Annotated in this window: 119 protein-coding genes, 1 other RNA gene and 1 pseudogene (2 of these 121 running past the window's edge); 49 read left to right on the top strand and 72 right to left on the bottom strand. The window is 34.8% G+C overall.

Features of this window, described 5'->3' with window-relative positions; translation table 11 throughout:
- Both ACFSTA_RS13325 and ACFSTA_RS13330 read left to right on the top strand, forming a co-directional pair.
- Positions 1-158 carry the 3' portion of a sporulation protein YpjB gene (locus tag ACFSTA_RS13325; RefSeq protein WP_377557222.1) on the top strand. The gene continues 94 nt to the left of window position 1, outside the view, so the window shows 158 of its 252 coding nt (coding positions 95-252); the start codon falls outside the window, past its left edge; the stop codon is at positions 156-158.
- A 63-nt stretch (positions 159-221) separates the two neighbouring features.
- Positions 222-911, top strand: coding sequence for a zinc metallopeptidase (locus ACFSTA_RS13330; protein WP_377557223.1), 690 nt, complete (start codon positions 222-224; stop codon positions 909-911).
- Between the two features lie 133 nt (positions 912-1044).
- Here the strand turns inward: ACFSTA_RS13330 and ACFSTA_RS13335 are convergent, their stop codons facing one another.
- Entirely contained in the window at positions 1045-1917 is an 873-nt protein-coding gene (locus ACFSTA_RS13335) for a YitT family protein (RefSeq protein ID WP_377557224.1), read from the bottom strand.
- Between the two features lie 192 nt (positions 1918-2109).
- Between ACFSTA_RS13335 and ACFSTA_RS13340 the strand changes: the two genes are divergently transcribed.
- The 12 genes from ACFSTA_RS13340 (at position 2110) to nth (ending at position 14684) form a co-directional block, all read left to right on the top strand.
- Positions 2110-2466 (top strand): nucleotide pyrophosphohydrolase, encoded by a 357-nt coding sequence (locus tag ACFSTA_RS13340; protein ID WP_377557225.1) that lies wholly within the window; start codon positions 2110-2112, stop codon positions 2464-2466.
- On the top strand, positions 2456-3256 hold the full coding sequence (gene dapB, locus ACFSTA_RS13345) for a 4-hydroxy-tetrahydrodipicolinate reductase (protein WP_377557226.1): 801 nt from the start codon (positions 2456-2458) through the stop codon (positions 3254-3256). Before ACFSTA_RS13340 ends, dapB begins: the two co-directional genes overlap by 11 nt.
- A gap of 43 nt (positions 3257-3299) precedes the next feature.
- A complete protein-coding gene (mgsA, locus tag ACFSTA_RS13350) occupies positions 3300-3695 on the top strand; it encodes a methylglyoxal synthase (protein ID WP_377557227.1) in 396 nt (131 codons plus the stop codon).
- Positions 3696-3713: 18 nt separating this feature from the next.
- Positions 3714-4847 (top strand): N-acetyl-alpha-D-glucosaminyl L-malate synthase BshA, encoded by a 1134-nt coding sequence (bshA, locus tag ACFSTA_RS13355; protein WP_377557228.1) that lies wholly within the window; start codon positions 3714-3716, stop codon positions 4845-4847.
- Positions 4813-6054: a CCA tRNA nucleotidyltransferase gene (locus tag ACFSTA_RS13360; RefSeq protein ID WP_377557229.1), complete on the top strand. Its 1242-nt coding sequence runs from the start codon at positions 4813-4815 to the stop codon at positions 6052-6054. Before bshA ends, ACFSTA_RS13360 begins: the two co-directional genes overlap by 35 nt.
- Complete coding sequence (locus ACFSTA_RS13365) at positions 6030-7013, top strand: biotin--[acetyl-CoA-carboxylase] ligase (RefSeq protein ID WP_377557230.1); 984 nt, start codon at positions 6030-6032, stop codon at positions 7011-7013. Before ACFSTA_RS13360 ends, ACFSTA_RS13365 begins: the two co-directional genes overlap by 25 nt.
- Before the next feature lie 108 nt (positions 7014-7121).
- Complete coding sequence (gene dinG, locus ACFSTA_RS13370; RefSeq protein WP_377557231.1) at positions 7122-9866, top strand: ATP-dependent DNA helicase DinG; 2745 nt, start codon at positions 7122-7124, stop codon at positions 9864-9866.
- Between the two features lie 311 nt (positions 9867-10177).
- A complete protein-coding gene (locus ACFSTA_RS13375; protein ID WP_377557232.1) occupies positions 10178-10723 on the top strand; it encodes a cell wall elongation regulator TseB-like domain-containing protein in 546 nt (181 codons plus the stop codon).
- Between the two features lie 15 nt (positions 10724-10738).
- Positions 10739-11923, top strand: coding sequence for a pyridoxal phosphate-dependent aminotransferase (locus ACFSTA_RS13380; RefSeq protein WP_377557233.1), 1185 nt, complete (start codon positions 10739-10741; stop codon positions 11921-11923).
- Positions 11924-11958: 35 nt separating this feature from the next.
- A complete protein-coding gene (gene asnS, locus ACFSTA_RS13385) occupies positions 11959-13251 on the top strand; it encodes an asparagine--tRNA ligase (protein ID WP_377557234.1) in 1293 nt (430 codons plus the stop codon).
- A 99-nt stretch (positions 13252-13350) separates the two neighbouring features.
- The gene (locus ACFSTA_RS13390; RefSeq protein ID WP_377557235.1) at positions 13351-14034 is read left to right on the top strand and encodes a DnaD domain-containing protein; all 684 of its coding nucleotides are present in this window, start codon (positions 13351-13353) and stop codon (positions 14032-14034) included.
- 2 nt (positions 14035-14036) lie between these two features.
- Positions 14037-14684: an endonuclease III gene (nth, locus tag ACFSTA_RS13395; protein WP_377557236.1), complete on the top strand. Its 648-nt coding sequence runs from the start codon at positions 14037-14039 to the stop codon at positions 14682-14684.
- 46 nt (positions 14685-14730) lie between these two features.
- Here the strand turns inward: nth and ACFSTA_RS13400 are convergent, their stop codons facing one another.
- Positions 14731-17388: a PBP1A family penicillin-binding protein gene (locus ACFSTA_RS13400; protein WP_377557237.1), complete on the bottom strand. Its 2658-nt coding sequence runs from the start codon at positions 17386-17388 to the stop codon at positions 14731-14733.
- A gap of 17 nt (positions 17389-17405) precedes the next feature.
- Entirely contained in the window at positions 17406-17993 is a 588-nt protein-coding gene (gene recU / locus ACFSTA_RS13405; protein WP_377557239.1) for a Holliday junction resolvase RecU, read from the bottom strand.
- A gap of 116 nt (positions 17994-18109) precedes the next feature.
- Between recU and ACFSTA_RS13410 the strand changes: the two genes are divergently transcribed.
- Positions 18110-19066, top strand: a complete 957-nt coding sequence (locus tag ACFSTA_RS13410) for a DUF2515 family protein (RefSeq protein ID WP_377557240.1) — start codon at positions 18110-18112, stop codon at positions 19064-19066.
- A 663-nt stretch (positions 19067-19729) separates the two neighbouring features.
- Here the strand turns inward: ACFSTA_RS13410 and ACFSTA_RS13415 are convergent.
- Positions 19730-19831, bottom strand: a complete 102-nt coding sequence (locus ACFSTA_RS13415; RefSeq protein ID WP_377557242.1) for a spore protein — start codon at positions 19829-19831, stop codon at positions 19730-19732.
- Between the two features lie 160 nt (positions 19832-19991).
- On the opposite strand from ACFSTA_RS13415, the gene ACFSTA_RS13420 reads away from it, so the two are divergent.
- The 7 genes from ACFSTA_RS13420 to ACFSTA_RS13450 all read left to right on the top strand — a co-directional run bounded on the left by ACFSTA_RS13420 (position 19992) and on the right by ACFSTA_RS13450 (position 24887).
- Positions 19992-20249 (top strand): hypothetical protein, encoded by a 258-nt coding sequence (locus ACFSTA_RS13420; protein ID WP_377557243.1) that lies wholly within the window; start codon positions 19992-19994, stop codon positions 20247-20249.
- 76 nt (positions 20250-20325) lie between these two features.
- Positions 20326-20676, top strand: coding sequence for a DUF1798 family protein (locus ACFSTA_RS13425; RefSeq protein ID WP_377557244.1), 351 nt, complete (start codon positions 20326-20328; stop codon positions 20674-20676).
- 90 nt (positions 20677-20766) lie between these two features.
- Positions 20767-21162 (top strand): cytidine deaminase, encoded by a 396-nt coding sequence (locus tag ACFSTA_RS13430; protein ID WP_377557245.1) that lies wholly within the window; start codon positions 20767-20769, stop codon positions 21160-21162.
- Between the two features lie 206 nt (positions 21163-21368).
- On the top strand, positions 21369-21677 hold the full coding sequence (gene gpsB, locus ACFSTA_RS13435) for a cell division regulator GpsB (RefSeq protein ID WP_377557246.1): 309 nt from the start codon (positions 21369-21371) through the stop codon (positions 21675-21677).
- 66 nt (positions 21678-21743) lie between these two features.
- An RNA gene (rnpB, locus tag ACFSTA_RS13440) (RNase P RNA component class B) lies at positions 21744-22124 on the top strand.
- Between the two features lie 121 nt (positions 22125-22245).
- The gene (locus ACFSTA_RS13445) at positions 22246-23385 is read left to right on the top strand and encodes a THUMP domain-containing class I SAM-dependent RNA methyltransferase (RefSeq protein WP_377557247.1); all 1140 of its coding nucleotides are present in this window, start codon (positions 22246-22248) and stop codon (positions 23383-23385) included.
- A 2-nt stretch (positions 23386-23387) separates the two neighbouring features.
- Positions 23388-24887, top strand: a complete 1500-nt coding sequence (locus ACFSTA_RS13450; protein WP_377557248.1) for a carboxypeptidase M32 — start codon at positions 23388-23390, stop codon at positions 24885-24887.
- A gap of 705 nt (positions 24888-25592) precedes the next feature.
- Here ACFSTA_RS13450 and ACFSTA_RS13455 read toward each other — a convergent pair.
- Genes ACFSTA_RS13455 through ACFSTA_RS13465 form a run of 3 tightly spaced genes read right to left on the bottom strand, consistent with a single transcriptional unit; the run spans position 25593 to position 27963 of the window.
- Entirely contained in the window at positions 25593-27281 is a 1689-nt protein-coding gene (locus ACFSTA_RS13455; protein WP_377557249.1) for a b(o/a)3-type cytochrome-c oxidase subunit 1, read from the bottom strand.
- A complete protein-coding gene (locus ACFSTA_RS13460; RefSeq protein WP_377557250.1) occupies positions 27281-27784 on the bottom strand; it encodes a cytochrome c oxidase subunit II in 504 nt (167 codons plus the stop codon). Before ACFSTA_RS13460 ends, ACFSTA_RS13455 begins: the two co-directional genes overlap by 1 nt.
- Before the next feature lie 26 nt (positions 27785-27810).
- Entirely contained in the window at positions 27811-27963 is a 153-nt protein-coding gene (locus ACFSTA_RS13465) for a cytochrome c oxidase subunit 2A (RefSeq protein WP_377557251.1), read from the bottom strand.
- Positions 27964-28202: 239 nt separating this feature from the next.
- On the opposite strand from ACFSTA_RS13465, the gene ACFSTA_RS13470 reads away from it, so the two are divergent.
- Together ACFSTA_RS13470 and ACFSTA_RS13475 are read left to right on the top strand one after the other, a co-directional pair.
- Positions 28203-29291 carry a type III polyketide synthase gene (locus ACFSTA_RS13470; protein WP_377557252.1) on the top strand — a complete coding sequence of 363 codons (1089 nt, stop codon included), beginning with the start codon at positions 28203-28205 and terminating at the stop codon, positions 29289-29291.
- Between the two features lie 2 nt (positions 29292-29293).
- On the top strand, positions 29294-29815 hold the full coding sequence (locus ACFSTA_RS13475) for an isoprenylcysteine carboxyl methyltransferase family protein (RefSeq protein ID WP_377557253.1): 522 nt from the start codon (positions 29294-29296) through the stop codon (positions 29813-29815).
- A gap of 110 nt (positions 29816-29925) precedes the next feature.
- Here ACFSTA_RS13475 and ACFSTA_RS13480 read toward each other — a convergent pair whose 3' ends face one another.
- Positions 29926-30126: a cold-shock protein gene (locus ACFSTA_RS13480; RefSeq protein ID WP_377557254.1), complete on the bottom strand. Its 201-nt coding sequence runs from the start codon at positions 30124-30126 to the stop codon at positions 29926-29928.
- 353 nt (positions 30127-30479) lie between these two features.
- On the opposite strand from ACFSTA_RS13480, the gene ACFSTA_RS13485 reads away from it, so the two are divergent.
- Positions 30480-32150, top strand: a complete 1671-nt coding sequence (locus ACFSTA_RS13485; protein ID WP_377557255.1) for a formate--tetrahydrofolate ligase — start codon at positions 30480-30482, stop codon at positions 32148-32150.
- The gene (locus ACFSTA_RS13490; RefSeq protein WP_377557256.1) at positions 32150-32740 is read left to right on the top strand and encodes an HD domain-containing protein; all 591 of its coding nucleotides are present in this window, start codon (positions 32150-32152) and stop codon (positions 32738-32740) included. Before ACFSTA_RS13485 ends, ACFSTA_RS13490 begins: the two co-directional genes overlap by 1 nt.
- A gap of 42 nt (positions 32741-32782) precedes the next feature.
- Here the strand turns inward: ACFSTA_RS13490 and ACFSTA_RS13495 are convergent, their stop codons facing one another.
- Positions 32783-33145 carry a DUF2512 family protein gene (locus ACFSTA_RS13495; protein ID WP_377557257.1) on the bottom strand — a complete coding sequence of 121 codons (363 nt, stop codon included), beginning with the start codon at positions 33143-33145 and terminating at the stop codon, positions 32783-32785.
- 111 nt (positions 33146-33256) lie between these two features.
- Entirely contained in the window at positions 33257-34267 is a 1011-nt protein-coding gene (locus ACFSTA_RS13500) for a C40 family peptidase (protein ID WP_377557258.1), read from the bottom strand.
- Between the two features lie 116 nt (positions 34268-34383).
- Between ACFSTA_RS13500 and ACFSTA_RS13505 the strand changes: the two genes are divergently transcribed.
- From ACFSTA_RS13505 to ACFSTA_RS13535, 7 genes are all read left to right on the top strand, one after another.
- Positions 34384-35340, top strand: coding sequence for a thymidylate synthase (locus ACFSTA_RS13505; RefSeq protein ID WP_377557259.1), 957 nt, complete (start codon positions 34384-34386; stop codon positions 35338-35340).
- Positions 35341-35357: 17 nt separating this feature from the next.
- Positions 35358-35849 carry a dihydrofolate reductase gene (locus ACFSTA_RS13510; RefSeq protein ID WP_377557260.1) on the top strand — a complete coding sequence of 164 codons (492 nt, stop codon included), beginning with the start codon at positions 35358-35360 and terminating at the stop codon, positions 35847-35849.
- Positions 35850-35865: 16 nt separating this feature from the next.
- Entirely contained in the window at positions 35866-36447 is a 582-nt protein-coding gene (gene mobA / locus ACFSTA_RS13515; protein WP_377557384.1) for a molybdenum cofactor guanylyltransferase, read from the top strand.
- A gap of 136 nt (positions 36448-36583) precedes the next feature.
- A complete protein-coding gene (locus ACFSTA_RS13520; protein WP_377557261.1) occupies positions 36584-36787 on the top strand; it encodes a twin-arginine translocase TatA/TatE family subunit in 204 nt (67 codons plus the stop codon).
- A 19-nt stretch (positions 36788-36806) separates the two neighbouring features.
- Positions 36807-36980: a twin-arginine translocase TatA/TatE family subunit gene (locus ACFSTA_RS13525; protein ID WP_377557262.1), complete on the top strand. Its 174-nt coding sequence runs from the start codon at positions 36807-36809 to the stop codon at positions 36978-36980.
- 85 nt (positions 36981-37065) lie between these two features.
- A complete protein-coding gene (gene tatC, locus ACFSTA_RS13530) occupies positions 37066-37827 on the top strand; it encodes a twin-arginine translocase subunit TatC (protein WP_377557263.1) in 762 nt (253 codons plus the stop codon).
- A 19-nt stretch (positions 37828-37846) separates the two neighbouring features.
- On the top strand, positions 37847-38068 hold the full coding sequence (locus ACFSTA_RS13535) for a YozE family protein (protein WP_377557264.1): 222 nt from the start codon (positions 37847-37849) through the stop codon (positions 38066-38068).
- Positions 38069-38090: 22 nt separating this feature from the next.
- Here the strand turns inward: ACFSTA_RS13535 and ACFSTA_RS13540 are convergent, their stop codons facing one another.
- On the bottom strand, positions 38091-38405 hold the full coding sequence (locus tag ACFSTA_RS13540; RefSeq protein WP_377557265.1) for a YolD-like family protein: 315 nt from the start codon (positions 38403-38405) through the stop codon (positions 38091-38093).
- A 331-nt stretch (positions 38406-38736) separates the two neighbouring features.
- Here ACFSTA_RS13540 and vrrA point away from each other — a divergent pair, with 331 nt between their 5' ends.
- From vrrA to ACFSTA_RS13565, 5 genes are all read left to right on the top strand, one after another.
- Positions 38737-39246 carry a VrrA/YqfQ family protein gene (gene vrrA / locus ACFSTA_RS13545; RefSeq protein WP_377557266.1) on the top strand — a complete coding sequence of 170 codons (510 nt, stop codon included), beginning with the start codon at positions 38737-38739 and terminating at the stop codon, positions 39244-39246.
- A gap of 75 nt (positions 39247-39321) precedes the next feature.
- A complete protein-coding gene (gene msrB, locus ACFSTA_RS13550; RefSeq protein WP_377557267.1) occupies positions 39322-40278 on the top strand; it encodes a peptide-methionine (R)-S-oxide reductase MsrB in 957 nt (318 codons plus the stop codon).
- Between the two features lie 48 nt (positions 40279-40326).
- Entirely contained in the window at positions 40327-40533 is a 207-nt protein-coding gene (locus ACFSTA_RS13555) for a DUF6501 family protein (RefSeq protein WP_377557268.1), read from the top strand.
- Between the two features lie 306 nt (positions 40534-40839).
- Complete coding sequence (locus ACFSTA_RS13560) at positions 40840-41079, top strand: 4Fe-4S dicluster domain-containing protein (RefSeq protein ID WP_377557269.1); 240 nt, start codon at positions 40840-40842, stop codon at positions 41077-41079.
- A gap of 149 nt (positions 41080-41228) precedes the next feature.
- Positions 41229-42764 (top strand): FAD-dependent oxidoreductase, encoded by a 1536-nt coding sequence (locus ACFSTA_RS13565; protein WP_377557270.1) that lies wholly within the window; start codon positions 41229-41231, stop codon positions 42762-42764.
- A gap of 23 nt (positions 42765-42787) precedes the next feature.
- Here ACFSTA_RS13565 and ACFSTA_RS13570 read toward each other — a convergent pair whose 3' ends face one another.
- The gene (locus tag ACFSTA_RS13570; protein ID WP_377557271.1) at positions 42788-43666 is read right to left on the bottom strand and encodes a LysR family transcriptional regulator; all 879 of its coding nucleotides are present in this window, start codon (positions 43664-43666) and stop codon (positions 42788-42790) included.
- A 111-nt stretch (positions 43667-43777) separates the two neighbouring features.
- On the opposite strand from ACFSTA_RS13570, the gene ACFSTA_RS13575 reads away from it, so the two are divergent.
- Entirely contained in the window at positions 43778-44854 is a 1077-nt protein-coding gene (locus tag ACFSTA_RS13575) for a citrate/2-methylcitrate synthase (RefSeq protein WP_377557272.1), read from the top strand.
- A 594-nt stretch (positions 44855-45448) separates the two neighbouring features.
- Here the strand turns inward: ACFSTA_RS13575 and ACFSTA_RS13580 are convergent.
- The 4 genes and pseudogenes from ACFSTA_RS13580 to ACFSTA_RS13595 form a co-directional block, all read right to left on the bottom strand.
- Complete coding sequence (locus tag ACFSTA_RS13580) at positions 45449-46081, bottom strand: type 1 glutamine amidotransferase family protein (protein WP_377557273.1); 633 nt, start codon at positions 46079-46081, stop codon at positions 45449-45451.
- Between the two features lie 75 nt (positions 46082-46156).
- Positions 46157-46373 (bottom strand): annotated as a pseudogene (locus ACFSTA_RS13585) (DNA-binding transcriptional regulator); the annotation flags it as partial.
- 3 nt (positions 46374-46376) lie between these two features.
- Positions 46377-47261, bottom strand: coding sequence for a serine hydrolase domain-containing protein (locus ACFSTA_RS13590; protein WP_377557274.1), 885 nt, complete (start codon positions 47259-47261; stop codon positions 46377-46379).
- A gap of 185 nt (positions 47262-47446) precedes the next feature.
- Entirely contained in the window at positions 47447-47557 is a 111-nt protein-coding gene (locus tag ACFSTA_RS13595; RefSeq protein ID WP_377557276.1) for a DUF3307 domain-containing protein, read from the bottom strand.
- Positions 47558-48323: 766 nt separating this feature from the next.
- Between ACFSTA_RS13595 and ACFSTA_RS13600 the strand changes: the two genes are divergently transcribed.
- The gene (locus tag ACFSTA_RS13600; RefSeq protein WP_377557277.1) at positions 48324-49301 is read left to right on the top strand and encodes a tetratricopeptide repeat protein; all 978 of its coding nucleotides are present in this window, start codon (positions 48324-48326) and stop codon (positions 49299-49301) included.
- Between the two features lie 288 nt (positions 49302-49589).
- On the opposite strand, the gene ACFSTA_RS13605 is transcribed toward ACFSTA_RS13600, so the two are convergent.
- The 17 genes from ACFSTA_RS13605 to ACFSTA_RS13685 form a co-directional block, all read right to left on the bottom strand.
- Complete coding sequence (locus tag ACFSTA_RS13605; RefSeq protein WP_377557278.1) at positions 49590-50162, bottom strand: dihydrofolate reductase family protein; 573 nt, start codon at positions 50160-50162, stop codon at positions 49590-49592.
- An 83-nt stretch (positions 50163-50245) separates the two neighbouring features.
- A complete protein-coding gene (locus ACFSTA_RS13610) occupies positions 50246-51082 on the bottom strand; it encodes a helix-turn-helix domain-containing protein (protein WP_377557279.1) in 837 nt (278 codons plus the stop codon).
- Positions 51083-51420: 338 nt separating this feature from the next.
- The gene (locus ACFSTA_RS13615) at positions 51421-51870 is read right to left on the bottom strand and encodes a GNAT family N-acetyltransferase (protein ID WP_377557280.1); all 450 of its coding nucleotides are present in this window, start codon (positions 51868-51870) and stop codon (positions 51421-51423) included.
- Between the two features lie 111 nt (positions 51871-51981).
- Positions 51982-52575, bottom strand: coding sequence for a YdeI/OmpD-associated family protein (locus ACFSTA_RS13620; protein ID WP_377557281.1), 594 nt, complete (start codon positions 52573-52575; stop codon positions 51982-51984).
- A 127-nt stretch (positions 52576-52702) separates the two neighbouring features.
- A complete protein-coding gene (locus ACFSTA_RS13625) occupies positions 52703-53125 on the bottom strand; it encodes a hypothetical protein (protein WP_377557283.1) in 423 nt (140 codons plus the stop codon).
- A gap of 99 nt (positions 53126-53224) precedes the next feature.
- Positions 53225-54361 carry an oxidoreductase family protein gene (locus ACFSTA_RS13630; RefSeq protein WP_377557285.1) on the bottom strand — a complete coding sequence of 379 codons (1137 nt, stop codon included), beginning with the start codon at positions 54359-54361 and terminating at the stop codon, positions 53225-53227.
- 216 nt (positions 54362-54577) lie between these two features.
- The gene (locus tag ACFSTA_RS13635; RefSeq protein ID WP_377557286.1) at positions 54578-54925 is read right to left on the bottom strand and encodes a DUF3221 domain-containing protein; all 348 of its coding nucleotides are present in this window, start codon (positions 54923-54925) and stop codon (positions 54578-54580) included.
- 236 nt (positions 54926-55161) lie between these two features.
- Positions 55162-55617, bottom strand: coding sequence for an NUDIX hydrolase (locus ACFSTA_RS13640; RefSeq protein ID WP_377557287.1), 456 nt, complete (start codon positions 55615-55617; stop codon positions 55162-55164).
- Between the two features lie 92 nt (positions 55618-55709).
- Positions 55710-56354, bottom strand: a complete 645-nt coding sequence (locus ACFSTA_RS13645; protein WP_377557288.1) for a uridine kinase family protein — start codon at positions 56352-56354, stop codon at positions 55710-55712.
- Positions 56355-56659: 305 nt separating this feature from the next.
- Positions 56660-59485 (bottom strand): VWA domain-containing protein, encoded by a 2826-nt coding sequence (locus tag ACFSTA_RS13650; protein WP_377557289.1) that lies wholly within the window; start codon positions 59483-59485, stop codon positions 56660-56662.
- On the bottom strand, positions 59469-61277 hold the full coding sequence (locus ACFSTA_RS13655) for a vWA domain-containing protein (RefSeq protein ID WP_377557290.1): 1809 nt from the start codon (positions 61275-61277) through the stop codon (positions 59469-59471). Before ACFSTA_RS13655 ends, ACFSTA_RS13650 begins: the two co-directional genes overlap by 17 nt.
- Before the next feature lie 10 nt (positions 61278-61287).
- On the bottom strand, positions 61288-62163 hold the full coding sequence (locus ACFSTA_RS13660; protein ID WP_377557291.1) for a DUF58 domain-containing protein: 876 nt from the start codon (positions 62161-62163) through the stop codon (positions 61288-61290).
- Positions 62160-63152, bottom strand: a complete 993-nt coding sequence (locus ACFSTA_RS13665) for an AAA family ATPase (protein ID WP_377557385.1) — start codon at positions 63150-63152, stop codon at positions 62160-62162. The genes ACFSTA_RS13660 and ACFSTA_RS13665 overlap by 4 nt, the downstream gene beginning before the upstream one ends.
- A gap of 11 nt (positions 63153-63163) precedes the next feature.
- Positions 63164-64741: a hypothetical protein gene (locus tag ACFSTA_RS13670; RefSeq protein WP_377557292.1), complete on the bottom strand. Its 1578-nt coding sequence runs from the start codon at positions 64739-64741 to the stop codon at positions 63164-63166.
- On the bottom strand, positions 64734-65588 hold the full coding sequence (locus tag ACFSTA_RS13675) for an ABC transporter permease (protein WP_377557293.1): 855 nt from the start codon (positions 65586-65588) through the stop codon (positions 64734-64736). The genes ACFSTA_RS13670 and ACFSTA_RS13675 overlap by 8 nt, the downstream gene beginning before the upstream one ends.
- Positions 65585-66523: an ABC transporter ATP-binding protein gene (locus ACFSTA_RS13680; RefSeq protein ID WP_377557294.1), complete on the bottom strand. Its 939-nt coding sequence runs from the start codon at positions 66521-66523 to the stop codon at positions 65585-65587. Before ACFSTA_RS13680 ends, ACFSTA_RS13675 begins: the two co-directional genes overlap by 4 nt.
- Positions 66516-68975, bottom strand: a complete 2460-nt coding sequence (locus ACFSTA_RS13685) for a hypothetical protein (protein WP_377557295.1) — start codon at positions 68973-68975, stop codon at positions 66516-66518. Before ACFSTA_RS13685 ends, ACFSTA_RS13680 begins: the two co-directional genes overlap by 8 nt.
- 594 nt (positions 68976-69569) lie before the next feature.
- On the opposite strand from ACFSTA_RS13685, the gene ACFSTA_RS13690 reads away from it, so the two are divergent.
- Positions 69570-69692, top strand: coding sequence for a hypothetical protein (locus ACFSTA_RS13690; RefSeq protein WP_377557297.1), 123 nt, complete (start codon positions 69570-69572; stop codon positions 69690-69692).
- A gap of 20 nt (positions 69693-69712) precedes the next feature.
- Here ACFSTA_RS13690 and ACFSTA_RS13695 read toward each other — a convergent pair whose 3' ends face one another.
- From ACFSTA_RS13695 to cysK, 3 genes are all read right to left on the bottom strand, one after another.
- The gene (locus tag ACFSTA_RS13695) at positions 69713-70411 is read right to left on the bottom strand and encodes a DNA alkylation repair protein (RefSeq protein ID WP_377557298.1); all 699 of its coding nucleotides are present in this window, start codon (positions 70409-70411) and stop codon (positions 69713-69715) included.
- A 74-nt stretch (positions 70412-70485) separates the two neighbouring features.
- Positions 70486-71106: a CAP domain-containing protein gene (locus ACFSTA_RS13700; RefSeq protein ID WP_377557299.1), complete on the bottom strand. Its 621-nt coding sequence runs from the start codon at positions 71104-71106 to the stop codon at positions 70486-70488.
- Positions 71107-71249: 143 nt separating this feature from the next.
- Positions 71250-72167: a cysteine synthase A gene (gene cysK, locus ACFSTA_RS13705; protein ID WP_377557300.1), complete on the bottom strand. Its 918-nt coding sequence runs from the start codon at positions 72165-72167 to the stop codon at positions 71250-71252.
- Positions 72168-72424: 257 nt separating this feature from the next.
- Here cysK and ACFSTA_RS13710 point away from each other — a divergent pair, with 257 nt between their 5' ends.
- Both ACFSTA_RS13710 and ACFSTA_RS13715 read left to right on the top strand, forming a co-directional pair.
- Positions 72425-72613 (top strand): hypothetical protein, encoded by a 189-nt coding sequence (locus ACFSTA_RS13710; RefSeq protein WP_377557301.1) that lies wholly within the window; start codon positions 72425-72427, stop codon positions 72611-72613.
- 135 nt (positions 72614-72748) lie between these two features.
- A complete protein-coding gene (locus tag ACFSTA_RS13715; protein ID WP_377557302.1) occupies positions 72749-73882 on the top strand; it encodes a zinc-dependent alcohol dehydrogenase in 1134 nt (377 codons plus the stop codon).
- Here ACFSTA_RS13715 and ACFSTA_RS13720 read toward each other — a convergent pair whose 3' ends face one another.
- From ACFSTA_RS13720 to ACFSTA_RS13785, 14 genes are all read right to left on the bottom strand, one after another.
- A complete protein-coding gene (locus ACFSTA_RS13720; protein ID WP_377557303.1) occupies positions 73883-74743 on the bottom strand; it encodes a 5'-3' exonuclease in 861 nt (286 codons plus the stop codon).
- Positions 74718-78368: a dynamin family protein gene (locus tag ACFSTA_RS13725; protein WP_377557304.1), complete on the bottom strand. Its 3651-nt coding sequence runs from the start codon at positions 78366-78368 to the stop codon at positions 74718-74720. Before ACFSTA_RS13725 ends, ACFSTA_RS13720 begins: the two co-directional genes overlap by 26 nt.
- Positions 78369-78532: 164 nt before the next feature.
- Positions 78533-78721, bottom strand: a complete 189-nt coding sequence (locus ACFSTA_RS13730; protein WP_377557386.1) for a hypothetical protein — start codon at positions 78719-78721, stop codon at positions 78533-78535.
- Between the two features lie 442 nt (positions 78722-79163).
- Positions 79164-79622, bottom strand: a complete 459-nt coding sequence (locus tag ACFSTA_RS13735; RefSeq protein ID WP_377557306.1) for a CBS domain-containing protein — start codon at positions 79620-79622, stop codon at positions 79164-79166.
- A 114-nt stretch (positions 79623-79736) separates the two neighbouring features.
- Entirely contained in the window at positions 79737-80201 is a 465-nt protein-coding gene (locus tag ACFSTA_RS13740; protein WP_377557307.1) for a flavin reductase family protein, read from the bottom strand.
- A 217-nt stretch (positions 80202-80418) separates the two neighbouring features.
- A complete protein-coding gene (locus ACFSTA_RS13745) occupies positions 80419-81948 on the bottom strand; it encodes an acyl-CoA carboxylase subunit beta (protein ID WP_377557308.1) in 1530 nt (509 codons plus the stop codon).
- Positions 81949-81965: 17 nt separating this feature from the next.
- Positions 81966-82739, bottom strand: a complete 774-nt coding sequence (locus ACFSTA_RS13750; protein WP_377557309.1) for an enoyl-CoA hydratase — start codon at positions 82737-82739, stop codon at positions 81966-81968.
- A 27-nt stretch (positions 82740-82766) separates the two neighbouring features.
- Positions 82767-82982 (bottom strand): acetyl-CoA carboxylase biotin carboxyl carrier protein subunit, encoded by a 216-nt coding sequence (locus tag ACFSTA_RS13755; RefSeq protein WP_377557387.1) that lies wholly within the window; start codon positions 82980-82982, stop codon positions 82767-82769.
- An 11-nt stretch (positions 82983-82993) separates the two neighbouring features.
- The gene (locus tag ACFSTA_RS13760; RefSeq protein ID WP_377557310.1) at positions 82994-84349 is read right to left on the bottom strand and encodes an acetyl-CoA carboxylase biotin carboxylase subunit; all 1356 of its coding nucleotides are present in this window, start codon (positions 84347-84349) and stop codon (positions 82994-82996) included.
- Between the two features lie 27 nt (positions 84350-84376).
- Entirely contained in the window at positions 84377-85519 is a 1143-nt protein-coding gene (locus tag ACFSTA_RS13765) for an acyl-CoA dehydrogenase family protein (protein WP_377557311.1), read from the bottom strand.
- Positions 85520-85613: 94 nt separating this feature from the next.
- Complete coding sequence (locus ACFSTA_RS13770) at positions 85614-86243, bottom strand: TetR/AcrR family transcriptional regulator (protein WP_377557312.1); 630 nt, start codon at positions 86241-86243, stop codon at positions 85614-85616.
- A 101-nt stretch (positions 86244-86344) separates the two neighbouring features.
- Positions 86345-88795, bottom strand: coding sequence for a DNA topoisomerase IV subunit A (gene parC / locus ACFSTA_RS13775; protein WP_377557313.1), 2451 nt, complete (start codon positions 88793-88795; stop codon positions 86345-86347).
- Positions 88796-88838: 43 nt separating this feature from the next.
- Positions 88839-90788 carry a DNA topoisomerase IV subunit B gene (parE, locus tag ACFSTA_RS13780; RefSeq protein WP_377557314.1) on the bottom strand — a complete coding sequence of 650 codons (1950 nt, stop codon included), beginning with the start codon at positions 90786-90788 and terminating at the stop codon, positions 88839-88841.
- Between the two features lie 199 nt (positions 90789-90987).
- Positions 90988-91401: a CoA-binding protein gene (locus ACFSTA_RS13785; RefSeq protein WP_377557315.1), complete on the bottom strand. Its 414-nt coding sequence runs from the start codon at positions 91399-91401 to the stop codon at positions 90988-90990.
- Between the two features lie 185 nt (positions 91402-91586).
- Here ACFSTA_RS13785 and plsY point away from each other — a divergent pair, with 185 nt between their 5' ends.
- The 3 genes from plsY to yidD all read left to right on the top strand — a co-directional run bounded on the left by plsY (position 91587) and on the right by yidD (position 93645).
- A complete protein-coding gene (gene plsY, locus ACFSTA_RS13790; RefSeq protein ID WP_377557316.1) occupies positions 91587-92168 on the top strand; it encodes a glycerol-3-phosphate 1-O-acyltransferase PlsY in 582 nt (193 codons plus the stop codon).
- 298 nt (positions 92169-92466) lie between these two features.
- A complete protein-coding gene (gene folE2, locus ACFSTA_RS13795) occupies positions 92467-93399 on the top strand; it encodes a GTP cyclohydrolase FolE2 (RefSeq protein WP_377557317.1) in 933 nt (310 codons plus the stop codon).
- Between the two features lie 15 nt (positions 93400-93414).
- Positions 93415-93645, top strand: coding sequence for a membrane protein insertion efficiency factor YidD (gene yidD, locus ACFSTA_RS13800; protein WP_377557318.1), 231 nt, complete (start codon positions 93415-93417; stop codon positions 93643-93645).
- A 31-nt stretch (positions 93646-93676) separates the two neighbouring features.
- Here the strand turns inward: yidD and ACFSTA_RS13805 are convergent, their stop codons facing one another.
- The 7 genes from ACFSTA_RS13805 to ACFSTA_RS13835 all read right to left on the bottom strand — a co-directional run bounded on the left by ACFSTA_RS13805 (position 93677) and on the right by ACFSTA_RS13835 (position 100000).
- Entirely contained in the window at positions 93677-93976 is a 300-nt protein-coding gene (locus ACFSTA_RS13805; RefSeq protein WP_377557319.1) for a hypothetical protein, read from the bottom strand.
- Positions 93976-94401 (bottom strand): acyl-CoA thioesterase, encoded by a 426-nt coding sequence (locus ACFSTA_RS13810; protein ID WP_377557320.1) that lies wholly within the window; start codon positions 94399-94401, stop codon positions 93976-93978. Before ACFSTA_RS13810 ends, ACFSTA_RS13805 begins: the two co-directional genes overlap by 1 nt.
- A gap of 125 nt (positions 94402-94526) precedes the next feature.
- Entirely contained in the window at positions 94527-94763 is a 237-nt protein-coding gene (tlp, locus tag ACFSTA_RS13815; protein WP_377557321.1) for a small acid-soluble spore protein Tlp, read from the bottom strand.
- Between the two features lie 155 nt (positions 94764-94918).
- The gene (locus ACFSTA_RS13820; RefSeq protein WP_377557322.1) at positions 94919-95074 is read right to left on the bottom strand and encodes an FbpB family small basic protein; all 156 of its coding nucleotides are present in this window, start codon (positions 95072-95074) and stop codon (positions 94919-94921) included.
- A gap of 94 nt (positions 95075-95168) precedes the next feature.
- A complete protein-coding gene (locus ACFSTA_RS13825) occupies positions 95169-95756 on the bottom strand; it encodes a TlpA family protein disulfide reductase (protein WP_377557323.1) in 588 nt (195 codons plus the stop codon).
- Between the two features lie 147 nt (positions 95757-95903).
- A complete protein-coding gene (gene acnA / locus ACFSTA_RS13830; protein ID WP_377557324.1) occupies positions 95904-98615 on the bottom strand; it encodes an aconitate hydratase AcnA in 2712 nt (903 codons plus the stop codon).
- A gap of 248 nt (positions 98616-98863) precedes the next feature.
- Positions 98864-100000 carry an ATP-binding protein gene (locus ACFSTA_RS13835; protein WP_377557325.1) on the bottom strand — a complete coding sequence of 379 codons (1137 nt, stop codon included), beginning with the start codon at positions 99998-100000 and terminating at the stop codon, positions 98864-98866.
- Positions 100001-100230: 230 nt separating this feature from the next.
- On the opposite strand from ACFSTA_RS13835, the gene ACFSTA_RS13840 reads away from it, so the two are divergent.
- Entirely contained in the window at positions 100231-100704 is a 474-nt protein-coding gene (locus ACFSTA_RS13840; RefSeq protein WP_377557326.1) for a DUF2621 family protein, read from the top strand.
- Between the two features lie 30 nt (positions 100705-100734).
- Here the strand turns inward: ACFSTA_RS13840 and ACFSTA_RS13845 are convergent, their stop codons facing one another.
- The 9 genes from ACFSTA_RS13845 to ACFSTA_RS13885 form a co-directional block, all read right to left on the bottom strand.
- Positions 100735-101211 carry a CcdC family protein gene (locus ACFSTA_RS13845; RefSeq protein ID WP_377557327.1) on the bottom strand — a complete coding sequence of 159 codons (477 nt, stop codon included), beginning with the start codon at positions 101209-101211 and terminating at the stop codon, positions 100735-100737.
- 37 nt (positions 101212-101248) lie between these two features.
- Positions 101249-101632: a response regulator gene (locus tag ACFSTA_RS13850; protein WP_377557328.1), complete on the bottom strand. Its 384-nt coding sequence runs from the start codon at positions 101630-101632 to the stop codon at positions 101249-101251.
- Positions 101633-101667: 35 nt separating this feature from the next.
- The gene (locus tag ACFSTA_RS13855) at positions 101668-102093 is read right to left on the bottom strand and encodes a Na(+)/H(+) antiporter subunit B (RefSeq protein ID WP_377557329.1); all 426 of its coding nucleotides are present in this window, start codon (positions 102091-102093) and stop codon (positions 101668-101670) included.
- 94 nt (positions 102094-102187) lie between these two features.
- Positions 102188-102892, bottom strand: coding sequence for a cytochrome c biogenesis CcdA family protein (locus ACFSTA_RS13860; RefSeq protein ID WP_377557330.1), 705 nt, complete (start codon positions 102890-102892; stop codon positions 102188-102190).
- Between the two features lie 173 nt (positions 102893-103065).
- A complete protein-coding gene (locus ACFSTA_RS13865) occupies positions 103066-103287 on the bottom strand; it encodes a YneF family protein (protein ID WP_377557331.1) in 222 nt (73 codons plus the stop codon).
- A gap of 45 nt (positions 103288-103332) precedes the next feature.
- Positions 103333-103791, bottom strand: a complete 459-nt coding sequence (gene sirA / locus ACFSTA_RS13870) for a sporulation inhibitor of replication protein SirA (RefSeq protein WP_377557332.1) — start codon at positions 103789-103791, stop codon at positions 103333-103335.
- Positions 103792-103927: 136 nt separating this feature from the next.
- Positions 103928-105931, bottom strand: coding sequence for a transketolase (gene tkt, locus ACFSTA_RS13875; protein ID WP_377557333.1), 2004 nt, complete (start codon positions 105929-105931; stop codon positions 103928-103930).
- A gap of 141 nt (positions 105932-106072) precedes the next feature.
- Complete coding sequence (locus tag ACFSTA_RS13880; protein ID WP_377557334.1) at positions 106073-106306, bottom strand: DUF896 domain-containing protein; 234 nt, start codon at positions 106304-106306, stop codon at positions 106073-106075.
- A 132-nt stretch (positions 106307-106438) separates the two neighbouring features.
- On the bottom strand, positions 106439-107089 hold the full coding sequence (locus ACFSTA_RS13885; protein WP_377557335.1) for a YneB family resolvase-like protein: 651 nt from the start codon (positions 107087-107089) through the stop codon (positions 106439-106441).
- A gap of 267 nt (positions 107090-107356) precedes the next feature.
- Between ACFSTA_RS13885 and lexA the strand changes: the two genes are divergently transcribed.
- Positions 107357-107980: a transcriptional repressor LexA gene (gene lexA / locus ACFSTA_RS13890; RefSeq protein ID WP_377557336.1), complete on the top strand. Its 624-nt coding sequence runs from the start codon at positions 107357-107359 to the stop codon at positions 107978-107980.
- Positions 107981-108371: 391 nt separating this feature from the next.
- Here lexA and ACFSTA_RS13895 read toward each other — a convergent pair whose 3' ends face one another.
- A complete protein-coding gene (locus tag ACFSTA_RS13895) occupies positions 108372-109286 on the bottom strand; it encodes a VOC family protein (protein ID WP_377557337.1) in 915 nt (304 codons plus the stop codon).
- 1134 nt (positions 109287-110420) lie between these two features.
- Between ACFSTA_RS13895 and ACFSTA_RS13900 the strand changes: the two genes are divergently transcribed.
- Positions 110421-110633, top strand: a complete 213-nt coding sequence (locus ACFSTA_RS13900) for a DUF3953 domain-containing protein (RefSeq protein WP_377557338.1) — start codon at positions 110421-110423, stop codon at positions 110631-110633.
- A gap of 38 nt (positions 110634-110671) precedes the next feature.
- Here the strand turns inward: ACFSTA_RS13900 and ACFSTA_RS13905 are convergent, their stop codons facing one another.
- The 5 genes from ACFSTA_RS13905 to ACFSTA_RS13925 all read right to left on the bottom strand — a co-directional run.
- Positions 110672-111121 (bottom strand): DUF1569 domain-containing protein, encoded by a 450-nt coding sequence (locus ACFSTA_RS13905; protein ID WP_377557339.1) that lies wholly within the window; start codon positions 111119-111121, stop codon positions 110672-110674.
- Positions 111122-111395: 274 nt separating this feature from the next.
- The gene (locus tag ACFSTA_RS13910) at positions 111396-111803 is read right to left on the bottom strand and encodes an NUDIX hydrolase (protein WP_377557340.1); all 408 of its coding nucleotides are present in this window, start codon (positions 111801-111803) and stop codon (positions 111396-111398) included.
- Between the two features lie 373 nt (positions 111804-112176).
- Positions 112177-113508 carry a type I glutamate--ammonia ligase gene (gene glnA / locus ACFSTA_RS13915; RefSeq protein WP_377557341.1) on the bottom strand — a complete coding sequence of 444 codons (1332 nt, stop codon included), beginning with the start codon at positions 113506-113508 and terminating at the stop codon, positions 112177-112179.
- Positions 113509-113588: 80 nt separating this feature from the next.
- Entirely contained in the window at positions 113589-113990 is a 402-nt protein-coding gene (locus ACFSTA_RS13920) for a MerR family transcriptional regulator (RefSeq protein WP_377557342.1), read from the bottom strand.
- A gap of 132 nt (positions 113991-114122) precedes the next feature.
- Positions 114123-115343: the 3' portion of a methionine gamma-lyase family protein gene (locus tag ACFSTA_RS13925; RefSeq protein WP_377557343.1), read on the bottom strand. The gene runs 12 nt beyond the window's last position; the window shows 1221 of its 1233 coding nt (coding positions 13-1233); its start codon lies beyond the right edge, outside the window; the stop codon is at positions 114123-114125.

Here is a 115343-nt window from a genome sequence, read left to right on the forward strand (position 1 = left end):
GTGAGGAAAGTTCTAAAGAAAATTCGGAAATGATACCGTTTTATTGGGGGGTCTTTATTGTAGGAGGATGTATCGCAATTACATTATCTTACGTTAGTTGGAGAAAATACAAAGGGGAGAAGAAAATAGAGCAAAAAAAGGATAAAATGATTGACTAAAACTCCATTTTTGACTAAAATTGACCTTAAGAACAATCATTATAACAGATGGAGGAATGACAGATGTTTGGTAGTATTGGTGGGTATTTAATCTACCTTGCATTAATTCTAATCATACCATTATGGGCACAGTCTAGAGTAAAAAGCACCTATCGCAAATACTCAAAAGTCCCAACGTCTTCCATGATGACAGGGGCACAAGTGGCTCGTAGTATATTGGATGATAATGGATTATACGATGTACAAATTGAAGAAACAAAAGGTGTATTATCAGATCATTATGATCCACGAAAAAAAGTTGTACGATTATCCAAAGGTATTTATCATGGAAATTCCATGGCATCATCAGCTGTTGCGGCACATGAAGTAGGACATGCTATCCAAGATGATCAGGCATATGCTTTTCTTCGCTTTCGCACAGCATTAGTCCCAGTAGCAAGTTTGGGGTCAAATATGTCGATATTCTTGATCATTGCTGGTTTTCTTTTAACCCAACCTAATTTAGTGCTATTCGGAATCATCTTCATGGCAGTGGCAGTTCTATTTCAACTGGTTACATTGCCGGTTGAATTTGACGCTTCTAGTCGAGCAATGACGCAAATGGTCTCAGCTGGAATCATTCGAAATAACGAAGAAAGAGAAACAAAGAAAGTTTTAAATGCAGCCGCTATGACATATGTTGCTGCTGCATTAGTAGCACTCGCTGAGTTAATCCGTTTTATCTTAATGTTTGCTGCGAGTAATAATGATTAAAAAAATGGGATGTCAATCATCCCATTTTTTTTAATCACGGATATAATGTGAAGCAAGACCTCGTTTCAAGACTTGAAGTTTAAGCCCAATAATGAGGGGATATAGAAAACCTGCTACTTACAGAAGTTTCTACTTATTTTTCAATAGGGTTTTTGTTTTCATCTAATGTAAAACCTTCCCCAATGACATCATGTACAGAACTTACTGCAACAAAAGCATGGGGATCTATTCCATTAATGATATTTTTTAAACGAACGATTTCGTTTCTTCCGATAACACAATAAAGTACATCTCGTTTTTCTCCAGTAAAACTTCCTCTGCCATTCAATACGGTTACACCACGATCCATATCTTTTAATATTTTTTTGGCAATATCATCACTTTGTGAAGAAATAATTGTTGCACCTCGTGCAGCATAAGCACCTTCTTGAATAAAATCAATGACCCTTGCCCCGATATAAACAGCTACTAAAGTATACATTCCTTCAACCAGCTCTAATATGGTAAATACGGATGTTGCAATGACTACAAAATCAAAAAGGAACATGGTCTTTCCCATACTCCATCCAGCATACTTGTGGACAAGCCTGGCAATAATATCCACGCCACCAGTCGTACCACCATAACGAAAAACAATTCCGAGACCTACCCCAATGAAGACCCCAGCAAATAATGCTGCAAGTGTCATATCAGATTGTAAATAGGTAGGAAATGGATTAATTTGAAAGATACTTAAAAATATTGAAACAGCTAATGTTCCAATAATCGTATAAATAAATGTGTTTCTTCCAAGAAACTTCCATCCAATAAACAATACAGGTATATTTAAAATTATATTTGAAATAGCTGGATCCCACTTAAAGGCAAAGTACAGTAATAAAGTAATACCTGTAAATCCACCTTCACCTAAATTATTTTGCATATTAAAATGAACGATTCCAAAAGAAAAGATTGCTGAGCCAATTAAGATAAATATAATGTTTTTTATTTTCAGTCCGAATATCACATCAAATTCCTCCATTCAACCTAAGATGTCGTTACTATTATTGGTCACTTTTTCCATTATAATCAATTTATGAGGGAAGGACAATAAATCATTACGCATAAGTTAGGTTTAAAAATTTGTCAAATTTAATCCGATTAGCTAACATAAAGGTAGAATATAATTGCAAAGGGGATAATTATCATTCAAAAGCAAATGTATACTACCGACGAAATTCAAAAACGAGTGGATGCGTATATTTCTCAATTTAAAGAAGGATATTTCTCACCACTCAGTTTAATGGCTAGACTTACAGAAGAAATCGGTGAATTAGCTAGAGAAGTGAATCATTATTATGGAGAAAAGCCTAAAAAGGCAAGTGAAAATGAGAAAACAATGGAAGAGGAACTTGGAGACATAATTTTTGTCTTAACTTGTTTCGCGAATTCATTACATATAGATCTCTCTGAAGCGTTTCAAATTGCTATTGATAAAATTGAAACCAGGGACAAAGATAGATGGACAAGAAAAGATTCACCTGACCGATCGGAGGAACATAACCATGGCGATTAATGTAATTATAGCGGGTCCACGGGGACGAATGGGTACTGAAGCAGTTGAAATGGTAACAAATGAACCAAATTTACAATTAGTTGCTTGTATAGACCGGAAGAATGATAAAGAAAAAATGAGAGAATATCCAACTTTATCACGCTTGAAAATTCCAGTATTTGAAGATCCTGAGGAATGTTTCCACACTGTTCAAGCAGATGTATTTATAGATCTTACCGTTCCAGAAGCATGTTTTGATCATGCTACCATCGCTATTCAACGTCATATTCGAACCGTAATAGGTACTTCAGGATTAACGAATTCGCAGATTGAGGAACTCAGCGCAATTTCCAAGGAGAATCAAACCGGTTGTATTATTGCCCCTAATTTCGCAATAGGAGCAGTATTAATGATGCAATTTTCTAAGATGGCCGCAAGGTATTTCCCTGATGTTGAGATTATTGAAAAGCACCATGATCAGAAATTAGACGCTCCTTCAGGGACTGCTGTAAAAACAGTTGATCTTATAAAACAAACAAGACTACCGAAAACACAGGGGCATCCAAATGAAGAAGAAATTATTCCAGGTGCTCGTGGAGCGGTGGATGATGGAATTCGGGTACATAGTGTTCGATTACCTGGATTGGTAGCTCATCAAGAAGTAATATTTGGAGGTAGTGGACAAACGTTATCCATAAAGCATGATTCTATAGATCGGAAATCATTTATGTCAGGTGTGAAATTTGCTGTAGAAAATGTTATCGATTTAAATGAACTGGTATATGGTTTGGAAAATATTTTAGACAAATAAGTTAAAGAGGATTCAAATATATGTTAGGTTTAGGGGGATGAATATGAAAATTGCTCTTATTGCCCACGACAAAAAGAAACAAGACATGATTCAGTTTAGTATTGCCTATAAAGGTATTCTAAAAAATCATGAGCTATATGCTACTGGAACGACAGGAAAAAGAATTACAGAGGCAACTGAACTACCAATTCATCGTTTTCAATCCGGCCCATTAGGTGGAGATCAACAAATTGGCGCCATGATTGCTAGTAATGAAATGGATATCGTTATATTTTTTCGAGACCCACTTACAGCCCAACCACATGAACCAGATGTTAGTGCATTAATGAGGTTATGTGATGTACATCTGATACCTCTTGCTACGAATATTGCAGCAGCAGAGCTAATCATCCACGGATTAAAACGAGGCGATCTTAAATGGCGTGAGAATGTAAAATAATAAAAAGGATAGTGACAAATGAAAATAGGAATTACATGCTACCCGACAGTGGGTGGCTCTGGTATTATTGCAACAGAGTTAGGTAAATTATTAGCCGAATCTGGACATGAAATTCATTTTATAACTTCAAGCTTACCATTTCGACTGAATCGTGTTTATCCTTCTATTTATTATCATGAAGTTGACGTTAATCATTATCCTGTTTTTCAATATCCGCCATATGACTTAGCATTAGCTACTAAAATGGCTGAGGTTATTGACCGAGAAGAGCTGGATGTATTACATGTTCACTATGCAATGCCTCATGCTATATGTGCCATATTGGCAAGAGACATTGCAGATAGAGATGTGAAAATTGTAACGACTTTACACGGTACCGATATAACAGTTTTAGGTATAGATGATACGTTCAAAAAAATGATCAAATATGGAATAGAGCGTTCTGATGCTGTTACAGCTGTCTCTTACAGTTTAGCGGAAGAAACAAGAGATCAATTAGGAGTAGAAGAAGATATTACGGTGATTCATAACTTTGTTAATGAGCAAGAATACTATAAAAAGGATCTAGAATCATTAAAACAGCAATACGGGATTCAACCTGGAGAAAAAGTTATTATACATATATCTAATTTTCGTAAAGTAAAACGCGTAGAAGACGTGGTACACACGTTTCATAAAATTAACCAACAAGTTAATGCTAAACTATTACTTGTTGGTGATGGTCCAGAGTATTCTTGTGTCTCAAACCTTGTTTCTAAACTTGATTTAAAAGATAAGGTATTGTTCTTAGGTAAACAAAAGAATATTAGTGATCTACTTTCTATTTCAGATTTAAAAGTACTTATGTCAGAGAAAGAAAGCTTTGGATTGGTATTATTAGAAGCAATGAATTGTGAAGTACCGTGCATCGGAACGAATATTGGTGGAATTCCAGAAGTTATCCAACATGATAAGACTGGATATATTGTAGATTTAGGAGATATTGACCAAGCTGCAAATTATGCTATTTACCTCTTAAAAGATGAAGATTTACTTCGTACTTTTTCAAAGAATGCATTAGCGTTTGCACAATCTAGCTTTCATTCATCCATGATAGTTAAGCAGTATGTTAATTTATATGATGAGATGTTACAAACAGAAGAAAAATGGTGATCGAATGTTAAAAGGTCCATTTATAGATGCGAAAGAAATCATTAATAAAATAGAAAAAAATGGACATCAAGCGTATTATGTAGGTGGCTGTGTACGCGATCTATTGCTTCAGCGACCAATAGGCGATATAGACATTGCTACTTCTGCTCCTCCTACAAAAATTCTTGAGATTTTTGACCACGTTATACCAGTTGGAATGGAACATGGTACGGTTATCGTAAGGCAAAAAGGGGTGTCGTATGAAGTAACTACTTTTCGAGTAGAAGGTAATTATTCGGATCATAGGCATCCTGATACGGTACAATTTATCGATCAAATTGATAAGGACTTAGAACGACGGGATTTTACTATTAATGCACTTGCAATGAATAGGGAAGGATGTATAATTGATTTATTTGATGGTAAAGCAGATTTATACAAAAAAGTAATCCGAACCGTGGGTAACGGAGTCGAACGTTTTTACGAGGACCCACTTCGAATCATTCGTGCATTACGCTTTTCTAGTCAATTGGGTTTTCAGATTGAAACGAACACGTTAACCGCAATGAACCAAGTGAAGCATCAAATCCTTACTATTGCTATCGAACGAATGACAACTGAAATGTCTAAACTTGTCCAAGGGAAATATGTCCATCATGGATTTGCATATTTACAGAAGACGAAAATATATGACTACCTACCGATATTAAAGAAACATCCATATATTATCGACAAAATTTCAACGAAAATAAAACCATTGGGATCCTTAAGTGAATTATTCGCACTATTTTATATGATAGAAACAAGCATAAGTATTTCAACATGGGTCAAATCATGGAAGTGCTCCAATAAGGTGAGAAGGGAAGCAAGCCATTTAGTTGATGCTTTAAAATATTATGAAAAGAATGGATTGAATCAGTGGTTAGTATATCAATTGCCGTCTGAATATCATGATGGTTTCGTAAGGTTAGTAAATTTAGTATTTGAAAATTTATCTGTCTCTAAGACAGAAGTAGCATCCTATGAACGAACACTTCCGATCAGATCTAAGAAAGAATTAGATATTGATGGAAATGATTTAGTCGAATTGTTTCCACATTTGAATCGCGGTCCGTGGATACAACATAAGCTTCAAGAATTGGAAAAAGAAGTTGTATTCGGTAAATTAAATAATAATAGAAATCTATTGAAGGAGTGGATAAAATGGAATCCACCCGAAATAAATTAATTCATTTGTTAGAGCAACATAAAGATACATATATATCGGGGCAGTTATTATCGGACAAGCTACAAATTTCACGTAGTGCTATATGGAAGCACATGAAAGAGCTACAAAAAGATGGCTATGAAATTGAAGGTATACCAAAAAAAGGATATCGTATTGTTAGTTCTCCTGACCGATTAAGTGAAAATACAATACAATGGGGACTAAGAACAAATTGGCTAGGGAAATCAATTATTCATAAAGAAGTAACTACATCTACCCAGCATATTGCACACCAAGTTGCGCAGGAAAACGCCGAACATGGTACGGTAATCATTGCAGATGAACAAACTAATGGAAAGGGAAGAATGAACCGTCATTGGTATTCTACACGTGGGAAAGGAATTTGGTTAAGTATTATCTTGCGCCCAACTATATTACCATATCTTGCGCCTCAGCTTACACTTTTAACCGCTTGCGTATTGGCAGATGTAATCAATAAAGAAACAAAAACGAATTCGAAAATAAAATGGCCGAATGATATTTTAATAAATGGAAGAAAAATAGCTGGAATATTAACTGAGATGCAAGCGGAACAAGATCAAATTCAGTATGTTGTTATCGGAATGGGAATAAACGTTAATCATACTGAAAATGACCTACCGGGTGACATTCAAGAAAAAGCTACTTCCTTATTATTAGAATCAAAAGAAAGGGTCAATTTAAAAAACTTAATTCAACAAATATTAGTTACTTTTGAGCAAGAGTATGATGCCTATATAAAAGATGGCTTCTCCAAAGTGAAAAAGAAATGGGAAAGTCACAGCTTTAAAATTGGTGAGAATGTTCAAATAACAACGTTGAAAAATCAGTGGACTGCAACGTTTTCAGGAATTGCAGAAGATGGTGCGCTACTAATAACCAATGATAATGGAGAAATTGAAAAATTATATTCAGCACAGATTGATTGGTTCCATTCGTGATGTATGTGATAAAAGTGATTAAGAACTACTCTTATCAAAAATTATGATAAGAGTTTTGATTATGTTAAAAATAAAGAGAGAAAATATATTTGGAAGGTGGGGGTGGAAATGGATAGGTATGTAGTTGTTGATTTAGAAACTACAGGAAATAGTACCAATATCGATCAGATTATCGAGGTTGGGATTGTTGTTATTGAAAACAACGAAATTGTTGATGAATTTTCAACATTACTCCGACCGAATAAGCCGATCCCACCATTTGTTTCTAAGCTTACTGGCATATCAGATAGTGATGTAGCATTTGCGCCATTATTTGAGGAAATGGCAAGTGATGTCGTAGAAATTTTTAAAAACAGTTATTTAATTGCTCATAATGTTCCTTTTGATTTAGGTTTTTTAAACGCAGAGTTACAATCTGTTGGTATGAATCAACTGAATAATCCAGTAATCGATACCGTCGAACTAACACGTATTATGTACCCACAAGCACCTAGTTATAAATTAGGTCAATTAGCAGAATATTTACATATAATTCATCATGATCCGCACCGTGCGTTATCAGATGCGATTGTTACAGCAAAACTTTTTATTCAACTGAGGAGAAAAATGGAATCTCTTCCACTTGAAACCGTGGAGCATTTATTAAAATTGGAGAAATCTTTTAAATCTGATATCTACGAATTACTCCATAACCAGAAAGAGCGATTAACTTATTCTGCAAACCAAGATAACCGGTTTTCCATATGCAAAGGATTAGCTTATAAAGCTTTTCACGAAATTAATGAAGGTGCTGAAAGTTCATGTCATTCGTTTGGTGGTTATTTAGATAGCATTTATGAGCAAAATGGTAAGATGGCTAATCTTTTACCAAATTATGAAAAGAGAACTGGTCAACGTCAAATGTCTGAATGTATATATGACACATTTCGTTCAAAGAATCATGCAATCATTGAAGCGGAAACAGGAACTGGAAAATCTGTAGCCTATTTATTACCAGCAGTTTTCGAAGCTGTAACGTATAAGCAGAGGATAGTTATTAGCACATTCACTACACAGTTACAGTCCCAACTGTTAGAAGAAGAGATTCCATTAATTACTGATATTGTTCCTTTTCCGTTTCAAGTTGCCTTGCTGAAAGGGAGGCAGCATTATCTCGATTTAGAGAAGTTTGCAATAGAGATTGCTAATGTTCAACAGGACAACTATGATATTACGTTAACAAAAGCAATGATATTAGTTTGGTTAACAGAAACGGAAACTGGAGATATTGATGAATTACATCTACCATCTAGTGGGTATTTGTTTTACCAAAAAGTATCAACTGATTCAGACGGTGATCTTGAATATTCCTTTTATCAAAGGGCACGAAAGAGAGCAAGTGATGCGGATATATTAATTACCAATCATGCTCTATTATGTACAGATATATTCCATGATTATCAATATCTTCCAACTTACAGTAAAGTAATTATTGATGAAGCACATCATTTTGAAGAGACGGCTACACGTCATTACGGACTAAAGTTAGATTATGTAAATTTACAATATACATTAAATCGTATTGGTGCTACAGCTAATGATATGGTAGGTAGTACCACATTAACAGAACAGGTATCCTTTGAAAGTTGGAAGGAATTAATCGCTAAAACAAAATATGAAGTAGATGAGTTATTTCGAACATTATTCCAATATGTTCTCAATAAACACCATGATAAATATGCCAGAAGTGACACTGGAAGAATTCAGTATCGTTTTACTAATGATTCAATAGCAGATAAGCAATGGAACATTATTACGGAAATGGCATCGAGAATTAATTATTTCCTAAGGGAACAAATACGTTTTCTAGAGACTATAGTTCCAAGAAACCAAGAAAATATTACTGTAAATGATATTAGAAATAAAATAGAAAAATTACGAAAATTAATTGATGATCTACAGCATTTGTTTGTTGAAAATAACTTGGAGCAATTTGTTAATTGGGTAGAAATAGAAGCAAGTGGAGCTAAAAATGCAGTATATTTATATAGTGAGCCTAGGGATATTTCTCATACTTTAGCAAATTTATTTTTTGATGAAAAAGAAAGTGTTATTTTAACCAGTGCAACGTTAACGATGAAAAATTCCTTTTCATTTATTACAAAAAGATTAGGGATTCCGAGTGAGCGTTTGACTACGAAACAAATTGGTTCACCCTTTTCATATGAAAATCAAGTTAGGTTAATGGTGCCAAATGATTTTCCGGATATAAATAAAGGAAATATGGATGATTTTATTTATGCTACTTGTGAAGCTATTCTGTCATTAGCTGAGATCACAAGTGGAAGAATGATGATACTTTTTACTTCTTATGATATGTTGAAACGTGCATATGAACTAATTAGGGAATTAATGGAATTGGATCAATACGTATTAATCGCCCAAGGTATAACAAGTGGAAGCAGGTCAAGGTTAAAGAAAAATTTTCAAACCTTCGATCAAGCAATTTTATTTGGGACGAGTTCATTTTGGGAAGGTGTAGATATCCCTGGTGATGATTTATCTTGTTTAATGATTGTACGGTTGCCATTTCAGCCGCCTAATCATCCAACATATGAAGCAAAGGCAAATTATTTACGAGAGCAACAAGGAAATCCTTTTTACGAACTAGCATTACCAAATGCGGTGATTCGATTTAAGCAAGGTTTTGGAAGGCTAATTCGTTCCTCGACTGATCGTGGAATTGTGTTTGTCTGTGATGCAAGAATAGTTAAAGCAAGATATGGCAAGTATTTTACAGATTCTATACCAAAAGTTCCTCTTGCATTTGAATCAACCCACGAATTAATGAAACGGGCTCAAGATTGGTTTTAGACAAGGAAATAAAAAATACTGATGCAGACATTGCATCAGTATTGTAAAATAAATGGTATGGGTTAGAAAAATTTTAGTTGAAATATAAACGAAGACTTAATACGTCTAATAATACTTTTTTATTAGTGTATTTTACCTTTCTTATGTTCAACGTTAGGTTTAGTATTAGCTTAGAATTGCAATATATGATTAACAATATATGATAAAAGAAACAGCATTTTTACTGGAGGGTAAAAAATGGTTACAATAAAAATGGTAAATAAAAAGCTCCAACATTCACAAGTCTCGTATCATAAGTTGTTTGTAAAACAATGAATTATCATTTTAGAAATGAACGCAAAACCGTACCTCGATGGTTAAAATGGAGCTTTTTAGTTGTAGGTGTTGCGATAATTTCTTGTATAATTTATAGTGTTTTCTTTTATCAAAGTATGTTAAATAACAAAACAGAGGGATTTGCAGAAACAAAAGAAAAGGTCATTGATTCCACAGATATAGTGGAAGTTAATGATATCATCCGTTTTCATGGTAACGAGTATTATCATATTGTTTCTGGAAAAACCAACAAGGATATCAAGCAATTTGTTTTTGTACCGATAACAGAAGATAAGGAAAAAAAAGATGAATATATAATTATTGATCAAGATGATATTCTTTCTCATGATTCCATTAAACGTGACTGGCAAAATAATTGCAATGATTGTAATCTGATCAAGATTATTCCAGCTATTATTGAAGAAAATCCGCTATGGGAAATTACATACACGGACGATTCGAATCGATACGTAATGGATTATGTATCCATTTATGACGGTTCGCAATATGAACAGTTACGCTTAAGAAAAACTTTTAAATAGAGGAGTAGATAGAAAATGGATATTTCAAACAGAGTAAAAACGTTGACTCCTTCAACAACATTAGCGATTACAGCAAAAGCCAAAGAACTGAAAAATGAGGGCTATGATGTTATTGGGTTAGGTGCTGGTGAACCAGATTTTAATACGCCAAATTACATATTAGAAGCTGCTAAAAATGCAATGATGAATGGCATGACAAAGTATACTCCGGCTGGAGGAGTTGCTGAGCTAAAACAAGCCATTCTGAATAAGTTTTCAAGGGATAATAATTTAATATATACCCCAAACGAAGTAATCGTAACAACAGGTGCCAAGCACGCTCTCTATTCGTTATTTCAGGTAATACTTAATGATGGCGATGAAGTTATTATTCCATCACCTTACTGGGTTAGTTATCCAGAACAAGTGAAGTTGGCTGGAGGTAATCCTGTAATTGTAGATGCGCTGGAAGAGAATAAGTTTAAAATTACTCCTGAGCAGCTAGAAACATCTATTACAAAGAACACGAAAGCACTAATTATAAACTCTCCGAGTAACCCTACAGGGATGATGTACGATGAAGATGAGTTAAAACGTTTAGGTGAAATTTGTTTAGAGTATGGACTTTTAATTATTTCAGATGAAATATATGAGAAGTTAATATATACGGATGATCAACATGTATCTATCGCTCAGCTTTCACCAGAATTAAAAGAACAGACAGTCGTTATTAATGGATTGTCGAAGTCTCATGCGATGACTGGCTGGCGTATTGGTTATGCAGCTGGACCTGAAAAAATTATTAAAGCGATGACTAATTTGGCATCTCATTCAACGTCCAATCCGACATCGATTGCACAGTATGCCGCTATAGCAGCATATGAGGAAGATGTCGATTCTACAATTGAAATGAGAAAAGTATTTACAGAAAGACTACATACATTATATGATTTACTTGAGGACATTCCAGGAATTACTTGTTTAAAACCTAAAGGTGCCTTCTATTTATTCCCAAATGCTACGGAAGCCGTAAAAAATAATGGTTTTTCATCAGTAGATGAGTGGGTAGCTGCTTTGTTAGCAGAGGAGAAGGTTGCTATAGTTCCCGGATCTGGATTTGGTGCACAAAATAATATACGCTTATCTTATGCCACTTCCATGGAACAACTCGTTGAAGCTGCAAAACGAATAAAAAGATTTGTACTTCACCATCAATCTTAAAATAGAATTAATAATGGATTTTGGAGGTAATTTTTTTGAAAACAACTATCGCAAAGGTATCAGAATATGAAGGTCAAGTAGTCACAATTGGTGCTTGGTTAGCCAATAAACGTTCTAGTGGGAAAATAGCTTTTTTACAACTACGTGATGGGACAGGCTTTATGCAAGGGGTAGTAGTAAAAAATGATGTTGAGGAAGAAACGTTTAATCTCGCTAAAAACATTACACAAGAAACTTCGATGTACATAACAGGTAAAATTGTTGAAGACACTAGATCTCCTCTAGGTTACGAGATGCAAGTCCAATCCATTGAAATCATTCATGAAGCAGTGGATTACCCAATTACACCGAAGGAGCACGGAACTGAATTTTTGATGGATCATCGTCACTTATGGCTAAGATCTAAAAGACAACATGCTGTAATGAAAATACGTAATGAAATAATTCGAGCTACCTATCAATTTTTTAATGATAATGGTTATGTGAAAGTAGATCCTCCAATCTTGACGGGTTCTTCCGCAGAGGGGACAACAGAGTTATTTCATACGAAGTATTTTGAAGAAGAAGCTTACTTATCTCAAAGTGGACAGTTATATATGGAAGCAGCAGCAATGGCATTCGGAAAAGTATTTTCATTCGGACCAACTTTCCGTGCTGAAAAGTCAAAAACTCGTCGCCATCTGATCGAATTCTGGATGATAGAACCAGAAATGGCATTTGTTGATCATGATGAAAGCTTGGAAATCCAGGAGCAATATGTTAGCTTTATTGTGCAATCCGTATTAGAAAATTGTAAATTGGAACTAGAAACATTAGGTAGAGACACATCAAAACTAGAAAATATTAAAGCTCCTTTCCCAAGAATTTCATATGATAAAGCGATTCAATTATTAAAGGATAAAGGATTTACCGATATTGAATGGGGCGAAGACTTTGGAGCTCCTCATGAAACGGCTATTGCAGAGAGTTTTGAAAAACCTGTATTTATTACAAATTATCCTGCTGAAATTAAAGCCTTTTATATGAAGCCAGATCCGGAGAGATCAGAAGTTGTATTATGTGCAGACCTAATAGCTCCTGAGGGCTATGGTGAAATCATTGGTGGATCACAACGCATTGATGATCTAGCATTAATGGAGAAACGCTATGAAGAACATGATTTAACTGGTGAAGCTTATAAATGGTATTTAGAATTAAGACAATACGGTAGTGTTCCTCATTCCGGATTTGGGTTGGGATTAGAACGAACTGTAGCTTGGTTATCAGGTGTTGATCATGTGAGGGAAACTATTCCATTCCCAAGATTGTTAAACCGTTTATACCCATAATAATTAACCTTTACGAATAAATCCCTTGCGTATTATGCAAGGGATTTTATTGTCGAATATTTGTTGGAACATGCTATACTATCTAAGAGGTGTAATATGATGACAAAACCAATTCCAATTCAACATATATTAACAAATCAATTACCAATTCCAGAAAAATTATTGACTTCGTATAACCAATTAGGTCTAAATGAAACCGACTTAGTGGTCATTTTACAATTATATCGTTTTCTATATGGTCATAATAATTTTCCTACACCATTTGAATTGGCTTCAATCTTAACAATTGATGAAAAAGAGTGCGCAAAGATTTTAAGAAAACTAATTCAAAAAAATATGTTATCGATCGAACAGTTGGAAAATGAAAATAAGCAATTGAGTGAAGCTTATTCATTGGAACCATTGTGGGAGAAGCTATATACCACTGTGGAAGAAAAAAAGGATGAACAACTAGAAGGTACACTCTTTATATTATTCGAACAAGAGTTTGGAAGACCCTTGTCTCCATTTGAGATCGAAACTATAAATACTTGGTTAGATGAAGACGAAATTTCTCCATCCTTAATAAAAGCAGGATTAAGAGAATCAGTGCTTATGGGAAAATTAAATTTCAAGTATATTGACCGTATCTTACGTGAATGGAAACGAAAGGGAATCCATACGGTTGAGCAAGCCCGTGATGCAAGCAAGAAGTTTCATGAAAACCAACAATCCAAAACACAGGATACAAGAAAAGAAAGGGATACTTCATTTTATTACAATTGGCTAGAGGGGGAAGAATAGCTATGCTAAATAAAAAAGAAATACGGTTTTGTTTAGATGAAATAGAGAAAATGTTTCCTAATGCTGACTGTGAATTAGATCATTCCAACCCATTTGAACTCGTCATTGCCGTTTTACTTTCCGCCCAGTGTACAGATGTATTGGTGAATAAAGTAACAAAAGAGTTGTTTGAGAAATATAAAACACCGGAAGATTATTTAGAAGTTTCATTAGAAGAACTTCAATCTGATATTCGTTCTATTGGTCTTTATCGAAACAAAGCCAAAAATATTCAGAAACTATGTCGCGTTTTAATTAATGAATACAATGGGGAAGTACCAAATACTAAAGAGGAGTTAGAAAAGCTTGCAGGGGTTGGAAGAAAGACAGCTAATGTTGTTGCTTCGGTTGCCTTTCACGAACCTGCTATCGCTGTTGATACGCATGTTGAGCGTGTGTCAAAAAGACTAGGAATTTGTAGATGGAAGGATTCTGTATTAGAAGTTGAAAAAACATTAATGAAAAAAGTACCTATGGATGAGTGGAGTGCCACTCACCATAGAATGATTTTTTTTGGTCGTTATCATTGTAAAGCAAGAAATCCCAATTGTTCTGAGTGCCCATTATTAGAAATGTGTAGGGAAGGGCAGAAACGCATGAAAATGAATTAATAAGTTAAAGAGCGGATATTCCAGTGGAATATCCGCTCTAACTGTATTATGTTTCTCCGTCTTCCACGTTTCCTTCTTCATCACTTACAGGATCTTCTGCAGGTATATCAATAGTTATACTTGAAGGTTCACCTGTAACGCCTTGGTTGGCCCCATTTTTACCTACTGGGGTGATTGTAACCGTGTACGTAATACCTGGTTCAATTCCGCTAATTTCAACACCAGTATTTTCAACAGTTAACGATTGATTGTTTGGTCCGACGACAACTTCAAAACTAGCCGGTGGACCATTATAACTCCACGTTACATCAATAAAGTTTTCATCCTCGTTGAACGATGCATCTAATCCATCAACAGAAGGAATATTTCCTTCTTCGGGTTCTTCTTCCTCTTCCTCTTCTTCACGTTGAACCGTAACAGAGGTAGTTTTTGCTTCACTAACATTTGATTCATCTTCTTTACTTACGACAACGACTTGAATTTCATAGTTTCCACCATCTTCTAGTTCAGAGATTTCCATAAACGTATCTTCTGTAGAAGAAAGATTTTGCATTTGGCCACCATCGATACTGGCGCTTACTTCAAACATTACATCTTCATCCGAATCATACTTCCATTCAACTCGAATGGAGTCAGATTCTCCGTCATATTCAGCTTTAAGACCTTCGACAGGATCTAATTGATCAAATTTCTCGGATTCCTTTTTCGGCTCGGTTCCTTTAACAAAGAGTTCTTTCACTATTTCAGATTTTGGCGTGTAATCACTTGGAAGTGCAGCAGGGTTGGAGCCTTTTTCAATGGCAACTTCCACTACTGAATCTGGTTTGACAAAATCAGGTGTATCAATGTCTTTAGATATCTCGGTCATGGTGTGTTTGAATAATTGTTGTGCAACTGTAGAATAACCTTCAATTGCTCTATTATCATCGTATCCAGTCCAGATTGCCATTGTATAATTTGTGCTATAGCCACTAAACCAAGAATCTTTCGCTCTACCATCCTCACGAGTAGAGGTACCGGTTTTACCTGCTACAGGTACTCCAGGTACATTGGCTGCAGTACCACCACCATCTGTAACAACGGATTTTAGCATATCTGTTATCATATATGCGGTATACTCAGACATGACTACCTCTGGTTCCGGGTTAAACTCATATGTTTGCCCTTCAGGGTAAACAACCTTTGTAATGGCATATGGCTCATTATAGATACCTTCATTGGCGAATGGGCGATAAGCAGCAGCAAGTTGTAGCGGATTAACTTCTGTTTCTGTTCCCCCAATACCTTCACCAATCTGTCTAGTTTTAAGTGAAATACCTAATTTTTCAGCAAAAGGCGTAGCAAGGTCAAATCCAGTTTCTTCTAACGTCTTTAATGCCGGAACATTATAGGAGTGAGCAATAGCTGTTCTCATTGAAACCCAGCCGTGAAAACGATTATCGAAATTATTAACAGTACGTCCGCCGCCTATTTCATACGGCTTATCATCGTTGATTTGGTGGTATGTTGATAATTTATTATGCTCTATAGCCGGACCATAAACAACGATTGGTTTGATCGTTGATCCTGGTTGGCGACTACCTTGAATGGCATAGTTCCAGCCACCTTCACCTGTTTTATTCCTACCGCCACCAATTGCCCTAATCGCTCCAGTTTTCGTGTCAAGAACAGATAAACCAGCTTGAAATTCATCATCTGGATACTGAATAGGGTTTTCCTCACTATCTGTTAATAAAAATTCAACGTATTCTTGCATGTCACTATCTAATGTTGTATGAATTTCTAAACCATCTGAAAAAATATCAGCACCGTCTAATTTTTCTTCTACTTCTTTTTTCACTTGTTGGATAAATGCTTCATATTTATCTGATTCAGGTCTTTCTTCTCGTAATAGAGAAGGAATATCAACTTCTAATGCCTCATCCGCTTCTTCCTGTGTTATTTTTTCATGACGAACCATTAATTTTAATACTGTTTCCATTCGATATCTAGTTAAATCAGGGTTATCAAACGGATTATATGCAGAAGGGCGCTGTGGTAATCCCGCCAAAATTGCTGCTTCTGGTAAAGTTAATTCGTGTAAATCCGTTTTACCAAAATAAGTCTCTGCTGCTTGAGCAACTCCCCAGGCTCTACTACCGTAAAAGATTTTGTTTAAGTACATTTCCAAAATTTCTTCTTTCTCATATTCTCGTTCTAACTTTAATGCTAACCATTGTTCCTGTACTTTGATGCTTATTTTTTTCTCAGGACTTAGAAAAGACTTCTCAACTACTTGTTGGGTTATGGTACTAGCACCTTCAGAGCCAAAACCATGACGAATATTGGCAATGACTGCACCACCGATCCGTTTTAAGTCGATACCAGAATGTTCAAAGAATCGAGCATCTTCAGTTGCCACTACAGCATCGATAAGAATATCTGGTAATTCTTCATACTCAATTTTTGTACGCTTTTCTTCACCGGCTAAGTCTGCAATAACTTCACCATCTTTATCATACACTTTGGAAGATAGTGGAACATCCAATTTGGATGCATCAATTTCTGGTGCTGTGGCAATATAATAAGTGAATAGTCCTGCTACACCAATTCCTATAGCTATAAACAATATGAGTACCAATAAAAGTATTTTTTTCCAAATTGGTTTCTTTTTTGATTTCTTTTGTTTTCTTCGCGCAGTACGAGTTTGGCCTTTATCTGCCATAGCTCACTACCTCCATTCTAAAAATAAAGCTTATCTATAATTGATAAATAGTCTACTCTTTTTTGATAGTGAAAAGGGATAATTGTTCCATTTTCTTTTATTTTAGGGTATGGTATAGATTTTCTACCATCTTTTTGCTTTTCATACCAATATGGAAACAAGTTTTCTGCTGGGAAGTAATATGTTTCCTCAAATGGAGAAAAACGAATAAGAAAAAAACAGATACCTCCATGTCTTATAATTGATTCCATATGTTTTATTTGATGCTCATGGATATTTGCCAATGGAAATAATGTTTTGTTTTTTGTCTCCTTTGCTTCGAAATCAATATACTTGTTTCGATATATACCATTATAATCAGTTGTAGAAGCTTGCTTAAAATATGCCTCTGTTATAACGGCAGCACTTCGTTTTGGATATTTGACGTTTACAATTTGTACAGGTGTAGGTTTCTTATGAATGATTGCTTGATCTGTTTCCAGATAATACGTATTTGTTACGTTAATATCCGATTCAAGTGACATACCCCGATTACTATACCCTTGATTAGTTTGTTTAAACTTGTTTTGATTAAGACTTTTTCTCTTCCCATTTGGATAGTTCACGCTGTATCCCCCTAGTTATTACAGTATCATATCAGAAAAAACCTACCTTGTAATTTCTAAACTACTCATTCACTTTACGAAGTAAAAGATAGCTTAATTGGAAAGTAGGTATTCCTATGGATATAGAATGGAGTAAACAGTACTGTTTATATTATATAACAAAAATGACCAAGAAGCATAATTTGGATAACATATCACGTACGAAAGCATACCAACATTTTTACTTACAATACCCGGAAATTAAATGGGCTTTGGTTGCGAGTATTGTTTCCAGAAATGCAGGATGGAATATGACAGATTTATACTTACCAGCATATCAGTCTTTGTTAAGTAAAAAAGAAAGAACACAGTTGTTTATGACATATGAGAGAGCAAATTGGCTAATATTTTCAGATGCATTCCCACAGCTACTAGTTTATAAATTATCCAGAAAGTACAACAGACCATTATTTTATTTGTTAAAAAAATATAATGTTTCCACTTATATGATTAACGAGTGGAACCATTTTTGGAAGACAAACGATACGGAACGATTAATGGTTGCTTTAATTATTAACGAACAGAATGTAATTCAAACTCCTGTAATTAATCAATCTTACTTTAAACATCACGTATTTATGCGATTACCATACTTAGTCCAAGACTTCTTGTTAATGAATGCAGTATTACTTCCTACAAGGTCAGGAATAATTTACGGAGAATTTGTCCAAGGTTTCACAAAGATAAAAAATCGAATTTCAATAGGTAAACAAATTGCCGCAACTATATTTTCCGAAAATATCTATCAGGAGATTATTCGTTTTGTTAAATCTGTTGAGCATACGGGATCTAGAATGGATTATGAACAATTTCTCCCAGTTCCACCTTCTAGAAATCCGTTTTTAAGGATAGTTTATCCAGTTATAACCCATCAAGATAAAATTCGAAATGACTGGTATAAATTAGGGGGGATAAAAAAAGATTGGGTAATTCCTGCTCAGACAGTACCAAATGAAAGAATAGGATCAATATTTTATAAAAAAAGAAATCTTTTACAAGCGTATTACCATTTTAAACAAGTGATTAAAAAATAGGCTCTTTTCGCAAGTTTATTGCAAAATTTATATAAACTGCGACATAACTTATGCATAGATTTACTTTGACAGTCTAATTCAATAGTGTGCTACAAAACCGCTCCGTCAGAATACTTCGCTTTCCGTGGGCACGGCCTCAGCCAGGGAACTTCTTGAATACGCTTCTTCGTTCCCTTGCGCCGAGGAAGCATGCTTCGGAGCGTAACTGGAAGACGCAGGCGCATCTCCGGGGTCTTCGGACACGTGCTGTTCCCACAGGAGGCTCACCAGCCGCCCGCGGAAAGCGAAGTGTATTTCCGAAGAGGTGTAGGGAGCGTTATATTAATTTACAATTTGTAATCAGAGCAATTTTTGATATGTTACTGCGCATTTTACATCAATTAATTATTAAGATTCATACTCGGATAAAGCAACTATGTTTAGATAACAGCAAAAAAAGGATTTGCATCAAAGCAAATCCTTTTGTTTTACGTTGAGAAAGTTAAATAGTAACCCATATACAAATACAACCACTTCCAGCCTTAACAGACAGGACTTCCTAGTGTTGATGACTTCACAGGATAAGAAAAGCCTCTGAGAAACACATCTCACGTAGAAAAATGCTTTCCTTTGTCAAGGACGTGACTGTTTAGCTTGTAAGGGCGCTTGCGTTTTGTTTATCTCTTAAGTAGAAGGGCGGTTTGGACCATTTAATTTCTTGTCCCCTTGTTTTAGTGATTTACCGTTTAATTCTTCTTTACTTTTATTTTTTTGCTTATCCTTCATTGTAAAACCTCCTTTCCGATTAGTTTGTCTTATTTACGTGAATTAATGAGTTTTAACACTAGTTTTGTACTATCTCTTCTTCTTTTGTCGAACAGGAAGGAGATGAAGTTCCGTTATCGAACATATTACTTAACAAGTAAAAATATAGGGGTGGAAATAGATGGCGTTAGCGAAAGAAAATAAACAAGTTCACGGAGTTGCTAAAAAAGATTTTGAAGGTTCCTTATTGTATTTAAGCGATCAAGTCAGGATCATTGAGCAAAAGTTAGCATTAAAGATAGATCATGAAATTGCTATTGATTTTAAAAAACAACAGCAATCCGCTTACTTAACTCGTAGCTTATTTATGGAAGTTAATGACAATATGAAGGGAATAAAAATACCCTCTTTCACATTTCCGAGCAAAAAACTTTCTTAGTCAAATTAAATTTGTGCCTTATTCAGTATAACGTGATAAAGTTATATATGAACAAATGAAAAGGCGGTTTTAGGAAATGTCTAACATTAAACTTACAGAGCAATTAAAGCAACATTTAAATACATTGAAAGATGTTTATGAAAAAAATCAACCACCGGAAAGTAGAAAAGATAAAGATTTTTTTAATATGGTCAAAGAAAGAACTACACCTATTTACGAATTACTGGGTCAATGGGAAGAAGAATCTTTAGCTATTATTAAAGATAAAAAAATCAACGTACATCCTCATCAAATTACTTCGACTAGAGAAAATATGGAGCTTTTATTAATGCATAGTTACTATGTTGACGTGAAGCGTAAGCGATACATGGAATTACACAATTCTGTTCTTTATATATTTGATCAATTGTTACGTGAATTATCATAGTTGTAATACAGGATAATTGTAATCGCTTTACAATTATCCTGTATTTGTATATAATTACATTCCACTGAAAATAGGAAAGGGGAAGTGGAATTGTCTTATACAACACTAATAGATGAAGCAAAGAAAATAAGAGAAAAGGCATATGTTCCATACTCGAAATTCCCAGTAGGAGCCGCTTTACTCACTAAATCTGGAAAATTATATACAGGTTGTAATATCGAGAATGCAGCATATCCTGTTACTTGCTGTGCGGAACGTGTTGCAATTTTCAAAGCGATTGCAGATGGTGAGAAAGATTTTGAAGAGATGGCTGTAGTTGCCAATACAGAAAGACCTGTACCGCCATGTGGTTCTTGTAGACAAGTGATGAGTGAATTTTTTAATAGTGACATGATGATACATTTAACAAACCTTCATGATGATGTAAAATCAGTAAAGATGAAGGATTTATTACCATTCTCATTTCAGCCAAAAGATTTACAGTAAAAATACATAAACTAGCATGTAATCGGTTAAAATGATGATCCTTAAAGTGATTTTCACTATGGTTAAATAAGAAGCTGTTTTCCAGCTTCTTATTTTTTTGATATAATAAATAATAGGCTATGTACATATAGTATAATAACATTGTTAATAGGAAACTTGACATCTGGAAAAAATAATTATATTTAAAATATGAGGTGAAGAATATCATGAGTCCAAGTCGTGTTCAGCTAACAGGGAAAGATATTTTAGAAAAAGATTTTAAAACAGCTATGAGAGGTTATAATCAAGAAGAAGTAGATGAATTTTTAGATGCCGTTATTCAGGATTATGAGGCTTTCCAACAGGAAATAGAAAGACTTAAGAAAGAGAATGACCAGCTAAAAAAACACTCTACGGAACAAACAAGAACGAGATCAGGGAATACAAATCATCAAGTAAATTATGATATATTAAAACGTCTATCGAATTTAGAGAAGGCTGTATTTGGAAATAAATTTGCTAATGCTGAGTCTTAAACTTACTTAATTTACCAGTGAAAATTCCATCTGAATATGCTATACTAAATTCTAGATAATAATTGAATACTCATGTAATCGCTGTTTGTTTATTCAAGCAGAGGAAAGTCCATGCTCACACAAACTGAGATGTTTGTAGTGTTCGTGCTTGACGAATTCATAAGTCAAGGTAACCAATTTTGGTTAACGGCAGGGGAAATTCCTAAGTCCATTGGATATGGAACACGATCCTTGAAAGTGCCACAGTGACGTAGCTAAATTGGAAACATTTTAGGTGGAACGAGGTAAACCCCACGAGTGAGCAACCCAAATTATGGTAGGGGCATCCTTTAGTAGGGAATTCAACCGAACAAGGGACAAGGTAATACTTGTAGATAGATGATTACAACCTGCGTACGAGGTTGACCGCCGTTTGGAGTACAATGGTACAGAACATGGCTTATCGAGTATTCAATGGTCTAAACCGTAAAAAACCTTTTCATTAGCTATTAAGTTAATGAAAAGGTTTTTTTTATTTCTGTATGGTAAACTAATAAAAGCATAATTATTTATAGAAGGGATAATTTTTATGGCACAAAATATCACTTTAATAGCAACAGCTGCAATGGGATTAGAATCTATAGTAGCAGATGAGGTAAGAAACCTAGGGTATGACGTAAAAGTGGACAATGGTAAAGTAATTTTCGAGGCACCAATTTCAGCAATTCCACGTTGTAATTTATGGTTAAGGACGGCAGATCGAGTAAAAATATTAGTTGGTGAGTTTAAAGCAACTAGTTTTGATGAACTTTTTGAAGGAACAAAAGCTCTTCCATGGGAAAACTTTATTCAAGAAGATGGAAAGTTCCCGGTATCTGGGAAATCGGTGAAGTCTAAATTATATAGTGTTCCCGACTGTCAGGCTATTGTAAAGAAAGCAATTGTAGAACGATTAAAATTAAAATATGGAATAGTTTCTGATATGCCAGAAACAGGACCAACATATAAAGCAGAAGTAGCAATTTTGAAAGATAATGTTCAATTAACATTGGATACATCTGGGGCAGGATTACATAAGCGGGGTTATCGAGTTGGACAAGGAGAAGCACCACTAAAAGAAACTTTAGCTGCCGCACTACTTCTGCTAACTAATTGGAGACCTGAATACACTTTAGTAGACCCTTTTTGTGGATCAGGAACGATTCCAATTGAAGCAGCGTTAATTGGACAAAACATAGCACCTGGTTTTAATCGAGAGTTTAGCTCCGAAGAATGGGGCTTTATCAAACAAAAATATTGGGACAATGCTTTTCAAGAGGCAGAAGACTATGCAAAATATGATCAGCCAATAGAAATCATTGGATCAGATATTGATCATAAAATGATAACAATCGCCAGTGATAATAGCAAAGAGGCTGGTTTAGGTGACTTGATTACTTGGAAACAAATGCAAGTGAGAGATTTAACTTTAAGGAATAATAATGGTTATATCATTAGTAATCCACCATATGGTCAACGAATAGGGGATAGAGAAGAAGTTATCCAAATGTACCGTGATTTAGGTAGTATAATGAAAAATCATCCTTCATGGAGCGTATATATATTAACCGCCTTGGAAGATTTTGAAAAACAATTCGGACAAAAAGCTACCAAAAAAAGAAAGCTATTTAATGGCTTTATTAAAACCGATTATTATCAATTTTTTGGGAAGAAGGAAGAGGAGATTTAATAATGGGGAAACAGTTAACAGTTGAACAACAATTTAAAAATGTATTAAAAGAACAAAATGCTTATCGAGAAGCAATATCGTTAGCACAATGGGACATGCGGACAAAAATCCCTAGAAAAGGGGTAGAGCAACGTTCTGAAGTAGTTGGATTTTTAGCTGAGAAATTACACTTATTAGAGACATCTGATCATGTGAAGGAATTAATGGATGAGTTGAAAAGCACAACATCTGATGAGGTATTAAGTAAAACAGTGGAAGTAAGTTTGGAGACATATGAAAAAAATCGTAAAATTCCTAATGAAGAGTTTAAAGAATATGTCATGCTACAATCAAAATCTGAATCAATCTGGCAGGAAGCAAGAGAAAAGGCAGATTTCTCTTTATTTCAGCCGTACTTAGAAAAACTTGTTGATTTTAACAAAAAATTTGCCAACTACTGGGGATATGAAGCAAATATATATGATGCATTGTTACATAATTTTGAACCAGGTGTAACAACAAAAACATTGGATAAGGTATTTCCTAAATTACGTAACTCTTTAACAGATTTGGTAGATCGGGTTAATCAAAGCGATGTAAAGCCAGACCCATCTATTTTAAAAACTCATTTCCCTAAACAAGAACAAGAAGCATTTAGTATTGAAATATTAAATAGTATGGGGTATGACTTTAATGCTGGAAGATTGGATGATACAATCCATCCTTTTGCTATTTCTTTAAACCAAAATGATGTACGAATTACAACAAGATATGATGAAGAAGATTTCCGTATGGCAGTTTTCGGCACTATTCATGAAGGTGGTCATGCCTTGTATGAACAAAACATTAGTGACAAATTATCGAATACACCATTAGCTACTGGTACGTCAATGGGAATCCATGAATCGCAATCATTATTCTGGGAGAATTTCGTTGGACGAAATGAAGCTTTTTGGGCATCTCATTATGAGTTATTTAAAAAATATGCACCAAAGCATTTTGAAAATGTTCCATTAGATTCGTTTTATCAAGCAGTAAATGAAGTAAAGCCATCCTTTATTCGTATTGAGGCTGATGAATTAACCTATCCATTGCATATCATGATACGTTATGAACTAGAAAAAGCATTAATGAACAGTGAGATAGAAGTGAAGGATTTACCACACTTATGGAATGAGAAAATGGTTGATTATTTAGGAATTGAGCCGAAGTCTGATCGTGAAGGAGTACTACAAGATATACATTGGGCAGGTGGAGATTTCGGCTACTTTCCATCCTATGCCTTAGGATATATGTATGCAGCTCAAATAAATAACGTAATGATGAAGGAATTAAATATGAATGATATTATTTCTTCTGGTAATTTTATTCCAATAAAAGAATGGCTGACAAAGCATATTCATCAATATGGTAAGATGAAAAAGCCGTTAGAAATTATTGAAAGCGTAACGAAAGAGCAGTTAAATCCAGATCACTTAGTAAAGTATTTAACGGATAAATACACAAGAGTTTACAATCTATAATTAAAGAGTCAGGGACAAAAATATTTTAGTCAAAGAAAAATCCGAACTATGATTCAATTAGAATTCGAATTAGTTTGGATTTTTCTTTTGGGTTGTTTTCGAACTTTATTGCTAATTATATATAGACTGCGAAGCATAGTGCTCACCGCGCCGGAAATACACTTCAATTCCTGCGGGTTTACGATAAGCCTCCTCGCTCGCAAAACAAGTGCGCCTGCATCTTCTAGTAATACTTCGCACTAGGATTCCACGACGCAAGGTAAAAAAAGTTAACTCAAGTAGTTCCCTCGCTCCTGTGGGGTCTTATCGTCTTCGCTTGGAGTGGGGGTTAACGGAGCTGACATGGCGTATGTTATTTCGTAAAATAATCTCATTTGAAAATGTAATCGGACATCAAGTACGTTATTTGCTCTAATTCGTACCAGAATACCTGTCATTTCGGTTAATAACGGAACAGATGTCCATTAAACCCTTTATTACCCAATATTGTCACAAATAAGGGAAGAATTGTCCGTTTCCATACTTCTCCTATCCATGTAATTTCTTTGCCCTCTACGCGTTCCCTGCGGAAAACACGTTGCAGGTACTTCGCATTTTACATCAACTAAGAATGAATGTCTTACTGTTGAAAAAGTAAATTCCTAAACTTTATAATCGATCGTATTTAGAGTCAAAGGTTTAAGTTATGTCCCATTCTCTTCATGTTTAATTGCCAATTGGCCAGTCAAATGGTACAGACCCTGGTGGTGAATTTTGAATAATATCTACAAATGGTATGGTATATGCAAACAATATTAATGCGATTGTTATCGCAATCCATAGCTTCCAATTCTCAAAGAATAGAGGGGTTGGTTGTGCGTCTTCCTCTTCTTCCGCAATAGGAAATTCTTGAACCCCTTTTGGAGCAAAAAATGTTAATTTAATAAATATATACACCATTAAAATAATACCAATGAAAAGGATTGTTCCACCAATAGCTTGAGCCATTTGATAACCTATCCATTCTGTAACTTGCTCACCACCTCCATATTCTGAATAAGAGGATCGACGAGGTGCACCAAGAAGCCCTTGTATATGCATAGCACCTGACATGATAGTCATTCCTACTGTCCAAAAAATCGTCTGAATGATCCCTAATCTATTTATCTTCGGGGTTAATGTCCTGCCAGTAAGATGTGGAATTAGCCAATATGAAATACCGAAAAATGTTAACATAACCGTTGTTGCTACTGTTAAATGAAAGTGTCCGGTAACCCATATGGTATTATGAACGACTGCATTCATTTGATGGGAAGCATTAATTAGACCGCCAGCTCCACCTGGAATAAATGCAAGCATACCTATAAAAGGAGCTAGAAAACGAACATCCTTCCAAGGTAAATGTTTGAACCAACCAAACAATCCACCGAAGCCTTTTCTCCGTCCGGTAATTTCAAATGTAGCAAACATAGAGAATGCTGTCATTAAACTCGGAATTACTACCATGAATGTTAGTGCAACTTGAATAAATTTCCAAGTTGCATCAATTCCTGGCTCAACTAATTGATGATGAAATCCAACCGGTATGGAGAAAAACAAAAATAAGATAAAAGACATTCTTGCTAGAGAATCACTAAAAATTTTTCCGCCGATTATTTTCGGGATAATCGCATACCATGCCATGTACGCAGGTAATAACCAGAAATATACTAACGGATGTCCAAAATACCAAAATAATGTTCTACTTACTAGTACATTAATTGTTTCAGCAAAACCTAATGACCAAGGAATAAATTGAATAAGTACCGTTGCTGCAACACCTAGTGAAGCGATAAACCATAGTAATGTATTAATTGTAACCATAAATGCTAATAAAGGTGATTTTTCTTTTGGGTGTGATTTCTTCCACACATATAGCTGACACCAGTTTACAAAGCCGGCAATCCAACTCCCTACTACAACAAGAGCCAATCCGATGTAAAAAGCGGGATGAGCCTTTAATGGAGCATAGAATGTATATAACACACTTGCTTTTCCTAGTAATATCGTAGTTGCTGTCATAATTGTACCGATTACCATGATTCCAAACGCTAACCATGCAACTTTCCGTTGCTTATCAGAAATCCCTACTGTTTTACCCAATAAAGAGAAATGGAAACCTATAATAAAGTAGGTTGTTAAAACAAGTCCAAGAATGACACCGTGTACAGTCAACACTTGGTAATAATCTATTCCCCACGGTAGTGTAAGTTTTCCAGACCTTACAAATACCTGTAGAAGACCCATCAATCCACCAATGAATAGTGAAATAAATGCTACATACATAAACGACATATATAATTTTGATTCAGATTTTGTAATAGGTAAATTTTCAACTTGATTTGAATTGGAGTTAACAAGCTTTCGTAATGCCATTATTCATACACCTCCACTGTGGCATACATCATGTGATGACCCATGCCACAATATTCATTACATACGATAGTAAATGTTCCGGCTTTTTTCATAACAGTTTCAAGACTACTAATATAACCAGGCTCTGCCATCATGTTTACATTTGTACCTGCTACATTAAATCCATGTACTACATCTGAAGTTGTAACTTGAAATAATACGGTAGCACCTTTAGGTATACGAATATTTTTTACTGGTGATCCGTTATCATCTGTTCCTAAATTATAATTAAATGCAGAAGCGACAATGTTTACAATGTATTTATCATCGTCAACTTTTGTTAAACCTAAATTATCTGGTTGAAATGCTTCATGTGCTTCAATATTGTTAGGATCAATCGTAACTCCGTGACTTTGCGGATGAGTACCTTTCCAAAAGGCTCCATAACCAAGAATAAGTAGAAAGGCTATTAAGGAACCGATACCAAATATAAGCCATATTTTTTCAAATTTGTGTATATGCATGTATTTCACTCCTCACTTCATACAGTTTATCTAGATAAAAATAATGTGAATGCTCCAACCCAAGTAAGAATTAAAAAAGCTCCTAATAACATGACCGATATAAAAGTACCTTTTAGACTAGGGTTCTCTTTTTTCCGGGTTGCTTCTTGCTGTTTGTTTTCTTGAAGCCTACCACTCATGGTTTTTCAACTCCTTTTAAAATAGATTCTGTATCTGCTTTCATCATACACAATTTGCAAACCAAAATTATTCTAATTTCATACGTTTCACAATTTGTTCAATTCCCTTTATACGACTGATTTTCTGGGTTTTTCTAACCTTTTTGTTAATTAAGTTTGTGAATACTACGTGAATAAAATCGTAATATTTAAGAAATTATCGGGCAAAATAAAACGTAAAAATGAATTAGGGTGAGGAAATGGCTTATATTTGTTCGGTTGGCTTAGGGATTCCTAAATATAATGTAATGCAGAATAAAATAAAAGGATTAGTTGAAAATATATTTACATATTCCAAAAGAGAAGTGGAGCGTTTGCTGCCAGTTTTTGATCATGCTGAAATTAAACAAAGGCAGTTTGTCGTAGATGAAGAATGGTTTATGAATGATCACAGTTTTGAAGAAAAGAATAGTCTTTATGCAACTCTAGCAGTTTCTTATGCCTTAGAAGCAATCGATCATTGTTTAATGAATAGGGAATTTTTAAGGCGGGATGTTCCTTATGAAGCAATCGATATGATTATTTACGTTTCTAGTACTGGTATCGCTACTCCATCGATAGATGTGCACATCATGAATGAACGTCCTTTTCGCTCGAATATTTCACGGATGCCATTATGGGGATTGGGCTGTGCAGGAGGAGCAATCGGATTATCACGTGCATACGATTGGATTGTTGCACATCCAGATAAAACAGTATTAGTTGTATGTTGTGAATTATGTAGCTTAACCTTCCAGAAACATGATATGAAAAAGAGTAACTTAGTGGGGACAGCGTTGTTCGGAGATGGAATAAGTGCTGTCTTATTAGCTGGGGAAGAATCACCATATCTTTCATCTCATTATAGAAATCTTCCAAAGATATTGGAAACCAGTTCATATACGAACAGAAACAGTACATCCATTATGGGGTGGAAAATAACAGATCATGGATTTGAAGTCGTTTTTTCTAAAAGTATTCCAGCTCAAGTAAAAACGATCTGGAAAAACCATGTGGAACAATTTTTAGAAGAAAATAATGTATCGCCTAACCAAATTAACTCCTTTATTGCTCATCCAGGGGGAAAAAAAGTATTAGATGCTATGGAACATGCATTGAAGATTCCCCAAAGTAAGTTAACATATTCACATAAAGTGTTAGCAAATCACGGTAATATGTCATCACCAACAGTGATTTACGTACTTCTTGAATGGATGAAGCAGAACATAAATGCGAAAGAAAAAAGCGTTATATCAGCTCTAGGACCGGGATTTAGTTCCGAATTATTATTGTTAGAATGGAATGGATAAACATGACTACTTGGATGTGGATTCTAATTATATGCATTATTTGTCAACGTATCGTTGAATTATTCATTGCGAAAAGTAATGAAAAATGGATGAAAGCAAGAGGAGGGGTTGAAAGAGGAGAAGAACACTACAAATGGTTTATATATTTACATGGTTTATTTTTTATCACTACGGTAGTTGAAGTCATGATTAATGGAAGACCGAGCCATCAACTCAACTATTTTCTATTTTTCATCTTTATCGTAGCTCAATTTGGGAGAATATGGTGCATCTATTCGCTCGGCAGATTTTGGAATACAAAAATAATAGTTCTTCCAAGAGTTGCGTTAATTCGGAAGGGACCGTATAAGTATGTAAAACACCCGAATTATATCATCGTTGCCATTGAGCTATTTACGATACCCATGTTACTAGGTGCTTATTTCTCTGCTATTATATTCCCAATACTTCACATCTTATTGCTGAAAATTAGGGTTCCAAGTGAAGAAAAGGCATTAACAAAAGCTACTTTATCAAAGCCTTAATTAGACAACAAAAAAAGCGGTAATCTGCTATGGATTACCGCTATTTATATTGCATCGTTATTTATCCCACATGTAGGGACAATAGGACCTCCACTGAATGAAGTTTCGCTTTAATTTTTCGTAACATTAGCTGCTTGTGGACCACGTTCACCTTCAACGATTTCAAAGGATACTTCTTGACCTTCTTCTAATGTTTTAAATCCTTCTCCTTGGATAGCAGAATAATGTACAAATACATCATTTCCTTCTTCCAATTGGATGAAGCCATAACCTTTTTCTGCGTTGAACCATTTTACTACTCCGTTTTCCATGTAAATTATTCCTCCTAAAAACTTTCACGTAAAACGTGTTAATACAAATCAGATAAAAAGAAATAAAAAAAGGCAACCTCTGATAGAAGGTTGGATCAATTTTCATCCACTTCTATAGAAGCTACCGCTTTTTCATGACCCAAATCTTCTTTGCTTGTGTTTAATATAGCTTATTTTATTGTGTCAGTCAAGATATATAAACGAAATTGCCTGAATTATCACATCAAGCTAAGTCTAAATAAATTAAGCCACTTTCTAATGAAAGCGCTTATTAAAAGTGTGCCAATAATATGTTCAAATTATGCATTATACGTTAAACTAATTATATCGAAATAGAAAAAGGAGGATTAACATTGCTGACAGATATCGAAATAGCGCAACAAGCGAAGTTAAAACCAATAAGGGAGATTGCAGAAGGTCTTGGTCTATCAGAAAACGATTGGGAACCCTATGGTCATACAAAGGCAAAACTTTCTGATCAATTAGTTGAGAAATTAGCTCATAAGCCAAATGGGAAGATTATTTTAGTAACATCAATTAATCCTACCCCAGCTGGAGAAGGAAAATCAACAGTCACTGTTGGTCTTGGACAAGCGTTGAATAATATAGGAAAGAAAGCGGTTATCGCTCTACGGGAACCGTCTTTAGGGCCAGTGATGGGGATTAAAGGAGGAGCGGCTGGTGGTGGTTATTCGCAAGTTCTCCCTATGGAAGACATCAATTTGCATTTCACTGGGGATTTGCATGCGATAACAAGTGCAAATAATGCGCTGGCAGCAATGATTGATAACCATATACACCGTGGTAATGAATTGAATATTGACCCTAGAAGAATTGAATGGAAGCGAGTAATGGACATGAACGATCGTGCGCTAAGGCAGATTGTTGTTGGTCTAGGTGGGCCGTTACGTGGTGTACCACGTGAGGATGGATTTAATATAACAGTGGCATCAGAAATCATGGCCATCCTTTGTTTAGCAAAAGATCTTAAAGATTTAAAAGCAAGAATATCAAATATTGTAATTGGCTATACATATGACGAAAAACCAGTTACAGTGAAGGATTTAAAAGTTGAAGGTGCTCTCGTTTTATTACTAAAAGATGCGATGAAGCCGAATCTTGTTCAGACGATGGAAAATACACCAGCCATTATTCATGGTGGACCGTTTGCTAATATCGCACATGGATGTAACAGTTTAATGGCAACTAAAACAGCAGCTAAATTAGGGGATTATGTTGTCACAGAGTCTGGATTTGGTGCTGATTTAGGAGCTGAAAAATTCCTTGACATTAAAACTCGTGCAGGTGATTTTGAACCAGATGCTGTCGTAATCGTAGCGACGGTAAGAGCGTTAAAAATGCACGGAGGAGTACCGAAAGATAATTTAACGAATGAGAATATCGATGCCCTTAAAAATGGGATGAAAAATTTAGAAAAGCATGTGGAAACGATTGAGTCATTTGGACTTCCATTTGTTATTGCAATTAATAAATTTCCTACCGATACGGAAGCTGAAACCGAAACGATTAAATCCTGGTGTGAATCACGTAATATTAACGTCGCACTTACGGAAGTATGGGCAAATGGTGGAGAAGGTGGGATAGAATTAGCTGAAAAAGTAATTCAGCAAACCGAATCCAAGGAGAGAAATTTTAACCGGATGTATGATTTACACGATTCGATCGATGTTAAAATACGAAAAATAGCTCAAAAAGTGTATGGTGCTGACGATATAGATATTTCTGCAAAAGCAAGAAAGCAAATATCATTCTATGAACAACAAGGCTGGGACCAATTCCCAATATGTATGGCGAAAACACAATATTCCTTATCTGATGACCCTTCTTTATTAGGAAGACCAAATGGATTTACCATTAGTATTAGGGAAATACGTCCTTCAGTAGGAGCTGGTTTTCTAGTTGTCTTGACTGGTGATGTTATGACAATGCCAGGCTTACCGAAAAAACCAGCAGCATTAAATATGGACGTTACAGAAGACGGAAAGGCAGTCGGATTATTTTAATGGACTCAAACGACCAATTGCAAAAAATCGAGCGCTATGTTTATCAACTTTTTTCGGATGATTCCACAGGACATGATTATTTTCATATGAAGAGAGTAGCTCGAATGACAAGGGAAATTTCTTTAAGTGAAGCGGCAGATGAATTCATTTGTGAAGCAGCAGCCTGGTTACATGATGTAGGCGATAAAAAGTTATTCGCAAATACAAATAAGGCAATAGATGAAATGAATCAATTTCTAAAGTCCATCCAATTAACGGAAATACAAATTGAAAAAATACATCAAGCAATCCAAGATGTCTCGTTTAGTAAAGGAAATATACCGAAAACATTGGAAGGAAAAATAGTGCAAGACGCCGATCGATTGGATGCTATCGGGGCTATTGGGATCGCAAGAACTTTTGCTTATGGAGGGGCTAATAAACAATTAATATATCATGATGAAATGAAAGACCATACTTCCATTCAACACTTTCATGATAAGCTACTGAAATTAAAAGGACTCATGCACACTCCAACAGCGATACGAATGGCAAAAGAAAGGCATGTTTTCCTCGAGAATTATTTACAACAATTTTTGAACGAATGGTAAAAAAGAAGCAGTATATGGTTATCCACCATTTACTGCTTTTCTTTATTCATGTACAGGTTCTTTACGTGCTCGTCCACTGCGTATTAACCAATTATGCTGAAATATTTCTGTGACCGCCAATAATGCTGCAGTTAATACTGCACCCCAAAACGTTACTTCAGCGTTAAAAAATAGCATTGCACCAAAGTATACGATTACAGCTGAGGCAATAAAATCCATAAACGTACTAAGCCAGTTTGTATCCTCCCGGAGCATTAAAACTTCCATAAAATATCCGATAAAGGCTAATACTACACCCAATACAATTGGCTGGTACCAGTATTCAAAATATACGTTTGGAAAGATCCATGATGCAACAATGACACCAATCGGACAGACCAGTAACTTAACAATTAACCCTGCCATATTCATCCCACCTTTAATCAAGATAGGATTATTATTCGTCACTTTCGCTTTTTTCATTCATAGCATATGTTGAGGTAGACTTACAAAAGTCTACCTCAACATATAATTTAATTAATATATACGCTTTGAACCTAAGTATCTTTGTTTCCAATAGGAACTATTAAGCTCATCAATCGTAACCCCGTTAGATAAACCGGAATGAATAAATTTTCCATCTCCTATATAAATACCAGCATGAGATGGCCCTGGTTTGTATGTCTCGAAAAATACGATATCACCTACAGAAGGTGAATCTACAGGGGTTCCGAAGTTCCATATATCACTAACAGTACGAGGGATTGAAATGTTTTCTTGATTAAAAATGTATTGTAAAAATCCACTACAATCAAAGCCGCTTGGTGTAGTACCACCCCATACATATGGGGTACCGATTAAATCCTGTGCAGCAGAAATTGCGCTTGTATAGTTAGTACTCTTCACTTCAACTTGCTGAACTTCCTTCTTCTCACTAGCTGATGACGAATTACTAATTTCTTCATCAACCTCTTGTTGCTCTGATTCGTATAATGTAGTAAGAGACTCTGCCGTAATTTCACTAGTTAAATCAATATCATGCTCATCCTCTGCCACTTCAATAGCTTTTTTTGTAAGCGGACCATACATTCCATCAATTTCACCCTCATAATAACCAAAAAACTGTAATGATTCCTGAACTATTTTCACATCCGCACTGTGCATTCCAGGATATATGGATTCAGTTAAATGTTCTAGTTTCTTTATATGTTCTTTTATTTCGACTTGAATAAGAGCATATATAGTTTCCTTATCTGCTTGACCAGAGATCGATATATTATGAGCCCTTTGAAACTTTTTGAGTGCATGTTCTGTTAAGATACCAAGTTCTCCGTCAATTTCATCATCGTAGTAGGATAAATTATTTAATTTTTGCTGTAATACTTTTACAGACTCACCATGATCTCCATATTGTATTTGCTCTGCTTCAAGTAATAATTTGTTTTGAAGGACTGGATAGGCATCTACATAAACTGCGAACGGCTGACTAACTACATAGCTGTATAGAAATGTATGCTTGGCGATGCGTTCTACAGTACCATTTAGCATGCTAATATCCCCTTTCTTTTATTGGATCTTCTTTAACTAGATTTATGGCTTAAAAATTGTTTTTATGAATTACGTTTATGTTACAATAAACGAAACAATAGGTTGGGGGAAGACACATGCATAAAGGTGAACAAGCTTACTTAGATTTATGTAGATCTATTTTAGATAATGGAACTAAAAAAGAAGATCGAACAGGGACTGGAACCTACTCCATATTTGCTCATCAAATGCGGTTTGATTTACAAGAAGGTTTTCCATTATTAACGACAAAAAAAGTACCTTTCCGTTTGGTAGCTAGTGAATTACTTTGGTTTATTAAAGGGGATACTAATATAAGATATTTACTTGCTAACAACAATAACATTTGGAACGAATGGGCATTTAAAAAATGGATTGAAAGCTCGGAATATAACGGACCTGATATGACCGATTTTGGTAATCGTAGCTTAAAAGATCCAGAATTTAAGAAGGTATATGACGTGCAGATGGAAGCATTCAAACAAAAAGTTCTGCAAGATAATACATTTGCCGAAAAATATGGCGAATTAGGATCTGTTTACGGGAAACAATGGCGTGACTGGAAGACGACACAAAATGAAACCATTGATCAATTAAAGGATGTAATTCATTCTATTCGTACGAATCCGGATTCTCGAAGACATATTGTTTCGGCGTGGAATCCAGAAGATATACCAAATATGGCTTTACCGCCTTGCCATACATTATTTCAATTTTATGTTGCGGATGGTAAATTATCATGTCAACTTTACCAACGAAGTGCGGATGTGTTTCTGGGAGTTCCGTTTAATATTGCGAGCTATGCATTATTAACGCATTTAATTGCTCATGAATGTAATTTAGATGTTGGAGAGTTTGTTCATACTTTTGGAGATACACATATTTATGCAAACCATGTGGAACAGGTAAAGACGCAATTACAAAGAGACGTTCGAGAAATGCCAGTATTAAAGTTCAATAAAGATAAAGAATCTATATTTGATTTTGAGTTAAGTGATTTTGAATTGATTGGATATGATCCACATCCAACAATTAAAGCTCCGATAGCTGTTTAATAAAGGGGGATTAGTTTATGATATCACTATTATTAGCCATGGATAGAAATAATGTTATTGGTGCCAATAATGATCTACCATGGCATTTGCCAAATGATCTTAAATTCTTTAAGGAAGTGACGACCGGTAACACGATTATCATGGGAAGAAAAACTTTTGAATCAATTGGGAGATCACTTCCTAATAGAAGAAATGTCGTGCTATCACAGAACCAAACAGCTTTTCCGGATGGCGTTGAAGTCATTCGTGATATCGACACTATTTTGCAATGGAATGAAAGTAATCCAACAGAGGAGTATTTTGTAATAGGTGGAGGAGCATTATTTGAACAGATTTTGCCTTTTTCAGATCGGATGTATATTACAGAAATTGATGAAGCGTTTGAAGGTGATACATACTTCCCTGCAATTTCAATGGATGAATGGATACAAACATCCAAAATAAAAGGCGAGAAAAATGAAAAAAACCCATATGATTATTATTTCATCCAATATGATCGAAATAAATAATTATGGGGAGAGTAAAATGAAAATTTGCAGTGTCGTATTGTCCGGGGGGAAGTCTTCACGAATGGGGACAAATAAAGCATTATTAGAACTCCATGACAAAAAGGTTATTGAACATATTATAGAACAGCTGAATGATTGTGGTGATCAGATTGTCGTTGTTGCAAATGAGAAATCTGACTATGATTTTCTTAACGTCCCTATACTTAGTGATCGCTACCAAAATAAAGGACCTTTAGCTGGAATGGAAACGGTTATGTATCATGTAGAAGCAGACCTTTATTTATTTTCCGCATGTGACATGCCATTTGTTGCCCCACAGATTTATCATTATTTAATGGATCATTTAGTGGATAAAGATGCGATAGTTCCAGTGTTTCAAGATCATATACATCCACTATCTGGGATATATAAACGAAGTTGTCTACCTTTCATTCAGGAGTTGATTCATAACAATCAATTAAGCGTTCGGAATCTATTTAAACATATGAATGTTACGTTTGTTGAAGACTACGCTGGAATTCCTAGTGATAAATTGAAAAAACATTTTTTTAATATGAATCATCCTTCTGATTATGAAAAAGCTAAGTTATTACAGTAGGTTGTGAATAATGAGACAAACGTGTTAAAATAAAATTTGACTATATTTGAACATTATATGTATTTTTTCATTTTACATAGATGATTCACTCGTTTTCCAGTATAATGAAGATAATTATTAAAAGAAGGTGTAATATATGTTTAGTGGTATTGGCTTTCCAGGTTTGATCTTAATATTAATTATTGCTCTGGTTATTTTCGGTCCTAAAAAATTACCGGAAATAGGGAAGGCAGCAGGTCAAACATTACGTGAATTTAAGAAGTCTACGAAAGACTTAACAGATGATGTTTCAGATGAAATTAAAGATGCAAGAGATATTGTGCAAGGTAAAGAAAAGTAAATCTTTGGGAGTGAAGTAAATGTTTAGTAGTATTGGTTTCCCAGGGTTAATTTTAATTCTTATTGTAGCATTAGTTATTTTTGGTCCTGCAAAACTCCCCGAAATAGGGAAGGCATTCGGGACTTCGCTTAAAGAGTTTAAAAACGCTACAAAAGATATTGTTTCAGATGATGAATCATCAGCTAAAAAGTAATGAAAAAGGTGTAAGGGGGTTAACCTTGCATCTTCTTTTATGTTTATATTAATATAAGCCCTTTATGTAAGTAGGAGTGTGGAGAATGGCTAGTAATGACACGCAATTTAATGATAAAGAAATGAATTTAACAGGGCATTTAACGGAGTTAAGGAATAGGTTGATTGTAACGATTTTGATCTTTATCGCATTTTTTATATTCGGATTTATTTATGTAGAAGAAATATACCATTTCTTTACATCTAATTTAGATTTTCAGCTAAATATACTTAGTCCAGGTGAAGCGGTGTGGCTGTATTTTACAATTGCTGGTTTAGTTGCTTTAGTTGGTACGCTGCCTATTTTAGCTTATCAAATATGGGCCTTTATTAAACCGGGACTAACTCCAAAAGAACAAAAAGCCTCACTTCCGTATATTCCAGCCATTTTCTTTCTATTTATTGCTGGTTTAGTATTTGGCTATATCATGTTTATCTATCTTATACTACCGTTTCTACTTAGCTTAAGTGAAGGTATGTTTAATGAGATGTTTACAACAGAAAAGTATTTCAAATTTGTACTGCGTGTGACGCTACCATTTGCAATTCTGTTTGAAATACCGATCATTTCTATGTTTTTAACAAGCTTAGGTTTACTAACGCCAGATTTTATGCGAAAAACAAGGAAGTACGCTTATTTTGTATTAATTATTATTGGGACAATGTTAACGCCACCAGATTTTATTCTCCCAATTATTATTGCAGTACCGTTAATTATTTTGTATGAAATAAGCATTTATTTATCTAAAATTGTTTACCGTAAAAAACAAGCAAAGCATGAAGAATTCATGAAACAAGACTCTGTTTGATCGTAAGGAGGGGATAAACTTGAGATCGTTTTATCATTTTATGATGTCTTATCGAGGAAAGAAAAAAACAGATGATCAAAGTCAACTTGCTGATTGGATGTTTCATGAACATAATTTTCCAAAACAAGCTACCTCCTATAATGAAGTTAGTAACTATTTAGAATTATACAGTCCTTTCTCAAATGCGATTACAGTGTTTGATGAATTATGGGATGTCTATCAAATGAAAGAGAATGCGTAACTGAGAAAAGCTGTCCTACCGTTTAGGACAGCTTTTCTACATTTATTATATTAACAAAATGAAACACTTGATTGTTTAAATGGACTTGATGTTGCTCTTTATTAATTTTAATTTTTCCGTTGTAATGATTGATATAGCCATCTTCAAAAATTGCTAGCCTAACTTCTTCTTCATGTATACAAGCATCGACTAATCGTTGATTAATCATTTCAACCTCTTGTTCATCTAAGATCGGTCTAATTATTTTCCGATCCTCTTTCTCCATATCTTTTAATATTTTCACGTGTTCCGGGAGCATTAAAGACGTCCATTTAATGGATCCTCGATCATGTACCATAATGCAACACCTCCATCACTATTATAACCAAACATTTGTTCTGTTATCAACAATTAATTGAAATGCTTTGAACGAAGTTGGAATTTAATCAAACGTTTGATTAATAAGTAACGGGATCACCGTATTGTTAAACTCCATTATTCGAACAATTTCGACTTTATTCTAGGTTATTTATTAAAAATATGTTAGTTTCTGCGGTTACCCGGGAAATATAATGGATTATTTTCAGCATTGGAAGGGATTATTTTTCATAACTGTTATTTTTGCCTACACTCATTATTGAATTGTACGTACAATAGACTAGAGTTTATTATGGAAAAGAGGGATAGCGATGGTATTTCCGCCACGAGGTCCGGGTAATTTTTTTCAAAGTGGTATGCAACCAAATAACTTTATGTTTCCGCAACAAGCTGTAAATCAAATGCCACAAGGAGGAATACAAGGGTTAATTCAGCGTTTCTTACAACCAGGTTCATCCATTACAGGTGGGGCTGCAAATAGTGTAGGAGGTATGGGAGGCATTACAAATACGCTTAATAATGTACAACAAGTATTAAAAATGGTTGAATCAACAGCTCCCGTAATTAAACAATATGGTCCAATGGTTAAAAACCTCCCAGCGATGTATAAAATGATGAAAGCCTTCAAGGATCTTGAGAGTACAGAAGGAGACGAGGAAGAAAGCTCTACAAAAGAAAGTAGTGCGAAAGAAAGTTCGAGTCAAGATGACTTGGATAGTATATTTGAAAGCACAGATGAGTCTCTAAGTTTAGAATCAAGTGTGCAACCAGTTAAAAGAAGGAGCGGGAATGGGCAATCAACACCAAAATTATTTATATAACTAAAAACACTCCACTTGATTTTTCATGCGAAAACAGGAAGAATAGTACTAGAACGTATTAATGGAGGTAGGATAATGGCGACAAGTGAAGTAGCAACTTTTGCAGGTGGGTGTTTTTGGTGTATGGTGGAACCATTTGATCAACGTCCGGGAATCATTCGTGTGATTTCTGGATATACAGGTGGAGAAGTTGAAAACCCAACATATGAACAAGTATGCTCCAATACAACTGGTCATGTTGAGGCGGTTCAAATTACATTCGATCCGGCTATTATGGCATACGAAGACCTAGTCGAAACCTTTTGGCAGCAAATTGATCCGACTGATCCAGGCGGTCAATTTAATGATAGAGGAGAATCCTATCAAACGGCTATTTTTTATCATAACGAGAAGCAAAAAGAAACTGCTGAACATTCGAAACAGGAATTAGAATTAAGTGGTAAGTTTTCTAAGCCAATTGCTACTAAAATTCTTCCAGCTATGCCGTTCTATAAAGCGGAGGAAAAGCATCAAGACTATTACAAAAAGCAATCTTTCCATTATCGTCTTTACAAAAAAGGCTCTGGCAGAGAAGATTTTATTAAAGATACATGGAGAATGGATAAAAGTGATTTAAAACAAAAGCTAACACCTATGCAATATCATGTTACACAAGAAAATGGGACAGAACAGCCGTTTCAGAACGAATACTGGGATAATCAAGAAGAGGGAATTTATGTAGATGTCGTTTCTGGAAAAGCTTTATTTTCTTCAACTGATCAATATGACGCGGGATGTGGATGGCCAAGCTTTACGAAGCCAATCGATCGTTATGAGGTTGAGGAGAATACAGATACTTCACATGGAATGGTTCGTACGGAAATTCGAAGTAAAACTGCCAACTCACACCTTGGCCATGTGTTTGAAGATGGTCCAAAAGAGAAAGGTGGATTAAGATATTGTATGAATTCTGCCGCCATGCGTTTTGTTCCAAAGGATAAGATGGAAGAAGAAGGATACGGAAAATATTTATTTATATTTGCTAACAAATAATGAGTTTTCGATAATATTATTATGTAAACTAGTTGGAGGAATACGTTTATGAATCACTATAATTGGGAGAACAAGGAAACAATCAAACAAATTGAATGTGTACATGCTAATGCGAAAAAATTTATTGTCCATAATAAATTAACACCAGGGAAAAGATACGATGTTAAAAATGAAACAGATGAATTTTATTTCATTATAGATAACAGTAATCGTATAGGTGGATTTTTAAAGGATTATTTCAAGGAAGTTAACTAACAGGTGATAACACCACCTGTTAGTTTTTTTGGTTGATTTTTAAATGCGGTTTTATAGCATTCAGTTCAAGAAGATTTGAAAAGTGAAAAACTCACTCAAAAGTTTTACTCACTGTTTCTTTCTACATCACAAAAGTAGACGCGGAATTTTACGATTGGTAAATAGTTAATCGTATGAGAAATTTACAAATAGGTGAATATATGAGTAAATACTTGAAAGATAAAGGGATGTTAGGTAGTATATAATTACTATATAATGGCATTATCTATGAATTTTTTATAATGTGGTATGAAGGAGGAGTCTTACATGGCTTTTATAATTACATCACCGTGTAAAACGGAAAAAGCCGGTGAATGTGTTGAAGTGTGTCCGGTAGATTGTATTGAAGAGGGAAAGGACATGTTCTACATCGACCCAGATATATGTATAGATTGTGGTGCATGTGAAGCAGTGTGTCCGGTTGAAGCGATCTATATGGAAGATGAAGTACCAGAAGAAGAAAATGAATATATTACCTTAAACCGTAAATTTTTTGAAGATAGATAATTGAGATCTCTCTCTACTTATACTAAACCGCTGCAATGACTTTTGTAGCGGTTTTATATATTTATTCCATATAATCTCTCCTTAATTGTTGATTCATCTTATTTCCTGAACTGGTAATACTATAACTAACATATGAAGGAGGAATAGCTATGAGTGATAACCAAATGCCGCAATTTCCCGAACCCTACTGGAGGGATTCAATACAACTTCCGGCATTTCCCAAATTAGAAGAATCCGTACAAACGGATGTTGGTATTGTTGGTGGTGGAATAACCGGTATAACCGCGGCGTATTTACTAGCTAAACAAAATATAAAGGTTACTTTATTGGATGCTGGGGTATTATTAAATGGTACAACCGGTCACACTACCGCTAAAATAACCGCACAGCATGGATTAATTTATGATGAGTTTATTCAGCATTTTGGAATGGAAAAAGCTTTACAATATTATAAAGCAACAACAGAGGCAAAAGAATTAATTGAAAACAACATATCCAAATACAAAATTGATTGTGATTACACCAAAGAAGATGCTTATATTTATACGAATTCGGAACAATATGTATCGCAATTGGAAACAGAGTTAAAAGCATATGAAAAACTCAAAATCGATGGACAACTACTTGAAGATATACCATTGGACTTAGATGTTAAATCAGCATTAGTTATGAAAAATCAAGCGCAATTTCACCCCTTGAAATATTTGAAAGCGTTGATAAATGAAGCTGAAAAAAATGGTGCTCAATTTTTTGAAAACACTACTGCTGTTGACGTAGAATATAACAAACATCCTGCCATTATTACAAGGGATGGTAAAAGAGTTGTTTGTCGATATGTTATAGTCGCATCCCATTTTCCGTTCTATGATAGACAAAGCTTCTATTTTGCAAGAATGTATCCAGATAGATCGTATGTTATGGCAATAAAAACAGATCAAACATTTCCAGGTGGTATGTATATAAATGCAGAATCGCCTACACGATCTATTCGGACAACTAAAATGAATGGGGAGAAACTTTGGTTAATAGGTGGAGAGCATCACAAGACAGGTCAAGGAAAAACAACTATTGAACACTACAACGCATTAAAGGATTTTGCCACTGATAATTTTGGAGTTACAGATATTCCATACAGATGGTCCGCACAAGACTATACAACATTAGATAAGATGCCGTTTATTGGAAAAATAACAGAAGATGAGGATTCGGTATTTGTTGCGACAGGTTTTAGGAAATGGGGTATAACTAACGGCACCATTGCCGCTAAACTTATAAGTGATAAAATCATTCATGGTGAGAATGAATATGAAGAATTATACTCTCCATCAAGGTTTCAAGCTGATCCTTCCCTTCGTAAATTTACGAGTATAAATGCTGATGTGGCCAGACATATGATTAAAGGTAAATTAGAATTTACCAATGATAACGTTAAAGAACTATCTCCTGATGACGCAATTATCACTAGAGTTAATGGGAAGCGCACAGGAGTATATAAAGATAAGGATAGCAAATTACATGCTTTGGATACGACATGTACACATATGGGATGTGAAGTTGAATGGAATTCTGGTGATAGAACATGGGATTGTCCTTGTCATGGTTCCCGATTTTCCTATACAGGTGATGTAGTAGAGGGTCCTGCCAAACGACCACTACCAAAGGTTGAATTGAACGGTAAAAAATAAGCAGTCATTAGGCTGCTTATTTTTTAACTATAATAAAACTGGGATATGAAATCGATAAAATCATGATCTGCTAAATGTTCATGCTTATATAAAATATACATGGATGCTTTCGGTGTTTCTATAAATTGTATTGGTACTTCTATTAGTCTACCTTCCATAATTTCTCGATGGATAATGGATTTCGGAAAGAAACTAACACCAATTCCCTCTAAAACAAATCTTTTTGTAATATACGATTGATTTACTTTCATTAACTGTAACGTAGAAACCTTCTCATTTAGTTGGTTTTTTATACTTTCCCAATAGGTAGGGTGATTATCTGTAAATAAGATATTTTCTTCTAATAACTCCTTAGCATCAATAATTGGTCCTGATTCCATATCATAACCATCATGCCTACATACAAGACTAATGGACTCTTCATGGAACTTAACAGAGGTAATGTTGGAATATCCTGGCATACAAGATAAACCTATATCAACCTCGCCATTCTCGACTACTTTAGGAATGTCAATAGATTCTTTAACGGTGATTGATAACTCAACGTGTGGATTAGAATCAATATATTTATGAATGATTGTAGGAAGAATCGTATCTGCTAGCATCGGCGAAATAGCAAGTCTGAATAATTTTTGATAACCTTGTTTAAACCGTTGTACTACTCCCATACTTTTTTCGTACTGTTCGACCATTTGTTTTGCTTCCGTGTAAAATAATCTGCCGAACTCTGTTATAATTATATTTCTACCCTGTTTCGCAAATAACTTTCCTCCAAGATCCTTTTCTAATTGCCTCATTTGGAATGTGATGGCTGGCTGTGTAAGATAAAGCTCCTCAGCTACCATACGGAAATTTTCATATTCAGCAGCCATTAAAAACATTCTCAATGCTTTGATATCCATATATATTCCCTCATTAATAAATTATATTAATCATTATACTAAAAATTATTAAATTTTAATAATTATTCACTTGGATTATACTGAAATAAAAGGGAAGGGGAGAATGTACAAATGTACCAACCAGGATTAAAGGGTATTATTGCAGCAGAAACGGAATTAAGTTATATCAATGGGGAAAAGGGAGAATTACTTTATCGTGGGATACCGGTTCACGATTTTGTTCATAATTATTCATGTGAAGAAACGGCTTTTTACTTGTTAAACGGAAGAACAGCACATGCTTCTGAATTAGCAAACTTAAGATCTAAATTAATAGCTTACAGAAATATTCCTTCATATGTGGAAGAGATTATTGATGTTTTACCACGTGATTTATCCATGATGGATGTCTTGAGAACAGCGATATCATCGTTAGAAATGTCGAGAAATATGAAAAACTATGAAATTGCATTGAATCTTATCGCTGTATTTCCAACGATTATCGCTTACCGTTACCGGAGTATAAATAATCTCCCTAGAATTCAACCAGCTTCAGACAACTTAAACCATGTTGAAAATTTCATGTATATGCTTACAGGTGAAGTAAGTAAAACGAAGGCTCAAATACTTGAAAAGTACTTGATATTAACGATGGAACATGGTTTAAATGCTTCTACTTTTGCAGCAAGAGTGACCATCTCGACGGAAAGTGACCTTGTTGCTGCGATTACAAGTGCATTGGGCACCATGAAAGGGCCATTACATGGTGGAGCACCAACAGGAGTAATCAATTTATTAGAAGAAATAAGTTCAAATGATCGAATACATGAGGTCATCACAACAAAACTTGCAAATAAACAACGGATAATGGGATTTGGTCACAGAGTTTACAAAACGGTTGATCCTCGTGCTGAAGCTTTAAAAGAAACAATTTTAAAACTAGACGATGTACCTAAATGGATTGAACTAGCGATGGAAACGGAACAAGAAACAATAAAAATACTGCAACAGCACAAACCAAATCAACAACTATACACAAATGTAGAATATTATGCAGCCGCTATCATGAAGACACTTGAATTAGATCCAGAGTTATTTACAGCAATTTTTAGTTCTAGTCGAATTGTTGGCTGGTGTGCACATGCAATAGAACAATTAGATAACAATATACTATATAGACCAGATGTAAAATATATTGGAAAAAAATAACGCTATTAAAATTGCGTTATTTTTTTCGTTTATCTCACTATCACAAGTATACTTTGTATTTGAGATAAGATATCTAGTTTTTAAGTTAAGTTCCTATAATATATATTATGTAAACTAGAAAAATATTTAAATAAACACTAATTATCGCCCTTTGACTAATAACATAAATCTGTTGCTTTTCATAACACAAAAGTGTTGCGTTTCCTCCCTCGCTAAATTTGCACACTTCTTTAAGTGCAGATTCACACTATTATGTACAGATTTTGAAACAAAAATGCCTAATTCCTCCGACCTTTTAGTGAGAAATTAGGCTTTTGATGTTCAGCAAATGCGCCCTTTTGCGGAAGAAAATTTCACGGTTTATTTGGTTAAATTAAAGGACTTTATTTGCCCAATACCTGCAGATCGTTCCATCATTATTATCAAAGAAAAAAGCCTAACCTTGTTCAATAAGATTAAAAAAGTCTGGATGTTGTGCTTTCTAAGTTTTTACTTCCCAAACATTTTTAACTAATATACAAAAAACATGCTTTGACATCGTCTAAAGCATGGAAATTTTTTAAACTAATATAATCTGCTAAGTTGATTTTTAGCTCATCCGTTTATTGAATTCATTAACTGAAAGAAGTATTCTGGTTTATGAGTTTTATTTAGGTTATACCATGAATGCAATGTATCTGGTGCAAATACATCTAATTTTTCCAGTACTTCCTTCGTAAATTCCAGAGGGGCTACTCCTGATGCAGTAACCAAATTCTCACCAGATACTGCAGGTCTCATTTCATAAAATTTTTCTCCTTTATAATTAGGACAAACCATTTTAAGATACTCTAAATCATTGCTTGTATGCTTTCTTGAATCTAGGTACCCAAAATTCGCTAGTCCCTCAGTTGCACCACAAATTGCAGTAACTATAGTCCCAAGCTTTAAAGCATCGCCTATTTTTTTCAAGATAGGTTGATGGATATTTTCTCCCCAAGTATTCCCTCCAGGTAAAACTAAAAGATCTTTATTCTCAAGAGTACACTCATTTAAGGAAATATCTGGTTTTACGTTCAGTCCTCCCATCGTAGTAATGATTTCTTTATTAGCGCCTACTGTAATTACTTTGAAAGGTGCTAAATCCCTTTTGAAATATCTTCCTGAGTTTAGTTCAGCAATTAAATATCCATATTCCCAGTCTGACATTGAATCAAATACATAAAGATAAACTTTTTTTGCTTGCATCCAATAACACTCCCATCACAATTGATATAGCCTATTATAATATAACTTCCCTGACAGCTAACGTCAGGGAAGTTATCATTTTTGATGAAATTTTATTAGATCTGACAGAACTTCAATAAGTCTTTTCTTAAGACTTATTGGCTCAACAATTTGAATTGATTTACCATACGGCAAAAGTAAATAAGGTACATATGTATACATCATATCTTTTTCAAGATGAATTACTGCTTGATTTGAAGTCCGTTTTTGTAAATAAATGTCCTAAAAACCAATGTTGGCAAATATCACCCAACGTCTACCCTTCTAATAGATAGTCCTTAAAATATTGTAAAGGTCTTGTTGCACCATCTTTAAAACTACTTGTGAAAACCGTTATCAATTGATAGTCAGGTGCGACAATAATATACTGTCCTTCATGTCCAATCGCCAAAAAAATCCTACCTACTTGATTGTCGGGTGTTATGTTCCACCAATGATATGCGTATGAATAATTATTATCTGTTTTGACCTTTGAACTTGTAGATTCCACAATCCAATGATATGGCACGATTTGTTTAGATTTCCATAATCCATTTTTTAAATATAGTGTACCGAATTTTAACATATCAACTGTTTTCATCGTTAATCCGAATCCACCAATGGCTATACCTTGAGCATCACGGTTCCAGTTATAATCTGTTATTCCTAGTGGTTTAAATAAATTCTCTTTAGCGAAGACTGCTGTATTTAATCCAGTAGTCTTTTGTAAGATTGCACTTAATAATTGTGAAGAACCACAACTGTAGACCATTTCATTTCCAGGAGGATGATCAATGTCCTGCTGCAATACAAAATTGACCCAATTTTTGCTTGGTATCATACCGTTATTACCCGGCCAGTGTAATCCTGAAGTCATTGTCAGCAGATGCTTAATTGTAATTCTCTCATTTTCTTTATCTTTATTAAATTCCGGAAAGTAATGAATTATTGGCGTGTTAACATTTTCGATGAACCCTTTGTCAATCGCAATTCCAATCAGTGCGGATAAGATGCTTTTTGTAACAGAATATATTTTATGCTGTTTTTCTTTCATTTTATTGTTTCGATAATATTCAACAATCACGGTATTATTCTTCTGTACAAGGACACTATCAATTTTATCTTTTTTTATTATTTTTTCAAAATCGGTTAAAGATTTCATTCTCTTGGGTCCCCCTTATATATTAATCCAAAATCTCTTTTCTTCTTTTTTAATTCAAATCCAATTGCTCTGGACGGGGTGTCATTTTTTCATAAGGTAAATTAGTAATCATTAGAGATAAGATGGTGCCCCCTCTAATAATAAATAGATATCCAGCTATAACGTAAAGAATAAAAGATAAAAGATTACCCTATAAACCCGTCTTTCTTTTCATTAACTAGCTTGTCAGTTTGAAAATAAAAGTCAGTTAAAACATGACTTAATATAAGTAGACTGATTAAAAGTACTGCAAACATTGCCTTACCTCACTTCTATTCCAATTGTATCAAACATGAACACTACAAAATATGACCTCTAGAAGTAATACGCACTAAACATGACCTATAGAGGTCATGTTTTTATATATGATTTCTATAGGTCATGCGTTGCCTTTCAAAGACCTTAGATGAAAATGTCTATTCCCAATTATCTTTTAGGTTTTGCTTTATAGCTTCTTTACATCTCTGTATTTCGTTATAGAAAGCTTTACTTAAATGCCTACTTACCGCTGCTAGATTTATATTTAGATTTTCTGCTACCTTCTTTTGTGAACGAAGCTTTTCATATAAATTAACAATTTCTTGTGTACTCTTCTTTTATATAATAATAAAAATTCCTTAAATATTTTTATATGACTTGTTGATTTTACTGAAAGCCCAAAAAACAGTTAATTGAACTCTCTACTTCTGGCGGCTGACCGAATCCATCATTTAAAATTTCACTTTGAAAAGCTATACCTGATACGGTGTCAATAAAGTATTTGCTTGTAACGATGCCCCTTTTTCTTTAGCTTCTACCAGTAATAGTTGGAAACCATCTTGAGTTATTGTAACTACAAGTGAGATATCATAACTAGCATCCATAATAATAGGACTAGTAACATCTGGTATGTTTTGGTTTTCCTTCCACTAAGTAGTTAAATATGATATTGTATAAATTGTGTGAATTTTAATAAAGCATTAGGTTGATAGCCTAATATTTAAGAAATTTGTACCAATATCTATTATAAGGGGAATAGTTGTAATGAGAAAAAAATCTATATTAATTCTAACTTTAGGAACTTCGTTATTATTTGGGTGTAGTCCATCAACATTGCTTCCGGTTGATTTGTCGTACGATAGTGAAAAAGTAGAAGCTTACTATAAAAATGGTGAATTTGAAGAGGCGTTAACATATATCGATGAAAGGATTGAAAAATATCCAAAAGATGCTAGTCTACATGGAGAACGCGGTTATCAACTACTCGAGCTTGGACGAGCTGATGAAGCATTAGATTCATTAGATAAGTCCTTGGAGTTAGACCCAGCCCTTGAATCTGCGTTAAGTAATAAATCATGGGCTTTATATGAGTTAGGCAGATTTGAAGAAGCTATTGACTTTGCAAAAGAAGCAATTAATTTAAAGCCAGACGGTGATATGGAATATATTAATATGGGAAATGCACTATCAGCTATGGATCGAAATCAAGAAGCATTAACATACTATGAAGAGGCGTTAAAAATTAACCCAAATAGTGAATATGCCTATTATGGAAAAGGTGTTGTGAATTATTATATCGGTGAATATGAAGCAGCATTAGAAGCGTTTAACAAATACAACGAATTGATTCCTGCAGATATTGATGCATTGTGGTATTTGATGTACACCCATGATGGGATTGGAAATTTTGAAGAAGTATTGGCGTATAGCAATCAAATTATTGCCTTAGACCCTTCGCAAATTGATGCATACTATTATAAAGGGTCAGTATTAGTTGATTTAAATAAGTTAGAGGAAGCTGTTAACGTGTACGACACGGTGATTGAAAAGTTTCCAGAGTCACCATCTGGATATTATGGGAAAAGTCGTACGCTAATGTACATGGAACAAAAAGAAGAAGCACTTAAGCTGTTAGCGAAAACGATAGAGATTGATTCAAACTATGGGAATTGGGCATATGAAGACCCAATGTTCTATAACTTAATCGAAGATGATGCATTTCTGGAGATTATCGGATACTAATGATGTCTAAGTGTAGTAAATAGGTTCATTTAAACAGGAAGAACCATCGTTTTCAGTGTGAAATGCAAGTACCTATTCCATAAGGAGTTGAAAACGATGGTTTATCCTTATTGAATCACATTCAATGTTTCACAATCATTTCAATGAAAAAACATAAAATATATTAATCTTCATATGAATTCTCCCCTACCACCTGTTCTGATCGCTTTTTTAACCATCTAAAAAGTATGTTCAACATAACATTTTTAATCTGCCTGTGGGAGCTCTCAGTCCAGTCATCACAGGAAATTATTTAGCAGTAGCGTAGTGTAGCAATACGTTGCCTGAAGCAAAGCTCTTTGCTTGGAGTAACGTGAGCTTGTTCTGATTAACCTGTTTGAAAAGTGGCTTTCCTCCTCCAGCGATAACTGGTGTCAGAATAAACACATACTCGTCTATTAGGCTAGCATTAGTAAGTTGCTGCACGACGGTGCCGCTGCCCATGATGAGAATGTCAGATCCATCCTCTTCCCTCAGTTTCTTCACAACTTCAGTGATATCGCCACTATAAAACTCAGTGTTCTCCCAGTCGGACATTTTCATCGTTTCCGAGAAGACAATTTTCCTCATGTCGGTCAGCTCTTGCGCCATTACCTTCATTTCTTTTGGGGCATTCGGGTCGCGAAGAACGGGCGGCCATGTAGCCTCGAACAACTCAAAAGTATCTTTGCCTGCTATGAGGGTATCTGCCTTCACCACATCGTGAGTAGTTTTATCGACGTCGTTGTCTGGAATGAACCAGTCCATCCCTCCAGTCATTTCGTTGAAGCTAGCAAAATAGCCATCTATAGAGACTCGGTTAATCATTTTGACTTTACGCATTGGTATTGCTCCTCCCTTTGTTTAATACATCCTCATTATAAGTGGTAAGAGTAATTTAAAATTGTAAAAAGCCGTCATTTTTGCTATAAATACGATGAACCGGCCTCATCGTTATGGAATTCACTTACCTTATTTGTGATGCTATTCGGCGTAACCCAAGAAAACGCTTTAATGTCGCGGATAAAATGCGATTGATCGTAAAAATTAAGTGCGTAAGCAATATCTGAAAATCGTTCGTACTGCCCCGTATTCATCATCCTCAGTGCCTCATTAACTCGCTTTACTCGAATGTACAACTTGGGTGGCATACCAACAACTCGAGCAAAACGCTTCTGGAATTGACGCTCCGAAATATGAAATGTCGACAATAAATTTTTCACATTGACATTTGAAATGTGCAAACTAATATAATCCAGCGCCTGCTCAATTAGTTCATCTCTTATATCGGTTTGCTCTAGCTTTGTAATGAGGAATTCGCCTAGCATAGTAATTCTCTCGGCGTTTGTTTTAGTGGCTAAAAGCTGATTCTCAAGCTCTTTTGCACCAAATTGGACCGGCATCAGGAAGCCTTGGTTAAGCGAAGATGCATCCATTCCAAACAGCGTATAAAGAGCATGAGACTTGAATACCACTTGTATTGTCGTGTACGGCTTGTTTTTGAAGTGCATGACACTTGGTTCCGAACCTAGTCCATGAAGAAACAATATTGGAATATTCGAGATTTGTGCAGAACGGGTCGTAATACTTTCTATAGCAGCTGTAGCATCGGTAGAAAGTTGGAATACAATACCAGGAAGGCCATTTGGACATACCTTAACTTCTAATTCTTCTCTACCCGTGTGCGAGGCAATTCGAATGCACTCTATATCGCTTCTTAATCCCTTTGGTGGCGGCAAAACTGTAAAATTTATGGTTCTCATAACACGGTAATACCTCCCGCTAAATGTAGTTGCTGAATCATGCTACATACCTCCAAAGGAAAAGTAATTGTATGCTTCACTCATGATATCCTTGCCTATGTATTCGACGAAACATAGGATTAACCGTTTGCTACTACCCTTGAGTTTTCCTTATTATAATAATCCTTACTACCCTATCTTGTCCTATAGCTTGATATTTTCGTAACTCAATACTAACATAATATTCCAAAATAATATCGGAATTTTAAGTTAAACAAGACGATCCATTAAGATCGCCTTGTTTAACTATTGCCGTTGCTCTTGCTGTCCTATCGCCCCAGTTAATGCATTACAGTTATCTATTTGGTTATCCATTCGTATTGAATGTCTGGTAAATTTTCTTCATTTTCATGCCCTCTACCAATAATTTTAAACCCATGTTTTTCATAAAATCGCTGTGCTTTTTTATTTACTTCAAAGGTGTATAATGTTAACCTCCCGTTTGAATGTTTCTTTGCTTTATCAAGCAGCTTTTGACCTATACCGATTCCTTGATAATCTAAATGAATATAAAGTTGGCTTATTTCCGTTTTGTTATAGGCAATCATTCCGACTACATTATCCCCGATTAACGCAACTTCAATTTGAAACTGTTCTGATAAAATATGATTTAGAAAATACACTTGATTTTCGAAGTTGTGAGCTTCTTTCTTACCAATAGCCTTTTCCTTGCTATCGCGCCACATTTTGACTGTTTGCTCAGCGTACTCGGGATTATACGTAATAATTTTGATTTTTTGTTGATTCACTAGGTTCTCCTCAATTTTATTTCATGGAATGTAATATGACCTAAAATGGAATGCGAATAATCGCAAAATGAGGTAATGTTTCAAAGTTTGATTAATTAATTCTTTCATCAACTAATCATTTAACCCTTTTCCATCGAGAATTTGCTGCATATATTTTTCAACTCTCGAAGTTCGAGTTTTGGATTGTTTAGCTTTAGAAAAATATAGAATGTATGCTCTTTGCCTTCCCGGTGTCAATGCTTCAAAAGCAGTTTTCAAGGCTGGAATTTCATCGAATTTACTTTGCAATTCTTCAGGAATATTGAATGCTCTATCCTTTTTAATATTCACTTCCAAACCTGCTTTTTCAACTTCAATTGCCTCTTTAATATAGCTTTTCAAGATGGTTTCCATTTCAACTATTTCTCGAACATTGGTGAAGCGAATCTGTCTCGCCGCTTGTACATTCTCCGTTTGTTGGATTAGAATTCCATGGGAATCCTTTAACAGGGCACCTTTGTGAAATAGAAGCGCACAATATTCTTTAAATCCATGAATTAAAACGATGTTTTTTTTCTCAAACGTGTAACATGGGTGCATCCACTTATAATCTTCCGTCAGCTCACATTCAAGAATGATATTTCTCAACTTCACAAATTCTTCCTTCCACTTTGTGGCTTTACTTAAATATTCATCAACCTTAGGATTCAATCTACTATTTGTCATCTAAGAGTACCCCTCTTCTATTTTCTTCGATCAGTCTAAAGAAAAGAGTGATCATTCACAATTTCTTCAATTCTTTCTTTTACATTTATATTGTAAGAACGAATGTTCCTTTGGTCAAGTGTTACAATTAATGATTATAAAGCTCTTTATAAACAATTACTTTCATTGCTGTTATTTCCTCTTCAGTTAGTTTTTCTTCGATTTCTTGAAGGATCTCATCTTTGGTGATTTTGCCTTGTTGAACCTTAGATTGTATGTCTTGAAGTCTTGTTATACCTACCTTTTTCACTATCAATCTTGTTGCTTCTTCTTTTGTGGTAAATGGTAATTTACTTTCATCAGCTGATGCGGCATCTTCTATTAATGCTTTTAACTCCGGATCACTTTCAATAGTTTGTTTGATGATTTCCATTTCACCACTATTCTCTAATTCAGATGACAAAGCACCCATTAGCTTTTCTGATGCTATTTTTGTTCCGAAAAAATATACCCCATAGCCTAGAATGGATAAAACAATTATGGCTATAATAACAAATTTTATAAACCTCATATAACAGTACACCCCTCTCAATATAAATATATAACATATCATTAAGGCAGGTATAGATAATATGTTATGTTGCTGATTTCCCGAAACAGTTGTCATGTGTCAGATATTAACTGGACGAATTTTTTCCGCCTCTTTACCTAATTCCATTTGAATACTTGTAATTCGTGTAAGTATTTCTATGGATTGCATCTTTTCTTTGTCGGACATCATAATAGAATCTGCTGTTTGCTTAATTAGTTTTGGCACCTCCCATGCACTTCGTAACGCAAAAGAGATACAAAATCCATATCTAGCTAATGTAGAATCCTTGTTCCAACCTGCATCTCTTAGTCCTTCAATATAATTTGTAAATAGCAAATCCTGATAATAATCTCCTTTTTCAATTGGAATATCTTGTTGGCTTAACGCAACACCATATAGTTTTCCTAAATCTTCACCAAGTCCAGAAATACTTAAAAACTGCCAGTCAATTAATGTTAACTTTTTAGTTCCTTTATGTAGTTTCGTATACATATTCTGTTTACTTAAATCTTGATGAGCAAGTACACGTGGTAAACTGGCCAAAGCGTTAAAATGTTTATCTAAGTTTTCATTTAAGTAATGATAGGAATTATATATGCTATTTATATTATTGAGATTTTGAACCTTTGAATAGTAAGTACTTGGATCTATGGAATATTTTTTACACCCATATACCCATGACTTTAGCCATTGACGGCAAATCCATGTATAATCTGGAGTAGTTTTATCTAATAAATAACCACCATTGAACATACCCAATTTTCGAGCAGCAAAAGCGAATTCATTTTCGGACCAGGGTTTCGTATTATCTTCTTGAATTTCTTCCATCCATATCCAGATTAATCCATTTTCCTGTTTTTCAACTTTATAGCATTGAGGAGTATATATAACATCAGAAAGATTCGTTAATAGTCCAGATTGGTTTACCAATGCTTCTCTTTTCCAATAGTTGTGGTGCTGTGCATTATTCTTTTCACCTTGTTCTGGTTTAATTATTTTTAATACAAGTGACCAATGTATTTCCTTTTCCAAGGTCGTTACAGATCCGTAAATTCGGAAAATACCTTCTGTAGTAAAATTTAATGATGCACACGATATCGATTCAAGAGTCCATTCTTGTATATGACTAACCCTCCTATTAATTATTTTAGAAACACATTCCTTTAAAGTGCTTATGTTTAAGGTTGATTGAATTTCCAGCAGTGATTGTTTCATTTTACACCTCAGTTAAGTAGAGAACTATTTTTTAGTGCCAACTTTACCGCAATAGTCGATATGTAATTCCTTCATATTATTTAACTGTGAAATTAATATCGATATAATTCCAACATCCATCCTCTTCATTAATTACTCGTATTTCAACCAACAATGTTGCTATCTTCCCCTACCCTGCATTAGTAAATAGAAGCTGAAACTAATAAAAGCAATATACTAATCTATGTTTTTCATTTTCAATACATTTACTTTAGCAGGGTTAGATTCTAAAATAATACCGTTGTGGTATACTTTTACTTTCTGCCCGTTTTTAATTTTTTTCAATGAAAAGGGTATTTTATCTAATATATATACCTGGTTATAGGTTGACAATATCTCGGAACCCGTTATTTTATTTGCAACCTCTGAATCAAACTTATCGTCGCTAACTAAATAGTTCGTTTCTTCTTTTATCAATAAGTAACCTTCTAGTGTCATCGAATCGCTAGCACTGAACGTATTAATTAGATCGGTAGCAATCACTAAAGTGATTAATAAAAATACTAAAAAGAGTATTTTTTTCATATTTACTCCCTTCCAATTTATTGTTCTGATACCATTATTTCATGTATACGCTGCATCATTCCACTTCCCAACAAAATACCACCCTTTGATAGTCAAAATTAAAGCCAAAAAGGATTATTAATACATCAACTATAAAAAGGTAACTTTTTTACTTCTGTTATCTCTAAAATAGTAATAATGGTACCAATTAAACCACCCAACTTATTCTGTTCTTCATCCCTTTAGATCCAACACCATTATCTTATTAACTTTGATTTCCTTAATGCTTCCTTAACTGCCCAGATTTGATGTTCGTGGAATAAAATTTCTGTTGATTGGGACGGTTCAATCCATTGAAGAAAATGATCATCTTCTATTGGTTTACTAACTTGCCTTCCCATCTCGCACAAATAAAAATAACCTTGACTAAGGTAATGTTTATTTTCATTTGAAGAATAAAAATATCTTCGGGCACACCCAATAAAAGAACCCACTTTAATATACATTCCCATTTCTTCAACGGACTCTCTTTTTAAACACTCTTCATGTGTTTCATTATTTTCTATTCCACCTCCTGGAAGAAAATACTCACCATCACTTGTTTGAATTATCGCTAGTCTATCTTTTTGACTATTGAACATTAAACCATAAACAGCTTGCCTCCATATGAATTCCTTACCTTCTTCTTTTTCACCAAATGTGATAGTTTCCACAATTAAATCTCCTCTGGTTTTTTATTTGTAAATAAGGGGGTTAAATAAAATCAGGAATCGCAATACTTCTTTAATGACAACTCCAAGTTACTTTAATTTAAATCATCTTTTTCCAGAAAATATTCTTCATTGGAATTTTTTATAACGGCATCAAAATGTTGATGGAAAGAATGCATAAATAATTCATATTGATTTCTACGCTCTTCATGTGATTTCCTTAAATAATTTATGTCTGTACCTCTTTCAGAAACATCACGAACAGACCTTCTCATTAACTCGGTTTCACCATCTGTATATAAGTAAACTTTAAAATCATACAAATTTGGATTTGTAAAAGCAACACTCATGCCTTCAACAATATTCACCCTGTTTCTTGAAGAAATTAATTGGCTCTTTTTATAAGGTGTATCTATTGTATAAAAATCTAAATCATCTCTTATCATTCTTATGTCTCTCTCTAGTGCTGTTACATAATGAGCAGCAGGATGGCAGGCTGTCATTTTATAATGATGATTTTCATTCTTATATTCATAATCTAATAAAGCGAACTTTCTGATGTTCGAACTTATAATATAAGGGTCGGTATTAATATAATTCACATCATTTTGTCGCAGAAGTTTTATTAGATTATTTGCAAAGGTGGTCTTTCCAGAAGCGCCATGACCCGATATTCCTATGATTACTTTTTTATTTTTACGGTTTATTAGATTAACTATCTTTTGTAATATCCTTTCCATAAATTCCTCCATTTTCTGTCTTGAAAGTGGATATTCTTTTACTATCAATACCTTTATTAAGCTATCCACCATCGTTAGTTCAAGATCTATATATGTTATATTAACATAATATTCCAAGCGGCATGTTATAAATTTCTGAACTAAATGACATTTAAAAAGATCGATCACATTGTCGATCCTCTTTTAACACTTGCCATAAGTTACCATTTACAAAACCAATAATGAACATCCAATCATCATCTCAACAGATGGTGATTGGATGTATACTTGATAGTATTTAGCAACTACGGTTTTTGGTCTCAGAATTATTTCCCTTTCCTATTTTTTGCATCTAACAACCTCTTCATCCGATCATTACTACCTTCAGTTGGATGATCCACTTCTTTTTGCTTCTTTTCTGTCTTCGGCTTCATTACTGGAGTAATGCTGGGCTCTTTTCCCCATTTGTTCTGCTCTACTTTATCTTCTTCTTTTAACGATTGATTAATATGTTTTGTTTTAGTCTGGTTTGTAGATTTCTTTAATCTATCATACGTTTGTTCCATGTTTTGTTTCTTATTATCAAATTTAGCTGCCTTTTCAGAACGTGAAGTACGTATCTTATGAAGTATCGACATGATACCGAAACGACGAATCGCTACTTCTATAAAAAAGATAAGAAAAGCTATGAAAAGTAGTACCATAGATATCGGTTGTCGTTCAAAACTATTTCTATCCAATGATCGAAACGCATCTTCCGGTGAATCGATAACTTTTCCTTCACCGACAGCTGCAATTTCATTTATCAATGTTTGATTGGTGTGAAGTAATTCAAATTCCTCGGAATATGGTACAACTATTCCTGCTTGAAAACTACCTATGATTTGATCTTCTTGCATTTTAGAAAGCTGTAAGTAATATACACCGGTTTCAGCAGAAAAAGTAACTTCATATGCACCAGGAGCGGTTGTACGGATCTGTGCTTCAACTTCATTTCCCTTCTCATCAACTACTTCCGCTTCCAGTGGTAGCAAATCAGCATCTTCTGATGTAATCGATAATATGACTTGCCTTCCATCTCTTGTTTGTTTGATATCATATACGTCTTGTTGATAGTTAGGAAGACTCCATGTTATCATTTCATTCCATAGAGTTGGCCAATTCTCCCAAGCTGGCCAAGCCCCTGACCATTCCCCGCGTACATCAGAAGTCCAAGCAATTGTATTACCTAAACCATATTTCCATCTTGCGAGTACTGGATCTTCCTTTTCACTCAATAATACAATTTCCGCTCTATCCTTTGGATCAGTTGCAACATATGCATTCATTTCTGGGACGCCATTTTGAAACAGATGACTCCACTCTGTTCCTTCCATATAACTTGGATAAAATGGCTCGTCCTCTATATAAGTTCTTGTTGTTAAGATCGTTTCCCTAGAAAGGATACTTGGTATAGTAGAAGCATCTTGTACATCATAAAATCTACCGGTACCTTCTTCAGCTAAATCCTCTAAAAGTGTGCGATCTGCATCACTTCCAATGGCCACTGTAGATAGTGTTACATTATGTTCGAGTCCTTGAGAGATCACTGCGGAATAATCTCCATTTGTTGCAGATTGACCGTCTGTTAATAAAATAATATGCTTACGTTTTAACTCGAGGGGCTCTAACTGTGAATACGCTTCTTGTAAGGAAGTAAAAATTTCCGTGCCGCCACCTTCAGTGATCGAACGTATTTTATCAATGGCCTCCTCTTTATCATGAAGTGGTTCCGTATCAATAATTTGCCAAGGTTGATCATCGAAAGCGATAAAACCTAATGTATCGGTGTTTCGAAGTAAATCAACTGATCTTGCAGCAGCTTCTTTGGCTAAATCAATTTTATGTCCAGACATACTCCCAGATCGATCCATTACAATAATCATTCCTAATGAAGGTAACTCCTTTTTTCCTTTTAGATCCATCTCAACAGGTAATAAATTTTCAATCGGAGTTTTGAAATAGCCACCTAATCCATAGCTTTTATTTCCACCTGTCATTACAAAACCCACACCAAAATCGCGAACGGCGCTTTCAATAATCTCCATTTGATCTTGGGTTATATCCGTGGCAGTAACATTACTAAAAATAATCGTTTCATAGTCTAATAATCCAGCAAGTTTCGTTGGCAATAACTTAGGTATCGTCTTATCTACCTGTAGATTAGAAGCTTGCAAGGCAGTAGATATATTATCTCCTTCCCCTTCATCCCCCTCAACTAAAAGTGCAGTAGGATTTCCCTTTACCGTAGTAATGGCATCTGCGATATTATTTTCGATTATTCCATCTTCATCTGTTGCGATTTCTGCATGAAATCTGTGGTTACCAGTAGATTCCACTGCGTAATTAAACGTATAGGCGTTTGTTCCTTGTTTGACCTGCACTTCTTCATCTATGACGGTTTCATTATCTTTCGTAATTCGTATCCTACTATTCGTATCGACAGTACTGGACAAACTAATAGATAAATCCGCATGCTCACCTAAATATAAGTTTGATGGTATATCAAACTGATCAATGGCAACATCATACGGAACAGAAGTTGTATATGGAATGACATCAACTGGTATTTGTTGTTGATTTAATAATGCTACTTGCTGTATAACATCTCCAATGTTTTCATTTCCATCTGTTAACAAAACGATGCGACCATTTTGATTCGATGATAGTAGACTTGAAGCTATTTGTAATCCTTCTTCAAGATTAGTAAAGGTAGTTTTATCTAGAACTTTGTTGGTAACGAGCCCTTTCTCACGGCTAGACCATGTTTGGCTAACTTTCCCTTCTTCACCAACGGTAACAATAGCATAATGGTCATCAGTGCTCATAGTACTAATTGCTTGTTCAATTTCCTCATACATATTCCCTTGTTGATTTTTAACACTTTCTGATTGGTCTACTACAAAAACGGTGTTTACGCCATTGACCGGAAACAATAAATGTGGAATCGTTAAAGCAAAAATAATACATATAAATATAATGGAACGTAAAGCTAGGATGGTGTATTTTTCAGGTTTTGGCGTTACGTTATTTTTTTTCCAATACAGGTAAAGTATTCCGATCACTGGTATGAGCAATATAAAGAATAGAGGTTGTTCAATTTGTAATTCCACGTCGATAAACCTCCCATTCTAGCAATAACACGATAAATGCGATTATGGTAATCCATGCCCATATTTCATTTGGCTTTTGTTCGTTGACACTTGAATCTTCCTGATCAAGCTCAATGGCAAAGCTTTCACTTGGGACAATGTGATGCTCCTCTTGGTCAAGAGTAACTGCTACTAGTCTTTCTTTTGTCCTGTCACCAATAATTTCTTGTATTCGATATAAACCTGGTTCGTTTGGTGCTTGAAATATTCCGTCATCAACATTTAAATCTATTAATTTATCATTGTTCTCATCAACAATTGAACCTTGTGTTGCATTTGCATTATATGCAATAGTTATTTGTTCATTCGGTTTTACATATCCAAGTATTTCTTGTTGTTCTGTCAAATATTGAATGGAGTTATATAAAAATATTGGAAAGCCAGTATGTAACGGCCAATCTGTGTCTATAATGTCAACTCCAAGTACAATAACAGGTCGTCCATCATGATATCCCTTACTAATGATAGGAGTGTCATCCGTTGAAACAAGCGTTTCAAGTTGAGAAGACTCATATGGGATACTTTTTTGTATATAAACTTCTTCCAAATCAACAAAATTTAAAAGAGGGTCTTCTTTTAGCACTCGCAAACCGCTCTGTAAATCTTGTTTTTCTTTCACATCAAACGGCCCTTCTTTCCTTGGATTTAAAAGAAATAACGGTCCATTTGGCCATTGGTCATCAGGAACATCTTCTAAAATAAAAATGCCAGTTGCATCATCTGGTACATCTGCACCATTTTCCACTTGAATAATGTCTGTCTTAAAATAATTTAATGCCCGAACAACAAACGGATTTACATCACCAACTAGATATAGGGAAGGGTTCACTGTTTTTTGTAAAAAAGAAATACTCGTATTATCAGCTTGATAATCATCATTAGTCGTAATTACTGCTTTATAATAAGGTTTAGTAGGCAAATCCTCTACGGAAAGTTGTGTAAGTTTATTTGGTTCTAGTAGTTCTTGAATTTGACGAAGTTCTTCTCCGTCACTTTCAATTGTAATCCGAACGAGTTGTTCTTCTGTATACTCACTATTGACCGTTAATATACCATTTACTTTGCCTTCCCGCTCGGATACACCAAACGTATGCAGAGAAAGATTGGCATGAGACGATCCAATATTATGAATAGTAAGATCGTAATTTAAAAAATTATCTCGTATCTGATCAGCCTCCACTCGATCCGAGAAAACATGAATTTCCCCAGTCGAACTCGCTAATATTTGATTAGCAAGTTGGACTGCTTTATTGACATCACTTACTTGATAAGAAGTGTCTAGATCCTCAATAGCATGAATCATCCTGTTTTTTATCGTCTCATTAGAATATAAAATACGTGGAGATTCTTCCGCCAATACGACCGTCATCATTTGGTTATCTAATTGATCTATAATGTCCTTCACTTCTTCTTTAGCCATTTGCAGCCGACTAGATTCTTCTTCTTCAGCAGTCATGGAAGCCGACGTATCCATGATTACTATAATATGTTCACCAGAATATTCGCTTAGTCCGATAAATGGTCGAGTCAAAGCTATCATTAGTAGTAATAGTATGATTAACTGAAGATACATCAATAGATGTCGTTGTAATTTCCTCCACCATTTTGTTGCTTGCCATTCTTGCATTACTTGGTGCCATAATAAGGTAGATGAGATCACATGTTTATCATATTGTTTACGAAATAAATAGAATAGAATTATTCCAACTAAAAATATCGATAATCCAAAATAATTAGGCGTTAAAAATTGCAAAGGTATCACCTCAATGTATCCAACCAATAGATGTTAATCTATTAAAAATGATTTCTTCTATGGAATGGTTTGCCTGACATGTAATAAAGTTAATTCCCCGTTCATGGCAAAACTTTAGAATTTCTTCCTTATGTTTTTGTATGCTTTGTTGGTAATGTCTTTTTACTGTACTATTCATGGAGACATTGGTGATGTCATTTGTCTCGCTATCAACTAGCTCTAGATCACCTTGATAATTTGGCGAAACTTCTTCCGCTGATAATATTTGTATGACATACAGTTCTTGTTTATATGCTTGCATTTTTTTAAATGCGCTCTTCACCATTTCTACTGGCTCCAATAAATCACTTATTACAATGGAGAAACTAGATTTTGGTTGAATCAACTGTTGAACAGACTCTGAAAAAGTTTCTGGACCATTATTTGGCTTTACATTTTCCACATACTGCACAAGACGATTAGAAAAAGCACGTCCTTTTTTATAGCTAAATGGATGGGTTTCCGAACCAATCGGAAAAATTCCTACTCGGTCATCACTTGTTAACGATAGATATCCTAGGGAAGCTGCTAAGCCACTCGCCATTTTCCATTTTTGCGGTGGAATGGTCATCGAATTGGTACAATCTAGATAAACGGAAACAACTAATTCCTGTTCATCTAAAAATCGTTTAATATAATGCTTGTTTGTTCTGGCATAAACATTCCAATCAATTTGTCGCAAATCATCACCAGGCTGATAACTGCGATAATCTGAAAAATCAAGAGAAGTACCTGATTTCGTGGATCGGTGTCCCCCTTTATGGTGACCTCTTTTTAACTTTTTGGATTGGAAGGTATACTTTGATAACTGAAACATGAGAGAATTTGATAGCATTTCATTCATCATGTAGTTTCACCAATTGAAACAATAATTTCATCAACAATCTCATCGCTTGTAATTCCGGATGCTTCCCCTTCAAAGTTTAAAAAGAGTCGATGACGTAGGACGGGCTTTACCGCTTGTTTCACATCCCCTTTAGAGATATGAAAACGTCCGGCACTAATAGCACGAACCTTTGCAATACGTATTAAAGCTTGTAAACCTCGTGGACCTGAGCCATATCGGACATATTTTTTTACTAATTCTGTTGCGTTTTCATTGTCTGGATGTGTTGCCATAATAAGATGAACAGCATAGTCTAGCATTTCTTCGGAAACAAGAATTTCATTTGCTAGATTTTGTATATCTATAATCATGCTTTTATCTATGATTTTGGATACTTTAGGTGTTAAGTTACCAGTAGTATGGATGACAATTTGTTTTAGTTCCTCCTTAGAAGGATAGGCTACATTAATTTTCATTAAAAATCGATCCATCTGTGCTTCAGGTAATGGATATGTTCCTTCAAGGTCAAGTGGGTTCTGTGTTGCTAACACGAAGAATGGTTGTGGCAAGTCTTTCGTATCGCCCATAACAGTTACCGTCTTTTCACCCATCGCTTCTAGTAATGAGCTTTGTGTCTTCGGTGTTGATCTGTTAATTTCATCTGCTAATAAAATATTTGCAAAAACAGGCCCTTGATGAAAGACAAAGGATTGACGGTTCCCTTCCTCGCTTGGTTCAATCATCATTGTACCCGTAATATCGGATGGCATTAGATCCGGCGTAAATTGTATGCGAGAAAAATCTAAATCCATGACATTTGAAATGGTTCGAACTAACATCGTTTTCCCAAGACCAGGTAACCCTTCAAGCAAGGCATGTCCCCCTGCAAAAATCGTCCATAATACTTGATCTATAACGTTCGATTGTCCCACAATATATTTTTCTATTTCTATTTTTGTTTTTGCAATCTGCTCTGTTACATCCTGTAATTGTTTTTCTTTCTTTTCCATATCTAACACATTTATTCTCCTCTCGGGTCCAGATCACTAAAGTAACCTTTTACGACATCTTCTAAATAGGTAGGTAAGTCCATTCGTTCGATTCCATTTCGGTATGCTTTTTCATAATTACCGTAAACTTCATCATAGGATCGAATAGAACCCTTTAATATAGGTGCATTTGGAGCAGTTTGTTGTTCACTATTTCCTTCACCTAATTCACCGTTATCCGTTTCTATAGTGTTTTCTCCTTCGATTTCTTCAGGAATTGTTAATTCTCGTGACCCTTGGCCAAAGCCAGCTCCATTACCATTGCTTCCACTCCCGTTACCTGATCCATTCCCACTTCCGCTTCCATTTCCATTACCTGATCCATTTCCCGAACCGTTTCCATCTCCGTTGCCTGATCCAGATCCATTACCATCTCCTGAGCTTTGCCCTTGCCCTTGGCTACTTGATCCATTATTATCTGATGGATTCTCGGAATGCTGATTATTCGATTGACTAGATGAACCAAAAGCGAGTTCATTGGAATTGGATAGTCCATTTGCATTTCTATTTTCGTTAAGTGTGGATGCGATATTCTGTACTTGTTCTTGAAGATTAGTCAGTTGGGGAATCGAATTCGCATTTTCAATCATTGCACCAAGCTGATTTCCTAATGCACTCATGATTTCATTTAATTGTTCTTGTGATAGTTCTGATAAGTTACCTATTTCTTGATTAGTCACAGCAGAAATCAATTCTTCCAAAGCTTTTTGTTGTTGCTCGGACAAAGCTGATAACTCATTTTCCATTAATTTATTTAAGGCATCATTTAATTTTTCCGTATCAAGTTGTTCAAGAGCACTAGAAAGTTCTTGAAGTTCATTAACTCCATTAGCAAGTTCCTTTAATTTATTTTCTTCGTTTAAAGCATTTACTTTCTCTTTCACTAGTTTTTCTTCTTGTTTTAATAATTTTTCTAGTAATTCTTCACTTTCTTTAACATCTTGTGTTTCCTCTAACAATTCCTTCTGTATTTCATCTACTTTATTGTCTTCCTCTACTAATTTCTCGATTTCCCCTTTTGCTTTTTCTACAATCTCTTCATCTAATTCCAGTTGTTCTGCCGTTTGCATAACTTCATTAGGTAGTAACAATGAACCTATAGATACAGAGAATAAAAATAACACGAAAATCAGTTGTTTCCAGTAAAAAACTTTGCTCTTTTCATGTTCTATTGTTATTTTAACTTTATTCATATGCACAATTGCATCACGACGTTGTAAGTGACTGATAGCGGATTCGTCGTATAAATAATTTAAAGCGGTTATTACCCGATCATCCCTTACATATTCGTCAAATAAGTTCGCAGCTGATCGATTAGTAGGTCGCTTGATGATTATATAAACGATCGTTATAAGTAGTATGAAGGTACTTAGAAATAACATTTTCTCAAGTAAATGTACGATAACAACCATTCTTGCAAGTAATGTCATGAGTACTATTGCTATAGCCATGATTAGTAATCCGACATGAATGGATCGTATAGCTTGATTCATAATTAATTTACGTTTGGTTACCTTCAACAATCTTATAAACTGTTGTTTTTCATCCATCTTTCACCGTTCCTTTTTTGGCCTTCCTGTTTGGCCGGAGTTTCATAATGCTAATTGTTAATACAAGAACGCTAATAATGATATAAGTAATAATAAAACTAGCCATTAGAGGAAAATCAATACCTGTTGTGTTGGAAATTTCATTCGCAAGATATTCCTCAAATTTTGAAAGCAGAATAATAATTGGATTAACCATCGCAGTAAAATACGGAAAAGCTGTTTGATTCGTACCATTAAAGGCAAATATTTGTGATCCAATAATCGTTAAAAATGCTGTGCCTGCCGTTAAGAATAATGTTATTCCATACGTAACAATGGTGGCGATAATCGTTTTTCGAATTAGCGTCGAAAAAAACACACCAATGCTACCAATTGTTACCATTGTAATTACATATAAACTAAATGTTGTAAGTAAAAGCTTTGGTGATACTCCACCAAATAAAAAGACAATACTATATAGTGGTAATGAAGATACCATCATTAGCATTAAATAAGCGAGGGAAGAGATTAGCTTACTAAAAATGATACTAAAAGACGACTGTGGAGTTGTTAGTAAGATATTTAATGTTTGCCGCTCTCGTTCCCCGCTAATGACACCTGAAGTTAAACCTGGTGTCATAAATAATATTAATGCCATTTGTACAAAAGATAGAACCATAAACATAGCTCTGCTCTGTTCCGGGCGAAACATAACAGAAGATGAATATACCGTATTCACGATAATAAAGCCTATAGCTACTACACCTAATGCAAATAAGTAAAAAAACACACCTAAAAATCCTTTAAAGGACCGGAAACGGAGTTTTATTTCTTTATTTAAAACAGGGTTAATTAGTAATGATTTCAAGAAAAATCAACTCCTTTCGTGATTTCTAAGAATACATCTTCTAAGTCAACTTCCTCCTGGCTAAAACTAATAATTAATAAATCTGCAAGTAATGCTCTCTTTAGTAATTGAACTTGTTCTTCATCACTACCTGCATAAGAAAAGATTATGATATCGTCATATTTGTCATGCTTGGTAAGAGCAGATATTTTTGGCTCATCCTCAAAAAAAGCTATTGCTTCATCGCGATCGGAAGCAAGTTTAACATGAATTTCTTTATTAGCTTGTAACTGCTTTTGAATGGAAGATACTGAACCAGAAGCTACTAATTTCCCATTGGTTATGACTCCAATTTCATCGCACATTTCTGCTAATTCCGGTAAGATATGGGAAGATATTAAAATAGTTTTTCCCATACTTTTTAATTCCTTTAATATTTCCCTCATTTCAATTCTTGCTCTCGGGTCAAGACCTGATGCTGGTTCATCTAAAATAAGTACTTCAGGGTCGTGTATAAGGGAACGCGCTAAGCAAAGACGTTGCTTCATTCCCCGGGACAACACATCAACATAATCTTCTTTTTTATTTGATAAGTTAACCAATTCAAGCAGTTGCGGAATTAACGCTTCCCTTTCTGCTTTCGGAATTCCATAACTGGCACCATAAAAATCAAGGTATTCAACGGTTTTAAACTGATCATAAACCCCAAAAAAGTCTGGCATATAGCCAATTAAATTTCGTACCTTTTTAGGATCCGTTGTTACATCAATCCCATTCACAAAAGCAGTTCCTGAAGTCGGAGTTAATAGTGTAGCTAATATAGAAAAGGTAGTTGATTTACCAGCACCATTATGGCCAACAAAGCCAAATACGGTTCCCTTCTCTATGTTAAGAGTTAGGGAATCTAGAGCTGTGAAAGAACCGTATTTTTTTGTTAAATTAACTGTTTCAATCATTGGTAAACTCTCCTTCTAGGTCTAGTGATGGAATTTGTATTTCTGGATTGTTCATTCCGTTTTTTTCAAACATGATGATGATCGAACCGTCTTTTGTTAAAAATTCATTAGCATTTTCCTCAAAGGTAACTAATCCATTAAATTCTTCCAAACTAATAAATTCTTCCGTTTCTGCATTAAACAAATGATAAGTTGTACCGTTTCCTCGAGTATATCGAAACTTTAGCATTTGAAGATGAATATTTTCTTTATTTAATTGATTAGGAATTTGATATGTCAATTGATATTTCCCATCCTCTATCGCTATAAATTCCTCTCCATTTTCAAGTCCATTATGATGGATAAATCCATTACTATTCTCAAAAATACTTAATTCTGGTATGAGCGATCCGTCTGAAAAAGAAAATTCTCCTTTGGGAGCAGTTTCAACCTCGATAGGTTGAGTAATTAATGTCGTTGTCTTTATCTTTGTATTTTTCTTTTCCGCATTCACATCAATATAGGAATCTTTTGTATAACCAGCAATTATAGGTTGGTCTAAATCATTTTGGTGAACCTTTTTCGTCATAGCGAGATTTAAAAGTTCATATTTCTTCCATTCATCAAGCTCTTCTTTATCGGTTGGACCTGAATTTACATGATAATTTGAATTGTAATAACCTGGTACAACTTTAGATGCTATTACGGATGAACGAGGAGCGCCAATCCAGTCATTATTATTTATATTTTTTAGATCTATTTGGATATCCTTTGTGGATCCTGCTTCCATTTTTCCTAAAGGATACGCTTCTGTTCCAGTCAATAAATATGCTTCTTCTAAATCTATAGATAGATCACTAGTCAGGCTACCGATTAATTGTTGTCCTTCCACTCGTAACTTCGAATTAATTTTGCCAGTTTCAATAGAATTCACATCACCGTAAGCGGAACGTATCGACCAATATTCCACATCATTAAACGTAATCGTTGATTGATTTTGTCCATTCTCAACCATGGCATAATTAAATGGAGCACTAGAAGGATTTGAATTTTGAGTTTGTCTTGGAAAAGCATTAAATTCTCCTGGTTTTACAGTTAATTTATAGTCACCACCACTATTGGTCAGAATGGAGAATGCACCGTAACCACTTGCGATTCCAGTATCGTCAATGGAAAGAATACTAACATTATTAATTTGTGAACTAGAGATTCTATCTTTTGCTCCAACCCCAAAAAAAGCAACACTAGAAACAATCGCTACTACCGGAATAATAAACCAGGATTGTTCTCGTCTGTCTAACTTCTTCAACAGGAAGTATAATCCTGGGAAAAGCAAAATTAAATAAACTACAAATAATACGATAAGTAGGTTTACAGGAATAAATGAAGACGGAAAAGCATCAACAATCCTCCCTAAAAGGTAAACTAAGTCTTCTTGTACATAACTTGTAGGGCCCATACTATTATTTTTATTTACAGTCTTTCGTAAAACGTCGGACCACCAATTTTGATATACTTCTGTATTGGTTAGCGAACTATTTCCAATGTTGAATGCAAATTGTGTCATTTCTCCTAAGCCGTAGCTTTTGTTTAAAACGATTGGTAAGGAGTTTTCGGAATAGATTACATTGGTATTATCTGTTGCAGTACCGGTCAAAAATTCGACATTTTCAAAAGTAGACTTCACATCACTTTCTTTGTCGTTTAGAAAGCTTAACTCTTTAAAGGAAGTTTTATCATCTACATGTAATAATACTAATTCAGAAAGCTCCCCCAGCTGTTGTTGCAAAAATGGATTACTACCAATCATTAAATGACCACCAGATTGAATCCATTTTTTGATAGCATTTTGTGATTGAGTGGAAGCATTTGATAAATTATAGTCGTTAATAATAAGTACATCAAATAGTTCTAATCCTTTTTCATCCTCTGGTAATTCATCTTGTTCTACTTGTAGTAATTCAACCGATTCACCATTAAATTTTGAGAGGTTTAAAAAATTTAAGGAATCAAATGAGTTACTTAGTACTCCCACAACTAAGCGATTATCAGGAAAAAACGATGCTCGGAACTTCGTGTTTCCATCAAGAGGTATCTCATTCCCATCTTCCCATGATCCTTCGTATAAGCGAATAAACGTATCATCATGTTGCGAATTATAATTGAAATTTCCACCATTATTCCCAGGTACCGAAACGTGAATAGTTGTTTCATCCCCTTTAGAAAGTTCAACTGGGACAACAATACTACCTAAAGACTCATAGTTAGGGTTTGAGAAGATAACAAGGTCTCCTGAAATATTTTCGCCATTGTTTTTGAAAGTAATGCTCATTGGAAAGCCTTTATGCATTTGAACTTTGCCATTGAACCCATAATCAACAGATATTTCTACTTTATCCTCAGCAAATGTTTGAATAGGTATAAGCATTATAATAAATAGGATTACAGTAATGAAGTGTATGTATGATCGCACAGAAACCCCTCCTAAAAATCATTCTTTATCTAAGTAATCATGTTCTATCTAGATGGAATATTAAATATCCTACCAAATATTACTATAACATAACTATAACATAGAAAATTCGAAATAATATATCTCCTACAACGATTTTTATATGTGATTTTTTTAATATTTATATAGAAATTTATGATTTTTTGAATTTGGAGATGAGGTTATAAAAAAATATGGCGCCATGCTAGAGAATTAAATCTCGTGGGAAAGTGAAGGAACCAAGTGAAACATAAAGAGCATAAATATGGATGTGGGCAATCGTTTCCTTATTCATAAAATATTAAGTCAATAAGGAGCTTAAGGACATCTGTTCCGCTATTAATCGAATAGATAGGTATTCTCGTATGAATTAGGTCAATTATCGTACTTGTCAGCTTGCCTTCAGATTAGAGTAAAACTGTTAACAAAATCGCCACTCTTTTGTATCGCACTAGCAAGTATTATTCGGTGAATTATAAGGTCATCACTTCCAGCAAATATTCAGACCAAACCTTTTAAAAAAGATACATAGGACAAATTTTAAGGATATATAACTTATAAAGGAGGTTGATACGTATGAAATTTGTTGATTGGCAGATGGTGATTTTCGTAAGCGTTTCGATGGTGGCAGATTATTGGATTTATTGGGGATTACCTCGGGTATATTATTTAGATGTAAACATAGAAAAGATAAAGTAATAGCGAATAATGAAGTACCATCATTCGCTCATCAAATTAATGTGTATGTCTATTTCGTTTAAATATTTACTTCCTTCACGAATGCTAAGCTTTGGTAATGCATTATCTTCTATAAACGCTTTAACAAAATCAGGATTTGTTTTGGAATACTCCCTCAAAGCCCACCCAATTGCTTTTTGGATAAAGAATTCCTTGCTACTTACATTTTCAATGATATAAAGAGATAATTTTTCTTCATTCGTTCTTTCCTTATATTTTAATTGATATAGTATTGCTGATCGACGTAACCACATATTCTCTCCAATGGCCCATTGTTCAATGGTATCTTCTACAACTTCAGGAAATTCTGTCGCGATTTTACCTACTGGCTTTTGGGCAAGCATATCAACTGTATCCCACCAAGGTTTTGTGGTTATTAATTGTTCCATTAGAGGTAAATGAGATTTTTCAACTTTCTTTAATGACCGTTCTATATAGTCTAAGGCAATATTCTGGTACTCTCGTTCACGCTGTTCCCATAGTTTGATCACAAACTCAGGCTGAAAGTCTTCTTTCAATATACCGCTTTCCTGGAAAAATGCTTTCGTCACTTCTCTTCTAGTTGGCGTTTTTATCCCGAGAAAAGGAAAATGGTTTTTCATATATTTTTCCATTTGGACGGCATTGTCCTTGTTTTTATACTTTTCCAGCATGTAAGCTAATTGTTTTATTCGTTCCATTATACTGTCCCCTTCCCAACTTGAAAATTATATCACACAAAAAAGCCCAGTGAATATCTGGACTTTTCGAACGATTAATTACCTATAAACATTTGAACCCATGCTCCTTGATAGTAGCCTACACCTATTGAATCAAAATCTGCTTTCAATATGTTTGCTCGATGACCAGAAGAATTCATCCAAGCATTCATTACTTCTTGTGGGGATTTTTGTCCTTTTGCAATATTTTCACCAGCTGTTCGATAACTAATTCCAAATGTTCTCAGCATATCAAATGGAGACCCGTAGTTCGGACTGTTATGAGAAAAATAGTTGGAATTTATTAAATCCATCGCTTTTTTCTCAGCTACATTTTTAATATCTGCCCGGTGCTGTAATGGTGATAGTCCATTTTTTGATCGTTCTTGATTTACTAGTTGTACTACTTGTTCTTCAAATGAACTTGGGCTTGAAGCTGTAGATCTTAGTCGAATAACTGAGCCTATTTGCATATTTCTTGGCTCAACGTCGGGGTTAAGTTTCATTAACTCCCTGTAATTCAAACCATATCTCTGAGCTATAAACCAAAAGGTGTCACCTTTGGATACTTTGTAAAAGTCAAATGGTGGTTCGTTATACATTTTTATTTCTGCTTGCGATACCATCGGAAAAGCTAAGGTAAGCACTAATAATAATATAGAAAATTTTCTAAGCATCTATTTCACCTCCAATAAATAGCTAGTACTGCTACTATTTTCTCTTAACAAAAAACCACAATGCGTGGTTAATATTGGAAATTTAAAAAGAGACTAGCTTTAAAATTCCAATTTCAAAAGCAGTCTCTTTTTATCATATGAAATTAGTCAAATAAATTCATACTCAAGTACCTCTCGCCAGTATCAGGTGCAATACATAATACTTTTTTACCTTTACCAAGTCGTTTAGCAACTTTTATAGCAGCAAATATTGCAGCTGCACCAGATAATCCAACAAATAATCCTTCTTTACTAGCTACTTGCTTGAACATGTCAACTGCATCTTCGTCTTCAACCTGAAGTATTTCATCATAAATTTCAGTATTTAATATTTCTGGTATAAATCCTGGGCTTGTACCTACTAACTTATGCCTTCCAGGCTTACCACCTGAAAGAACCGGTGATCCTTTTGGTTCTACGACTGTAATTTGTAATTTAGGTAAATGGTCTTTTAAGGTTTCTCCTGTACCAGTTACCGTTCCACCGGTTCCGGCAGTACATACGAATGCATCTAAATCTTTATCCATTTGCTTTAAAATTTCTACCGCTGTTGTAATTCTATGTATATCCGGGTTCGCAACATTTTCAAACTGTTGAGGAATAAAGCTTCCTGGAATGTCTTTTTGTAGATCCAATGCTTTTTTAATAGCTCCGGGCATCTTTTCCTCACTAGGCGTTAAAACTACTTGAGCACCGTACGCTTGCAATATATTTCTACGTTCCGGTGTACTGTTATCTGGCATAACAAGTATTGCTTTATATCCTTTTGCTGCTGCGTTCATAGCTAATCCAATACCCGTATTTCCGCTTGTTGGTTCGATTATTGTATCACCTGGCTTAATTAACCCTTCTTCTTCTGCTTTCATAATCATATTGTAGGCAGCTCGATCCTTTACACTTTTACTGGGATTGAACATCTCAAGTTTTACATATATTTCAGCGGCATCAGTTGGTACTAATTTATGTAAACGAACAATTGGTGTTTCTCCTATCAATTCAGCAATGTTTTCTACTACTTTCATTTATGTCAGCCTCTCTACATATTTGATGTCCTTCTAATATAAATATTATCAACAATAGGCATGGAATTCCAATACTTCCTATTACGCTTCCATCTTTAATTTAGGATTTTTTTACAAAAAAACCTAAAAAAAGAGAATTAAATTGATGATTCGGGGTAAGATAATTTTTGTAAGTGAGATAATTCCTCCGGAAAAGAGTGCTATGTTTGGATCTGGTGGTTTATTTCATACAAAAAAACTTGTAGGAGGGTCAATAAATGGCTAATAGAAACAACAATCGCAACAACAACAATAATAACGATAACAACAACAACAATAATAACAACGATGTTAATAATGTTGAATTTGCGAACGAAAATGAGTTTCTTGACAACAATGATTTAAACGACAACAACAATAACAACAATAACAACCGCAACAACAACCGTAATAACAATCGTCGATAATTTGTCAGATGAACGGTAAAAAGCCTGTATCTTTTATGATGCAGGCTTTTTATAATTGAGGCTGAAAATGCATAAATTATTGCCATTATTACAGAATATAAACATGAAATGAAAAAAAGCTTGGAGGAATTTAAAATGAAGGCGGTCACCTATCAAGGAAAGGAATCAATTGAAGTAAAAAAAGTTGACTTTCCTACTATACAAGATTCACAAGATGTAATCATAAAAATAACTTCCACTGCCATTTGTGGCTCGGATACTCATTTGTTTTTAGGGAATTTTCCATTGCCTGTAAACTATATTATTGGACATGAACCGATGGGCATTGTTGAAGAAGTGGGGTCAGATGTCTCAAAGTTAAAAAAAGGAGACCGTGTTGTTATCCCTTTTACCATAGCCTGTGGTACGTGCCCATATTGCAACAACCATTTAGAAAGCCAATGCGATAATTCCAATCCACATTATGATTCAGGAGGTTATCTTGGATATTCTGAGAAATTCGGAAATTATCCAGGAGGTCAAGCCGAATATTTACGTGTACCGTTCGGAAATTATACCCCTTTTAAAATACCAGAAGACTGTGAATTAGAGGATGAACAATTACTGTTTTTATCTGATGTTTTACCAACCGCATATTGGAGTGTCGAGAACGCAGGAGTTAAGCAAGGTGACACCGTGATTGTATTAGGCAGCGGTCCAATTGGATTAATGACACAAAAATTTGCTTGGCAAAAGGGTGCTGAACGAGTTATCGCAGTCGATTATTTTGATTATCGTTTAGACCATGCAAAAAGAATAAATAAAACGGAAATATTTGATTTTACGAAGTTTGACGATATGGGCGAAACATTAAAAGAATTAACTAGTGGTGGAGCGGATGTCGTGATTGATTGTGTCGGAATGGACGGAAAGAAATCACCATTGGAATATGTAGAACAAAAATTAAAACTTCAAGGTGGAACACTTGGTCCAATACAAATATCAACGAAAGCAGTAAAAAAAGGTGGAACGGTACAATTAACCGGCGTATATGGAGGCTTATACAACATGTTCCCATTGGGACCGTTCTTTAGTCGAAATATCACCTTGAAAATGGGACAAGCTCCTGCACGAACCTACATGCAAGAGCTTTATAACCAAATTGTAAATAACAAGTTCGACCCAACTGACATCATTACACACAAGCTCCCATTAGATGAAGCACAACATGCATATGACATTTTTACTGGTAAGAAAGACGACTGTATAAAAGTTGTTCTTAAACCATAATTACAAAAGTTTGGCGAGATTTTTAAATTCAAGCTCGTCAAACTTTCGCTCTATTTTACTTTTATCGTATTTCCACAGCGCATTTTCTAATTGGCAAGTGATTGGAACATCACATTTAATTTCAGCCAAGTTTCTCGAAAGTTTTAACATATCAATATTATTGTTGATTTTCGTTTGAACACCTTTTGGTAACTGATCAACATGTTCTAACAAATTATCAATAGTTTCATATTCACCTAAAAGTTTTAAAGCAGTTTTTTCACCAATTCCTTTGACTCCTGGATAGTTATCCGCACTATCCCCCATTAGTCCTTTAAGATCAATCATTTGTTTAGGAGTGATACCTTTCTTTTCAAAGAAATTCTCTTCAGTATAGACCTCATAGTTGCCTTGTCCTTTTTTCATGATGGCTACTTCGATCCCATGATCAACTAATTGTAATATGTCTTGATCCCCAGTCAGTATCGTCACTTGATGATCATTCGCATATTGTCTAGCTAATGTTCCAATACAATCATCTGCTTCAAAGTTCTTCAGACCTATATTAGGCATATCAAAAGCTTCAACTACCTCTTTAACTAAGTCGAATTGTGGGATCAATTCTTCTGGAGGTGCAGACCGATTGGATTTATATTCTTCATACATTTCACTGCGAAACGTTTTACTCCCCATGTCCCAACAACAAATGACATGAGAAGGTTCAAATTTACTTGCAGCATCTAACATATAACGTAAAAACTGATAAATACCATTCGTCGGTATTCCATTACTCGTTTTCATAAAATTACCTCGATAAGCCGTAGCATAGAATCCGCGGAATAATAAGGCCATCCCATCAACTAATAGTACTCGATGATTCATAATTTACTTCCTCCTTCTTCACTTCGCTTACGATCGTATTTAGTATTTGATATTTCTCTCTTAAGACTTCTACACTTACGGTATCTGTCATTAGTAACTGGTGGTCTTTGATATATTTAGTTATATCAGTAGTGACACGATTCTTCATTAATTCTAACAGTTCCAACCACTGATTTGTATAAGAAACCTCCATCATACGATTGGATTGGTTCAAATAAGCATGTACTTCTGGTAGTAATACGCGGTATATCTCTTCTTTCATGAGCTCTTTTTCATTTTTCTCAAAAAAGGCTTTTGTCCCTTTAAAGCCTGAAATAGCTTTTGAAAAATCGTTTAGATCTAACGACGTTAAACCCTGTTCATAACTTGGTGTTTGGAAATCAAATGTATCTGGATTAGCTAATAAGAAATTCGGATCAATTTTATCCATTTGACTATCTAGTTTTTCATAAAACTCTATTTGTAATTCAGACATATACGCTTCAACTCGAAGAGAAACGGCACGAATTTCCTGAAGTAACTCATAACCAATATAATCCAATAATTCTTTCAAATTTTTTTCTAGTTGTCTTGTCGCCTTTTTTCCAGATTCTGTTACAGTTGTTGGATTAAACATTTCTTTAAACATATCATGAAAGCGAATTGATAATCTTTCCACTACATAATGTAGTTGTTTGGTGATCTTTTCCACAATCCTTTTTTCATAAAAATTAGTGTTAGATTGGTTAACAATAGCAATTAACTGACCCTGTTTTTCGTCTAATTTATTGCGGTAATGGATTCTTTCTTGTTCATTCAAATTAGTTGTATCGATAAAGTGTAACAGTGTTTTCTTCATACGATGAATATCATAAAAAGCTGCTTCTACCGTTAGACTCGCTAAACCATGATTAATGAAATAATATAAATCATCTTCAAATGATGCCATCAGATCGTTCAGTATTTGTGTAGAACGTTTTTCCTCTAGTGATAGTTTACTTGATACCGGATATATTTTTGGAAAACGAATACCTAATTGTTCTAACTGCTCCTCTACATAGTTTCTAACTAGGATTAGATCAGAATTACTTTCAGCTAAATCAGCAGCATTAATAATAAAAAACATTTTATCAAGCTGAAACGTTTCCTTTACCCTCCCAAGTTGTACTAAGAAATCTTTGTCTGCTCTAGACAACGCATGGTTATAATAAGATACATAAAATATAGCATCAGCATATTTAATATAATCAAACGCTACATTTGTATGACGTGCATTAATAGAATCTGCACCAGGTGTATCAACCAGTGTAATTCCTTGTTGGGTTAATGAACAATCGTAATATAGATCGATAGTCTCCATATAGCAAGCCTTATGTTCAGAAGTAACATAATTCGAGAACTCTTCCATGGAAATGGTTATTTCTTTACCGAGCAAATCTTTATGTTGCTCATAACCTTCGTAAAGTGCTAATAAATAGCTTTGAAACATATGACTTAGTTCATTTGAGTTATAGAGATTGTTTATTTCAATCCATTCGATAAGTCTATCAAGTCCACCATCTGGCGGAGAGAGATGCCTTGTAATGGAATGAATATCTTTAATAATTGCTTCTTGATCCTTTAATTGAATGACTACTGTGCCATGTGGCTTGGTATCAGTAACTGGATTGATACGGTTAATTACTGCTGTCGTAGGGTTGGGAGAAACAGGCAAGACACTTTCCCCCATTAATGCATTAGCGAAAGAGGATTTCCCTGCACTAAATGCCCCGAATAAAGCGATGGTTAACGTTCGATTATTGAGTCGACTTTGTTTCTCCTTAAGATCATGAATAAGCGATTGAAAGCCTGGTAATTTTTCAACGGCTTGAATGGATCTATCAATAATTGGATCTACTTCTGTAATAGAATAAGTCGATTTTGGTAGTTTATCTATTTGGTTATCACTTTGATGAGACTGAGAACGCGTACTGTTGTTTTCTACTTGTTGTGACTCCATTCGGATTGGTTCGTGCTTTGTACCTTGTAATTTATCTCGCATTAACTCTTTAGCATCCTGGGTAACTTCAGGTGGATGGTTGATTACTGTAAACTTATTGTGTAAAGTCTCTTGTAATTCATTGTATTGTTTGAAATTTGTAAGAGACTCCTGTAACTTGGCTTCTTCCTTCTTATATACCTCTAGCATTACTTGTGATTCTTTCTCAACTCTATTTTTTATTGTTTCCAATAACAACCGGGCTTGTTGTTTAAACTTATTTTTAATATCTGTACTGATTTCATTCGTATAGTTTAAAACATAATCACCATTTAATTTCGCTCCAGATTTCATATGCTTTAACAGGTCTTCAACTGTATATTCAATTGTTATTTGTTGCATTTGTTCTGAGATTTGTTCGTCACGAATATCATATTCCTTTAATAATGCGTTAAATTTATCTCGCAATTTCCACTGAATGTTTGCTTCTAAACTTTTCTGCAGATCTGTTATAAATTCTGATACTAGTCGTTCTTTTTCTAATTCTGTTTTCTTCTTCGCTCCAAGTATTCCAATTTTAAAATTCTTCTGTTGTGATTCAAGAAAGTGACCAGCTTTTTCGCGTAAGGTAGATGGCATAAGATATGCATTTTTCAATGTTGCATGTAAATCATTTTGAAAATCACTTATTATTTCTTGAATTATTTCTTTCTCCGTTTCCATTTTAACACGTATCTTCTTTAAATTATCTTGAACCTGGGACATGTTATCTTCCAACGGTAAACTACTCAGTTTCTCATCGTATACCTGTTGCAAATAATTCTTATGGTCCTTGATGATCTGTTTAAGAGAGCCTTTTGTACGAAGTAAAGACGCTTTATTATGAAACTGACGAAAGAGCTTTTCCTTTATTTCATCAAATTGATTGTGAGCTGCTTGTGAATCTATAAGCGATGAGTAATAAATATGTTCAGGTTTTATGTCCCATTGTTCAAACGTTTGATTAATATTTTTTTCATATTGTGAAAATGCTATTTCCGATTCATCATGTTTATCTACTTGATTAATAATAATAAAATAAGGAATACCTATTTCTTGAATTTTCTTAAGGAAATATAAATTAACTTCAGATTGGACATGATTATAGTCCATTACATAAAACAAAATATCTACTACATGTAAGGAGGATTCGGTTATAATACGGTCTGCTTCATCAGCAGCATCAATTCCTGGTGTATCAATAATGGAACAATGAGGTGGAATAAGCGAATCCCCTGTACTTAGTTCAATTTTCTTTATTTCATCTTTATTTTTACAGTAGTCTTTAATCATTTCCATATCATATGGTTCGCTATATTCTATAGGTTCATGCTCTTTAAAATACACGCGAACAATTCCTTCACCTGAAGTGATCTTAACTATATTTGCACTTGTAGGTATTGGACTTTTTGGTAGAATATCTTTATCTAGTAACGCATTGATCATAGAAGATTTACCTGCAGAAAAGTGACCCGAGAAACTTACTATAAAATCCTGTTCTGTACTTTTTTTATATAAATCTACTATTTTTTGCGCATTTTTATCATCACCATGATCCATCATAAGTTTATGAAAAGTAACCAGTTGGTCAAGGTCTATGTTCAACTTATCTTTGTGTAGTACTGTCACGCTTTAAAACCCCTTCGTATTACGATCTATTCCTTATTATACGGAATCCTTTACCGTTTTTCTACCTAATTATATAGCTTCCATTATAATACAAAAAAGATCTGGGACATAAATAAATATTCGACTCTAAAAACGAACGATTATACAATGGGAAGTTTAGAATGTTACTTTTTCAACGATAAGACCTTAATTCGAATTTGATGTAAAATGCACATTAACTTAATATGTTGGTAGGTGCCTTTACCTCGCTCCAGAAATACACTTCGCTTTCCGCGGGCGGCTGGTGAGCCTCCTCGTGCTACGCACTGTGGGGTCTCACCGAAGCCTTTCCTCCCGCAGGAGTCTACGTGTATTTCTTGCGCTAGAATAGTGCATTGAGACCTTCATAACATGTGTTTCCTAATAACTTTCTATACCATGGGAATTTCTCCACTAGGTGTTGAAATCATTGGTTAACACCATTCCATAATTAGAGAATATCCACTAGCGGAGGCAGAATACGAAGACTCCTGTGGGAACAGCACGTGTCCGAAGACCCCGGAAGAAGTGGTTTTCTTCTGAGGAGGCTGAGGCCGTGCCCACGGAAAGCGAAGTATTCTGCCGGAGCGGTTTTGTAGCACTCGATCGAATAAGAGTGTGAAAGTAAATCTACGCAAAAGTTATTATTAGCAACAAAGTTTACGAAAACACTCTAAAGGAAAAATCCAAACTAATTCGGATTCTAATTGAAATTTGAATCATAGTTTGGATTTTTCTTTCACTCAACCACTATTGTCCCAGCCTCATTTCATACTGTTATGTAATTAGTTGATTATAAATATATCGCAGGATGTCACCCCTGCTAAGAACACCAATTACTTGATGTTGATTGTTAATTACAGGTAATTTCTTAAAACGATGTTTGGAAAAAATAGATAAGGCATCCTCTAGGTTTTCCTCTGGATGGACCGTAAATAATTCCTTTTTACGCATTATTTTCGATATTGGAATATTTAAGGAATTTGCTAGCTTTTCTTGAAGATTTTCTCGCTCGGTTACCAATACGAGGGAAAACATATCATAAACCGTTGTACCTTTCGGTTGTAAATAACGAATAACATCTCCATCACTTATTATACCAATCAACTTTCCACCCTTATCTAATACTGGAACTCCACCGATTTTATTAGCTACTAAAAGTTGAAGTAATTCTTTGATTGAAGTTGATTCATTGACACTAATGACATCCGTAATCATAAACTCGCTAATTTTCATACTTACACCTTCTTATTGTGATTAATTACTAATTATAATCATCCACAATAGAAAAAACAAATCACTAGGTAGAACAAAAGCCAACCTTTAACTCGGTTGGCTTAATATTTTCATTCAATTAGGTAGAATTCCCCTATAGTTGCCTTCATAGAAAACTAGAGGATCTCCATCCTTTAGATTTAATGCATGTACTTCTGCAAGAACTATTGTATGATCGCCTGCATCAATTCTATCATTAACTTGACATGATAACGTAGTCAAGGAGTTATTAATGACAGGTGCTCCATCAAGTGTAGTAAATGGAACATGTCTGTCTTTTTCCATTTGCTTTGCAAATATCATTGATAATTCTTTTTGATCATCTGCTAGAATACTGATACCAAATTTACTAGATAATTCAAATCTATTGTGCATACTAGCTCTTTTATCAATGGAGATTGCGATTAGTTTTGGCTCTAATGAAATAGACATAAAAGCATTAACAGTCATTGCTCTAACTTCTTCCTCTTCACGTATAGCTACAATTGTAATCCCCGTCGCAAATTTGCCCATTGCATCACGAAAAAGTCTGCCATCCATGTTGCATTTCCTCTCTTTCTCTATTGCCTATAGATTAAATTAAGGTTACCACTTAAAATGAATTTTTTGAATTAATTAGCTTGGAATTTCTTAGTTTACATAATAATGTTATGGACACCTATACGTGTTCTACTATTGTTCTACTATGTATCTATGATGTTTCCATAAATAAAAAACCTTGGTTAGACACCAAGGTTTTCGCTATTTGCATATTAAATTATACTGGATATACACCGTGTTTGCGTTCTGTGAATGTACTGTTTTTTGCTTCGTATACTTCAAATCGATTAACTAATTCCTCTCGAAGTTTCTCAGGTTCTATTACAGCATCAATGATCATTTCACTAGCTAAACGATAAATATCGATATCATCTTTGTACTCATCTTGTTTTTGCTTAATAAACTGCTGTCGTTCCTCTTCCGGTAGTTCAGCAATTTTGTTTGCATAAACGGCATTAACTGCTGCTTCAGGTCCCATAACAGCTATTTGTGCAGTTGGTAATGCTAAACAACAGTCGGGTTCAAACGCAGGTCCAGCCATCGCATACAATCCGGCACCATAAGCTTTACGAACAACTACAGATATTTTCGGAACCGTAGCTTCACTCATGGATGCAAGCATTTTAGCTCCATGTCGAATAATACCTGCTCTCTCTACTTTTGTACCGATCATAAAGCCAGGTACATCCATCAAGAACAATAACGGAATATTAAATGCATCACATAATTGGATGAACTTTGCTGCTTTGTCTGCTGAATCCGGGAATAGTACGCCACCTTTCATGCGTGGTTGATTCGCAATAATTCCAACTGATTTTCCATTTATTCTTGTTAAAGCAGTAATTAATTCAGGAGCAAATTTCTTTTTAATTTCACAAAGGCTATCTTCATCAATTATACGATTAATAAAATCATGCATATTAAAAGGAGCGTTTTGATTTTCAGGAATTAGATCCGTAATCGATTTTTCAAATTTTTTCGCTTCTTTTGATTCAACTGATTTAGGTTTAATTCGAAAATTGGCTGGGAAGTAAGAAAGGTATTTACGTGCATACAAGATGGCATCTTGTTCTGATTTTACTAATACATCCCCACATCCAGAAACCGAGCAGTGCATGTTGGCGCCACCCATTTCTTCCAAGGAAACTTTCTCACCTATCACTTTTTCTGCCATTCTTGGTGAACCTAAATACATGGATGCATTACCGTCCACCATGACAACAATATCACAAAATGCAGGTATATAAGCTCCTCCGGCTGCAGAAGGGCCAAATAATAAGCAGATTTGTGGTATACGACCTGATAATTTAATTTGGTTATGGAAAATACGCCCTGCACCTCTCCGTCCAGGGAACATTTCTATTTGGTCAGTAATTCGAGCACCAGCAGAATCAACTAAATAAAGCATTGGTATTTCAAGCTTTTCTGCTGTTTCTTGTATACGAATGATCTTTTCAACAGTACGCTTTCCCCAAGAACCAGCTTTAACAGTCGAATCATTTGCCATGACACATACATTTTGCCCGTTAATTTTTCCAATTCCAGTAACAACTCCATCAGAAGGAAGCGAGGAATCAACACAGTTGGCAAAAAACGCATCTTCTACATTAATTCCTTCATCAAAAAGTAGTTCCAACCTCTTTCGCACAAATAGTTTTCCTTTTTCTTCATTCTTCTGATGATACTTTTCCAGTCCACCACTTTCGATGTCTGCTATTCTATTCCTTAGTTCATCAACATAAGACATAAAACATCCTCCCACTTTTATTTACCTTGATAAATTGGTTTTCGCTTCGCTTTAAATGCTTCTAATCCCTCCATACGATCAACTGTTGGAATCGTTTCTCTATAACTGAGATGTTCAATAGCTAAACCCGTTGTGATATCAGTTTGCATGCCTTGATTGATAGCTAATTTTGCCTGCCTTAATGCAATTGGACCATTCTTTGCTATCGAATTGGCCAGTTCAACAGCTGCTTCAAAACCATTTTCTTCGATTTGCTCAATAAGTCCTATCTTAAAAGCCTCATCAGCAGTTATTGGCTGTGCTGAGTAAATTAACCGTTTGGCATGCCCTAGTCCTACTATTCTGGGAAGTCGTTGGGTCCCACCTGCACCTGGAATGATAGCTAGGGATGTTTCTGTTAATCCCATTTTAGTAGTTTTTTCAGCAATGCGTATATCACAAGCAAGCGCTAATTCTAGACCACCACCGAAGGCAACACCTTTTATTGCAGCAATGACCGGCATTTGCAATTGTTCGACAGCGGTCACGGTCTTACCAATATATTGAACAGCCTGAATAACTTGATCGTTGGTCATTCCTTTTCTTTCTTTTAAATCAGCACCAGCACAAAATGCTTTTTCACCGTTACCAGTTATGATAGTACAATAAATGGATTTATTGTGATTAATTTTATGAATTACCTCATTTAATTCATCTAGTAATGCTTTCGACATCGCATTAGCTGCATCTGGTCGATTAAGCTTTACAACGGCAACGTGCTCTTCGATAATACTGAATTCTATTAATGACATAGAATCCTCCTTGTTACGAGTAATCATCTATTCAATAACAGCTATAACGTCACCTTCGTTAACAAAATCCCCTTCCGCAACTCTTAACTCTTTCACAGTACCTGCTTCCTCTGTTGCTATTGGAATCTCCATTTTCATGGATTCAAGAATAACGATATCTTGATCCACTTCAACAGTTTCACCCTGTGTTACAACTATTTTCCATACATTTCCTGCCATATTTGCTTTTACTTCCGTCATGATAAAATTCCTCCTTAGTTTGTATGTAGTTCTGGTAAGTAATGCTCTTGTACAAAGGCAGTGGTCGTATTGCCTGATTTAAAGTTTTCATGATCTACTACTTTTATTAACATCGGAATGTTGGTCTTTATACCTTCCACCTTACATTGTACTAATGTCCTTTTTAGGTTTGAAATAGCATCGATTCTATTCTTTCCAGTGACTATTATTTTACTAATCATGGGGTCATAGAATGGTGTTACATCATAATTATCTGATACGGCTGTTTCAAGGCGAATATAGTCTGCATTAGGAATATCGAAGGTCGTAATATGCCCTGGTGAAGGGAAAAACGTCTTAGGATCCTCTGCATAAACTCTAACTTCGATCGCATGCCCATCGATGTTTACATCTTCTTGATTTAGCTCTAACCTATCACCATTTGCAATCTGCAGCTGGAGTTGGACAATATCAAGTCCTGTAATTTCTTCCGTAACAGGATGTTCAACCTGTATTCTCGTATTCATTTCAAGAAAATAGAAGTTTTCCTGTTCATCTACTAAAAATTCTATCGTACCTGCATTCGTATAACCTAACGCTTTTGCAGCGTCGACGGCTGCTTCCCCCATTTTATTTCTTGTTGCTTCGGATATAAATGGTGATGGAGCTTCCTCTATTACCTTTTGATTACGACGTTGGATAGAGCATTCTCTTTCAAATAAATGAATTACATTCCCATGATGATCTGCTAAAAGCTGGATCTCAATATGTCTTGCATCATCTATTTTTTTCTCTAGAAACATCGAACCGTCACCGAAAAAAGTCTGTGCCCGCTTCTTATTGCTCTCAAACGCTTTAATTAATTCTTCATCACTTGAAACCACTTGCATACCAATGCCTCCACCACCTGCAGAAGCTTTTAACATTACTGGATATCCAATTTCATTCGCGATTTCAATAGCGGCTTCAGTGGAAGCGACTGCATCATCTGTACCAGGTACAATAGGAATATTCGCCTTTTTCATTGCTTTTCTTGCAGCAATTTTACTTCCCATCATGTCCATAACTTCGCTTTTTGGACCAATTAAAATGATGCCTTCCGCTTCACATCTTTCTGCAAATCTACCACTTTCACTTAAAAAACCATATCCAGGATGAATAGCATCGGCTTCACATTCCTTTGCAATGGACAATATTTTATCCACATTTAAATAGCTTTCATTGACTCGAGGTGGTCCAAGCAAGAAACTCTCGTCTGCCATTGCCACATATGGTGCTTTTTGGTCAGCTTCAGAAAATACGGCAACCGTTTTAATATCTAACTTTTTACATGTTCGAATGATACGTGCGGCTATTTCACCACGATTAGCAATTAATACTTTTTTAATCATAATCTCTCCCCTATAATAAACTAGTTATTAACAACCTAATTGTCTAGCGATTACTAGTCTTTGAATTTCTGAAGTACCTTCTCCTATCTCAAGTAACTTTGCATCACGTAAATATCTTTCCACTTCGTATTCACGCATGTATCCGTAACCACCATGAATTTGAATTGCCTGGTTGGCTGCTCGAAATGCCGTTTCAGTAGCATATAACTTTGCATAAGCAGACTCTTTCGTAAAAGGCTTGTTATGATCTTTCAGCCATGCAGCCTTATATACCATATTACGTGCAAGTTCCACTTCCATGGAGATGTCAGCAAGCTTAAATTGAATCGCTTGAAAATCAGAAATAGACTTCCCGAATTGTTTTCTTTCTTTCGCATAACTTAAGGCTCTTTCTAGAGATGCTTGTGCGATCCCAAGTCCCAATGCAGCTATGGAAATCCTTCCACCATCAAGTGTATATAAAAATTGTTTAAATCCTTTTTTCGGATCACCGAGTAAATTTGTTTTTGGAACTCGCACATTGTCTAGTACTACTTCTGCCGTATCGGAAGCACGGACACCCATCTTATCGTAGTTGCTAGTTATTTTTACACCTTCTGTATCTGTCGGAACAATAATGGCGGAAATAATATTTCTACCTTTTTCATTTTGTCCAGTGACAGCGGTTACAATAATAGTTTTCGCAAAACTGGCATTTGTAATAAAGCATTTTTCTCCGTTGATTATGTAATCATCGCCGTCTTCAATAGCAGTTGTTTTTGTACCACCAGCATCAGATCCTGCGTTTGGTTCTGTTAATCCAAATGCTCCTAAAGCTTTTCCTTCAGCAAGTGGTGTTAAATATTTTTCCTTTTGTTCTTTTGTTCCAAAGTAATAAATAGGACTTGCACCAAGCGATACAGCTGCTGCATAACTTAATCCTGTCCCACCACATATGCGGCCGATCTCTTCAACAGCTATTGCATACGATAGTGTATCTCCTCCTGATCCACCATATTCTTCAGGAAATGGGATTCCCAACAATCCTAGTTCGCCCATTTGTTCAAAAATATCTAAAGGGAATTTAGCCTCTATATCCATTTGTACAGCTCTCGGTTGGATGACATCTTCAGCAAAATCACGAACCATCTTTCGTATCATTGATTGTTCTTTCGTAAGTTCAAAATTCATATGGACCTCCTGAAATAAGATTAGACCGACTGGTTGGTCTGTTAATGTTTTAAAAAACTGGCTATCAAGTTGATAGTCCTACTTCTTATAATGCTTATTCAAGTATAAAATCATGGTAAATCTCACTAACTATCATATCTGTAGACAACATTGCTCGTAATATTAAATCTACAAATATATCACCGATTTCATCAATGGACTTTTCTCCAGTTTGCTTATACCATTTGTATGTCCAGTTAACCATTCCTAATATGGCCATGCTTGCAATGTCTGCTGATAGGGTTGCGCGAAACTCACCAGATTCGATCCCCTCATGAACTACATCCGTAATAATTTGCTTAAATTGATCGCGCTTACATTTTATTAATGTTTGATATTTTCCTTTAAGGTAGTTGCTTTCCTGATAGAAAACAGATATATGCGCCTTATAAAGGTCAAAAACTCTTACAAAACTTTTAATTATTGCTTGAAGTCTTTTCGTTGGTGAAGTAAAAGTTGCATTGGCAGTAGTTGCCTCTTCTAATACATACGTAATGAATGTATCATGAATAACAAATAATAACTCATCTTTTGATGTAAAATGGTGGTAAAATCCACCTTTTGAAGTTCCTACTGTTTCAACAATCTGTTTTACAGTTACTCCGTGATAACCATGTTCTTCGAATAAATGTAATGAAGCGTGAATTATCTTACTTCGTAAATCCGTTATTGCCCCTCCTCTCACTCACCTTTCTACATCATCTTATCATATTTTTCAGAATATAAAAAGATAATTTTACCATAAAAAACAGGCAGCTGAGACAGCCTACCTGTTTTCCAATATTATTATTCTTTTCGATCTTCAAAAGGGCTTTTATAGGTTGCTTGTTTCCACACTTCAGTTACTTCGCCTTGATTATCTGCATCAATCACAAAGGAACCATTACTGTATCGATCACTATAGGAAAGCTCTATAGGTTTTATATGATGTGATTCTCCTTCAGTTGTCTTAAAATATATCGTATCTTCTTCATATGCTACAAAGAAACCTCGGATACGATGTGCTTTACTTTTCAGTTCACGTAACATAATTAAACCACGTTTGGCACGACTTGATTTATCAAATTCTCGCAATTTCATCCGTTTACAAGCCCCACGTTGTGTCACAACAACAAGGGAAGGGTCAGCCAAATCATCAAATACTTGTCCATTAACAACATATTCATCATCTTTGAGTTGAATTGCTTTTACACCTGCTGCACGTTGGCCAACTACTGAAATTTCGGATTCATGGTACCATAATCCATATCCTTTATTCGATGCAATGAATACATCTGAATAACCTTTCGTTTGGTACACACTTACTACCTCATCATCCTGCTTCAAATTGAGAGCAACTAACGCTTTCGAGTACCTTTGTGCTTCATACAACTTTAATTCACTTCGTTTTACCATACCATTTTTCGTGAAAAATAATAAATAATTATCCGCTTCAAATTCCCTAACTGGAATACATTGAATGATGTACTCATCTTTTTCAATGGATACCATATTGGAAATATGATGCCCAATGTCTTTCCATCGAATATCTGGTAATTCATGTACGGGTAAGTAGAGGTATTTCCCCTTATTTGTGAACATTAATACTTTATCCGTTGTATTCAGTTCCAATAAACTGACAAGGTGGTCATCATCTTTAATGGCAAAGTCTTCCCCATTCGAAGCGGAGTAGGAACGTAAACTAGTTCGTTTAATGTATCCATCCCTCGTCGCTGATACAAGTACATCCTCACTTGCAACCATCACTTCGATATCAATTGTTAATTCTTCTATTTTATCCTGGATGGTTGTTCTACGTTGACTTGCATATGTTTTTTTCAGTTGCCTTAGATCCGATTTTATTGTTTGGAATAGCTTTTTCTCACTTGCTAAAATCGATTCCAGGTCGGTGATTTTTTTTCTTAACTCGGCAGCTTCTTGCTCAAGAGATGATATATCTGTATTCGTTAAACGATATAGTTGTAACATTACAATTGCTTCGGCTTGAGCTTCTGTAAAATCATACTTCGTAATAATTTGTCTTTTCGCATCTTGTTTGTCTTTGGAAGCGCGAATCGTCGCAATCAGTTCATCTAAAATGGAGATTGCTTTTATTAATCCTTCTACAATATGTGCACGATCTTGGGCATGTTTAAGGTCGAACTGTGTTTGTCTAGTAACCACTTCTTTCTGATGGGCAATATATGCATCAAGAATATTTGTAAGAGACAACAATTTTGGTGTCTTATCTTGAATTGCTACCATGTTGAAATGATAGGTTACTTGTAGGTCTGTGTTTTTATATAAGAAGTTCAGAACACCTTCACTATTAACATCTTTTTTGAGTTCAATTACGATCCGTAAACCAGTTCGATCTGTTTCATCTCGAACTTCTGCAATCCCTTCTACTTTACGATCAATTCGTAATTCATCTATTTTTTTAACCATATTTGCTTTGTTTACATCATAAGGAATTTCATCTATAACGATTTGTTGACGGTTTCCTCGCACATCTTCAACACGCGCTCGCCCACGAACAATAACTTTACCTTTTCCAGTTTCATACGCTTTTTTTATCCCGTCTACACCTTGAATAATGCCTCCTGTTGGAAAATCAGGTCCTTTAATAACCTGCATTAATTCTTCCACAGTGACCGCAGGGTTATCAATTTTCTTAATTACCGCATCTATTACTTCTTCTAAATTATGTGGAGGAATATCGGTTGCATATCCTGCTGAAATTCCGGTCGAGCCATTTACTAATAGATTAGGAAATTTTGCTGGCAATACAACCGGTTCTGAATCTGTATCATCAAAATTCGGTATAAAATCTACCGTTTCTTTCTTAATATCACGTAGCAATTCGGAAGCAATACTTGACAATCGAGCCTCCGTATAACGCATAGCTGCTGGTGGATCCCCGTCAATACTTCCGTTATTACCATGCATTTCAATTAATTCATTACGCATTTTCCAATTTTGGCTCAACCTCACCATTGCTTCATAAACGGAAGAATCTCCGTGTGGATGATAATTACCAATTACCGTACCAACTGTCTTTGCAGACTTACGAAAATTTTTATCATGCGTATTTCTTTCTTCATGCATGGCATATAAAATCCTACGTTGTACCGGTTTTAATCCATCTCGTGCATCTGGTAATGCACGGTCCTGAATAATATATTTACTATATCTTCCAAAGCGATCACCTATTACTTCTTCTAATGGAAGATCTAAAAATGTTTCGGTTTGTGACAAACCAATCCCCCCTAAATAATTTCATTCTAGTCATGCTATGTTTTTACGTGTGAATTTTGTCATTGTCTAAAATATTCGGGTCATCATCCATCCCAAACGCAACATTACTTTCGATCCATTTACGCCTTGGTTCGACCTTATCGCCCATTAGAGTTGTTACTCTTCTTTCAGCTCTTGCAATATCTTCTATCGTTACGCGAATCAATGTTCTAGTTTCAGGATTCATTGTTGTCTCCCATAATTGATCAGCATTCATTTCACCTAATCCTTTATATCGCTGAATGACATGTCCGCTATTAAACTGCTTGATTGCTTTCTTTAATTCATCCTCATCCCAAGCATAGACGATTTTTTCCTTTTTCCCTTTACCTTTTGAAATTTTATATAAAGGTGGTAAGGCAATATATATCTTTCCAGCTTCAACAAGATTACGCATATAGCGATAGAAAAATGTTAAAAGTAGGACTTGAATATGAGCTCCATCCGTATCGGCATCGGTCATAATAATTATTTTATCATATTGCACATCTTCTAAATCAAAATCTCCACCAACACCTGCACCGATTGTATGGATAATCGTTGAGATTTCTTCATTTTTAAATACATCTTGCAGCTTGGCTTTCTCCGTATTAATAACTTTACCTCGTAATGGTAAAACTGCTTGGAATTTCCGATCTCTTCCCTGTTTTGCTGACCCTCCTGCTGAATCCCCCTCAACTAAATATAATTCATTTCGTTTGGGATTTTTTGATTGGGCAGGAGTTAACTTACCACTTAAAATCGTATCTTTACGCTTCTTCTTCTTTCCTGTCCTTGCATCTTCCCGAGCTTTTCTTGCAGCTTCTCTTGCTTCTTTTGCTTTAATCGCTTTTCGAATCAATGAACCAGTTATATCCGGGTTTTCTTCCATGAAAAAGGATAGCTTCTCAGATACAACAGCATCAACTGCAGAACGAGCTTCCGAAGTTCCTAATTTACCTTTTGTTTGTCCTTCAAATTGCAACTTTTCTTCTGGTATACGAACAGAAACTATAGCAGTCAATCCTTCTCGAATATCTGTTCCTTCAAGTTTTTTATCCTTTTCCTTTAGTAATCCTGTTCTTTTCGCATAATCGTTAAATGTTCTTGTAATAGCACTTCGAGCACCAGATTCATGGGTTCCTCCATCACGTGTGCGAACATGGTTAACAAAGGATAGCATGCTTTCTGCATATCCATCATTAAACTGAAAAGAAAATTCTACTTCAATGCCTTGCTGTTCTCCTTCAAAAAAGACAACTTCATGAAGCGTATCCTTTTCCTCATTTAGATACGTGGCAAATGATTTCAATCCCTCAGGAAATTCATATTCTTCACGTTCATTATTTCTTTCATCACGTAATTCTATTTTTAAACCTTTTAATAAAAATGCTGCCTCGCGCAATCGTTCTGATAACGTTTCGAAATCAAAAACGGTTGTCGAAAAAATTTGCTCGTCTGGTTTAAAATGAATTTTTGAACCAGATTTTCTTGTAGTTCCCTTCTTTTGTAAATTACCGATAGGTTTTCCACCATTTTCAAACCGTTGGTAATATATATTTCCATCACGAAACGTTGTCACTTCCATCCATTCAGATAGTGCATTAACAACAGATGCACCTACCCCATGCAAACCGCCACTTGTTTTATATCCACCTTGTCCAAATTTTCCGCCAGCATGTAATACAGTAAAAATAACTTCCATAGTTGATTTCCCTGTACGATGCATCCCTGTGGGAATACCTCTACCACTATCTTCAACTGAAATACTATTATCTTTATGTATAATTACTTTAATGACATTACCATAACCTGCCAAAGCTTCATCCACCGCATTATCTACAATTTCAAATACTAAGTGATGTAACCCTCGGTGATCTGTACTTCCTATATACATTCCAGGTCTTTTTCGAACTGCATCAAGTCCCTCTAATACTTGAATGGAATCATCTGAGTATTGTAACTTATTATCCATTCGTTCAACCCCTCTCTTAACACTACTTCTCTACAATAATTTTATATTAGAACAAATGTTTGTTATTGTACATATAAAATCCATTTTATCGTAATCATGTTATTTTTCAAGCTATGACGTGATTAATAGTATACTACAAGTAAATTAATATTGTATAGAACAGTAAAAAAGGATGACTAATTTGTCACCCTGTACTGGACTATTTTTTAAGTAGTATTGCATGTGCAACTTTAATACACAAATCCATTATAACAGTGAAGTCTTTATCGATTAAAATGTTATAGGCTTCTTCATTGGCCAGCCCTTGCTGTGCCCAAAAAACGTTGCAATTTGTTTGGGTAGCCTCTTTCGCTATTTCTGGTAAAAATTCAGATCTTCTAAACACGTTGATAATATCAATTTCCTCTTCAATATCTAATAGAGAAGCATATGATTTTTCCCCTAAAACTTCTTTAACCGTTGGATTTACGGGAATGATACGATAACCTTCTCGCTGCATGATTTTGGATATTTGATACGATGTACGATCAGGGTTGTCAGATAAACCAACAACCGCAATTGTTTTTGCTTCATCTAGTACTTGTCCTATTTTATCGTTTGAAGGATTTTCCATATTAGAACCACTCCTAAAACTGGATAGAAAACAATTATACCTATCCTAAATGTATGCTATAATTATATCGCCTGTTTGTCATCCTTTCAAATAATAATAATATCTCATGTATTAGTACCTTCTACTAATACTTCGTGTTAAAATATAAATGATACAAATTGAACAATCTGAAAGTAGGTAAAAAAATGGAATATTTATTATATGCTGTAATTGCATACATTTTAGGATCGATTCCTTCCGCATTAATTGTGGGTAAGGTTGGTTATAATATTGATATTCGCGAACATGGAAGTGGAAACTTAGGTGCTACAAATACATTTCGTACTCTCGGTGTCAAAGCCGGAATTATTGTCACGTTAGCAGATATACTCAAAGGTACCACAGCTACGTTAATTCCGATACTATTTGGTGCAGAGGTATACCCTTTGATTATTGGATTATTTGCTGTATTGGGACATACATACCCATTATTTGCAAAGTTTAAAGGTGGAAAGGCTGTTGCTACATCAGGTGGTATCATATTAGGAGTTAATCCGATATTATTTTTTGTAATGATAGCTACCTTTTTACTTTCTTTGTACCTCACCAAATATGTTTCTCTATCCTCCATGATAACAGGCGTCATTACGGTGATAGCTTCTATCATTATTAAGGATACAGGACTTATTATTGTATCAATTGCATTAGCTTTATTTGTATTCTATCGTCACACCGAGAATATTAAGCGAATTATAAATAAAACAGAACCTAAAATAAAATGGATGTAACAATAATATTCAATTAGCCCGTGACTAGTACGGATTAATTGAATATTATTATTTTCTTCAGTATACTTGGCTTTAGATCTCGCATACAATGGGCAGTAAGTTCCCCAACCTCAACATTGGTACGAAGAAGTGTTGAAAGGAGACAACTCCCCTAATGTCCGATTAGTTTGTTCTAGGCCCCTGTTATGGGTCATCCCTTTATAGGCTAGCAATTAGTGGGATAGAGAACGTCGGACAAAAAAATGCCACTGATTGAAGTTTCACTTTATCTCCGAGTATATAGAGAAGGGGAATTGTAATGAATAATGTAAAACAAATGGATCATAAACAATTACCAAGTAAACAAGAACGACATAGATTATTTGGGTCAGTAGAACCAGGTCCAAAGCAAAAACCTATAGAAAAAAATAAGATGCCAGATTTACAAAACCTTCAAAAGGATTTTCTGTTTGATATAGATGCTGTTGGTATATCCAACGTGAAATACCCAATTACAGTTAAGAGTAGTTTATCACCAGTTTCCCAGACTACTATTGCGACATTTCAGTTTACATCACGTATTCCAAAAACAAGCAAAGGGACAAACATGAGTAGATTTACGGAACAACTTCACCTATACCATGAAAAAGGTTTTGTAGCAGACTTCCATACATTAAAAGTATTTACAAAAGACTTAGCAAAACGACTTAATCAAGATGATGCGACAATTGCATTAACATTCCCTTGGTTTTATGAGCGTCGTGGTCCCCAGTCAGACATGGTAGGAATGAATCATGCTACTATTACGATGTCAGTTACATTTGATGCATTAAAGGGGTATTCAATCCAAGCATCATTAACAGCATCAATTACCACCTTATGTCCCTGTTCCAAAGAGATAAGCGAATATAGCGCCCATAATCAACGTGGACATATAACGATGGATATTGATTTTATGGACGATTTTGATGAAGCAGGAACTGATTGGAAAGAGATGTTACTAGAAGCGGCAGAAAGTAATGCAAGTGCTAGACTTCACCCGGTTTTAAAACGGCCGGACGAAAAAATGGTAACCGAACAAGCATATGAAAATCCACGGTTTGTAGAAGACATGGTACGTTTGGTTGCAGCTGATTTATATGAACTACCTTTTGTAAGTAAATTTAAAGTATCTTGCAGAAATGAAGAGTCCATTCATATGCATGATGCGATTGCAACCTTAAGCTACAACAAGCTTGAACCCAATTCATAGTAAGGAAAATGGATTATGAAATTTATTTTTATTGGACTTATAAAATTTTATCGAAAAGCAATTAGTCCATTGAAACCACCTTCATGTAGATTCTTTCCTACTTGTTCGGAATATGGTTTAGAGGCAATTAGAAGGTTTGGGGCAATTAAAGGCGGTTATTTAACTTTGAAGAGAATAAGTAAATGTCACCCATTTCACCCTGGTGGTGTTGACCTTGTACCGGAGAGAAAAATGAAAAATAAATAAATATACTATAAAGGACGTCATTTGACGTCCTTTATAGTTTAAATCGGGAAATATGATTCAGCTTATTTTCTTTCGTCAAGATATACTTTTGGCGTTCACCAAACAAATCAAAGTGAGGGTAATCATCATCCATATGTATCCACTCTTCTTGAAGATGATATTTCCTCCCCCATGTAGCTAATTTTTCGATATCCCCACAACCTACTTTCGTTACGGTGGTACAACCAGGAAAACGATCATCTAACCAATAGTGAGTTAAAAAAGCAATGTCATTGTTTTTCACTTGTTTTTTCCATTGACTTAACTCATGTCTTGTAACACCAAATGCCATTATGAATCTCCTTTTAATGCTTTCATGTAGGCATCATGCCATTTTGGAAATGCTTTTCTTAGTGATAAGGGACGGAAACTATCCTTTTTTACAATAACATGTTTTGATTCTCCAATAACTGCTATTTCACCATCTTCATGAAGTACCTGATATCCATATACCGTACGAATACCATCATAAGACTCTAACCATGTTTGAATTTTTGGCTTATCACCGTATCGGATTGGTTTTTTATAAGACGCTTGTATATCCACAACTGGGGAGACGATATTACTTTTTTCCATTTCGGCATAATTAAAACCTAAAGCTTCTATAAATTTAGTTCGCCCAATTTCAAACCAAACTAAATAATTTCCATGATAAACAACACCCATTTGGTCTGTTTCTTGATATCTAACTTCAATTGATGTATCAATTTTCAGCAACAGAAATCCTCCTCTTCTCTCTATATAAGTAGTTTACCACATAAATGATTCAGATAGATTTCTCTTGCTTATATCAAAAGTAAACCTCAATTTAGGGGTAAAAATTGAGGTTTACTTTGCAATTTCTAGGAATCGGAATGATTATCATGTCTATACTCATCTTTAATTTCAGAGCGCATGCCTTCAATCGCCTCTTCACGGCGCTTGTTTTTTGCTTGAATTTGTTCCTTTTCTTCTCCAGTTGCAAATTGCATCGTATCGTGAGCTGCTTCTAGATTTTGGATAGTATCTTGTACCATCTCCTGCAGCTTTTCAACATTGTCACTACGATCATCGGGTTTTGGTTGATTATGATCCGTCAATTTCATTCTCCTTTACTAAAAAATAGTAGCCGTTTTGGGCTACTTTTATTTTTTCTTAAAAGAGCTGATCTATGCAAATCACAAATAACTAATTTGACAACCAAAAAAAAAACTCTTCCTAACTTGAATGAATCAAGCTGAAAGAGTCTGCATCATCATGCTTCTTTATTTTTCTCTGGTAAAGACTGATAATACTTTTTTTCAATATTTTTTTCAATGTTCTCCAATAGTGCCCGATCCTCTAAAATTTGTTGCCGATTTGCTTTCACTAACTCATCAAAGGAAACACGTTTCTTTAAAGAAATGGTCATTCACTCCCTTTTTTAATAACCATTATTTCCATTTCCTTTGAATTTTATAATAATTTCGTTAAAATAATCATTTATTCAGGTAGTACCCTCATTACTAATTTAGTTCATCCAACATTTCTACCATGAAATCATATGTCATTGGTCCAACTTTTCGTGGTTGTTGTATCGTACCATCCGTCCCAATAAAGTAGGAAGTAGGAAAGGAAATAGCTCTATAATCATCGCTCACATTCGTCGACTCATCTAATAGAACGGGAAAAGAATAAGAATAATGATCGATAAAATCACGTACAACCGTTTCATTTTTTTCCGATCCAGTAACGTTGACTGCAAGAATTTCTATTTCATCACCGTGATCCTCGTAAAATTTCTGCATTTCTGGCATTTCCTTTTTACATGGTGAACACCAGGTAGCCCAGAAATTGATCATGACTTTCTTTCCTTGTAAATCGGATAACTTCACTTTTTCACCATTTAATGATTCCAATTCAAAATCTGGAGCAAACTGACCAATTTCTAAACCTGAAGTTCCAGGTGGTGATATTGCTACACCTTCCACATCGGTATCTCCCGTAACATCATACTCACTATTAGTTGTTTCTTTATTAGATTCCATAACATTCATAACTAGAATGATGCCTAATACCGTAATTAAGCCTACCCCCAGAATTTTCTTTAACATAAATAAGCTCCTCTTATGCAATCATATATAGTATTTACTATATTCATTGTACTTTTGAATTCCAACCACGTAAAGCTATTCATCAATTGTTCAAATATCTTTCACGAAATAAAAAAAAGCCTCACTATTGTGAGGCTTTACAAAAACTTATGCTTTCATTTTATTACGTAATACCATTTGTAAAATGCCACCGTGACGATAATAATCAATTTCCACTTCACTATCGAAACGTGCAACTACGTTAAATTCCGTTGTTTTTCCTTCTTCATTCACTGCAGTTACTTTTACAAGATCATGTGGTTTCACATTTTCGTCGATTTCGATACTAAATGTTTCTTTGCCAGTTAGACCTAGTTTTTCTGCGCTTTGACCTTTTTCAAACTGCAATGGAAGGACACCCATCATTACTAGATTTGAACGGTGAATACGCTCAAAGCTTTCTGCAATAACTGTCTTAATACCTAAAAGGTTAGTTCCTTTTGCTGCCCAGTCACGAGATGATCCCATACCATAATCTTTACCAGCCATAACAATAAGACCTGTACCATCTTCTTGATATTTCATTGCTGCATCATAGATAGGCATGATTTCTTCTGTTGGCCAGTAAGTAGTATAACCACCTTCTGTACCAGGAGCTAGCAAGTTACGAATACGAATATTTGCAAATGTTCCTCGCATCATAATTTCGTGGTTACCACGACGTGAACCATAAGAGTTAAAGTTTCTAGGTGATACACCTTTTTCTTGTAAGTGTTTACCTGCTGGCATATCTTTAGCAATTGCTCCTGCTGGAGAGATATGGTCCGTAGTGACAGAGTCACCAAACTTACCGATAGCTCTTAGGTTATTTAATGGATTTACCGTACCTGCTTCTTTTGATAATCCTTCAAAGAATGGTGGATTTTGAATATAAGTTGAATCATGATCCCATTCAAATAATGGCTCATCTGTTGTGTCAATCTCGTTCCATTTTTCATTTGATTGAAATACATTTTCGTATTCTTTACGGAAGATCTCTGGGTTCACTACGTTTTGTACCTCAGATTTAATCTCTTCCATAGATGGCCAAATGTCATCTAGGTAAATTGGTTCTCCATCAGCATCCGTACCAAGTGCTTCTTTGGTTAGATCTACATCAACTGTTCCAGCTAATGCATATGCAACTACTAAAGGTGGTGAAGCTAAGTAGTTTGCTTTCACTAATGGATGAATACGTCCTTCAAAGTTACGGTTACCAGATAAAACTGAAGATACTGTTAGATCACTATCAGAAATTGCTTTTTCGATTTCTGGAAGCAGTGGACCAGAGTTACCAATACATGTCGTACAACCGTAACCAACTAAGTTAAATCCTAGTTGATCAAGGTATGTCATTAAACCTGAATCTTCTAGGTAACGAGTAACTACCTTCGAACCTGGAGCTAATGATGTCTTAACATATTCTGGTACTTGAAGACCTTTTTCAACTGCTTTTTTAGCTAATAATCCGGCACCTAGCATTACGTAAGGGTTAGATGTATTCGTACAAGAAGTAATTGCTGCAATGGCAACTGCACCAGTCTTCATTGTTGTTGTATTTCCATTTGCTAATTCTACAGTTGCTTCTTTATCAAATTCTGATCTCTCTAATCCAAATCCTTGGTTACCTGATGGTGCTGTAATAGCTTTGTTAAATTCTTTTTTCATGTTTGAAAGAGAAATTAAATCTTGTGGACGTTTCGGTCCAGAAAGATTTGGTTCCAATTCTGAAAGGTTAATTTCAACAACTGTCGTATACTCTGGATCTTTTTGATCAGGAGAATACCATAAATCATTCTCTTTGCAATATTTTTCAACAAGGTCAATTTGTTCTTCACTACGACCAGTTAAACGTAGATAGTTAAGTGCTTCTGCATCAACCGGGAAGAATCCACATGTTGCACCATATTCTGGAGCCATGTTAGATATAGTTGCGCGGTCTGCTAATGGCATATCTTGAAGCCCAGGACCAAAGTACTCAACAAATTTACCTACTACATTTTTCTCGCGTAATACTTGTGTTACTTTTAATGCTAAATCAGTAGCTGTTGTTCCTTGTGGGAAGCTGCCAGTGAATTTAACACCAATAACTTCTGGTGCTGGGAAATAAGATGGTTGTCCTAACATTCCAGCTTCCGCTTCGATTCCACCAACACCCCAACCAAGTACACCTAAACCATTGATCATAGTAGTATGTGAGTCAGTACCAACTAGTGTATCTGGGAATGCATCAAATTCTCCATTATCATTTTCTAATGCATGTACTACATTAGCAATGTACTCCAAGTTAACTTGGTGAACAATACCTGTTGCAGGTGGTACGGCGCGATAGTTTTCAAATGCTTTTTGCGCCCAGTTTAAAAATTGATAACGTTCAGCATTTCGCTCAAACTCTAAATCCATATTCGCTTTTAGTGCATTTGCCGTTCCATATTGGTCAACTTGTACAGAGTGGTCAATCACCAAGTCTACTGGTACTTCAGGGTTGATTTTATCAGGTTCTCCACCCATGTCTACCATTGCTTTACGTAGAGATGCTAAATCTACTACAGCTGGTACACCCGTGAAATCCTGTAAGATAACACGTGACGGTTTAAATGGAACATCAACACCTGCTCCATCCTTTGTTCCCCAATTCGTTAATCCTTTTACATGATCATCATTGATTACACGGCCATCATATTGACGTACTAAAGATTCTAATAATACGCGAACGGAAAATGGCAAGCGTGAAACCTTTCCTAATCCTGCTTCTTCTAAAGCTTTTAATTGATAGTAGTTATACGTTTTTCCATTTAACTCAAACTGCTTTTTCGCATTAAATAATTTACTTTCTACCATTTGAGTAACCCCTTTCCTGTAGTTTCTTGAAGGTAAAATGTCATAAAAAAAGATTATTATTTGAAAACCTAATAATCTCTTGTCTATGAAACCTTGAAACTAATAAGCTGTATAATTTCTACATTTCCTATCTTAAATCAAAAACCAGCATAAAACAAATGTTTCATGCTGGTTTTTGTATAGTAAAAACTTATTTGTAATGATAATTTTTTCTTATATAGGGTAGATTCTATTAAAACATAAACAAATTAAGTAATAGCAGGAAACCGAATTCGGAATGTACTACCTTTTTCTTCGTTTTGTAAGATCTCTAACGTAGCATCATGACGTTCTAAAATTTGCTTTGTTATCATGATGCCTAATCCAGTACCACTTTGTTTCGTAGTGAAAAAAGGCTCTCCTAGTTTATGTATGACTTCTTCAGGAATGCCAGGCCCTTCATCTCTAATATCAATCTGGACGTACGAATCGATTAAAAGAACAGAAACATTTATTTCTCCGGAATCCTCCATTGCTTCGATTGCATTTTTTATCAAATTTAAAAGAACTTGCTTTATTTGGGAGCGATCGCAATATACATATAGTTCATCTTCCTTATGATAATTAATACTTATATTTTTAATTTTAGCTTGCGATTTGAGCAACTTAACGACATCTTCGATCATTTGACTAACTGCTTCTTCTTTTTTTTGATCGGTGAGTGGTTTCGATATAAATAATAATTCAGAAGTAATTTTTTCCATTTTTTCTATTTCATCGATCATAATTTTGTAATATACATCTTTCCTATTTACTCCTGCCTGTAATAATTGCAGGAATCCTTTTATCGATGTCAATGGGTTGCGGATTTCATGTGCAACACCTGCAGCGAGTTGGCCAGCGATGGACATCTTTTCTGACCGTATCATCATTTCCTCAATATCTTTTTTATCCGATATATCCCTCACTGCGGCTAAAAAATATATTTGGTCATTGATTTCATCTTTTATTTTTTCAATGGTACATTCACACCATATATATCGTCCATCAAAGGTCCGGATATGTAAATTTAATACTTTTTCTGCATTTTCCTGCTTAACAAAATACTCTTCAATATACGGTGCATCTTCAGGTGAAATCATATCTCTCCACGAGGAACCATATAAATCTGAAATCTTATATCCAAGTACTTTCTCTATTGATTTCGAAAAATAGATTCCTTTTCCACCATTATCCCAAATGACCATCATATCATTAATTTTATTTTCAATCCATTGTTGCATAGAATTGGGTAGTGATGATAAACTCGCGAAATAATTTGGAAAATCATGGCTTTCTACCGTTTTAGAATTACTAGTAGATGGTTCATTGACATTATCCATTTTATTCGATGTATTCTCCACCACTTTCACCCCCCTTATTCTACAAATACCTACATATAACTTATATATAATATTATGTATCTACAAATAATAATATGAAGCTTGTTTATGTTATCCAATCCAATTATAATTATATTAGCATACCTATTTATGAAATGTGAACGAAATAATAGTAGCTAATTATAAGTAATGTTACTATAAAAATAAGAAAAAATAAATGTTTTATTAGATTAGTATGAGAATAAGGTGAAAATATGTCAGTAATTGGGGATTATTTTATTGTTTTTTGGGGTTTTCTGTTGCTAGGGTTAATGGCTATAGGCGGTTTTTTTATGTTTCGTAAATTTTTAAAACAACTGCCAAAAGAAGATGGAAAGTCCTTAATGGATTGGGAAAGATATTATGTTGATCAGACAAAACATATGTGGGGAGAAAAAGAGAAGCTGTTTTTAGAGGAATTAGTTTCACCAGTACCTGAGTTATTCAGAGATGTTGCGAGACAAAAAATTGCAAGTAAAATTGGCGAGGTTGCTCTACAGAAAGAAATGGATATAATTTCTGAGGACATTATCATTGAAGGGTATATTATCGCTACTCCAAAAAGAGATCACAAGTTTTTAAGGAAAAAATTAAAGCAGAAAAATATCGATCTCACTCCATATGAACCATTTTTTAACATGTCAAAAGAAAATTATAACGATAATTGGCAAGATAATTATAAAAGGTAAAGGAAGCGACGTTGTAAGTCGCTTCCTTTGTTATGTGGAAGATTCCTTTAATTGTTTTTCGAGTTGTATAAACTTATATAACATGGCGATTCTCCATGAAATAATCATTCCAAAAGCAAGTAAAAAGAACATTCCACTTGTCTCGCCAAAGGAAATAGACCCACCAATTATTAACTTAGCTACTATTCGAACCACTAGCAAGCTAAATAATATAATTACGAAAGACTTAGATGGAACCAAATAGATGTCACGATTTTGTATCTGAAATTTAGAAGTTTTTATTAAAAAAATAGAAAATATTATTCCTACAGAAATTGCTTCTAATACTTGTATCCATTTCACTTGAAATTCTGGAAATAGAAACATTAGTGCACCAGTACTCATGAAAATGGGGGGTAATATTATTTTCTTTATGGATGCTGGTTTCTTAGAGGCTTTTAATCGTATAAACATCATGGTTATAGCCATAAAAACAGCTATGACCGTGCTTGCGACAACCCAAAACATATTATCCCACTCTTTCTCATTTCCCAAAAAAGATCTTTTAATTTGTATTTAGACCTTGACTTTTATGTAGAAGTCGGTTAACCGTTTCCAATACTCGATTTTCATCGAAAGGTTTCACTATAAAATCCTTTGCACCACTTTCTATCGCCTCAACGACGACCTTCTGCTGCCCCATTGCAGAACATACTAAAACTTGAGCTTCCTTATTTTCATCCATAATTTCTTTTATGGCATCAATTCCATTCATAACTGGCATCGTAATATCCATTGTTACTAAATCTGGCTGTAATTGTTTATATAATTGTACTGCTTCCAGTCCGTTTTCTGCTTCGCCAACAATTTCATGGTTATCATTTTTTAAAATGTTCGATAAAGTAACGCGCATAAATTTAGCATCATCAACAATTAGAATTCTCGCCATCTATTACTTCCCCCAATGAATAGTTTTTGTTTACTCTATTGATCATTTGCTATATTCAAGATGATGGTTACTGTCACTCCTACTACTGTAAAATAAACACCTACATCAAATAACATTGCTGTTGCTAACTCCACTTCTCCAAAGATAGGAAATTGGAAATAATCGTATGTATGTGACAAAAATGGTTCGTTAAATAAAAATGAACCAATTCCAGATAAAACAGCGATTAATAATCCAATTAACGCTAATGTTCGATAGTTTATTGGTATATAGTTATCAACCAGTTTTATACCATACGCCATATACATTAAGATGATTGCAGCTGCAGTCACCAAGCCCCCAATAAATCCGCCCCCGGGTGCATTATGTCCAGCAAGCAATAAGTATATTGCAAAACCTAATAATATGAACGCAATTAGAGAAGTCGTTGTACGTAAAATTAAATCATTTGCTTTGTACATAAAGCGCTCTCCTTCGTAATATATGTATGTCATTCTTATGATAATATAAATGACGGATAAAATCCATCAATGTGTAAATAGTCGCTTCACCAAATTAAAAACCGTAAAAGCCAAACCAACCTGCTAGAAATGATGTTAATTTTGTCATCCAATCAAAAAACAAGGCAATTCCCATAAAAATCATAATATATCCACCGATTTTCACTAAACGAAAACTGTTTCGTTTTATCCACGATAATTTTCCAATAAAGATAGAAAGAAGGAGAAATGGTATGGAAAATCCTAAGACATAACTGATCATCATTAGCATTCCTGATTGTGGGTCTGTAGCTGCTAAAGATAGAACAATTGCTAAAATGGGGCCGGTACAAGGTGTCCACCCCATCGAAAACGCCATCCCAATTAGAAATGAACCGATGAATCCTGTAGGTCTGTTTTTAAAAGTGATTTTTTTATCTTTCATTAGAAATTGGAAATTGAAGATCCCAACAATCACTAGACCGAAAAATATGATGACTATGGCTCCGATTTGTCTTATTATATCTTGATATGTGATTAGAAATTCAGAAATAAATGAAGTTGTAAATCCGATCATAATAAATACACTAGAAAAACCTAATAGAAAGAAAATTGTATGTAACAAGCTCTTTTTATTTACCATTTTATTATCTTCTTTTATTTCATTTACACTCATGCCAGTTATGTAAGACAGAAAGGCTGGAAAAAGTGGTAATACACATGGAGAAATAAAGGACAAAAACCCTGCTCCAAATGCTAGAAAAACATTAATTTCAGACAATGAATGAACCTCCTTTGAATCGTTGCATCTATTGTATCAGACGAATTTATATAATATTACCATTGAATTTGACAAATAACTGAAACTTGCTATAACTAGATATAATGTAAAAACCCCATACTTCGTAGTACGGGGTTTCGTGCAATGGTTAATATATGAACGGAATAAATAGCTTATTTACCTGTTTGATTATTCATTGCACGCATCATTTGATTGATTTTCTTTTGTGATGGTTTTTGACCCATTTGCATCATTAACGTACGAAGCATTTGCTCATTAATTGGTGGATTCTTTTTTAAGTAGTTCATCATATATTTTCTAGCGATGAAAAATCCAAGAGCAACACCTGCAATTAACGCACCTATTGCAATTAATACGACCCAAATCGTGTCCATTCTTCGTTTTCCTCCTTCGTGTTGTCTCTTATACAGTATAGTAAATTAGTGATAAGAATACAATACTTGTCGATCATGATGCATCATACTCGTAGTTACGGGTGATATCCAACCAAAGTTACTACCTTCTTCGTCTACTATAAATAGAAATGGATAAATTAATCGTAATACGGGAAATAATAGCTTTTCTGCACCTTGAAGTGATTCACATCGAAATTTTATATGTTTTTCATAAATATGTAAAGTAATATATTGTGAATCATCTTTTATTTTTATATCGTTACCATTAATTTGATAGGAAATGTTGTTCGGTACATGTTTTTTTATGTGTGAAATAATAGAAGCATTAGGAAAGTTATTCGTAATATATTCAAATTGAAGTGAAAGATCCTCTCTAGTCTCATGTAGTAGATAGGATTTTATAAACCGATATAATATATCACTCTTATAAAAAAAATGAGCAGCAAATTCCTCTTTAATCCAGTAAATTGAATACTCTTTCAAGACTACCCCTCCTCTATTACGTTCTATTATACATATTGAAATAATAAAACAATGTCAGAATACGTCGAAAATATCCACTAGTTTTGTCGGATATATCAAAAAAGATGGCCTTATACAAGACCATCTTCTAGTTACATTATTTAACTAAATTTAAAACGTTCTGAACGACATTATCAACAGTAAAACCGTATTCTTCAATAACTTTATTACCGTTAGCAGATGCCCCAAATCGATCGATTCCCATTACAATACCATTGTCACCTGTATATCGTTCCCATCCGAGCGTAGAACCCATTTCGATAGCGACACGGTTCTTCACGTTACTTGGTAGTACCGCTTCTTTATAAGCGTTATCCTGTTCATTAAAACGATCCCACGATGGCATACTTACAACGCTAACTTCTACACCTTTATCTTTTAAAGTTGCTTGAGCTTCAACTGCTAGCTGTACTTCTGAGCCTGTGGCAATCAATAGTGCGTCAGGTGTATCTTTAGATGCTTTACTAACAACATAAGCACCTTTTTTCACACCATCATAAGCATTTTCTTTCGTGCCTGGTAATGTAGGAAGGTTTTGTCTTGTTAATACCAATATAGTTGGTTTATTTGTTGATTCTACGGCTAAACGCCATGCTGCCTGTGTCTCATTGCCATCTGCTGGACGAATTAGAGAAAGATTTGGCATGGCTCTTAAAGCCGCTAATTGTTCAATCGGTTCATGGGTTGGTCCATCTTCACCAACAGCAATAGAGTCATGAGTGAATACATATGTTACAGGAGTATTCATAATCGCAGACAATCGAATAGCCGGTCGTACGTAATCACTAAATACAAAGAATGTTCCACCATACACTTTTAAACCACCGTGTAAAGCCATTCCATTTAATGCAGCCCCCATTGCGTGTTCACGTACACCGAACCAAATATTTCTTCCAGCATAATTATTACGACTGAAATCTTCTTCATTTTTTATAGTTGTTTTATTAGATCCGGCTAAGTCAGCACTTCCACCGAAGAAGTATGGAACAGATTTAGCGATTCCATTTAAAACTTCACCAGAGGATGCTCTAGTTGCTAAGCTATCTTCTCCTGCTTCATATACTGGTAAATCCTTATCCCAATCTTGCGGAAGTTCCCCTTTCATTGCTAACTCTAGCTCACTAGCTTCAGAAGGGTATTTTTCCTTATATGTGTTGAATAATTGATTCCAGCTTTCTTCTTTATCAGCACCATCTTTTACGATCTTTTCATTAAAATCAGCATAAACTTCATCTGGTACATGAAATTCTTTATGTGGCCATTGGTAGAATTCTTTTGTTAAAGAAACCTCATCCTTACCTAGTGGTGCACCGTGTGATGCAGCTGAAGCGGATTTATTAGGTGACCCATATCCAATTACTGTTTTAACCTCAATCAGGGTTGGCTGTTCTGTATTTTCTTTCGCTTCTTTTATTGCTTTTCGTAATGCGTCAAAGTCGTTTCCATCTTCTACTCGTATTACTTGCCAGCCATATGATTTAAAACGGTCCTCTATATTTTCAGAAAAGGAGCGATTTAATTCTCCATCTAATGAAATATCGTTCGAATCATAAAGTGCAATTAACTTTCCAAGTCGTAAATGACCTGCCAATGAAGCTGCTTCATGAGATATTCCCTCCATTAAATCTCCATCACTGACTAACGCATATGTATGATGATCGATTATAGATATGTCATCCTTGTTATACTTTGAAGCAAGATGTTCCTCTGCCATGGCCATACCAACTGACATTGCGATTCCTTGACCAAGTGGACCTGTAGTTGCTTCCACTCCATCTGTGTGATGGACTTCCGGATGACCAGGTGTTTTTGAATCCCATTTCCGGAAATTTTTCAGATCATCCATTGAAACGTCATAACCAGATAGATGCAATAACGAGTACAATAGCATAGATCCATGTCCTGCTGATAATACAAACCGATCTCTGTTAAACCATTTGGAGTTTTTTGGATTATGATTCATAAAATCAGTCCAAAGGGTGTAAGCCATTGGAGCAGCTCCCATTGGTAAGCCTGGGTGACCTGAGTTGGCATTTTCAATTGCATCAATTGATAGTGTTCTAATTGTATTAACGGATAAATGTTCTACATTGTTCGACATCGTCTGTTCCCCTTTCAATTTAGAAGGATATATTTCTTTTCTTATCTTATAATGAAATAGTTTTCATAACAAGCAATAACAAGGATTGCAGAATATTCTTAAATAGTTACATAACATATCAAAAAATGAAAGCTAACCTAGTTAATGTTTCTTATTTCTTTCTTGTAGGTCTTTTACTTTCTGAGGAGTAACATCATTACCTTCCTGATCAACAACAGTCATCGATTTAAATTGATTTTTAAATGACTTCCGTACATTTTTTAAATATTCCTCTCGTAATTTTTTTTGTTCTTGTTTTTCATCTTCCGTTAATCCTTCACTCTTTGATTTTTTTGAAAGTGCATTTATTCTTTCTAGCTTCTCTTTGGTTAACATAAGAGAACCTCCTTTATATTACATATGATAATAGGATATTTTTATAGTTTCCCAATCCGTCTCATTCATGTTTCAGTTTACACGAAAAAAGCAAGAACAATTAATGTCCTAGCTTTTTTTATGTTACCTCTCTTATTGGTCAGAATCAAGCATTTGATATTCTTTATACCTTCTATGTACAGTTGCTTTTGATATATTATATCCCAAACCGTTAAGTGTTTTTGAAATCTCCTCAAACGTAAGGTTTTTATTACGTAATCGAACTATTTCTTCCATCGGAAACGTTTTCCTTTCCCTGCCGGGCGCTTTGTTTTTATTTGTTAAATTCAAGGTGGGATTATATCCATCGCGAACAGCTTTTTGCATTCCACGTTTTATTTTGGCATTATGGATTTTTCGCTGATACTCTTCTACAATACTTACAATCTGAAGGACCATAGAATCAGATTCAGATATTTCTAATTCCCCATCATGAATATGTGTATAAATAGTAATGTTTAATTTGTGTAATTGATGAAATAGAGCAATCTTAGTGTTTCCTCTCCCTAATCTAGTTTCATCTTGGATAAGGAGACAATTTGCTTGATCAGAAGAAAAATAATCAAGTAATTCAAAAACACCTTCTCGCTCTATTTCATATCCACTTGCTCTTTCCTCGATACATGTTATTACATTTAAATTATTTCGATCAGCCAAGTGAAGTAATTCTGCTTTTTGCCGTTTCAATGAAGATTCCTGTGTTTGTTTATCCGTGCTTACACGGCAATATATTATGGCATTCAATGTCTCAAACTCCTACTATGCAGTAATTAATGATACGTATAAAAAACCAAGCGTAAATATAAAAGCAACGATGTAAAATATATCTGTTTTTGTAACTTTTTCAAACATATTACCATCACCTTTCTTTAAATATAGGAACCTTTGTTCTACAATCATTATATATAGAACATATGATCTTGTCAACGGTTTTTCGAACGAACGTTTGCTTTTTTAATAACAGAATGGTAAACTATCATTAATAAATCATATGTGCGAGGTGATTAATAGATGACAAAAATATCAAAAAGACAACAAGCTATATTAGAATACATAAAAAATGAAGTTAATAAAAAAGGTTATCCACCATCAGTTCGTGAAATAGCCGAAGCTGTAGGATTGGCATCCAGTTCTACTGTGCATGGACATCTATCGCGTTTAGAAAGTAAGGGATTTATCCGTAGGGATCCAACCAAACCTAGAGCTATAGAGGTACTAGATTTATCAGAAGAAAGTAATATACCTAGAGAAGAAGCACGATATGCTCCAGTAATTGGTAAGGTAACAGCAGGTTTGCCTATTACAGCAGTAGAAAACATAGAAGAGTTTATTCCACTTCCTAGTTCTAGTGCAGGACCAGATGATAACTTATTTGTTCTTGTTATTGATGGTGAAAGTATGATTGAAGCAGGAATCCTTGATGGAGATATGGTAATCGTTAAACAACAGAGTACTGCACAAAACGGAGATATTGTAGTTGCAATGACAGAAGAAAACGAAGCAACTGTAAAACGTTTCTTCAAAGAAAAAGATCATATTCGTTTACAGCCTGAGAATGCAACAATGGAGCCATTGATCTATTCTAACGTATCTATACTAGGAAAAGTGATTGGTTTATATCGAAATATTCATTAATTATATGTGAGAACAAAACCCGATTTCTAATGGTTTTACTTGTTAGGTGCTATGGACTAAATCACATTCAAAATTACAGAGCATTTCACAGGATTCACAATACTATTCATATTATGAATCACAGAAAACAAGGCTTAGAGAATTTTCATCTCTAAGCCTTGTTTTATTACAATTGTTTGTTCAACTAAACATCCGTTAGATAAAAAGACAAGCACCTTATTTTTTAAAGAGTATCCCTTTTGCTCAGAGTTGCTAGACTTAAAGAGCACAACATTTTAATATAAGGATCTCTATAATCAATGGAATAACAACTTACACTACCCTTAACTCTTATATTATTAACTCGACTTACTTGATCTTCCATGCAACTAAGAAGTGGGCATAATTTTCATTATCCCTTGTATGCTTTCTGCAATTCCGCAAGATTAAGTTTCTTCATTTTAAGAGTTGCCTTATTAACACGAGCAATTTGTTCCGGAGTGCTATTACTCATCATCTCGTCCATTTCTCTGGGTACAATTTGCCAGGACACTCCATACTTATCTTTTAGCCAGCCACATTGCTCGGACTCAGGAACCTCTGACAGCTTATCCCAGTAGTAATCAATCTCTTCTTGTGTATTACAATATACCATAAATGAGGTTGCCTCGTTGAAACTGAATTTATGATCTCTTGCGCTGTCCATTGCGGCAAACCACTGATTCTCAAGCATGAAATCAGAAAACATGATTGTTCCTTCTTTGTCAGGTTCCATACCTTTAGGGTAGCGGGCAATAAGCCCCTGCTTTGGGTTCTTAAAAACGGATAAATAAAAATTAATCGCCTCTTCTGTTTTACCACATTTTTCATTAACAAACATTAGTGAGGGCAATATTGTCGGACGCTCTTCACCTTCTGGATTGGTAAGGATTAACTGCCACGACAAACCATATTTATCTTGAATCCAGCCATACTTTTCACTAAACGGATACTTATCAAGTGGCATCAACACTGTTCCACCTTCGGACAATTTGTTCCAAACCTCATTTATTTTTTCACTCGCGTCCTTTTCTCGCGATGGGTCAAAATTAACCATGAATGACACTGACGGATTAAATGTGAAAAATGGCCCTGCGCTGATCGCCATGAACTTCTGACCCCACAATTCAAAAGAAACTAATTGAGAGTCACCAGATGGTGTGTCGTGGAGTGTTGTTACATTTGTAATATTTGAGTCCGGAAATATGGAAACATAAAACTCTGCAGCCTCTTTCGCCTCCTTGTCATACCACAAATGTGGAACGATATTTTGATTTGTTTTTGTCATAATACTCCTCCTCATTTAAATTACTATACCATTTAGATTCTATTTAATTTCTTCTAGATTGCTGAATGCATCTACTTTTTTATTGAAGTATGTTGCCTAATAGCTTAACACTTCAATACTAACATAATATTCTAAAATTTATTTTACTTTATTTAAATATTGAATAAAAGTAAATATAAAAGTAAACTCACTTTTAGCGGTTTCATGTTGCATTTTTTGACAATGCCTTCCATTAGGTCAATAATCAATATCGTTCTTAAAAATCTATTAAAAAAAGAAGGTCAATTTGTAGTTCAGATAACTTGGAAAAACAATAGAATTGTCATTGGATATTGACTGTAAAATTGTAAAACTTCTCCTTGATTTCGCCATCGGATTAACAAGTTATACAATAATAAAAAGTATGACAATTATTGTCACTTCGTATTTATGGTGTTATTTGAAGCGTTAAAAAAACAAATATAAGGAATAGGTAAATTATGTTAAAATATAAAGAGAAACGGAATGCTCTTGTTCCGTTAACTGGCAGGATTGTAAAAGAGCTAATTTGTCGTTGAGAAAAGTACAATAATACGTAAAAAATAATAAGGAGGTAACTCCATTGAAAAATGGTCGTGATACTAGTTTGATTTATTGGAGGTTAAATTATAGAGGAAAGTTTTTTAGAACCCTATGGATGATACCCATTAGCATTCTAGTAATTATAATAATATTAATGGCAGATACACCTATTCAGATAACTATTATTATAAGTGTGCTACTTTCTGTTTCTCTCATTGTGCAATTGATTTACACGTATGTGAAATGGAAAAATAAATGTTAACATAAATAATCTTAATGTACTATCAGGTACAATAGTTTAGAAGGATCAACGAAGAATATCTTGTGTTTACTACAAAAATCTATTCCGAGACTTCCGCTCATGTGAGCATAGATACGAGTAGTTTCACTTTTCACGCGACCTGAAGGCTTTGCTTCTTTAGCCATATGTCACAACGTATATTATACTACACCTCTCTTCCCTTATCTACTTTGCCACGAACGATGGCAGGCTGATTTCCCTAGTTAATGCTATTTAGATCAGGTGAATCAATTTCAAAGCACAGGATTACTCAATTAAAAAGGAGTTTTTTTTTGCTGAAAATATTTCGTTATATTTTTTCAATAATAACTTTGCTAATTGCGGTTCATGGACTTATTACGAGTAATTTTGTATTTCAGCATTATATGATGTTCTTCTTAGGTTTAACAATGTTGGTAATGGGTTTAGAAGAGTTTAAAAATAAACGAAAAGTATATGGGTGGTACTTGTTATTGTTTTTATATTTTCATTATTTGTTTCTATAAAAGGCTTTTATTAAAATAAAAATAGGAATTGTTAAATTCTAAACACCAAATTGTTTTAAATGGTGGTCAAGATGCTTGTAGATTCCTTTTCCCCATTGTTCGGAAGTAAGTTTTCCGAAAAAAGGATGTGGATGATCTGTACATGCCTCTGGTCCATTCTTTTGAAATGTTATAATTTTTTGTTTTAGTTTTTCTTTTTCTATTTCAAAATCTTTTTTACTTGTGATTAAAATGGTTGGAATAGTAGACATATTGTGGGCTAAAGGTTTGTCATTATAAAAAATGGGTTTTGCAAATCTACCTACTAATAACCCTAACCAACCTCTCGAGGGTAAAGAATATCCCATTGCGATATCTTGGAAAGATGAGCAATGAGCTAACATTTGAGCGACATCCATTTTTCCCCATTTTGGTTGTGAATTTGCGTTTAAGTTTTCGATACGATTTAATATTTCATCTGTATACGTGATCTCAAAAATATTATTCATTAAAATACTCCTTTAGTTTTTTATTTTAACTGCTCTTGATTATTTAATATATAATTCAACGTGAACATTAAATTATCCTTCTTTTTGATAACGGGGTGCTTAACACAAGAAAGAATATTCGTTTTGCCAATATGCCTGTCGAGATAAAGTGGCCTGATTAGGAAAATAATTCAGAAAAATGTACTTAATATAAACGAGTACATTAATTCTAGAGGACTTCCTAAAACTCAAAGCAAAAACTTCTATGATCACTATTTAACGCTCCACATGTTAATTAAAATTCAATATAAAATGGATGAGTATTATCGTCTAAACAATATTCAATTCTCTGTCTAAAGTTCTTTAAAGTTACCATTTCCAATGCTTTCTTTATCGGGAAAAATCCTACTTCTAAACTTTCCGAACTAGTAGTTGGCTCTCCTCCTATTGCTTTACCCAAAAATAAAGTATTGCAGATAGAACGCTCTACATTTTGAAAGATTCCACAAAACTTGGTAACCTCAATATCTATACCTGATTCTTCTTTCGTTTCTCGAATTGCGGCTTCCTTCAAGGATTCTCCTTCTTCGACTTGTCCACCCGGCATTTCCCATCCCCTTCGTGGTCCTTTTATTAATAAAATTTCATTTTTATTGTTTATCACAATTGTGGCTGCTGAAACAATGTGTTTTGGTGTTGTCATAAAATTCATCCCCCTATTCTAATTAATTATTTTGATAGTCAATAAGAATGCAACAAACTCGTCAAGTTAATTTATGTACATTTCTTCACATTTTCTGTATATACCTCTAACATAATTTTATCAAAATATACAAAAAATATGGTAGTCACACAGTATTTCTCATCTATATTCACGATAACATTACAATCTCAGGAAGATAAATATTCTATATATGTGAATGTAAGAGATTTTCTAAATATAGCCAGGTTCTTAATTCTATTAAAATAACGCATGAGATTTTCCGAATGTGGAATCCCATGCGTTTGGTGCTTACAAATGTATGCTTGTAACTTTGAAGTAAAACTGTTTATACGATATCAAAGATATTGTAATTCTAGTATTGAGTTAAATACTGTTCTCTCTCCCATGGATGAACAGTTGTTCTAAACATATCCCATTCAATCTCTTTCGCTTCAATATAGTGCTCGAAAAGATGTTCCCCAAGTGCATTAATGATAATTTCATCCTTTTGTAGTTCAACAAGAGCATCCATTAATGTAGCTGGTAAATCCTTTACACCGTTTTCTTCACGCTCAGCTTTATTCATCACGTAAATGTTGCGATCGACAGCAGAAGGTGGTGTTAGTTTATTCTCAACTCCATCTAGACCTGCAGCTAACAGTACAGATAATGCCATATATGGATTGGCTGATGGATCAACACTACGAACTTCCACACGTGTACTTAATCCTCTAGAATTTGGTATACGCATTAATGGACTTCTATTGGATCCTGACCAAGCAACATAACAAGGAGCTTCGTAACCAGGAACTAATCTTTTATAAGAGTTCACTGTCGGATTCGTAACAGCTGTAAAATTAGTAGCATGCTTAATAATACCAGCAATAAACTGATATGCTGTATCACTTAGTTCCATATCTCCACTAGTATCATAGAAAGCATTATCTTTGCCTTTGAATAAAGACATATTTACGTGCATTCCCGAACCGTTTACTCCAAATAATGGTTTAGGCATAAATGTTGCGTGTAAATTGTGTTTTCTAGCAATCGTTTTAACTACCAATTTAAATGTTTGAATATCGTCTGCATGTTTAACAGCATCAGAATATTTAAAATCAATTTCATGTTGTCCAGGAGCTACTTCATGGTGAGAAGCTTCAATTTCAAAGCCCATTTCCTCTAATTCAAGAACAATATCTCTACGGCAATTTTCTCCTAGATCAGTAGGAGCTAAATCGAAATATCCACCATGGTCATTTAATTCTAATGATGGTTCGCCTTTTTCATCAAGCTTAAATAAGAAAAACTCTGGCTCAGTACCGATATTAAATGCATCAAAACCTAACGCTTCCATTTTCTGTAGGTTGCGTTTTAAGTTGTAACGTGGGCAACCTTCAAAAGGTGTTCCATCAGGATTATAAATGTCACAAATAAAACGAGCAACTCTCCCCTTTTCTGATGTCCATGGAAATACTACAAATGTGTCAATATCTGGATATAAATACATATCAGATTCTTCGATGCGTACAAATCCTTCAATAGATGAACCATCAAACATCATTTTGTTATCTAATGCTTTATCCAATTGGCTTAATGGAATTTCCACATTTTTGATTGTTCCTAGCATGTCTGTAAACTGTAAACGAATAAACTTCACATTTTCTTCTTCAATTCTTTTTAAAACTTCTTTTTTTGAATAACCCATGATTCTCCTCCTGTAAATAATTAATTTATTTATATATTTAGAAAAATAAACGTTTACGCTCATTTTTCTAGATCATGAAATTAATGTTTCACAAAAAATCTAGATAATTCCCCTTGTCGAAGACTTGCCTTACCGAATCGACCAGCCTCAGAAATTTCATTTCTAAGTATCTTTCGTAACTCTTTATCTGTCATGGTCGGTTTCTCTGGCTTTTGTGGTTTACTTGCTTCTTTTACATCGTGTTCACCAGTTAATAACAATTTAATACCTGCAAGATTGAGGCCTTTATCTAAGTAATTTTTAATCTCCAATAATCGATCAACATCGTTAAATGAAAACAAACGCTGATTCCCGGAAGTTCTGTCCGGATGAATTAAGTCATGCTCCTCATAATATCGGATTTGTCTCGCGGTTAGTTCAGTAAGTTTCATAACGATACCAATTCCAAATAGGGGCATCGAACGGCGATCTTTATCATCCATTTCGGTGACACTCCTTCTTTGTTAAAATTATTATATTACATGTTATGTAATGTGTCAAACAAATGTTAGGAAACCTAACATAAAGAAGAAAAAAGCAAAAGAGACCCTTTTTCCTCTTCTGCCTTTGTGCTTCTACCTATCTGACAAAATACGCTTACACGCTTCTTTCAAGGCTATTTTAACATGTGCATAAGTAAGGCCACCCTGAACAAAAGCAATGTAAGGCTCCCTAATTGGTCCGTCTGCGGAAAGTTCAATACTAGAACCTTGAATAAACGTACCGGCAGCCATAATGACTTTATCATCATAACCAGGCATTTCACTTGGGTATGGTGTAACATAGGAATTCACGGGTGAGTTTTGTTGGATCGCTTGACAGAACTTAATCATTTGGTCTGCAGTTTGAAAGGTAACCGATTGAATAAGGTCAGTTCTTTCCACTTGGTAGTTTGGAGATGTTACAAAACCTAGTAATTCTAAAAATCGAGACGAAAATACAGCCCCTTTTAATGCTTCTCCAACAATATGAGGAGCTAAGAAAAAACCTTGATACATTTCCTGTAGCATATGAAAAGTTGCTCCTATTTCTTTCCCTAAACCAGGTGCGGTTAAACGATATGCACAAAGGTCAATCAGGTCATTTCTACCTACAATATATCCACCAGCTCGTACAATTCCACCCCCTGGATTTTTAATTAAAGATCCAGCAATAAGATCTGCACCAACATGTAGTGGTTCTTTTTCTTCAACGAATTCCCCGTAGCAATTATCAACAAATACAATAAGCTCTCGATTTATATTTTTGACAAAGTCTATCATTTGTTTAATGTCCTGAATTGGAAATGATGGTCTGTCATCATACCCTTTCGAACGTTGTATTGCGATTACTTTAGTCTTCGAATTTATTGCTTGCTGAATACCTGGGTAATCGATCGAACCATCTGATTGTAAGGATACTTCATTATATGTAATGTCAAAATCCTGTAAAGAACCAGTGTTATTGTCACCTGTCTTCCCTATAACACCTTCTAATGTATCATATGGCTTTCCGGTAATATATAATAATTCATCACCAGGTCTTAACACACCATATAAAGCAGTACTTATTGCATGGGTTCCAGATACTAACTGCGGACGTACTAATGCTGATTCTCCACCAAATACATCTGCATATACCGCTTCCAGAGTATCTCTCCCCGCATCATCATAACCGTAACCACTAGTAGAATTAAAATGACTATCACTTACTTTGTTTTTTGTAAATGCTTCTAATACTCGTTTTTGATTTATTTCCACTGTTGCTTGAATCTTTTTATGCTGTTTCGTACAATCCATTTCTGCTTGTTCTGCTAT

This window comes from Ornithinibacillus salinisoli (assembly GCF_042684965.1).
Lineage (GTDB): Bacteria > Bacillota > Bacilli > Bacillales > Amphibacillaceae > Ornithinibacillus > Ornithinibacillus salinisoli.

Coding starts and splice junctions, on each gene's coding strand:
- ACFSTA_RS13330 (WP_377557223.1), top strand. CDS start 222: ATGTTTGGTAGTATTGGTGGGTATTTAATCTACCTTGCATTAATTCTA.
- ACFSTA_RS13340 (WP_377557225.1), top strand. CDS start 2,110: ATGTATACTACCGACGAAATTCAAAAACGAGTGGATGCGTATATTTCT.
- dapB (WP_377557226.1), top strand. CDS start 2,456: ATGGCGATTAATGTAATTATAGCGGGTCCACGGGGACGAATGGGTACT.
- mgsA (WP_377557227.1), top strand. CDS start 3,300: ATGAAAATTGCTCTTATTGCCCACGACAAAAAGAAACAAGACATGATT.
- bshA (WP_377557228.1), top strand. CDS start 3,714: ATGAAAATAGGAATTACATGCTACCCGACAGTGGGTGGCTCTGGTATT.
- ACFSTA_RS13360 (WP_377557229.1), top strand. CDS start 4,813: ATGATGAGATGTTACAAACAGAAGAAAAATGGTGATCGAATGTTAAAA.
- ACFSTA_RS13365 (WP_377557230.1), top strand. CDS start 6,030: ATGGAATCCACCCGAAATAAATTAATTCATTTGTTAGAGCAACATAAA.
- dinG (WP_377557231.1), top strand. CDS start 7,122: ATGGATAGGTATGTAGTTGTTGATTTAGAAACTACAGGAAATAGTACC.
- ACFSTA_RS13375 (WP_377557232.1), top strand. CDS start 10,178: ATGAATTATCATTTTAGAAATGAACGCAAAACCGTACCTCGATGGTTA.
- ACFSTA_RS13380 (WP_377557233.1), top strand. CDS start 10,739: ATGGATATTTCAAACAGAGTAAAAACGTTGACTCCTTCAACAACATTA.
- ACFSTA_RS13390 (WP_377557235.1), top strand. CDS start 13,351: ATGACAAAACCAATTCCAATTCAACATATATTAACAAATCAATTACCA.
- nth (WP_377557236.1), top strand. CDS start 14,037: ATGCTAAATAAAAAAGAAATACGGTTTTGTTTAGATGAAATAGAGAAA.
- ACFSTA_RS13400 (WP_377557237.1), bottom strand. CDS start 17,388: ATGGCAGATAAAGGCCAAACTCGTACTGCGCGAAGAAAACAAAAGAAA.
- ACFSTA_RS13410 (WP_377557240.1), top strand. CDS start 18,110: ATGGATATAGAATGGAGTAAACAGTACTGTTTATATTATATAACAAAA.
- ACFSTA_RS13415 (WP_377557242.1), bottom strand. CDS start 19,831: ATGAAGGATAAGCAAAAAAATAAAAGTAAAGAAGAATTAAACGGTAAA.
- ACFSTA_RS13420 (WP_377557243.1), top strand. CDS start 19,992: ATGGCGTTAGCGAAAGAAAATAAACAAGTTCACGGAGTTGCTAAAAAA.
- ACFSTA_RS13425 (WP_377557244.1), top strand. CDS start 20,326: ATGTCTAACATTAAACTTACAGAGCAATTAAAGCAACATTTAAATACA.
- gpsB (WP_377557246.1), top strand. CDS start 21,369: ATGAGTCCAAGTCGTGTTCAGCTAACAGGGAAAGATATTTTAGAAAAA.
- ACFSTA_RS13445 (WP_377557247.1), top strand. CDS start 22,246: ATGGCACAAAATATCACTTTAATAGCAACAGCTGCAATGGGATTAGAA.
- ACFSTA_RS13450 (WP_377557248.1), top strand. CDS start 23,388: ATGGGGAAACAGTTAACAGTTGAACAACAATTTAAAAATGTATTAAAA.
- ACFSTA_RS13455 (WP_377557249.1), bottom strand. CDS start 27,281: ATGGCATTACGAAAGCTTGTTAACTCCAATTCAAATCAAGTTGAAAAT.
- ACFSTA_RS13460 (WP_377557250.1), bottom strand. CDS start 27,784: ATGCATATACACAAATTTGAAAAAATATGGCTTATATTTGGTATCGGT.
- ACFSTA_RS13465 (WP_377557251.1), bottom strand. CDS start 27,963: ATGAGTGGTAGGCTTCAAGAAAACAAACAGCAAGAAGCAACCCGGAAA.
- ACFSTA_RS13470 (WP_377557252.1), top strand. CDS start 28,203: ATGGCTTATATTTGTTCGGTTGGCTTAGGGATTCCTAAATATAATGTA.
- ACFSTA_RS13475 (WP_377557253.1), top strand. CDS start 29,294: ATGACTACTTGGATGTGGATTCTAATTATATGCATTATTTGTCAACGT.
- ACFSTA_RS13480 (WP_377557254.1), bottom strand. CDS start 30,126: ATGGAAAACGGAGTAGTAAAATGGTTCAACGCAGAAAAAGGTTATGGC.
- ACFSTA_RS13490 (WP_377557256.1), top strand. CDS start 32,150: ATGGACTCAAACGACCAATTGCAAAAAATCGAGCGCTATGTTTATCAA.
- ACFSTA_RS13495 (WP_377557257.1), bottom strand. CDS start 33,145: ATGGCAGGGTTAATTGTTAAGTTACTGGTCTGTCCGATTGGTGTCATT.
- ACFSTA_RS13500 (WP_377557258.1), bottom strand. CDS start 34,267: ATGCTAAATGGTACTGTAGAACGCATCGCCAAGCATACATTTCTATAC.
- ACFSTA_RS13505 (WP_377557259.1), top strand. CDS start 34,384: ATGCATAAAGGTGAACAAGCTTACTTAGATTTATGTAGATCTATTTTA.
- ACFSTA_RS13510 (WP_377557260.1), top strand. CDS start 35,358: ATGATATCACTATTATTAGCCATGGATAGAAATAATGTTATTGGTGCC.
- mobA (WP_377557384.1), top strand. CDS start 35,866: ATGAAAATTTGCAGTGTCGTATTGTCCGGGGGGAAGTCTTCACGAATG.
- ACFSTA_RS13520 (WP_377557261.1), top strand. CDS start 36,584: ATGTTTAGTGGTATTGGCTTTCCAGGTTTGATCTTAATATTAATTATT.
- ACFSTA_RS13525 (WP_377557262.1), top strand. CDS start 36,807: ATGTTTAGTAGTATTGGTTTCCCAGGGTTAATTTTAATTCTTATTGTA.
- tatC (WP_377557263.1), top strand. CDS start 37,066: ATGGCTAGTAATGACACGCAATTTAATGATAAAGAAATGAATTTAACA.
- ACFSTA_RS13540 (WP_377557265.1), bottom strand. CDS start 38,405: ATGGTACATGATCGAGGATCCATTAAATGGACGTCTTTAATGCTCCCG.
- vrrA (WP_377557266.1), top strand. CDS start 38,737: ATGGTATTTCCGCCACGAGGTCCGGGTAATTTTTTTCAAAGTGGTATG.
- msrB (WP_377557267.1), top strand. CDS start 39,322: ATGGCGACAAGTGAAGTAGCAACTTTTGCAGGTGGGTGTTTTTGGTGT.
- ACFSTA_RS13555 (WP_377557268.1), top strand. CDS start 40,327: ATGAATCACTATAATTGGGAGAACAAGGAAACAATCAAACAAATTGAA.
- ACFSTA_RS13560 (WP_377557269.1), top strand. CDS start 40,840: ATGGCTTTTATAATTACATCACCGTGTAAAACGGAAAAAGCCGGTGAA.
- ACFSTA_RS13565 (WP_377557270.1), top strand. CDS start 41,229: ATGAGTGATAACCAAATGCCGCAATTTCCCGAACCCTACTGGAGGGAT.
- ACFSTA_RS13570 (WP_377557271.1), bottom strand. CDS start 43,666: ATGGATATCAAAGCATTGAGAATGTTTTTAATGGCTGCTGAATATGAA.
- ACFSTA_RS13575 (WP_377557272.1), top strand. CDS start 43,778: ATGTACCAACCAGGATTAAAGGGTATTATTGCAGCAGAAACGGAATTA.
- ACFSTA_RS13580 (WP_377557273.1), bottom strand. CDS start 46,081: ATGCAAGCAAAAAAAGTTTATCTTTATGTATTTGATTCAATGTCAGAC.
- ACFSTA_RS13590 (WP_377557274.1), bottom strand. CDS start 47,261: ATGAAATCTTTAACCGATTTTGAAAAAATAATAAAAAAAGATAAAATT.
- ACFSTA_RS13595 (WP_377557276.1), bottom strand. CDS start 47,557: ATGTTTGCAGTACTTTTAATCAGTCTACTTATATTAAGTCATGTTTTA.
- ACFSTA_RS13600 (WP_377557277.1), top strand. CDS start 48,324: ATGAGAAAAAAATCTATATTAATTCTAACTTTAGGAACTTCGTTATTA.
- ACFSTA_RS13605 (WP_377557278.1), bottom strand. CDS start 50,162: ATGCGTAAAGTCAAAATGATTAACCGAGTCTCTATAGATGGCTATTTT.
- ACFSTA_RS13610 (WP_377557279.1), bottom strand. CDS start 51,082: ATGAGAACCATAAATTTTACAGTTTTGCCGCCACCAAAGGGATTAAGA.
- ACFSTA_RS13620 (WP_377557281.1), bottom strand. CDS start 52,575: ATGACAAATAGTAGATTGAATCCTAAGGTTGATGAATATTTAAGTAAA.
- ACFSTA_RS13625 (WP_377557283.1), bottom strand. CDS start 53,125: ATGAGGTTTATAAAATTTGTTATTATAGCCATAATTGTTTTATCCATT.
- ACFSTA_RS13630 (WP_377557285.1), bottom strand. CDS start 54,361: ATGAAACAATCACTGCTGGAAATTCAATCAACCTTAAACATAAGCACT.
- ACFSTA_RS13635 (WP_377557286.1), bottom strand. CDS start 54,925: ATGAAAAAAATACTCTTTTTAGTATTTTTATTAATCACTTTAGTGATT.
- ACFSTA_RS13645 (WP_377557288.1), bottom strand. CDS start 56,354: ATGGAAAGGATATTACAAAAGATAGTTAATCTAATAAACCGTAAAAAT.
- ACFSTA_RS13660 (WP_377557291.1), bottom strand. CDS start 62,163: ATGATGAATGAAATGCTATCAAATTCTCTCATGTTTCAGTTATCAAAG.
- ACFSTA_RS13665 (WP_377557385.1), bottom strand. CDS start 63,152: ATGGAAAAGAAAGAAAAACAATTACAGGATGTAACAGAGCAGATTGCA.
- ACFSTA_RS13670 (WP_377557292.1), bottom strand. CDS start 64,741: ATGGATGAAAAACAACAGTTTATAAGATTGTTGAAGGTAACCAAACGT.
- ACFSTA_RS13680 (WP_377557294.1), bottom strand. CDS start 66,523: ATGATTGAAACAGTTAATTTAACAAAAAAATACGGTTCTTTCACAGCT.
- ACFSTA_RS13690 (WP_377557297.1), top strand. CDS start 69,570: ATGAAATTTGTTGATTGGCAGATGGTGATTTTCGTAAGCGTTTCGATG.
- ACFSTA_RS13695 (WP_377557298.1), bottom strand. CDS start 70,411: ATGGAACGAATAAAACAATTAGCTTACATGCTGGAAAAGTATAAAAAC.
- ACFSTA_RS13700 (WP_377557299.1), bottom strand. CDS start 71,106: ATGCTTAGAAAATTTTCTATATTATTATTAGTGCTTACCTTAGCTTTT.
- cysK (WP_377557300.1), bottom strand. CDS start 72,167: ATGAAAGTAGTAGAAAACATTGCTGAATTGATAGGAGAAACACCAATT.
- ACFSTA_RS13710 (WP_377557301.1), top strand. CDS start 72,425: ATGGCTAATAGAAACAACAATCGCAACAACAACAATAATAACGATAAC.
- ACFSTA_RS13715 (WP_377557302.1), top strand. CDS start 72,749: ATGAAGGCGGTCACCTATCAAGGAAAGGAATCAATTGAAGTAAAAAAA.
- ACFSTA_RS13720 (WP_377557303.1), bottom strand. CDS start 74,743: ATGAATCATCGAGTACTATTAGTTGATGGGATGGCCTTATTATTCCGC.
- ACFSTA_RS13735 (WP_377557306.1), bottom strand. CDS start 79,622: ATGAAAATTAGCGAGTTTATGATTACGGATGTCATTAGTGTCAATGAA.
- ACFSTA_RS13740 (WP_377557307.1), bottom strand. CDS start 80,201: ATGGATGGCAGACTTTTTCGTGATGCAATGGGCAAATTTGCGACGGGG.
- ACFSTA_RS13745 (WP_377557308.1), bottom strand. CDS start 81,948: ATGTCTTATGTTGATGAACTAAGGAATAGAATAGCAGACATCGAAAGT.
- ACFSTA_RS13750 (WP_377557309.1), bottom strand. CDS start 82,739: ATGTCATTAATAGAATTCAGTATTATCGAAGAGCACGTTGCCGTTGTA.
- ACFSTA_RS13760 (WP_377557310.1), bottom strand. CDS start 84,349: ATGATTAAAAAAGTATTAATTGCTAATCGTGGTGAAATAGCCGCACGT.
- ACFSTA_RS13765 (WP_377557311.1), bottom strand. CDS start 85,519: ATGAATTTTGAACTTACGAAAGAACAATCAATGATACGAAAGATGGTT.
- parE (WP_377557314.1), bottom strand. CDS start 90,788: ATGGATAATAAGTTACAATACTCAGATGATTCCATTCAAGTATTAGAG.
- ACFSTA_RS13785 (WP_377557315.1), bottom strand. CDS start 91,401: ATGGAAAATCCTTCAAACGATAAAATAGGACAAGTACTAGATGAAGCA.
- plsY (WP_377557316.1), top strand. CDS start 91,587: ATGGAATATTTATTATATGCTGTAATTGCATACATTTTAGGATCGATT.
- folE2 (WP_377557317.1), top strand. CDS start 92,467: ATGAATAATGTAAAACAAATGGATCATAAACAATTACCAAGTAAACAA.
- yidD (WP_377557318.1), top strand. CDS start 93,415: ATGAAATTTATTTTTATTGGACTTATAAAATTTTATCGAAAAGCAATT.
- ACFSTA_RS13805 (WP_377557319.1), bottom strand. CDS start 93,976: ATGGCATTTGGTGTTACAAGACATGAGTTAAGTCAATGGAAAAAACAA.
- ACFSTA_RS13820 (WP_377557322.1), bottom strand. CDS start 95,074: ATGACCATTTCTTTAAAGAAACGTGTTTCCTTTGATGAGTTAGTGAAA.
- ACFSTA_RS13825 (WP_377557323.1), bottom strand. CDS start 95,756: ATGTTAAAGAAAATTCTGGGGGTAGGCTTAATTACGGTATTAGGCATC.
- acnA (WP_377557324.1), bottom strand. CDS start 98,615: ATGGTAGAAAGTAAATTATTTAATGCGAAAAAGCAGTTTGAGTTAAAT.
- ACFSTA_RS13840 (WP_377557326.1), top strand. CDS start 100,231: ATGTCAGTAATTGGGGATTATTTTATTGTTTTTTGGGGTTTTCTGTTG.
- ACFSTA_RS13845 (WP_377557327.1), bottom strand. CDS start 101,211: ATGTTTTGGGTTGTCGCAAGCACGGTCATAGCTGTTTTTATGGCTATA.
- ACFSTA_RS13850 (WP_377557328.1), bottom strand. CDS start 101,632: ATGGCGAGAATTCTAATTGTTGATGATGCTAAATTTATGCGCGTTACT.
- ACFSTA_RS13855 (WP_377557329.1), bottom strand. CDS start 102,093: ATGTACAAAGCAAATGATTTAATTTTACGTACAACGACTTCTCTAATT.
- ACFSTA_RS13865 (WP_377557331.1), bottom strand. CDS start 103,287: ATGGACACGATTTGGGTCGTATTAATTGCAATAGGTGCGTTAATTGCA.
- tkt (WP_377557333.1), bottom strand. CDS start 105,931: ATGTCGAACAATGTAGAACATTTATCCGTTAATACAATTAGAACACTA.
- ACFSTA_RS13880 (WP_377557334.1), bottom strand. CDS start 106,306: ATGTTAACCAAAGAGAAGCTAGAAAGAATAAATGCACTTTCAAAAAAA.
- lexA (WP_377557336.1), top strand. CDS start 107,357: ATGACAAAAATATCAAAAAGACAACAAGCTATATTAGAATACATAAAA.
- ACFSTA_RS13895 (WP_377557337.1), bottom strand. CDS start 109,286: ATGACAAAAACAAATCAAAATATCGTTCCACATTTGTGGTATGACAAG.
- ACFSTA_RS13905 (WP_377557339.1), bottom strand. CDS start 111,121: ATGAATAATATTTTTGAGATCACGTATACAGATGAAATATTAAATCGT.
- ACFSTA_RS13910 (WP_377557340.1), bottom strand. CDS start 111,803: ATGACAACACCAAAACACATTGTTTCAGCAGCCACAATTGTGATAAAC.
- glnA (WP_377557341.1), bottom strand. CDS start 113,508: ATGGGTTATTCAAAAAAAGAAGTTTTAAAAAGAATTGAAGAAGAAAAT.
- ACFSTA_RS13920 (WP_377557342.1), bottom strand. CDS start 113,990: ATGGATGATAAAGATCGCCGTTCGATGCCCCTATTTGGAATTGGTATC.